This is a genomic window from Streptomyces sp. 7-21 (assembly GCF_016741785.1).
GTDB lineage: Bacteria > Actinomycetota > Actinomycetes > Streptomycetales > Streptomycetaceae > Streptomyces.
In genome coordinates this window covers 115,086-225,757 of the sequence record NZ_JAERRL010000008.1, presented here as the reverse complement: position 1 = coordinate 225,757, position 110,672 = coordinate 115,086, and the positions used below count along the sequence as shown (strand labels likewise).

Genomic DNA, 110,672 nt, shown 5'->3' with positions numbered 1-110,672 from the left:
GCCCGCTGTGCCGCAGGTGCACGCGGGTCCGTGAGGCGCCCAGGTCAACGGCCAGCGTGCACCGGCGGAGGTGCTCGTGTCTGAGGGTCATACCGCTCATGCTCCGGGCACCGCGGCGGCCCCGCCCGCTGGGAAGGGCCGCCTGGGGGAGCGGCCGTCAGGCGGGGTCAGCGCGGCGCGAGATCGTCGGCCTCCTCGCCGGAGAACTGCGTCCGGTACAGCTCCGCGTAGCGGTCGCCGGCCGCCAGCAGCTCGTCGTGCATGCCGCGCTCGACCACGCGCCCGTCCTCGATGACGAGGATCTGGTCGGCGGCGCGGATCGTGGACAGGCGGTGGGCGATGACGAGGGACGTGCGGCCCGCGAGCGCCTCGGCCAGCGCCTCCTGCACCGCGGCCTCGGAGGTGGCGTCCAGGTGCGCCGTCGCCTCGTCGAGGATGACGACGCGCGGCCGGGCCAGCAGCAGCCGGGCGATGGTCAGGCGCTGCCGCTCGCCGCCGGAGAGGCGGTAGCCGCGCTCGCCGACGACGGTGTCCAGGCCGTCGGGCAGCCCTGCGACCAGCGTGTCGAGGCGGGAGCGGCGCAGGGCGTCCCACAGCTCGTCCTCCGTGGCCTCGGGCCGGGCCAGCAGCAGGTTGGCGCGGATCGTGTCGTGGAAGAGGTGCCCGTCCTGCGTGACCATGCCGACCGTGGCGCGCAGCGAGGCGGCCGTCAGGTCGCGCACGTCCACTCCGCCGACGCGGACCGCGCCGGCGTCCGGGTCGTACAGGCGCACGGCGAGCTGCGCGATGGTGGACTTGCCCGCGCCGGAGGAGCCGACCAGCGCGACCATCTCGCCGGGCCGGGCGGTGAACGACACGCCGTGCAGCACCTGTTCCCCGCCGCGCGGGTCGAGGACGGCGACCTCCTCGAGCGAGGCGAGCGACACCTTGTCGGCCGAGGGGTAGGCGAAGTCGACGGCGTCGAACTCGACGGCGACCGGGCCGTCGGGCACCGGCCGGGCGTCCGGCCGCTCGGCCAGCAGCGGCTTGAGGTCGAGGACCTCGAAGACGCGCTGGAAGCTGACGAGCGCGCTCATCACCTCGACGCGGGCGCTGGCCAGCGAGGTCAGCGGCGCGTACAGGCGGGTCAGCAGCATCGCGAGTGAGACGACGGCGCCGGGGTCGAGGTTGTGGCGCAGCGCGTGGTAGCCGCCGAGGCCGTACACCAGGGCGAGCGCCAGCGCCGAGACGAGGGTGAGCGCGGTGACGAACGTCATCTGGAGCATGGCGGTGCGGATGCCGATGTTCCGTACGCGGGTGGCGCGTTCGGCGAACTCGGCGGACTCCTGCTCGGGCCGCCCGTACAGCTTGACGAGGGTGGCGCCGGGAGCCGAGAACCGCTCGGTCATGCGGGTGCTCATCACGGCGTTGTGGTGGGCCGCCTCCCGCGACAGCCGCGCCAGGCGGGCGCCCATGCGGCGGGCGGGGAGGACGAACACCGGCAGGAGCAGCAGCGCCAGCAGCGTGATCTGCCAGGAGAGGCTGAGCATTACGCCGAGCGCGAGCAGCAGCATCACCAGGTTGCTGAGCACGTTGGACAGCGTGTTGCTGAACGCCCGCTGGGCGCCGATCACGTCGTTGTTGAGCCGGCTGACCAGGGCGCCGGTGCGGGTCCTGGTGAAGAACGCCACCGGCATGCGCTGCACGTGGTCGAAGACGGCGGTGCGCAGGTGCAGGATGAGCCCTTCGCCGATGCGGGCGGACAGCCAGCGCGACAGCAGCCCGATGCCCGCCTCGGCCAGCGCGATGGCGGCGATCAGCAGGGAGAGCCGGATGACGGTCGCCTCCTCGGCGCCCTCGGTGATGGCGTTGACGACACGGCCGGCGAGGACGGGCGTGGCGACGGCCAGCAGCGCCGTCGCGACGCTGAGCACGAGGAAGAGCGCGAGCTCACCCCGGTGCGGCCGGGCGAATCCGGCGATGCGGCGCAGCGTCTCCTTCGAGAACGGCCGCTGGTCCTGGGTGGCGTACCGGGCGCTGTAGACCGCGTGCCAGGCGGTTCTCTCCATGCTCATGGCCGTGAGGGTAGAACCTCAACATAGCTTGAAGTCAACGGCGCCCGGCGGCGCTCAGGGGGGCGGATCAGCCCGTGCGCTCCTGGAAGAGCACCCAGACCTGGCCCGGCGCGAACCGCATCGGCTCGCCGTCGGGGGTGGTGAACTCCGTGCCGTCGTCCGGTGAGGGCCGCGACCACTCGGCCTCGAACGCCTGGCCGTCGCGCAGCACCGTGGCCCGGCCGGAGCCGGTGGTCTCGGTGTACGGGGTCACGCTGCCGGCGCTGTCGTGGAACCGCGAGTCGCGGATGGTGACCTCCTGCACGACGACCGTGGCCGCCTGGAGCCCGGAGTCCTCGCCGTCCAGCGCCACCTCCCAGCGCGCGTCCTCCTCCGACCAGCTGAAGGTGAAACTGGCCGAGGGAAACGCCACCTCGTACCGGCCGAACGGCGCGCCGCCGTCCGCCGGGGCGTCGCCGAAGCGGAAGCCGATGCCGGACGCCTCGCTCGCGTCGGGGGCGGCGTCCAGCAGGGCGGCGGGGTCGGCGTAGAGGTTGTGCGGCGCGGGGCGGTCGCCGGCGCGCTCGTAGGCGTCCGGCACGAGGTCGGGCGTCACGGGATACAGGGGCGCCTCGGCGAAGACGGGCAGCAGGCGGCTCTGGACGCCGGAGTAGGCGAAGGCGGGCTCCCCGAACTGGCGCAGCAGCTCCAGGTCCGACTCCCGGCCGCTGCGCACCGGGCCCACCTGGTCGGGGAGTTCGCTGGAGAAGATGGTGAGCAGGCGGGTCAGCCCGGCTTCCACGGGCTCGACGTAGACGATGTCGGCGGCCTCCAGGCCGGTCTGCGGGCGGGCCGTCTCGACGTTGTCGATCTTCAGGGCGAGGACCGGCTGCGGCCCGTCGGGCAGCTCCTCCCCGGTGAACGGCGAGGCCGCGCGCTCCTCCGGGGCGCCGCCGGTGTCCCGCTCGCCGTTGTCGTCCGACTGGCAGCCGCCGAGCAGCCCGAGCACCGCCAGCAGACCCGCGGCCGGGGCCACCAGCCGCCCTCGCGTCATGGCGCGCATCCTCGTCACCCCTTTCGCCACCATCAGTGCACCACGAACCGGCGCGCGTCGCGGGGGCGCGTAGGGGGCGCATCCGGACGGCGCACGCGCCGTTGCGCCAGCCGGGCGAGGGACGACGGCGGACGGCGGAACGCCGACGGCTCCGGGCCCCGGCGCGGTGCCGGGGGCCGGAGCCGTCCGTCAGCGGTCAGCGGATGACGCTGGCCTGGATCTCGGTGACGGGCACGGAGGCTTCGGTCCAGCCGCTCTCGAAGGTCTCGGGCATCCCGGCGACCTCGATGGGATCGCCGTTCTGTTCGAAGTGGACGTCGTAGACCAGGCGGGCCCGGGCCGCGTAGCCGTCCCCGCCGGAGGCGCGCTGGTAGACGTGGGAGCAGGCGTCGCTCTCGCTGGTCACGATGTCGCACGTCATCACGCCGCTGCCGTCGCCCGGATCCACCTCCAGGTGGGAGGGCTCCGCCACGGCGACGACGCCCAGGGCGGCGCTGCCGGTCAGGTTCCCGGAGGGCGCTCCCTCGGCCCACCACCAGGTGTCGATGAACACGACCGACTCACCTGGCGGGCTGAACGCCAGCTCGAACCGCGGGGCCTGAAGCGCCCCGTAGGCGCGGCGGGCCAGCTCCTCGATCGACGGCTGGTCGGGGACGTACCAGGTCCAGTCCTGGAAGACCGCGGTGCCGTCCGGGCCGTAGCAGACCTTGAAGATGTAGACGGAGTCCTCGGTCGGCGGCTCCTCCGGCCAGGTGTCGGGGGTGGGGTAGACGGCGGACGGGACGTTGGCCCAGCAGGCGTTCTGGCCCTCGCACCAGCGCTCTGCCCCGGCGTACCTCTCGGTCCGGCTCATGTCGCAGGACGGGCCGCCGCTGCCCCCGTCCTGGTCCCCGCCGCTGCCGCCGTCCTGGCCGTCCCCGCCGCCGCTTTCCTCGCTGCACCCGTAGCTGAGGTCGCCCGACTCCTCGTTCCAGCAGATGGTCGGCTGGGCGGATGCCTGGCCCTGGCCGGCGGCGAGCAGCAGCACGCTGAGCACGGCCGTGGCGAGGGCCGCGGCGGCCGGCCGGCAGGAGGCACGCCGCACGCTCAGCATGTGATCGTCGCCTCCTCTCTGGGGAGCGTCCCGCTGATGAGCCAGTCGCCGTCCTGCCGTTCGGCGGAGACGACGTAGGTGTGCGGGGCACGGACGTCCTCGCTCAGCGCGCCTTCCACGACCTCACCGTTCTGGACGAGCTCCCACCCGTCCTCGTTCTTGCAGGCTTCGATGCGCGCGGTGTCCCCCTCGACCGACACCGTCACGTTCTCGATGGCGGGCTCCCCCCGGCGGTGAATGCCGTCGTCCTTGAACGGCTGGAGGCGCCCGGCCTGCGATTCGATCTCGCCGTCCGTGGCGATGCCTTCGAGCGGGCTCATGTCGAGCTCTTCCGCGTTCTCGATCTCGACGCGCGCGTCCCAGTACCGGTCGTAGAGCTCTTCGAGCGCCGCGACGTCGTCCTCTGCGCCCCCGTTCTGGTCCCCGTCTCCCCCCTGGCCGGGGTCCTCGGTCTGGGCGCCCTCGATGGTCTCGTCATCCTCGCTGCCGGAGGAGGAGCAGCTCGTCACCGTCCCCGTAAACGCCAGCAGCGCCGCACCGGCCACCAGGCCGGCGCGGAACCGCCGCGTTGCAGTCAGCCTGCTCATCACGCGGTCACCATATCCGTGGGGGTACGGTGACCGGGAGGGGCGCGAGCGGACCGTGGCAGCCTCGTGACAGTGACATGGCAGACGGGGTAGCCGGCCCGGGTGCGCCCGTGACGGAACGCGGCTGGCCGGGCAGTTGCCCGCCGGGCCGGCGCGCGTTCGTCCGGCTCTCTCCGGCTTCGTTTCACGCTTCCTTGGAAGTCCCCGCCGCTCTTCTCCCCACTCTTCTCGCAACCCGGGCCGCGTGGCCTGGGTCTCACCTGTCGGTGACGGAGTGTCAAGCCAGGACTAATGAAAATGGTTCCCATTTCGGTATAGTGGCGTGGCGGAGCGGAGCCGACAGCGAGGGAGCACGCGCGACATGACGAGCACCACCGGAAAGCACGGCCGGGACGCCGGCCACCCCGCCCTGCCCGTCGTCCTGGTGGCCGGGCTGCACGCCGACGCCCGGGCGGCGGCCGTCGGCCGGCTGCTGCGGGACGTCCCCGGCAGCGTCGCGCTCCACTACGACCTCGGCGCCGCCGGGCCGTTGGGCGTCCCGCGCCGGCTGCGCGACGCCGCGGGAGAGCGCTCCGACGGCGAGGCCCCGCTGCTGCGCGGCTGCGCCTGCTGCGCGCTCCGCGACGATCTGGTGCCCCGGCTGGAGCGGCTGGCGGACGAGGGCGCCTCGCTCGCCGTCGTGGAGCTGTGGGACTCCGTCGAGCCGCGCCCCATGGCGGAGCTGCTGGCGCGCACCGCCGACGAGGGGCTGCGCCTGGCCGGGGTCGTCACCGCCGTCGATCCCGCCCTCGTCATGCCGTACCTGGCCTGCGCTGACAGTCTCGCCGAGGCCGGGTTTGCCGCCGCGCCCACCGATCAGCGCATGGTCGCCGACACCTGGGCGCGGCAGGTGGAGTACGCGCCGGTGCTCGCCTGTGCCGCGGGGCCGGAGCCGGCGTCCGCGGCGGATCACGCGGTGCTGGCCCAGCTCCAGCCGTTCGCCCGTCAGATCGACGTAGCCGGCCCCGGGTTCGCGGCAGCGGCAACGGGTGGCTTCGACGCCGAGGCCGCGGCGGCACGGCAGCACCCGGCGACCGTGCTGCTGCCGCCGCCCGCCTGCTGGGCCGGGGTGACCACGGTGGTGTGGCGCCACCGGCGGCCCTTCCATCCCGGGCGGCTGTACGACGCGCTGGAGGAGCTGGCGTGCGCCGCGCCGCGCAGCAGGGGGCGGTTCTGGCTGGCCGACCGGCCCGGCAGCCTGCTGTCCTGGGACGCGGCGGGCGGTGCGGTGTGCGTGGACAACGCGGGCCCGTGGCTGGCCGCGCTGCCCGACGCGGCCTGGGATCTCATGCCGCCGGTGCGCCGCGCGGCGGCGGCGATGGACTGGGACCCGGGGTACGGGGACCGCTCACAGCTGCTGGCCTTCACTGGCCCCGGCCTCGACGCGGCCCGGCTGTGCGAGGTGCTGTCCTCCTGTCTGCTGACCGAGGCCGAGTGCGCGGCGGGCCTGGAGACGTGGCGAGGGGTGGGTTCGGCGTTCGATGAGCTGCTCGCGCCCGCGTTCTGAACCAGCCGACGGGCTGGGGAACCTGAGGAAGTGTCACATCGTCCAAGCAGAAAGCGCTCCCCGTTACGGGTCAGTAACAGGTCGTGCACGTGCATCCTCTCGTGCATATGCAAGTGAACGGAGCTATCATCGGCGGTAATTGACAGTCCCATGCAACCGTGGGACGACGACCGCACGACTCGCACGACCGGGAGACGCCAGTGCCCGACGCGTACAACGGCATTGCCGCACACCACCTCGGCGGCGTGAGTTGGGTGAAGAGCAGCCACAGCAACTCGCAGGGCACGTGCGCCGAGTTCGCGAGGCTGCCCAGCGGCGAGGTGGCGATGCGGAACTCCCGCTTCCCCGAGGGGCCCGCACTCATCTACACCCGCGCCGAGATAGAGGCGCTGCTGCGCGGCGTCAAGGACGGCGAGTTCGACCACCTGATCGCCTGACGACCGCCGGGCGGCCCGTCCGAGCGGCTCCCGGGAAACCGCCCGAGGCGTGCGGTGGGCAGCACGGCTGCCGGAGCGGCTAGGCGGCGGTCAGCCGGTCTGGAAGACCGCCCACACCACCTTGCCCCTCCGGTCGCCGGTGAGCGGACGCCAGCCCCAGCCGTCGCTGAAACAGTCGACCAGGTACAGGCCGCGTCCCGACTCGGCGGCGGGATCGGCGGCGCCGTCCTCCGTGCTGATCTCCGGCGGTGCCTCGCTGCCGTCGCGCACCGCGCAGATCAACCGCCGTGCGTAGCGCATCAGTTCAAGCTCGACGGCGGTCTCGGCGCCGGCGCTGGGCGGCAGACCGCGCTCACCGGTGCCGCCGTCGTGACGGGGGAGGGCGTCCAGGCCGTAGCGCAGGGCGTTGGTCACCAGCTCGGAGACCACGAGGGCCACGGTGTCGAAGTGCTCGGGCAGCCGCCAGTCCTGGAGGGTGGTGCGCGTGAACATGCGTGCCCGCCGCACGGAATCCGGCTGCCCCGGCAGCCTGATCATCGCGGTGCTCGCCGGTGCCGACGCGTTGACGTGGGGAAACATCGCCCTTAACTGATCCAGCATGGGCGTTCCTTTGCTTCCCATGGCGCGGCACTCCTGGCGTTCGCGGCGGCACTCTTCTGTTACGGAGGGCCGATTCCACGGGGTAACGCCCCCCGTACACCCCGCCGTTGCCGGTGTGTCGTGCCGACGGGGCCGTGCTGACGCACCGGTTCCCAGCGCGTAGTGCTCATGCTTCCCAACGCTCACGGCAAATGCAAGGGCAGCTGCACGTGCACGGACTTTTTTGCCTCGTCTGTAATCGCATGGGCACCCAACGGAGCTTTGGCATGGCAGACTTCCGTGGGTCGACGTGGAGGGCTGTGAAGGCATGAGCACGCATCGGACAGCGGGGAGCACAACGGAGACACGACCGCGCGGGGTGGCGGACCTGACGGGCCCCGGCAGCGGGCCGACGGCGGCGCGCGGCTCGATGGTGCGCCGCATTCTGCTGGGCGGCCAGCTGCGCCGCCTGCGCGAGGCCTGCGGGGTGACGCGGGAGGAAGCCGGATACGCCATCCGCGCCTCCGAGTCGAAGATCAGCCGCATGGAACTCGGCCGTGTCAGCTTCAAGCAGCGCGACGTCGCCGATCTGCTCACGCTGTACGGGGTCATCGACGAGGCCGAGCGGGAGCCGCTGCTCGCGCTCGCCAAGTCGTCCGGGATGACGGGCTGGTGGCACAGCTACAACGACGTCGTCCCCGGCTGGTTCCAGACCTATGTGGGCCTGGAGGCCGCCGCGGAACGGATCAGCACCTACGAGCTGCAGTTCGTGCACGGCCTGCTCCAGACGGAGGACTACGCGCACGCCGTCGTCGTCAGCGGCCACCGGGGGCGCCTGCCGCGCTCGGAGGTCGACCGCCGGATCGCGCTGCGCCTGGAGCGGCAGAAGCTGCTGTTCTCCGAGGGCTCGCCGCACCTGCACTGCGTGCTCGACGAGGCGGCGCTGCGCCGCCCGTACGGCGGCCGGCAGGTGATGAACGCGCAGCTGCGCGCCCTGCTGGAGTTCTCCGACTACTCGCGCGTCACGCTCCAGGTCGTGCCGTTCTCGCACGGCGGGCACGTGGCGGAGAGCGGGGCGTTCACCCTGCTGCGCTTCGCCCAGGAGGAGCTGGCCGACCTGGTCTACCTGGAGCAGCTGACCGGCGCCCAGTACCTGGACAAGCGGGAGGAAGTGGCCGCCTACCAGCGGGTGCTGGAAGGGCTGGCGGAGGCCGCCGCGTCGCCGAGCGAGACGCGGGACCTCATCCGCAAGCTGATCGACTGACGGGCGCGGCCGGGCGGGGCCGTCAGCGGAGGACCGTCAGCGGAAGGGGTTGTCCATCCCCTCCGGCAGCACCTCGATGGTGCGTTCGCCCTCGCCCGCCATCACGTAGGCACCCGCTTCCAGGCGCTCGATCAGGCCGCGCCGGCAAGAGCACCGCCGTGCGCATCTTCACCACCCTGCTCCGCCCCACCGGCGGCCGGGCCGAGGTCGCCGGCCACGACGTCCTCACCCAGCCGCGCGAGGTCCGCGCCCGCATCGGCCTGCTCGGCCAGCACGCCGCGCTGGACGAGGACCTCGACGGGCGGCAGAACCCCGAACTCTTCGGCCGCCTCAACCACCTCGGCCGCCGCGGCGCCGCCCAGCGCGCCGCCGAACTCCTCGAACGCTTCGGCCTCGCCGGCACCGGCACCCGGCCCGTCCGGCTCTGCAGCGGCGGCATGCGCCGCCGGCTCGACCTCGCCGCCAGCCTGCTGGTCCGCCCCGCCGTGCTCGTCCTCGACGAGCCCACCACCGGCCTCGACCCCCGCAGCCGCACCGAGGTCTGGCAGGCCGTCCGCTCCCTGACCGGCACCGGCACGACCGTGCTGCTGACCACGCAGTACCTGGAGGAGGCCGACCAGCTCGCCGAGCGCGTCACCGTCATCGACCGGGGACGGAACATCGCCGAGGGCACCCCCGACGAGCTCAAGTCCCGCCTCGGCGCCGACCGCATCGACGTCGTCGTCCGCGACGCCGCCCGGCTCCCCGAGGCCGCCGCCCTCGTCGCCCGCGCCGCCGGGCTGGCGGACCCGGGCACGGACCTGACCACCGACCCCGACCGGCGGCTGGTCAGCGCCCGGGTCACCGACCGCATGACCGCGCTCACCGCCACCGTCCGCGCCCTCGCCGACGCCGGCCTCGACGCCGAGGACACCGCCCTGCGGCGGCCCACGCTCGACGAGGTCTTCCTCCGCCTCACCGGCGGCACCGGCAGCGACCAGCAGGAGGCCACCACCGCATGACAGTGCTTACCGAGAAGCTCACCGAGAAGCGCACCGAGAAGCTCACCCACCAGCTCACCGATTCCCTCACCATGACCCAGCGGGGCCTGGCCCACTGGGCGCGCCGACCGGGACAGCTGATCGCCGGGCTGGTCTTCCCCGTGCTGATACTGGTGATGTTCGTCGCCTTCCTCGGCGGCGGCATGTCCGTCCCCGACGGCAGCGACTACACGGACCACCTGGTGCCGGGCATGCTCGCCCTCACCATGGTCTTCGGCCTGGAGACGACGATGGTCGCCCTCACCCAGGACATCACCAAGGGCGTGCTCGACCGCTTCCGCTCCATGCCCCTGGCCCCCTCGTCCATCCTCGCCGGCCGGGCCGCGCTGGACATGCTCCACTCCCTGGCCGCGCTCGCCGTCATGACCGCCGCCGGGCTGGCGCTCGGCTGGCGCTGGCACGGCTCGCCCGCCGAGGCGGCCGCGGCCTTCGCGCTGCTGCTGTGGCTGCGGCTGGCCATGCTGTGGGCGGGCATCTGGCTGGGGCTCGTGGCGGGCCGGCCGGAGCTGGTCCAGGCCGTGCAGATCCTGGTCTGGCCGGTGGCGTTCCTCTCCAACGTGTTCACCTCGCCGGACACCATGCCCGCCTGGCTGGGCGCCGCCGCCGAGTGGAACCCGCTGTCCGCTACCGCCGGCGCCGTCCGCGGCCTCCTCAGCAGCGGCGGCTGGGACAGCGGCTCCTGGGCGGCCGGGCACGCCACGCTCCTCGCCGTCGTCTGGCCGCTGCTCCTGCTCGCCGTCTTCGTCCCGGCGGCGCTGCGGCGCTTCGCGGCCCTGGGCCGCTAGCGGGCCGGTGCGTTCGTCTAACCTCAGGGCATGGCCGACGCACCGTACAAGCTGATCCTGCTCCGCCACGGCGAGAGCGAATGGAACGCGAAGAACCTGTTCACCGGCTGGGTGGACGTCAACCTCACCGCCAAGGGAGAGGAGGAGGCCGTCCGCGGCGGCACGCTGCTGCGCGAAGCCGGCCTCCTCCCCGACGTCCTCCACACCTCTCTCCTCAAGCGCGCCATCCGCACCGCCAGCCTCGCGCTGGACGCCGCCGACCGCGCCTGGATCCCGGTGCACCGCTCCTGGCGGCTCAACGAGCGCCACTACGGCGCCCTCCAGGGCAAGGACAAGGCCGCCACCCTCGCCGAGTTCGGCGAGGAGCAGTTCATGAAGTGGCGCCGCTCCTACGACACCCCGCCGCCGGAGCTGCCCGACGGCGCCGAGTGGTCGCAGAGCGACGACCCCCGCTACGCCGCCATCCCCAGCGAGCTGCGGCCCCGCACCGAGTGCCTGAAGGACGTGCTGCAGCGCGCGCTGCCGTACTGGTACGACGGCATCGTGCCCGACCTGGCCGCCGGCCGCACCGTCCTCGTCACCGCCCACGGCAACAGCCTGCGCGCCCTCGTCAAGCACCTCGACAACGTCTCCGATGAGGACATCGTCGGGCTGAACATCCCCACCGGCATCCCGCTGCTGTACGAGCTGGACGCCGACTACCGCCCGGTTACCCCCGGCGGGACCTACCTCGACCCCGAGGCTGCCAAGGCCGCCATCGAGGCGGTCGCCAACCAGGGCAAGCGCTGAGCGGCCAGCGAGCAGGGTGCCCCCGCCCGAGCGGGCAGGGGCACCTTTCTTCTGTAGCGTCCCAGGCGTCCTTGGTGTCGCGCTTTCGTGTCTGCGTGCCGCGGTGCCGTCAGCAGCTGCCGCCGCACTTGCAGGAGCCGCCGGACTGGCAGCCGCAGGAGCAGCCGGGACCGCAGGAGCAGCCGGAGCGGCGCGTCTGGGTAGAAGCAGCCATGTGATCCCTCCTGAGGGGGTAGGTCGCTCGTCCACGGACAGGGCACATTCACCCCCGCCGCACCCGGGAGCGTCAACGGCGCTGCAACGGCGCGCGGGAGCACAGGGATCGTTCGTCAGGTGGTTTCGGGCTCCGGCGTGAACTCGTCGGCGTGCTCGCCCGTCACCAGGAACACCACCCGTCGCGCGATCGACACCGCGTGGTCGGCGAACCGCTCGTAGTAGCGGCCGAGCAGCGTCACGTCGACCGCCGTCTCGATGCCGTGGTTCCACCGGTCGTCCAGCAGATGGGCGAACAGCGTCCGGTGCAGCGAGTCCATCTCGTCGTCGTCCTGCTCCAGCTGCATGGCCAGGTCGACGTCCTTGGTGATCAGCACCTCCGTCGCCTTCGCCATCAGCCGCTGGGCCAGCTGGCCCATCTCCAGGATCGTCGCGGACAGATCCCGCGGCACGGCCGAGTCGGGGAAACGCAGCCGGGCCACCTTGGCGACGTGCTGCGCCAGGTCGCCGCACCGCTCCAGGTCGGCGCTCATCCGCAGCGAGGTCACGACGATCCGCAGGTCCGTGGCGACCGGCTGCTGCCGGGCGAGCAGCGCTATCGCGCTGTTCTCCAGGTCACGCTGCATCTCGTCGACCTTGGCGTCCGCCTCGATCACGGCCTCGGCCAGCTTCAGGTCCGCGTCCAGCATCGCGGTCGTCGCCCGGCCGATAGCGGAGCCGACGAACCGCGCCATTTCGACCAGGCTGTCGCCGATGGCGTCCAGCTCCTCGTGATACGCGTCACGCATGGGTTGTCCTTCCTCACCCTGTTATCCGGGGGTAAACGCGGTTCTCGCCCGGACAAGCTCCGTCCGGAAAGCAGCCGCCGCCGCCCCGCGAAGTGAACCGGCGCTGTCGGCAAGGTGAACTCTCGCGGGCGGCCGGACGAGCATCTCCGGTCACACCTGTGGCCAGCGGGCAACACCCGCATAACCTGAGGATATGGACGTGAACGCGGCGGTCGCCGCAGTGGCGGCGATAGCCGGTGTGTGCACCGGCGTCATTGCCATGCTGGCATTCCGCCTCAGCGAACGCGAGCGTACGCGCGTGAACCGTCCTGCCCCCGGCTCCGACTCCGTGCTCCCGCCCGGCGTGGACCGGGTGCTGTCGGTGCTGCGCTCCTCCGCCGTCGTGCTCGACGAGAGCGACAGCGTGGTGAAGGCCAGCTCCGCTGCGTACGCGCTCGGCATCGTCAGGGGCGGCAGGCTGGCCGTCGAGCCGATGCTGGCCATGGCGCGCGAGACCCGGCGGGACGGCGAGATCCGGCAGGCCGAGCTGGAACTGCCGCGCCGCGGCAACGCGCAGGGCCACCGCGACGTGCTTGCGGTCTCCGCCCGCTCCGCGCCGCTGGGCGCCCGGCTGGTGCTGCTGCTGGTCGAGGACATGACGGAGGCCCGCCGCATCGAGGCGATCCGCCGGGACTTCGTCGCCAACGTCAGCCACGAGCTGAAGACCCCGGCCGGGGCGCTGTCCCTGCTGTCGGAGGCGGTGCTCGACGCGGCCGACGACCCGGAGGCCGTCGCCCGCTTCGCCGGGCGCATGCAGAACGAGGCGACCCGGCTGACCAACCTCATCCAGGAGCTCATCGACCTTTCCCGGGTCCAGGACAACGACGACGTGCTCGCGGGCGGGGAGCTCGTCCCCGTCTCCGAGCTGGCCGCCGAGGCCATCGACCGCTGCCGTCAGCAGGCCAGCAGCAAGAACATCCAGATCGTCTCCGGCGGGACCGAAGGACTGTCGGTCCTGGGGAACCGCGGCCTGCTCGCCGCCGCGCTGGGCAACCTCGTCGAGAACGCCGTGAACTACAGCCCCGCCCACACCCGGGTCGCCATCTCCGGCGCACGCGCCTCCTCGCCGGACGGCGAGATGATCGAGATCTCCGTGACCGACCAGGGCATCGGCATCCCCGAGAGCGACCGGTACCGCATCTTCGAGCGCTTCTACCGCGTGGACCCGGCCCGCTCCCGCGCCACCGGCGGCACCGGGCTCGGCCTGGCGATCGTCAAGCATGTGACCGCCTCGCACGGCGGGGAGATCGAGGTGTGGAGCGCCGAGGGGCAGGGCTCCACGTTCACGCTGCGCCTGCCGGACCCCGGCGATGCGCAGCAGCGCCGGCTCGCCGCCATCCGGCGCCGCGACGGACTCGGCGGCGCGCTGCACAAGCCCGCAGACTTTCCCGACAGCCCGGACGTCACCGAGGACTCCGGCACGGGCGAGGACGACGGCCTCGCCTCTTCGACTGCTCAGTCCAGCCAAACCCACGACCCTGACCGGGAGGTCTTCCCGTGACCCGAGTACTCGTCGTCGAGGACGAGGAGTCGTTCAGCGACGCCCTGTCGTACATGCTCCGCAAGGAAGGCTTCGAGGTCGCCGTGGCGGCGACGGGCCCGGAGGGGCTTGACGAGTTCGAGCGCAACGGCGCCGACATGGTGCTGCTCGACCTGATGCTGCCCGGTCTGCCCGGCACCGAGGTGTGCCGTCAGCTGCGGGGGCGGTCCAACGTGCCGGTCATCATGGTGACCGCCAAGGACAGCGAGATAGACAAGGTCGTCGGCCTGGAGATAGGCGCCGACGACTACGTGACCAAGCCGTTCTCCTCCCGCGAGCTGGTGGCGCGCATCCGCGCGGTGCTGCGCCGCCGGGGGGAGGCGGACGACGAGAACACCAGCACCCTGGAGGCCGGGCCGGTGCGCATGGACGTGGACCGGCACGTGGTGACGGTCCAGGGGCGGAAGGTCGACCTGCCGCTGAAGGAGTTCGACCTGCTGGCCATGCTGCTGCGCAACGCCGGGCGCGTGCTCACCCGGATGCAGCTGATCGACCGGGTGTGGGGCGCGGACTACGTCGGCGACACCAAGACGCTCGACGTGCACGTCAAGCGGCTGCGCGCCAAGATCGAACCGGACCCCGGGGCTCCCAGGTACCTGGTGACCGTCCGGGGTCTCGGCTACAAGTTCGAGCCCTGACCGGGGCGCCGGAGCGGGCCCGGCCGGGTCACGTCCCGCGGGTGGCGGTCACGCGTCGCCGGCGGGCAGGCCCGTGGCCCCTTCGGCGTCCTCGGCACCCTCCGTGCCCTCGGCGCCGGCGCCGCCGGTGCCCTCGCCCTCCAGGCCCTCAGTGCCGTCGGTGCCCTCGTCGTTCTGGGTGCCGTCCCCGGCGTCGTCCTCGGTGCCGTCCTCGGCGTCGTTCTGGGTGTCGTCCTGGGTGTCGCCGGTGTCGCTCTCGGTGCCGTCCTGCGAGGCGTCCGCCTGCGCGTCCTCCGGCTCGGCGGTCGGCGTGGGGGCCACGTCGGCGTAGTAGTCGAAGCCGCCCTCGTCGCCCACGACCCGCGCGTGCAGGTCGATCCCGCCGGTCTCGCTCAGCTGGAAGACGAGGTGCTGGGCGTTGCCGTAGGCCACGCCGTTGCCGAGCGGGTCCTCGATGACCGCCGCCGGGTTGCCCTCGCCGCCGAGCGCGATCGAGCCGCCCGCGGGCACGACGATCTCGCTCTCGCCCTCGGCGGGGGTCAGCTCGACGCTGGCGCCGGTGCCGGGCAGCGTGATCTCCTCGAGCGTCTGGTCGTTGTCGCCGTTGTTGAACAGCCGGGCGCTGACGCCTCCAAGGCTGTCGTCACCCTGCGGGATCACGACGTTCACGTTCTGGATCTTGATGTCCTCGACCTGCGCGTAGGCGTTGTCCGGCCTGATCTGGCTGGTCCCGGCGTCGTGCCCGGCACCGCAGGCCGTCAGGGTGGCGATCGGGAGGGCGAAGACGGCCGCGGCGACAACGCCGCGTCGAAGGCTGCTGCTCACGGCGGCGGCATCTCCTTGCGACAGCGGCCGGACCGGTCGGGGCCGGCCCGGCGGGATGATCTCTCAGTCGCCTCAGCGTACCCAAGGCGTCTTCACCGGACCCGGCCGGGGGATGCGAATAGGTGATCAATTAATGTGTCGTCCGTCTGATCGTCAGGGCATTCTGTCAACCGTGACAAAACGGACACCTCTGTGGTGTCGCGCCGCGAATCCGGACCTCTTCCGTGACCGTGATCAACGTCAAGGCGCTGTCGTCAATCCGCCCTCTCACCTGCGCATACCCGTCGGCAGGCGGGCGGCAAAGCACGGAACCGGCGGGCTTGTCAACCCCCAAGATGTGGTCTGACCTGCGAAAACGCCATTCAAAGGGGCGTCTTCCCGTGTTACCCTGGAAAGCCACGGAAGGGGTACCTGTCACATGACGTTCAAGGTTGGCGACACCGTGGTCTATCCCCACCATGGGGCCGCGCAGATCGAGGCGATCGAAACTCGCCAGATTAAGGGCGTGGACAAGACCTACTTGGTACTGAAGGTCGCTCAGGGCGACTTGGAAGTGCGCGTACCTGCGGAAAATGCCGAACTCGTCGGCGTGCGCGATGTAGTCGGGCAGGACGGCCTGGAGCGGGTCTTCGAGGTGCTGCGGGCGCCGTACGCCGAGGAGCCGACCAACTGGTCCCGCCGCTACAAGGCGAATCTGGAGAAGCTGGCGTCCGGCGACGTCATCAAGGTCGCCGAGGTCGTGCGTGACCTGTGGCGCCGCGAGCGTGAGCGCGGCCTGTCGGCTGGCGAGAAGCGCATGCTGGCCAAGGCCAGGCAGATCCTCGTCAGCGAACTGGCGCTCGCCGAGAGTACCAACGAGGACAAGGCCGAGTCACTGCTCGACGAGGTCCTCGCCTCCTGACGACGGCGCGTCGGCCACGCCGTTCGCCGCGACCGGTCACCGCCGCCGACCCCGTCGGCACTCTGTCGGCACCCCGACAGCAGCCGGCAATGCCCAGCGGCACCGCACGTCGCGCCTGACGTGGTCACCCGTCTCATGCGTGCAGTCGTACACCCACACGACTGCTCGTCACACCTCTCATCGTGCCGCAGCGCCCACAGGCATCGGCAACCCCCCGTGCCAGCTGGGCGCTGCGGCATGCACGGATCGTCCCTGGCGGGGCGTGCCGGGCCCGTCAAGCTCTCTCGACCGGTATGTCACGGAAGGGTCCGATCGGTGGTCCCGGCACGCTGAGGCCATACCCAATCCCGCACCGCGAACAAACCTGCACCCCCCACCGATGTCAGAGACCACACAGTTCCGCGGCCCCGTCCGCACTGCCGCCATCATCCCGGCGGCCGGCCGAGGGGTGCGTCTGGGCCCCGGCGCGCCCAAGGCGCTGCGCCAGCTCAGCGGCGTCCCGATCCTGGTCCACGCTGTCCGGGCGATGGCCAGAGCCAGGGCCGTGTCGTTCGTCGTCGTCGTCGCGCCGCCCGACGGCGTGGCGGAGGTGAGAACGCTGCTCGACGAGCACCCGCCGCCCTCGTCCGTCGATCTCGTGGTCGTGCCCGGGGGCGCCACCCGCCAGGAGTCGGTCCGCCTGGGGCTGCGCGCCCTGCCCGAGGACGTCACCGCCGTGCTGGTGCACGACGCGGCCCGGCCGCTGGTGCCCGTGGACACCGTGGACGCCGTTGCCGCCGCCGTGCTGGCCGGGGCGCCCGCCGTCGTGCCCGCCCTGCCCGTGACCGACACCATCAAGCGGGTGGCGCGGCCCGACCGCGAGGGCGGCCCCGAGCCCGTCACGGACACCCCCGACCGCTCCCAGCTCCGCGCCGTGCAGACGCCGCAGGGCTTCGACCGCGAAATCCTCCAGGCCGCCCACGACGCCTTCGCCGCGCCGGACGGCCCGGACGCCGGCGGACGCGCGGACGAGGGCGCCACCGACGACGCCGGGATGGTCGAGCGCCTCGGCAAGCCCGTCGTGCTCGTGCCCGGGCACGAGGAGGCGTTCAAGGTCACGCGCCCGCTCGACCTCGTGCTCGCCGAGGCCGTACTCGCCCGACGGAGGATGACCGATGGCTTCTGACGCCGCCGCGCCGCCCGTGCCCCGGGTCGGCATCGGCACCGACGTGCACCCCTTCGAGCCCGGGCGGGCCCTGTGGTGCGCCGGGCTGCACTGGCCGGACGCCCCCGCGGGCCTGGCCGGGGACTCGGACGGGGACGTCGCGGCGCACGCCGCCTGCGACGCGCTGTTCTCCGCCGCCGGCGCCGGTGACCTCGGCGCCCACTTCGGTACGGGGCGCCCCGAGTGGGCGGGCGCCTCCGGTGTCACGCTGCTGTCGGAGGCCGCGCGCATCGTGCGCGGCACAGGCTTCCAGGTGGGGAACGTCGCGATCCAGGTCATCGGCGTGCGCCCGCGCATCGGCTCCCGGCGCGAGGAGGCGCAGCGCGCCTTGTCCGAGGCCGTGGGCGCGCCGGTCTCGGTCTCCGGCACCACCACCGACGGGCTCGGCCTCACCGGCCGGGGCGAAGGGCTGGCGGCCATCGCCACCGCCCTGCTGCTGCCGCTGTCCTGACGGCCGGTCAGCCGCCGCCCGCCGCCCGGAACCACGGGGGCACGTGCGCCTCGGCGCGCGGATGCGCGGCGAGTTCGTCGGCGTACGCCTGGGGCGGCGGCGGGAACAGCCAGCGCGGTTCCGCGGTGTCGTTCCAGGTGAACCGCGCCTGGCTGGGGAACGTCAGCTCCACGCTCGCGCTCAGCCACGCCCCGCGCGCCGGATGGGCGGTCTCGCGCCGGTGCTGCCGCAGGTGCCCGATGACCGGCTCCGGCGGCATCCACGGCTCCAGCCCGCCGCCGGGGGTGTGCACCAGGGCGCCGTACTCCTCGTAGCCGCCGAGCGCGCGGTAGGACAGCTGGACCGCGGACCAGTGCGACGGCAGAGTCAGCCGCAGATGCCCGGCCAGGCGCCGCTCGCCGGGATGCCCGGCGGCGGGCACCGGTCCGCCGTGCGCCGGCTGCCCGGGGACGGGCGGCCGGGGGAACGCCTCCCGGTCCGCCTCCCACACCTCCGGGGGCACCTCGGCGTCCCAGCACGGGTCGAGCGTGTGGTTGAAGACGCTGCCGAAGTCCAGCCCGTCGTCGACGAACATCCGGAACGACACCCACGGATACCCGTCCGTGGCCGCCATCTCCTCGCGCAGCCACACGAGGCAGTCCCTGGCGTCGTCGGGCAGCGGCGCGGAGCGCGGGGGACCCTGGGGCGGCACGACGGCCAGCCGGACGTCCAGGAAGTCCCGCAGCACCAGGGCCCGCAGATCCAGGCGCAGGAAGCCGTCCGGGGCCGCCTCGAGCAGCCGGTAGGCGATCCAGCGCTCGAGGTCGTCCGCGTAGCTGCCGGATTCCTGGTGATCGCGCAGGTTCGTCATCGCCCGGTGTGACGGCGGCGGGGCCGCCCGCGGTTCCGGATTCCGGGGCGTGACGGCCGTTAACGTGGGGTATCAACCACTTTGTCCGGATGGGCAATGACCGTGCGAGCGAAAGGTGTCACCGTGGCCGCCACTCTCTCCGACAACCTCAAGCGGGTCCTGGACGGCAAGGCGTTCGTCACCCTGGCGACCATCCAGCCGGACGGCAGCCCGCAGGCGTCTCCGGTCTGGGTCAAGCGGGACGACGGTCAGCTGCTGATGTCCACCACCATCCGCCGCCGCAAGTACCAGAACCTCACCCGGGATCCCCGCGCCACCGTCGTGGTCATCGACCACGACCAGCCGTACCGCTACGCCCAGCTGCGGGGCACCGTCGAGCTCACCCGGGACGGCGCCGACGAGCTGATCGACGACCTGGCGCGCAAGTACACGGGCAAGGCCAGCTACGCGGAGTTCAACCCGGCCGCCGCCCAGGACGCCCCCCGCGTCGTGCTGCGGTTCACGCCCGAACGCGTCACCGGACAGGGCGACCTGGCCTGAAGCCACGCCGGCCCGCTCCCGCCGCGGAACGGGAGCGGGTCACCCGGGCCGTCCGTGGCCTACCCTTAAGCCCGTGACTCTTCGGCTGTACGACACCAGCGCCCGGCAGATCCGTGACTTCGTCCCCCTCACCCCGGGTCGCGTCTCGATCTACCTGTGTGGCGCGACCGTGCAGTCCGCCCCGCACATCGGGCACATCCGCTCCGGCGTGAACTTCGATGTCCTCCGCCGCTGGCTGGCGCACAACGGCTACGAGGTGACGCTGATCCGCAACGTCACGGACATCGACGACAAGATCCTCGCCAAGAGCGCCGAGCAGCACCGCCCGTGGTGGGCGATCGGCTACGAGAACGAGCGCGCCTTCGACGCCGCCTACACGGCGCTCGGCTGCCTGCCGCCCACCGGCGCACCGCGCGCGACCGGCCACATCCCCGAGATGCTGGCGATGACGAGCGCCCTGATCGACCGCGGCCACGCCTACGCCGCCGAGGGCAACGTCTACTTCGACGTGCGCTCCTTCCCCGGCTACCTCCAGCTGTCCAACCAGGACCTGGAGAACCTGCTCCAGCCGTCGGGCGAGGGCGAGACGGGCAAGCGCGACCCGCGGGACTTCGCGCTGTGGAAGGCGGCCCGGCCCGGCGAGCCGAGCTGGGAGAGCCCGTGGGGCCCCGGCCGGCCCGGCTGGCACCTGGAGTGCTCGGCCATGGCGCACAAGTACCTCGGCCGCGCCTTCGACATCCACGGCGGCGGCGTCGACCTCGTCTTCCCGCACCACGAGAACGAGATCGCCCAGTCCCGCGCCTTCGGCGACGACTTCGCCGCCTACTGGGTGCACAACGCCTGGGTCACCATGGCCGGCGAGAAGATGAGCAAGTCGCTGGGCAACTCGGTGCTGGTTTCCGAGATGGTCAAGCGCTGGCGGCCCATCGTGCTGCGCTACTACCTCGGCACGCCGCACTACCGCTCCACCATCGAGTACAGCGAGGAGGCCGTGGCCGAGGCCGAGGCCGCCTTCGCGCGGATCGAGGGCTTCCTGCACCGCGCCGTTGAGCGGACCGGCCCGGTCGAGCCCGCCGCCGAGGTGCCGGCCGACTTCGCCGCCGCCATGAACGACGACCTGGGGGTGCCGCAGGCGCTCGCCACCGTCCACACCACCGTGCGCCAGGGCAACGCCGCCCTGGCCGACGGCGACAAGGAGTCCGTCACCTCGCTGGCCGCGCAGGTGCGCGCGATGCTGGGGGTGCTGGGTCTCGACCCGCTCGCGCCCGAGTGGGCGGCGGCGGACGGCGCCGCGGGCGACAAGGCCGAGCGGCTCGGCAGCGTCGTGGACACCCTCGTCCGCCTCGTGCTCGCCCAGCGCCAGGCCGCCCGCGAGCGCAAGGACTACGCCACGGCCGACGCCCTGCGCGACGAGCTCCAGGGCGCGGGCCTCGTCATCGAGGACACCCCCAGCGGCCCCCGCTGGGAACTCGGCTGACCGCGCCCGGGCGCCACGCACCACCGACCACTCACGACAAGGACACCCACCGTCATGCCAGGGAACAGCCCGCGCCGCGGCCGGCGCACCTCGAACAAGAAGGGCGCCCAGGTCGGCAGCGGCGGCCAGCGCCGCCGTGCCCTCAGGGGCAAGGGCCCGACCCCGCCCGCTGAGATGCGCAAGGGCCACCCCAAGCAGCGCGCCGCCGAGGCCCGGGCGCGCCAGCAGGCGGCCCGGCGCGCCGCCGCCGGACGGCGCGGCAAGCCGGCGTCCGAACTGGTCGTCGGGCGGAACGCCGTCGTCGAGGCGCTGCGGGCGGGCGTGCCCGCGTCGGCGCTGCATGTCCAGCAGTTCGTGGACAGCGACGACCGGGTGCATGAGGCGATCAAGCTGGCCGTCGAGCGCGGCGACGTGCACCTGGCGGAGGCGCCGCGCGCCGAGCTCGACCGCATCACCAGCGGGCTCAACCACCAGGGCCTGGTGCTGACCGTGCCGCCGTACGAGTACGCGCACCCCGACGACCTGACGGCCGCGGCCGCCGAGGCCGGCGACGACGCGCTGATCGTCGCGCTGGACGGCGTGACCGACCCGCGCAACCTGGGGGCCGTGGTCCGCTCCGCCGCCGCCTTCGGCGGGCACGGCGTGGTGGTGCCGGAGCGGCGCGCCGCCGGGATGACGGCGGGGGCGTGGAAGACCTCGGCGGGCACCGCGGCGCGCACGCCGGTGGCGCGCGCCACCAACCTCACGCGGGCGCTCCAGAGCTACCAGCGCGCGGGCCTGATGGTCGTGGGCCTCGCGGCGGACGGCGAGGCCGACCTCCGCGAGCTGGACCTGCTCGACGGCCCGGTGGCCATCGTCATCGGCAGCGAGGGCAAGGGCCTGTCCCGGCTGGTCGGCGAGACGTGTGACGTCCGGGCCCGCATCCCCATGCCGGGCGGGGCGGCCGAGTCGCTCAACGCCGGTGTGGCGGCGGGCATCGCGCTGTACGAGGCCGCCAAGCGCCGCGCTTGACGGGCCGCGGACAGACATTGCGGGGGTCAAGGCAGTGTCTTCAACCTCTGTCACTCGGTTAGATGAGTGTGGACACCAGAACACCCCGCGACCTCTCGGTGCCCGAGCCGGTCCTGAACACGGTCAAGGTGCCGTGCGACCCCGCCCAGGTCGTCGTGAACCACGCGAGTTTCCGGGTGGAGTTCGCCTCGGCACCGCCGGTGAGCCGGGCGGTGCGGCTTCCGGCGCCCGCCGGCCGCCGCCGGCCGCTGGTCTGGACCGGCCGGAGCACACCGGGCAACCCTGGAGCCACCGCCCTGCTCCACGCGGTGCGGAGCGCCACCCGTGATACCGGGGCCACGAAGGTGCTGCCGCGCGTGACGGCGTCCGAGGCCCTCGTCGCGCCCCGCCCCCCGCAGCCCGGCGAGACGACCCGCCCGCTGCCCGTGCCGCCGCTGCCCCGGCCCGGCCACCAGACCGGCACCGGCATCCGGCCCGGCCCGGCCACCGGTGCCCGGCCCGGGCCCCGCGCCGGGCAGCACGCCGAGCAGCACGCCGAGCCGCGCAGCGAGCCGCGGGGCGAGCACCGCGTGGCCGGGGCGGCGCCCGAGCGGCGCCGCGCCCGGGCGGCGGCCGGCGGCAGGCAGGCGTTCTACCCGGACCGGCGCGTCAGCCTGGGCGTGGTGCTGCTGCCGCTGCGCGTGCTGCTGGGCTTCATCGCCGTGTACGCGGGCATGGGCAAGCTGACCGACCCGGTGTACTTCGACGGCGGCGAGCGCGGCTCCCTCTACGCCTGGCTCAGCTCGCTGGAGCCGTGGAGCCTGGCCTCGCCGCTGCACAGCTGGGCGCTGTCGCACCCGGTCGGCGCCGGGCTGACCGTTGCGTTCACGCAGATCACCGTCGGTGTCCTGACGGTCTTCGGGCTCTGGCAGCGGCTCGCCGCGGCGCTCGGGGCGGCGCTGTCGCTGGCGCTGCTGGTCACCGTCAGCTGGCAGCACGGCCCGGCCTACGACACCCCCGATGTCATCTTCTTCGCCGCCTGGACGCCGCTGATCATCGCGGGCGCGCCGGTGTACTCGCTGGACGCGCGGCTCGCGGGGGAGGCCTGGCGCACGCTCGGGCCCCGCGCGCCCCTGCCGGAGCTGCGCCGCCGGGTGCTGCGCCGCGGCGCGAAGCTGGCGACGCTGCTGCTCGGGCTCGCGCTGCTGATCGGCTCGACGCTGGGCAGCGCGGTGCGGTCCTCGCAGACCGTGCGCCTGCCGGGCCCGGGCGAGCCGCCGCGCAACCACCTGCCGGGCCAGCCGCTGCCGGACGAGGCCGGACCGGAGGACTCCTCGGACGAGCCGTCGCCGGATGAGGACGGCGGCGAGCCGTCCGAGGCGGCCACGACGGAGCCGGAGGACTCCGCCTCGCCGTCGGACGCGGCCGAGGGCACGCCGGACCGCACGGGCGAGGCGCCGCCGTCCACCGTCGAGGCACCGCCCGTCACCGAGCAGACCGTGCCCGCGCCCGAGCCGCCGCCCGCGCCACGGGAGCCGGCCCCCGAGCCGGCCGCACCCGAGCCGCCCGCGTCCGCGCCGGAGGGCGGTGAAGCACCGCCGTCGTCGGAGACCGGTGAGACCCCCGACGAGGGGGGTGATGAGAGCAGCCTCGGCCCGATCGGCGGGCTGCTGGGTTAGCGGCCTCATCGAGTGAGTGACCGGGTGCGGTGACCTGGCACGGGTCCGGCGCGGGGGAGGACGCCGCCCTCGCGCCGGACCGGCGCGTGCCGGGGGGCTGGGCGGCCCGTCAGCGGCCGGCGAGTTCCCTGGCCGCTTCGGAGAGGTCCTTGGCCGTGTCGATGGCGCGCCAGTAGGCGCCCTGCGGGATCGGGTAGCCCGCCAGCCGCCGTTCCCGGGCGAGGCGGGGGAACGTGGCGCGCTCGTGGTCGCCCCGGTCGGGCAGCAGCGCGGTGAAGGCGGGCGCGAAGACGTAGACCCCGGCGTTGATCGAGTAGGGCGACAGCGGCGCCTCGATGAAGTCCAGGACGTGCCCGAACTCGTCGGTCTCGACGGCGCCCCACGGGATGCGGGGGCGGGCGAGCGCGAGGGTGGCCAGGGCGTCGCGCTCGGCGTGGAAGGCGGCCATCTCCCGCAGCGAGAAGCGCGTCCAGATGTCGCCGTTGGTGGCGAACCACGCCTCGTCCGGGCGTGGCAGCGCGGCGGCCGCGTACTTCAGGCCGCCGCCGCGGCCGAGGGGTTCGGTCTCCACGACTGTGGTGACGCGCAGCGGCAGCTCGGCCGTGGCAAGCCAGTCCTGGAGCACCTCCGCGAGGTGCCCGCATGAGATGACGGCGTCGGTGATGCCCTCGTCAGCGAGCCACCTGAGCTGGTGTCCGATGATCGGCACCCCGGTGCCGGGGATCTCCACCATCGGCTTGGGCCGGTCGTCGGTGTAAGGCCGCAGGCGGGAGCCCTGGCCGCCGGCCAGGACCACCGCCTGCGTCGGCTGCGGGGCGATGCTCATGCCACGCAGCCTATCCGCCGCCGTGCTCGCTGCCGCGGGCGGTCAGTCGCTGCTCGCGACGCCCGCCGCGTAGGAGGTGTCGCACACCGGGCGGGCGTGCTCCTGGGCGCGCCGGGCGCTGCCGTACTTCTCGACGGCGGCCTGCCCGAGGGAACGGGCGATGTCGGCGCAGTACGGCGCGAGCGACGGGTCGCGGGTCACGGCCTCCTGGAGGCCGGTGAGCGCGGCGGTCGGGTCCTCGCGGCGGAGCGTGAGCAGCAGCTGCTCCTCCAGGACGTCCTGGGGCGCGCGCGCCTTCTGCTCGGCGGAGGCGGCCTCCATGGCGGTGACGGAGGGCGTTCCTGCCCACGGCACGCGGGCGACGGCGAGCGTCCCGGACATGACCAGGACAACCGGAAGGACGACGGCGAAGGTTCTGCCGATGCGGCGGAGTGCCTGATTCACTGGCGGGTTCTTCCTCGCGACGGAGACGGACAGGGGACATCGTAGCGAGGAGTAGTCCTTCCATGACCCGCCGTCACCCCGCTGAGTGACGACGGTCCGCGGTCTTCGCATGCGGCGTTGACGCGCGGGGTCCGGGGAAACGAGCAGAGGGCCGGTCCTCCGCCGTGTGTGCGGATGACCGGCCCTCCACCGAGGGGTGCGCGTCAGTCGCTGAGACGCTCGCCGGAGCTGGCGGAGAAGACGTGCGTCTCGCCCGGCTGCGGCACGACGTGCAGCTTGGAGCCCTTCTCCGGGGCCTCGCGGCTGTTGACGCGGATGACGAGGTCCTTGGGCTCGCCGCCGACCACGGCGGTGCCGAAGACGTAGGCGTCGGCGCCGGTCTCCTCGACGACGTTCACGTCGACGGCCAGGCCCGCGCGCTCCTTCTCGTCGGCCTTGGCCAGCGAGCCGGTGTCGCCGTTGCCCACGACGTTGAAGTGCTCGGGGCGGCAGCCGACCACGACGTGGGTGTCGCCCTTGGCCTGGGCGCCGGCCAGCGCCTCGCGCTCGACCGGGACGACGCTGTTGCCGAACTTCACGCCGCCGTCGGTGATCGGCACCTCGACCAGGTTCATCGCCGGGGAGCCGATGAAGCCCGCGACGAAGAGGTTGGCCGGCTTGTCGTACATGCGGCGCGGCGAGTCGATCTGCTGGAGCACGCCGTCCTTGAGCACCGCGACCCGGTCACCCATGGTCATGGCCTCGACCTGGTCGTGGGTGACGTAGACCGTGGTGACGCCCAGGCGGCGCTGGAGCCCGGCGATCTGGGTACGGGTCTGGACACGGAGCTTGGCGTCCAGGTTGGACAGCGGCTCGTCCATGAGGAACACCTGGGGCTCACGGACGATGGCGCGGCCCATGGCGACACGCTGCCGCTGACCACCGGAGAGCGCCTTCGGCTTGCGGTCCAGGTACTCGGTGAGGTCGAGGATCTTGGCGGCCTCCTCGACCTTCTTGCGGATGTCCGCCTTGTTCACGCCGGCGATCTTGAGCGCGAAGCCCATGTTCTGGGCCACGGTCATGTGCGGGTACAGCGCGTAGTTCTGGAACACCATCGCGATGTCCCGGTCCTTCGGCGGAAGGTGGGTGACGTCGCGGTCACCGATGTGAATCGAGCCGGCGTTGACGTCCTCCAGGCCCGCGAGCATGCGGAGGGAGGTGGACTTCCCGCAACCGGAGGGGCCGACCAGGACGAGGAACTCGCCGTCGTCGATCTGGATGTCGAGCTGGTCGACGGCGGGAACCTCGGCACCCGGGTAAATCCGGGTGGCCTTGTTATAGGTGACCGTGGACATCTTCGTCGTCTCCTTCTACCGGCAGGAACGTGCCGGACGATCCGAGTAGGAAGGCGTATCGCCCGCCGGGCGGCGGGTTGAGGGCGAACCTAACTCGTGTGACATTTGTTTGTCACGGGTCTGTGAGGAAAAAGCGGCGGCCCGGCGGAGGGGTCTTCCCGCGGGAGGTACCCTGGTGCGGCCACCAGGCGTCTGCCGCCTTAGCTCAGTTGGCCAGAGCAGCTGTCTTGTAAACAGCAGGTCGTCGGTTCGAGTCCGACAGGCGGCTCCACTCTTCCGCTCGCAGGTCTGTGACCTGCGGCGTTGCCCCCTGCGAGGGCGCTGCCCGCCCGCCCGCGCGGCCGGCTGGCCCGGGCGGCCCGCCGGGCGCCGCGGCGGACAGCGCGGGTGTCACCGCGCTAGGTGCCTGTCTGGATTGCGCGTTATGCCGGAAATAGCGGCGCTGGTTCTTCGCGCACAAGGCCCGTCACGGCTCAACAAACCTGCACGCCCGGGGGCGCGATTCCGAGTGGTATGAGCCGCCGGCCGCGTTCCCCGCCGGTCAGGCGAGCCGCGCGCGGGGCGGGGGCAGGCGCGGCGGGAGACCGCGAGCGGCCGCCGCGCGCCAGCCGGGCGGCCGGCGGCGGAAGGCGGGCGTCCCGCCGTCCCGCGCGCCTCTTTTTCCGCGGCGTGATGCCGCGGACTCTCCTGGGCGCGGTCAGCCGAGCGCGGCGAGGGGGACGCGGGCGCAGGCGATGCGTTCGTAGGGATCCCAGTCGCCGGTCTCATAGAGCACCACCAGGTCGCCCAGACCGTCGTCGTACGCCAGGTCCGAGTAGGCCGCCCGGCGTCCGGTGACGCGGTGGCGCAGCGCCCAGGTGTGGCCCTCGTCCGCGGAGACCCACACGCCCAGGCCGGCCCGCTCGGTCGGGTGGAGCGGCCCCGAGTGCACGAGGCGGCCGTCCGGCAGGGCGAGCACGGCGCCGTGGCAGCGCGGCAGCGGCAGCGTCGCCTGCGGCCGGTAGGGCTGGGTCAGGGTGACGCCGCCGTCCGTGCTGTAGGCGTCGGCGCGGTATCCGGGCTGGGCGTCGTCCTGGCGGCGGCAGGACAGATAGAGCGCGCCGCCGGGGAGTTCGGCGGCGGTGGTCTCGTTCTCGCTGACGGTCCCGTCGGGCACGGAGCTGATGCCGCCGACGCGCCAGCTGGCGCCTCCGTCGTCGCTGAGCAGCAGATGGGCGCCGTAGTACCTGGCCTCGGCACCGGTGTCCTCGCCCTCCGGGGTCCTGGTGTGCCAGCACGGCACGACGATGCGCCCGGCGTGGGGGCCGCCGGTCAGCGCGAGGGCGTGGCCGGGGCCGGTACCGTACATCCGCATCCACGGCGGGCGTGCCTGGGCGGTGATCTCCTCCGGGGCGGACCAGGTCGCGCCCCCGTCGGGCGACCGCTGGAGGTGCACCGTGCGCGGGGGAGCGGCGCCGGTGCGCACGTCGTGCGAGGTGTCCGCGCCGCCCTGGCGGCAGGTGAGCAGCAGCACGTCGCCGGAGGCGGGGTCCACCACGGGCGCCGGGTTGGCGGCGGTGTCGGTGCCGGCGTCCCGCACCACCCGCGGCTCCTCCCAGGTGCGGCCGCCGTCGAAGCTGCGGCGCAGCACGATGTCGATGTCGCCGTGGTCGGCCGGGGAGCTGACGCGGCCTTCGGCGAAGGCGAGGAGGCGGCCGCCGCCGAGGGCCAGCAGGGCGGGGATGCGGAAGGTGTGGTAGCCGCCGGTGCCTGACGTGAAGGGGGCGCTCATCGGTCTCCCGGGAGGTAGCGGGGCCGGAACGGCGGTCGTCCGGCGGGTACTTCGTGAGGGTGATACCCGCCGGGGCGCGCCGCGGCTCACGCGCGCGGGGTGAACGCGCCCGCGGCGGCGAGGCAGGACCCCCGAGCCCGGCCGCCCGGGCCAGACGCTGCTGGCCGCCTGGGCGCAGGACCCGCGTCAGCCTCAAGGCCGTCGCGTGACCCCGGCCGGCGTACAGTCGCCCTGGGCGGAGCTGCGGGAGGTGAACCTTGGCGGGGGTGGAGTTCCGGGTGCTGGGGCCCATCGAGGTGCGCGCGGCCGGCCGCGAGGTGCGGGTTCCGGCCGGCCAGCAGCGGTCGCTGCTGGCGAGCCTGCTGGTGGACGCCGGGCGCGTGGTGCCCGCAGAGACGCTCGGCGCCCATCTGTGGGGCGACGCGCGGCACGACCGCACCAGCTCTCCGGTCACGCTGCGCACCTACGTGAGCCGGCTGCGCACCACGCTGGCGAAGGCGGACCCCGCGCGCGAGTTCGTCCGCTACCGCCCGCCCGGCTACCTGCTGGACGCCGCCCCCGGCGAGGTCGACCTGCTCCGCTTCCGCGAGCTGGCCGCCCGCGCCCGCGGCAGCGGGCGGGACGACCGGGCCCGCGCCGACCTGCTGGGCCAGGCGCTCGCGCTGTGGCGCGGCGAGCCGCTGGCCGACGTCACCTCCGAGACGCTGCGCCGCGACGCGGCTGCGGCGCTCACCGAGGAGCGGCTGCGCGCCGTCGAGGAGCGGGCGGCGGCCCGGCTGGCGCTGGGCGAGCACGCCGAGACGGCGGGTGACCTGGCCGGCTACGCCCGCGCCCACCCCCTGCGGGAACGCCTCCAGGCCCTGCTGATGCGCGCGCTGTACGGCTGCGGCCGCCAGGCCGAGGCGCTCGCGCACTACCAGCGCACCCGTCGCCTGCTCGACGAGGAGCTGGGCGTCAGCCCCGGGCCCGAGCTGGAGCGCGTCTATCTGTCGATCCTGCGCGAGGAACCCGTGCCGCCGCCCGGCGAGGCCAGCGGCGGCGGGCGGTCAGGGCCCGCCCGGCCCGTGCCCGCCGAACTGCCCCGCGACCCGCAGCGGTTCACCGGCAGGACCGCCGAACTCGCCTGGCTGCGCTCGGCCCTCGGCCAGGCGGGCGGCAGCCCGGCCGTCATCGTGCTCGCCGGGGCCGCCGGGGTCGGCAAGACCGCGCTGGCGGTCCACGCCGCGCACCGGCTGCGTGCCGGCTACCCCGACGGGCAGCTCTTCGTGGACCTGCGCGGCCACGAATCCGAGGCACTGCCGCCCGCCGAGGCGCTGCGCCGGTTCCTGCGGGCGCTGGGCGAGCCGGAAGGGCGGCTGCCGGACGGGCTGGACGAGCGGGCGGCGCGGTTCCGTTCGGTGGTGGCGGACCGCAGGCTGCTCGTCGTCCTCGACAACGCCGCCACCGCCGCGCAGGTCAGGCCGCTGCTGCCGGGCTCACCCGGCTCGCTCGTCCTGGTCACCAGCCGCCGCAGGCTGGACGGGCTGATCGCGCTCGACGGCGCCCAGCAGCTGTCGCTGGAGGTCCTCGGCGACGCCGATGCCACGGCCCTGCTGCGCGCCGCCGTCGGCGCCTCGCTGGCCGGCGGCCAGGACGAGGAGCTGCGGGCGCTGGCGCGGCTGTGCGACGGTCTGCCGCTGGCGCTGCGCATCGCCGCCGCCCGGCTGCTCGCCCACCCCAACCGCCCGGCGGGCTGGCTGGTCGAGGAGCTGTCCAGCGAACAGCGCCGCCTGGCGCGCCTGGCCCTGGCCGGCGACGAGCAGGCCGCCGTGCCGACGGCGTTCAGCTCCGCCTACGAGGCGCTGGAGCCGCGCGACGCCCGGGTGTACCGGCTGCTGGGCCTGCACCCGCTGCCGGAGCTGTCGGCGGGCGCCGTCGCCGCGCTCGCGGGCGGCACCGTCGCGTCGGTGCAGCCGTCGCTCGACGCGCTGGTCGCCGCGCACCTGGCGCAGGAGACCGGCCCCGGCCGGTACGTGCTGCACGACCTGGTGCACCTGTACGCCCGGCAGCGGGCCGAGGCCGACGAGCCGCGCGAGGGGCGGGAGGCCGCCATCGCCCGGATGCTCGACTTCTACCTGGCGACCGGCGACGCCGCGGGCCGCCCGCACCAGGCGTACTACCCGCCGCCGCAGCGGGAGGTGGCCCATCCGCCCGCCGACCCGCCGCCGTTTGCGACCCCGGCGGAGGGCCTGGCGTGGATGACGGCCGAGTACCCGGCCGTGCTGGCCGCCACCCGGCTCGCCGCGCGCCGCGGCGACCACCGGCGCACCTGGCAGCTGGCGGACGTGCTGTGGTTCCTCCAGCACCGCAGGCGGCAGTACGACGACTGGATCGAGCTGCACCGCCTGGGCCTGGCCGCGGGGCGCGCGCTCGGCCACACGCTGGCGGTGCAGCGGATGCTGCGGCGCCTGGGCTCGGCGTTCGCCGAGACCCGCCGGTTCGCCGAGGCGTCCCAGTGCTACGACGAGGCGCTGGCGCTGGCCCGGGAGAGCGGCGACCGGCGCACCGAGACGACGGTGCTGAACAACCTGGGCGTGCTCTGCCAGGAGATGGGCGAGCTGGAGCGTGAGGAGGGCTACCTCAGCCAGGCCGTCGAGCTGGCCAGGGCGCACGGCTTCCCCGAGCTGGAGGCGATGGGCCTGGCCAACCTGGCGTTCTGCTACATCGACATGAACCGCCCCGAGGAGGCCGTCGCCCACGCCCAGGAAGGGCTGCGCATCCACCAGTCGCTGCCGGAGGCCTCACCGCGCGCCTCGGCGTTCGGCATCCTCGGCAAGGCCCAGCGCCTGGCCGGCCGGTGGGAGGAGTCCCTGGCCAGCTACCGCGAGGGGCTGGCCGTGGCGGAACGGACGGGCGCGTCGTACATGCGGGCCGAGTGCCTGGACGGGATCGGGCTGGCGCTGGCGCACCTGTCGGGCCCGGAGGCCGGGCTGCCGTACCTGGACCGGGCGCTGGAGCTGTTCGAGTCGACCGGGCACCGCCGGGCCTCGGACGTCCGCGCCTCGCTCGCGCGGCTGCGCGGTCAGGCCAGCGGCGCGAACTCCACGGCGCGGGTGTAGCCGGTCTCCGGGCCGGGAACGAAGACGGCGGTGCGGGTGGTGCGGATCATCGGTCGCTGGTGCCTTTCGCTGCGTGCGTGCGGAACGGATGTGCCGGCAGCGACGGTAGAAGCGGCCGGTTGCACTCGGGTTGCACTCCTGGCGGTGGCCCCGGACGCGGTTGACTCCCGACCGCGCGGAACATAGAAAGAGCGCGCAAGTCCCAACAGGAACGAACAGAGGACGTCTCATGCGCGACGGGACCTTTTGCCACCTCCGCTCCGCTGGCACCGGCCTGCTCCTCGACTGCTCCGGTGAAGGGCTTCCCCGGATCGTGCACTGGGGCGAAGACCTCGGCGAGCTGAGCGACGCCGAGGCGGCCGCGCTCGTCCGGGCGCACGAGCCGCAGGTCGCCTCCAACAACGTGGACGTCGTCGTCCCCGTCGGCCCGCTGCTGGAACAGTCGGCGGGCTGGCTGGGCACCCCCGGCCTCACCGGCCACCGCGCCGGCGCCGACTTCTCCACCGCCTTCAAGGTCACCGCCGTCGAGCGGCGCGAGGACGCCGGCGCCCCCGGCGTCACCGTCACCGCCGAGGACGCGCACGCCCAGCTCGGGCTCCGCCTGGAGATCGAGCTGACGGCCTCCGGCCTGGTGCGGCAGCGCGCCACGGTCACCAGCCACGCCGCCGCGGACGCCGCCCCCTTCACGCTCTCGGGCGTGCTGCTGGCGCTGCCGGTGCCCGAGCGCGCCACCGAGCTGCTCGACATGACCGGCCGCCACCTGCGCGAACGCACTCCGCAGCGGCACGAGTTCACCATCGGCACCCACCTGCGGGACAACCGCAGGGGCCGGACCGGCACCGGCGCCGTCACCGTGCACGTCGCCGGCGAGCGCGGCTTCGGCTTCCGCTCCGGCGAGGTGTGGGGCCTGCACGTGGCCTGGAGCGGCAACCAGCGCTCGCTGGCCGAGCGCACGCCCGACGGGGTGTCGCTGCTGGCGGGCGGCGAGCTGCTGCTGGACGGCGAGATCGCCCTCGCCGCCGGCGAGTCGTACACCACGCCCTGGGTCTACGGCTCCTACGGGCGGCACGGCCTGGACGAGCTGTCCGGGCGGTTCCACGCGTTCCTGCGCGCCCGCGACAGCCACCCGTCCTCGCCGCGCCCGGTCACCCTGAACGTCTGGGAGGCCGTGTACTTCGACCACGACCTGGACAAGCTCAAGGCCCTGGCGGACGCGGCCGCCGAGGTCGGCGCCGAGCGGTTCGTGCTCGACGACGGCTGGTTCCGGGGCCGCCGCGACGACCACGCCGGGCTCGGCGACTGGTACGTCGACGAGGAGGTGTGGCCGCAGGGCCTGCACCCGCTGGCCGACTACGTGCGCGGCCTGGGCATGGAGTTCGGCCTGTGGGTGGAGCCCGAGATGGTCAACCCGGACTCCGACGTGGCCCGCGCGCACCCCGAGTGGATCATGGCGACGGGCGACCGGCTGCCGCCCGAGTCCCGCCACCAGCAGGTGCTCAACCTCGGCAACGAGGAGGCGTACGCGTACATCCTCGAGCGGCTGGACGCGATCGTCTCCGAGTACCGCCTGACGTACCTGAAGTGGGACCACAACCGCGACCTGGTGGAGGCGGGCAACGGCCCGGGCGGGCGCGCCGGGGTGCACGACCAGACCGAGGCCGTCTACCGGCTCCTGGACGAGCTGCGCTCCCGCCACCCCGGCCTGGAGATCGAGTCGTGCTCCTCCGGCGGCGGCCGCGTGGACCTCGGCATCCTCCAGCGCACCGACCGGGTGTGGACCAGTGACTGCATCGACGCCCTGGAGCGGCAGCGCATCCAGCGCTACACGGGCCTGCTGCTGCCGCCCGAGCTGATGGGCGCGCACGTGGGCGACCACCGGGCCCACACCACGGGCCGCACCCACACCCTCGGCTTCCGCGCGGGCACGGCGCTCTTCGGCCACTTCGGCATCGAGTGGGACCTGACCCGGGCCAGCGCCGAGGACCGCGCGGCGCTCGCGGACTGGATCCGGCTCTACAAGGAGCTGCGGCCGCTGCTCCACGGCGGCGAGGTGGTGCGCGGCGACCACCCCGACCCGGCGCTGTGGCTGCACGGCGTGGTCGCGCCCGACCGCTCGCGGGCGGTGTATGCGCTGGTCCAGGTGGAGACGAGCGTGCAGTCGCCCCCCGGCCGGGTGCTGCTGCCCGGCCTGGACCCGGACGCCACCTACCGGGTCGCGCCGCTGGCGCCCGGCGACGGCGTCAAGGGCCCGGCGACGACGAAGCTGACGTGGTGGACCGGGGACGGCGTGACCCTGCCGGGGCGCGTGCTGGGCGGCGCGGGCGTGCGGGCGCCGATCCAGTGGCCCGAGCGGCTGGTGCTGATCGAGGCCGTCCGGGTGTGATGCCCGCGGCGGCGAGGACCGTTACGGCCTGAGCACGACCTTGCCGATGGTGGCCCTGCCCGCCACCGCCCGGTGGGCGGCGGCCGCCTCGGCGAGGGGGAACCGGTGCACCCCCGGCGGCGCCGATGACGCGGGCGCCCTGGTGGCGCGCGTACGGGGTGAGCAGCGCCCGATGCCCCCGGCGACGGCCGTGTCCTCGCTGACGTGGCCGGGCAGTGCGTGGAGCCGCTCGGCGCTGGTGACCGCCAGTTCGGCGTAGCCGCCGGGCGCCGTGCCGAGGTGCGCCACGACGCGGCGGCCGAGCCATGAGGGGTCGGTGCCCTCGCCGACCGCCTCGACGGTGCCCGCGACCTCGCGGCCGGGGATGGCCGGCAGAGCAGGCACGGGGAAGGGGCCGCCGCCGGTGGCGCCGGCGCGCAGCGCGGTGTCGATGACGTGGACGCCGGCGGCGGCGACGGCGACGCGGACCTCGCCGGGGCCGGGCTCGGGGTCGGGCACCCGCTCGTAGCGGAGGTTCTCCGGCGGGCCGAATGCGTGAAGTCGGAGGGCATGCATGGCAGTGACGCTGCAAGTGCAAGCGCACGTGAGGTCAAGTCCGGCTGGCTGTCAGTGGCGGCGGGCAGGATGGGACCCATGGCGCAGCGGACGACACAGCGACGGTCACGGGGCACGGCGGCGGTGTGCAAGCCGCCGAAGCAGCCGGTGTATTCCCTGCCCGGGCTGGCGGCGGGCCCCGGGCGGCTGGAGCCGGAGGAGAGCTACGACGGCCTGGAGTTCAGCGGCCTGGACCTTTCGGGCGCCGGCGCGCCCGGCGCGAGCTTCCTGGAGTGCGCGCTGCGTGACTGCCGGTTCGATGAGGCGCGGCTGGGGCGGGTCCGGATCGCCGACAGCCTCGTCGAGCGGGCGCACGGCGTCGGCACGGACCTCGCGGAGGCGCAGCTGCGGGACGTGGACGTGCGCGACGCGCACCTCGGCGGCACCCAGCTCAGCGGGGCGGCGCTGACGCGCGTGCGGATCAGCGGCGGCAAGCTCGTGTACCTCAACCTGCGGCAGTCCCGGCTGGTGGACGTGGTGTTCAGCGGCTGTGTGCTGGTGGAGCCGGACTTCGCGGGCGCCCGCCTGACGCGCGTCTCCTTCGAGGACTGCGAGCTGCGCGGCGCGGACTTCTCGCAGGCCACGCTGGCGGACGTGGACCTGCGCGGCGCCGCGCGCCTGGAGCTGGCGCGGGGCGCCGAGCGGCTGTCCGGGGCCGTCCTCTCGCCCTCCCAGCTGCTGGACCTGGCGCCGGTGCTCGCCGCCGCCCTGGGCGTCCGCGTCGCGTCGTAGCGCCCGGCGGCGTGCCGCCCCCGCCCGCCGTCAGGCCGGCGCGGACCGGGCGCGCGCGATGAGAGCGTCGGACAGCTCGCGCAGGCGGCGGCGGGCTTCCGGGTCGTACGCCTGGTCGTGCGCGCGGGCCGGGCGGGTGCCGTCGAAATAGCCGCCGGTGCCGGGGTGGTCGCCCTCGATCAGGCGGAGCGTGGCGTTGGCGCCGGTCTCCACGGTGTGCAACGGGCTGATGCCGCCCTCGCGGACCATCGTGGTGTCCATGAAGGTGGCCGGGTGCAGGGCGTTGACGGCGACGTCCGCGCCCCGCTGCCGCAGCTCGGCGGCCAGGTCGAAGGTGAACATGATCTGGGCGAGCTTGCTCTGCGCGTAGGCGGCCCTGCCGGAGTAGCCGCGCTCCAGCATCGGGTCGCCGAAGTCGACGGGCCGCTGCCCGGCCGAGGCGACGTTCACCACGCGCGAGGGCGCTGAGGCGGTCAGCAGCGGCAGCAGCCGCCGCGTCAGGTGGTATCCGGCGAGGTAGTTGACGGCGAACCGCGCCTCGATCCCGTCCTCGGTCAGGCTCCGGCCGCTGCCGCGGGGACCGCTGCCGATGCCCGCGTTGTTCACCAGGACGTCGAGCCGGTCGTACCGCCGGGTCACCTCGTCGGCGAGGCGGTCCGTCTCGCGGAGCGAGGAGAGGTCGGCGAGCAGCACGTCGGCGCGGTCCTCGCCCGCCGCGCGGGTGATCTCCGCACGCACCTGGGCGGCGCGTTCGGCGCTGCGGCCGTGGACGATGACCCGCGTGCCGCCGCTGCGCGCCAGGCGGACCGCGAGGTGGCGGCCCAGCCCGTCGGTGGAACCCGTGATCAGGATCGTCCGCATGACGTCCAGCCTAGTGCGCACCGCTGCGCCGCGTGGCGGCTTCGTCACTGTTACGCACCAGAACGGTGGGCGCCCGGACGGCGCGGCTCACTGGCGCGGTTCAGCCGCGCCGCCAGGTCCGCCGCCGCCTGCCTGTCGTCGCCGAAGAGCGCGGCGCGCACCTCCCCGTCCCGTTCGAGGTGGACCAGCTGGCCCCACGGGTCCACCACGTACCAGCCGCGTTCCTCGCTGTACCTGGCCTCGTGCATGGGGCCATCCTTCCCGCCCCGGCGGGCCCGGCCACGCGTCGACTACGCTCACCCACGTGGCCGTGCGGAGAGTGACGACGAAGAACGCCCGGTTCCAGCAGTGGCACGCGCTGCTGAGCAACCGCGCCAAGCGGCAGCGGCTGGGGGAGTTCCTGGTCCAGGGCGTGCGGCCGATCACCATGGCCGTCGAACGCGGCTGGCCGCTGCGCGCGTTCCTCTACGACGCGAGCCGCCCGCTGTCGCGCTGGGCGAAGGAGCTGCTGGCGGCCACCCGGGCCGACACGTTCGCCGTCGCGCCCCAGCTTCTCGCCGAACTCGGCGAGAAGGAGGACGGCGCCGAGATCGTCGCCGTGGCCGCCATGCCGCCCGACGACCTCAGCCGCATTCCGGTGGGCGACCGCTTCCTCGGCGTCGTCTTCGACCGCCCCGTCAGCCCGGGGAACATCGGCACGCTGATCCGCTCCGCCGACTCCTTCGGCGCCGACGGCGTGATCGTCACCGGCCACGCCGCCGACGTCTACGACCCCAAGGCCGTGCGCGCCAGCACCGGCTCCCTGTTCGCGCTGCCGGTGGTGCGCGTCCCCGGCCCCCGCGACGTGACCGGCTGGCTCGCCGCCGCCGGGCGGCCGGTGACGGTCATCGGAACCGACGAGCACGGCGAGGCCGACCTCGCCGAGTGCGACCTGACCGGCCCCGTCCTCCTCCTCGTCGGCAACGAGACGGCCGGGCTGAGCACCGCCTGGCGCGAGGCGTGCGACCGCATGGCCCGCATCCCCATGACCGGCACGGCCAGCTCCCTCAACGCCGCCAGCGCCGCGACCGTCGCCCTGTACGAGGCCGCCCGCCAGCGCCGCGCCTGACGACGGGCGGCGCGGGCGCCGCGCTTCTATCGTGGGGCCATGCTCGTCCTGCGGCGTGCGCGGCTGCTGGCCTACCGCTACGCCGCCCACGACCTGGCCGCCCCGGCCGGCAGGGACCCGGCGTCCCGGGGCGCGGCCGTGCTGGCCACGGGCCTCCAGGACCGCCCGGTGGGTCTCAGCGCCGCGCTCGCGCTGCGGCTGCGGACCGGCGCCGCCCCGCCGGCCGCCCCGACGACCGCCCCCACGGCGCTGGTCCACTCGCTGCGGGGCGCGGTCCACCTGCACGACGCCCGCGGCCTGCCGGGCCTGGCGGCGGCGCTGGGGCACGTGGACACCCAGGACCTGCTCCCGGCCTCGGCCGGCCCCGTCGGCGCCGGGCTCGCCGCGCGCGGCGTGGCCTTCAGCGACGCGCTGGCGGCCACCGCCGCGGCGATGCGCCAGGCGGTGACCGGCGGGCGGACGCCCACCAAGGGGGAGCTGAGCGGCGAGGTGAGCCGGCGCGTGGACGCGCGGCTCGTGCAGTGGTGCCAGCGCTGCGGCGCCGCGCACGTGGACGACCAGCTGTTCCGGCTGGCCACGCTCCAGGCCGGGCTCGTCATCGAGCCGGGCGCCGGGGCCCGGGGCCGGTTCCGCTACCGCCGGGCCGGGCCGTGGGTGCCCGAGGACCCGCTCGCCGCCCGCGCCCGGCTGGTCCGCGCCTTCCTCACCGCCGCCGGCCCCGCCCGCCCCGCCGCGCTGGCGGTCTGGCTGGGCTGCGCCCCGGCCGCCGCACGCCGGTGGTGGGAGCTGGTCCTGGACGAGCTGCGGCAGGTCACCGTCGGCGGCGCCAGGTACTGGGTGCACGCCGACCAGCTCGAACGCCTCACGTCCGCCCCGGACCCGGGCGGCGTCCGCCTGCTGCCGCCCTATGACCCGTACACCGAGGTGGGCGACCGCGCCCTGCTGGTGCCGGATCCGGCCCGCCGCCGCGCGGTGTGGCGGGCGGCGGGCAGCCCCGGCGTGGTGCTGGTAGACGGCGAGATCGCGGGCGTGTGGCGGCAGCGGCGGGCGCGCGGGCGCGTGACGCTGCGGATCCGGCCGTTCGCCGCGTTCCCCGCGCGCCGCTGGCGCGCGGCCGAGGCGGACGCCGCCGCCATCGCCGCCCACTTCGGCGCGGAGCTGGCCGGACTGACCGTCGAGGACCCCGCCTGAGCGGTGCCGGGGACGGCGTCACTGCACGGTCAGCACCAGCTTCCCCGCGACGCGGTTGGTCTCGCCCCGCTCGTGCGCCTTGGCGGCGTCGGCCAGCTCGTAGGTGCCGGCGATCTCGGCGTGCAGCCGGCCCTGGGCGGCCAGGTCCGCGATGGCCGCCATACCTGCCTGGTCGTGCTCCACCAGCATCACCTGGGCCCGCACCCCGCGCCGTTCCGCCTCCCGGGCCAGCGTCCCCTCCGGGTCGGCCAGCAGGGAGACCAGGATGCCGCCCGGCCGCAGGCTGCGCAGTGAGCGGACGGCGTGCTCGCTGCCCAGCGGGTCCAGCACGACGTCGGCGTCACGGACGGCCTCGGCGACGTCGGTGGTGCGGTAGTCGATGACCTCGTCGGCGCCGACCCGGCGCAGCAGGTCGTGCTTGGGCTCGCTCGCGGTGCCGGTCACGTGTGCGCCGCGGGCCTTCGCGATCTGCACCGCCAGGTGCCCGACCCCGCCCGCCGCTGCGTGGACCACCACCCGCTGCCCGGCCTCAACGTGCGCGGTGTCGACCAGCGCCTGCCAGGCGGTGAGCGCGGCGAGCGGCAGGGCGCCGGCCTGCACGTGGTCGAGGTTCTCCGGCTTGGGCACGAAGGCGCGGGCCGGTCCCTTGGCGTACTCGGCGTGCGCGCCCACGCCGTAGGGGTACGGCAGCATGCCGAAGACCTGGTCACCGGGCTTGTGGAGGGTGACGCCGTAGCCGACCTGCTCGACCTCGCCGGAGACGTCCCAGCCGAGCACGAACGGCGGCGCGCCGAGGAAGCCGCCCGTGGCGCGGTGCTTCCAGTCCGTCGGGTTGACGCCGGCCGCGCGCACCCGGACGAGGATCTCGCCAGGGCCGGGCACCGGGCGCGCCAGCCGGACTTCCTTCAGCACCTCGGGACCGCCGGTGGTGTCCTGGCTGATGGCGCGCATGGGGGTGTGCGTGGAGTCGTTCATGCGTCTTAGCGTGCACCGGCCTCCGCACCACCGGCAGTGGCACGAATGCCATTGACCGATAGGATCTTGTCATGACTGCCGCGCGGACTCCCGCCCCCGCACGTGCCCGGCACCGCGTGGTGGTGCTGGCGCTGGACGGGGTCTACCCGTTCGAACTCGGCATTCCGCTGCGCGTCTTCGGCACCGCCGGCGATCTCTACCAGGTCACCACCTGCACGGTCGACGGCCGTCCGGTGCGCACGCTCGGCGATTTCACGATCAGCGTCGGTCACGGGCCCGAGGCGCTCCGGACCGCCGACACCGTGGTCATCCCGCCGTACGGGCCGCTGCCGGAGACGCCCGGACTGCCGGCGGCGGTCGCGGACGCCCTGGCGGCGATCCGGCCCGGCGCGCGCACCGTGTCGATCTGCACCGGGGCCTTCGTGCTGGCGGCGGCCGGGATGCTGGACGGCCGCCCGGCCACGACGCACTGGCGCGAGGCGGCCCGGTTCCGGGAGCTGTTCCCCCGCGTCAGGCTCGACGCGGACGTGCTCTTCGTCGACGACGGCGACGTGCTGACGTCGGCGGGGGCCGCGTCCGGCGTGGATGTCTGTCTCCATCTGGTGCGGCGGGACCACGGCAGCCGGGTCGCGAACCGGGTGGCGCGGCGCTGCGTGGTGCCGCCGTGGCGCGACGGCGGGCAGGCGCAGTACATCGAGCAGCCGGTGCCGGAGCCGGCGGCCACGGGCACGGCGGCGACGCGGGCGTGGGCGCTGGAGCGGCTGGACGCCCCGCTGACCCTCGCCGACCTGGCCGGGCACGCCCGGATGAGCGTGCGGACGTTCGCCCGCCGGTTCCGGGAGGAGACCGGGGTCAGCCCGGGCCGGTGGCTGATCCAGCAGCGGGTCAGCCGGGCGCGGGAGCTGCTGGAGTCGAGCGACCTGCCGGTGGAGCGGATCGCCGAGCGGGTCGGCTTCGCGACCGCCGCGTCGCTGCGCCAGCACCTGCACGCCGCGATCGGCGTCTCCCCGCTGGCCTACCGCCGCACCTTCCAGCGGGCGGCCCGCCGCTGACCCTCCGGCCGGCAGCGGGTGCCCGCCGCGGCGGCCGGACATGACGAAGACCCCCCGCGGTACGGACGCGCTGGGGGGTCTCCGGGCGCTGACCGCCGGGTCAGCGGTGCGCTTCAGACGTTGACGCCGTAGTCCTTGGCGATGCCCGCCAGGCCAGAGGCGTAACCCTGGCCCACCGCGCGGAACTTCCACTCGGCGCCGTGGCGGTAGATCTCGCCGAAGACCATGGCGGTCTCGGTGGAGGCGTCCTCGGTGAGGTCGTAGCGGGCGATCTCGGTGTCGCCGTTCTGGTTCACGACGCGGATGAACGCGTTGCGCACCTGGCCGAAGTTCTGGCCACGCGCGTCGGCGTCGTGGATCGACACGGGGAAGACCACCTTGTCGACCTCCGGCGGCAGACCGGCCAGGTTCACCTTGATCTGCTCGTCGTCACCCTCGCCCTCGCCGGTGAGGTTGTCACCGGTGTGCTGGATGCTGCCGTCGGGGGAGGTGAGGTTGTTGTAGAAGACGAAGTGCTGGTCGGAGATGATCTTGCCGCTGGCGTCCACGGCCAGGGCGCTCGCGTCGAGGTCGAAGTCGGCGCCCGTCGTCGTCCGCACGTCCCAGCCCAGTCCGACCGTCACAGCCGTCAGACCCGGAGCCTCCTTGCTCAGCGAGACGTTGCCGCCCTTGGCCAGGCTCACACCCATGTGAATTTCCCCTTAATGAAGCTCTGGATCGCTTTGCGATGACGTTACCTTCACTGGCACCAACGACGTCAGGGCCCCGCGAGGTTCCAGGGGAAACCAGGGTGCGTTCCCGGCGGGGATCCCCGATCATGACAGGCATGCCCGTATCAGGCGGCCGCGAGGGCCGGTTCGTCATACGCGGCTCGGTCTCCCTGCCGGAGCGCGAGCTGCGCTGGCGTTTCGCGCGCGCTTCCGGCCCGGGCGGGCAGCACGTCAACACCACGGACAGCGCGGTGGAGCTGCGGTTCGATCTCGCCCGCACCCAGGCGCTGCCGCCGGAGTGGAAGGAACGGGCGCTCCAGCGTCTCGCCGGGCGGCTGACGGACGGCGTGCTGACGGTGCGGGCCAGCGAGCACCGCTCGCAGTGGCGTAACCGCGAGGCGGCCGGGGTGCGGATGGCGAGTCTGCTGGCCGAGGCGACGGCGCCGCCGCCGCGCCCGCGGCGGAAGCGCGGCGTGCCGCGGGGCGCCCGCGAGCGGCGGCTGCGGGAGAAGAAGCGGCGCTCGGAGACCAAGCGGCTGCGCCGCGACCGCGGCGAGTGGTGAGGGGTCAGCCGAGCTTCCGGTAGGCGCCGCGGTAGTACAGCAGCGGCCCGACGCCCGGCACGGGCGGCAGCCCGGCGCCGAGCACCCGCCCCACCACCAGCGTGTGGTCCCCGGCGTGCACCCGCTGCTCGGTGCGGCACTCCACGGCGGCCAGCGCCCCCTTCACCAGCGGCGCGCCCGTGGCCGGCCCCACCTCGTGCGGCACCTCCTGGAACAGCAGCCGGTCGCTGAGCCGCCCCTTCATGGCGAAGCGCCCGGCGATCGTGCGCTGCTCCTCCGAGAGCACGGACGCCGCCCACAGCGGCTGCCGCTCCAGCAGCTCGTCCATGCGGGACCCGGTGCGCACGCTGACCATCACCAGCGGCGGGTCGAGCGAGACCGAGAGAAACGCCGTCGCCGTCATGCCCGCCGGGGCGCCGCGCGGCCCGTCCTCCTCGTCGTGCGCCGTGACCAGCACGACGCCCGCGGCCAGGCGGGCCATGGCCGCCCGGAACTCCTCCTCGCTCACCCCTTCAGGATGCGTGACGACGGGAGCGGTCGGGTGGGCTGGCGAATGCTGCGATGGGACGGACACACCGGCAACGCTAACCGGAGCCTTCCGCGGGCCGCATCGGCCGGGGGAACCAGCCCTGCCGCCCACCGCGTCCTACGTCCCGCGACGGAGCCCTTTCGCAGTGTGACATAGCTCACAGTAGGCAATTAATTACTGACCCTGTGTACCTAATAGGCAGCTGAGTGTGATTCAGTGGCCTGTAGGTACATCTGCACGTGCATTCGGGCGCCCGGGGGAGTGATCGAAACGGAGACGGAGCCTTATGTGCGACTGGCCTCGCTGCGGGAGCTCCACCGCGTCCTCGCGCAGCTGAACACCGCTCGCAGCATGGCAGACACCCTTCAGGCCATCGCCGACGGCGCCGTGACCGCGCTGGACTTCGAGGTCGCCACCGTCAATCTCGTCAACCCCGACGGCGATCTCCTCGTCGCCGCCGTCGCCGGCAGCGAACGGGCCGAGGCCGCGCTCGCCGGACGCACCGGCTCCCGCGAGTCCTGGGAGCGCAGACTGTCCATGGGCGAGCGCTGGGGAGAGCTCCGCTTCATCCCGTACACCGAGGGCTGGGTCCTCGACCACGACGACGTCCCGCAGTGGCACACCACCGGCCCGGCGCCCCGCTCGCCCGACGAGTGGCACCCCATGGACCGCCTCTTCGCGCCCATGTACGCCTCCGACGGCGAGCTGCTGGCCGTGCTGGAGGTGGACCGGCCCCGCGACGGCAAGCGCCCCGGCGCCTGGGGCCGCGAGGCGCTCCAGATGTACGCCTCCCAGGCCGCCATCGCCATCAGCAACGCCCGGCTGCGCGGCAACATGCAGCGCGCCCTCGTCCGGCTCGAGCAGGAGCAGCAGGCGCTGCGCGCCAGCGAGGAGAGCTTCCGCCAGGCGTTTGAGTACGCGCCCAGCGGCATGGCCATCGCCGAGGTCGGCGGCGAGAACCACGGCCGCCTCATCCGCGTCAACGACGCCCTGTGCCGCCTCCTCGGCCGCTCCGTCACCGCGCTGCGCCGCTACAGCTTCGCCGACCTCGTCCACCCCGAGGACACCACCGTCCTGCTGCGCACCCCCGCCGAAGGCGGCCGCGCCGAGCTGCGCCTGCTGCGCCGCGACGGCTCCTATGTGTGGGTCAGCATGCGCAACTCCGTCGTCGCCGACGCCGCCGACGGGCCCCGGGTGCTGCTGACCCACGTCGAGGACATAGAGGAGCGCAAGCGCCACGAACTCGCCCTCGCCCACCGCGCCAGCCACGACTCGCTCACCGGCCTGCCCAACAGCGCCGAGCTGCGCACCCGGCTGCGCAGCCGCCTGTGCGACACCCCGAGCCAACGGATCGGGCCCGCCGCGGCCAGCGCCGGGCCGGCCGACGCCTACGGCCAGCTCGGCGGCGCCGCGCCGCTCCCGTACGACCACCACGAGCACGTCCGCGCGCCCGACGCGCCCGGCGGCGACGGCAAGGGGCTGGCCGTGCTCTTCTGCGACCTCGACGGCTTCAAGGCGATCAACGACCGGTACGGCCACGTCTGCGGCGACGCCGTGCTCGTCGAGGTCGCCCGCCGGCTGGAGCAGGGAGTGCGGGACAACGACACGGTGGCCCGGCTCGGCGGCGACGAGTTCGTGGTGCTGGCCGACGGGCTCGGCCTCGCCGAAGCCTCCGACCTGGCCGTCAGGCTGCGCAACGCGATCATCCCGCCGATCCGCTTCGAGGGCAGGTCGGTCCGCGTCGGCGCCAGCTTCGGCATCGGCTGGGCGGCCTGCGGGATGACCATTGAGGAGATCCTGGAGTCCGCCGACCAGCGCATGTACATAGAAAAGCGGTCACGGTCCCAGGGGCGCCGCCGCGCTGGCTGAGGGCTGTCCCCCGAACGGGGTAGGCTCGCGGCCGTACCCACCCTGAAGGAGCGAGTCGATGACTGCCGGGAACAACGGCGGAGCCATGCCGCCCGACAACGACGACGACCCGTTCGGCTACCTGTACCGGCCCGATGGACAGTCGTCCGGTCAGGCAGCGTCCCCTTCCCGCGGCCCCGCCTCGTACCACAACGTGCGGCCCGTGGGCGAGCGCACCTTCGGCGGCCAGCAGGGCTACCGCCCGCAGCCGGACGCCCGCTACGCCGCGCCCGAGGCCCAGGTCGGCGCCCCGGCGCCCGCCCCGGCCGGTCCCCGCCGCGCCGCGCCCGAGCCGCCGCGCCGCAACGGCCTGCTGATCGGCGCGATCGCCGTCGTCCTCGCCGTCGTCGCCGGCGTCGGCGCCGCCATCCTCTTCAGCAGCGGCGGTGAGGAGGAGACCGCCGGCGGCGACCCGACCCCCGCCCCCACCGCCACCGAGGACGAGGAGAACGCGGAAGGCAGCGAGGGCGACGACGACGAGAACGAGCCCGAGGAGCCCGAGGCACTGCCCACCGCCGGCCCCGCCGACGTCGAACTCTCCGGCGGCGCCGCCATCGAGTCCGAGCTGCCCGGCGCCTCCACCGAGGACGGCTCCTACATCGCCATCCTGGGCCGCCAGGACGCCACCATCACCTGGACCTTCGAGCTGCCGGAGGGCGGCAGCTACGAGCTGTTCACCGAGTACGCCACCGTCTCCGACGGCCAGACCATGTCGTTCTCCGTCAACGGCACGCCCCGCGACGACGCCATCGACACCCGCGACTACGGCGGCACCGGCGACTGGGAGAGCAGCTGGTATGACACCTACAACTACGTCGACCTCACCGAGGGGACGAACACCATCCAGCTGACCTGCGGCGACTCCTGCGATATCGCCATCCAGCGGCTGTCGATCAGAGAACGTGGCTGACCCCGGCCGGGGCGTCCGCCCCCGGCCTGACCACCCAGTCGCCCTTGCGCATCACCCCGGCGACCCGGAACTCCGCGTCGAGTACCACCAGGTCGGCGTCCTTGCCCTCCTCGATCGACCCCACCCGGTCGTCCACCCCCAGCACCCGTGCCGGGGTCAGGCTCGCCGCCCGCACCGCGTCCGTCACCGGCATCCGGTCCACGGTCACCGCGCGCCGGAACGCCCGGTCCATCGTCAGCGTCGAGCCCGCCAGCGCGCCCGCGCCGTCACCGTCCGCGACCCGCGCCACGCCGCCGGAGACCGTCACCCGCAGCGGCCCCAGCGGATAGTCGCCGTCCCCCATGCCGGCCGCCCCCATCGCGTCGGTGACGAACGCCACCCGGTCCGCTCCCGCCGCCCGCACGGCCATGCCGAGCACGGCCGGGTGCAGGTGCGTGCCGTCGTTCAGCAGCTCCACCGTCACCCGCTCGTCCGCCAGCAGCGCGCCGACCGGGCCGGGCGCCCGGTGCGCCAGCGGCGGCATGGCGCTGAACAGGTGCGTCGCCACCCGCGCCCCGGCCTCGATCGCCTCCCGGGCCGTGTCGTATGAGGCGTCGGTGTGCCCGACCGCCGGGATCACGCCCTCGTCCCGCAGCAGCCGCACCGCCGCCAGCCCGCCCGGCAGCTCCGGCGCCAGCGTCACCATCCGCGCCCAGCCCTCCGCCGCCGCCAGCAGCCGCCGCACGTCGGCCGCGGCCGGCGGGCGCAGCAGCGCCGGGTCGTGCGCGCCGTGGCGGCCCAGCGCGATGAACGGGCCCTCGAAGTGCACGCCCGCGATCTCCCCGCGCCGCGCCAGCTCCGCGAGCACCCCGGCCTGCGCCGCCAGGTCCTGAAGCGTGCCGGTGACCGTGGAGGCCAGCATCGTGGTGGTGCCGTGGCGCCGGTGCGTGGCGATGGCCGTCAGCGCCTCCTCGGCCGATCCGGCGGAGAACGACGCCCCGCCGCCGCCGTGGACGTGGAGGTCCACGAAGCCGGGCACGAGCCAGTGCCCGGTAAGGTCGACCACCTCGGTACCGTGCGGTTCCTGCGGCAGGGCCGCGGTGAGCCGGCCGCCCTCGACGGCGACCCGGCCCGCCTCGTCGATGCCGCCGGGCCGTACCACGCGCGCGCCCGCCAGTACGGTCCTTCGCGCGCCATGCTGGGGAGACGACGGTGGCGGCGTCATCGGCGGGCAACCTCCACGGGCACACGGGGACCGACCAGGGCTTTCAGTCTCTCCCGCGCGGGCCAAGAGGTCTAGGCCAGTTCTGGGGGGCGCCCCGATCGTTACACGACCCGCACCGGGCGAGTAGCGTGAGGCCGCGCGCTTCGTGCGGAGGTCCGTTCGGCATCTCGTTCGGCAGGGAAGGTAAGACAGTGAAACGGCGTCGCTTCTTGGGACTGGGCGCTGGAGTCGCGGGCGCGTTCGGCTTGCCCGCCACGCTGACCGGCTGCGGCGGCGACTCCAGCGACGACATCGTGATCCTGCGCCTGCTGGCGGCCGAGTTCGGCACGACCGCGGGGGCCGGCAGCACCCAGCGGTACTGGAACGACATCGCCACCGCCTTCCACAACCGCACCGACGGCGTCCGGATCGATGTGAACGTCGTCAGCTACGAGAACGCCAGCGACCAGCTGGCCCGCATGATCGAGGCGGGCGAGCCGCCGGACGTCGCGCACGTCGCGGCGTTCGCCGACTACGCCGAGGCCGGCGACCTCTACCGCGCCGACCAGCTGCTGCCGCTGCCGGTGCTCGCGGACTTCGTGCCCTCCATAGCCAGGGCGGGCGAGCGGCAGCGCGTCCAGTACGGCCTGCCGCTGTCCGCCAGCGTCATGCGCCTGTTCTACAACGCCGACCTGTTCGAGTCCGCCGGGCTTGACCCGGACTCCCCGCCGCGCGACTGGGACGAGCTGATCGAGGCGGCGTCCGCCCTGGAGGAGGCCGGCGTGGCCTCTCCGTTCGGGCTGCCGCTGGGCCACGACGACGCCCACGCCGAGGCCGTGACCTGGATGCTCGCCGGCGGCGGCGCTCTTACCGACTCCACCGGCACGTACACCATCGACTCCTACGTCAACGTCGAGACATTCACGTGGCTGCGCGACGAGCTGGTCATCCCCGGCCTGGCGGGCTCCAGCAACCCGGCGCGCCTCACCCGCGACGACGTCTACCAGGGCTTCGCCGAGGGGAACGTCGGCATGCTGATGGCCGACACCCTGCTGATGACCCAGGCGGACCTGGCGGGCGTGCGGTACCGCACGGCGCCGGTCCCGGGCGTGGACGACCCGGCCATCTCCACGCTGGGCCAGGCGACGTGGGTCGTGGCGTTCAACCACAACGGGCACCTGGAGGAGATCAGGCGGTTCCTGGAGTTCGTCTTCACCAACGACACGGTCAGCAGCTTCGCGGCACGCAACGAGCTGCTGCCGGTGACGACGCCCGACTCGCAGGAGATCGCCGCCAGCGACAACGAGGACGCCCAGCGGATCGCGCCGTTCCTGGAGCAGCTGCCGGGCGCCTCCTTCTACCCCGTCGGCAAGGTGTCCTGGGGCACGGTCGCGGCGAACATCGCCAGCGGCATCGGCGCCGCGGTGCAGCGCGACAGCAACGTCGCGGAGATCCTCGGCCAGCTCCAGACTGAGGCGGAGGCCGCCGATGTCCAGGCCGGTGTCTGAGGAGCTGACCGAGCGTGACCGCGAGGTGCTCGCCCTCGAACGCCGCTCCTGGACCGGGCCGGGCGCCAAGGAGCGGGCGATCAGGGAGCGGCTCGGCATCTCGCCGACCCGCTACTACCAGCTGCTCAACGCGCTGCTGGACGACCCGCGCGCGCTGGCGCACGACCCGGTGACCGTCAACCGGCTGCGCCGCCGCCGCCAGGCCCGGCGCCGCGACCTGTCGTGACGGGCCGGGCCGGCCGGGCCACAGGCGCCCGTCAGACGGCGGCGGCGAGGGCGGCGAGCAGGGCGGCGACCCCGGCCGGGCCGTCGACGGTCAGGTCGGCGATCTCGGACAGCCGCGTGACCTCCGTGCTGGCGCTGCACACGCGCACCCCCGGCACGCCCTGGGCCCGCAGCGCGGCGACCGCCTCGAAGGCCGCCAGGTCCCCCAGGTCGTCCCCGGCGTAGAGGACGGACCGGGCTCCCGTCTCCTTGACCAGGGCGGTCAGGGCGGCGCCCTTGTCCATGCCGGGCGGCCGCAGCTCCAGCACCAGCCGCCCCGGCTCCAGCGTGAGGCCGAGGCGCGCGGCGAGCGAGCCGAGCGGCTCCTCCAGCCGGGCGAACGACGCCTCGGGCTCGGCCGCGCGGCGGGTGTGGACGGCGACCGCGCCGCCCTTGTCCTCGATGTGGGCGTCGGCCGCGCCGCACTCCGCCAGCAGCCCTGGCAGCGCCTCGCGCGCTGCCGCGACCCCGGGGTGCGGCGGGGGCGTGCGGAACTCGCCGGTCGCCGCGTCCCAGCGTTCCGCCCCGTAGGCGCCGAGCACGGTCAGACCGGAGAGCCCGGGGTGCCTGTCGAAGCCGCCGAGCCGGACGACGGCGGCGGCGGAGCGGCCCGTGATGACGGCGAGGGTGCCGACGCGGGCGGCCAGCCGGGCCAGCGCGGGCAGCGCGTCGGGGTGGGCGCGCGCCTGCTCGGGGTCGGGGACGATGGGGGCCAGGGTGCCGTCGAAGTCCACAGCGACCAGGGCGCGTTCCGGCGCGCCGCGCAGGGCGGTGAGGCCGTCGCGGCCCTCGGCCGTGGCGGGTTCGGGGAGGGTGCCCATGGTGCGGGAGCCTACCGGCGGGCGCGTCACGGGACGAGGGCGTCGAGCTGGGCGAGGAACCAGTCGCGCGGCGGGAGGGCGGTGGCCCGCGCCGCCAGGCGCGCCGAGCGCTCGGCGCGCTCGGCGTCGTCCATGCGCAGGGCGGCGTGCAGCGCCTCGGCCGTGCCCGCGATGTCGTAGGGGTTCACCATCAGGGCGTCTTCGGCCAGCTCCTCGGCCGCCCCGGCCTCCCGGGACAGCACCAGGGCGCAGCCGGACTCCGAGACGACCGGGATCTCCTTGGCGACCAGGTTCATCCCGTCGCGGATGGGGTTGACCAGCGCGACGTCCGCCATGCGGTACGCGGCCAGCGACCGGGCGAAGTCGTCCTTGACGTGCAGCAGCACCGGCGTCCAGTCCCCGGTGCCGAAGGTCTTGTTGATCTCCTCGGCGACGCGCGTGACCTCGGCCGTGTACGCGCGGTAGACCGCCAGGTCCTGCCGGGAGGGGTAGGCGAAGGCGAGGTGCACCACGCGGCCGTGCCACTCGGGGCGGTCGGTCAGCAGGCGGCGGTAGGCCAGCAGGCCGCGCACGATGTTCTTCGACAGCTCCGTGCGGTCCACGCGCACGATCGTGCGGCGGTCGCCGACCTGCGCGCGCAGCTCCGCCAGCCGCTCGTCCACGTCCGGGCGCGAGGCGCGCTCCCGCAGGAAGCCGCCGTCGGCGCCCAGGCCGTGCACGCCCAGCGCCGTCGCCAGGCCGCCCTCGTGGATCACCTCGCCCCCGCCGTCCGACACCACGTCGGCGCCCAGCACGTCCGCGCAGCAGTCGGCGAAGGCGCGGGCCCAGCGGGCGGTGAGGAACGCGGCGCGGTCGGCGCCCAGCATGCCCAGCAGCAGCTCGCGCGCCACCGGGCCGGGCAGCACGCGGAACAGCTCGGGCGGCGCCCAGGGGGTGTGCGAGAAGTGGCCGATCCGCACGTCCGGGCGCAGCTCGCGCAGCATGCGGGGCACCAGCGCCAGGTGGTAGTCCTGCACCAGCACGGCGGCGCCCGGCTCCGCCTCCTCGGCCAGGGCGCGGGCGAACGTCTGGTTGTAGGCCCGGTACTGCTCCCACTGCCGCTCGAACCCGGCGTCGAAGACCGGCTCGAAGGGCGTCTGGTACAGCAGGTGGTGGACGAACCACAGGACGGAGTTGGCGACGCCGTTGTAGGCGGCGTCGAACGTCTCGGGCGGGATGTCCAGCATCCGCACGTCCTGCCCGCCGGTGTCCGACGGGTCCAGGCGGGGCCCGGCCCGCCGGGCGGCCTCGCGGTCCGCCTCGCCGAGGGCGGCGCAGACCCAGACTCCGGCGCCGGGGCCCAGGGCGCTCAGCCCGGAGACGAGGCCGCCGCCGCCGCGCCGGGCGGTCAGGGTGCCGTCTTCGGCCGCGGTGTAGGCCACGGGGCCGCGGTTGGAGGCGACGAGAACCTTCGGCCGGGCGGCCGGTGCCGGTGACTCCGTGTGCTCGGCTGCGTCCATATGCGTAGCGTAATCCTTTGGGTACCGTTGCCGCTAGATCGCCTCGTCTGCCGTGCGGTGCCGCCCGGCCGGGCGCGGCCGGGCGGAGGCCCGCGCGGATCAGGCGGCCTGGCGGGCGGCGTACTCGGGGATGGTGGTCATCGGCGGGCGCTCCTCGGTGTCGATCAGGTGCGTGCGCGGCACGAAGCCGCCGTCGTCGTCCCGCTCGAACTGGGTCAGGGTCTGCCGCAGCAGCGGCCGGGGCCCGGGCAGCCGGCTCTGCGCGGTGCGCATGATGGCGGCCGCCATCCGCCCCAGGGCCTGCCCGTCCTGGTGGCGGTGCTTGCGGACGCCGACGTCCACCTGCGCCAGCGCGTCCAGCCCGGCCAGCCGCAGCGTGTCGATGAGCATGCCCAGCTCCACGCCGTACCCCACGGGGAACGGCAGGCGCTCCAGCAGCGACCGCCGGGCGGCGTACTCCCCGCCGAGCGGCTGGACCACCCCGGCCAGCTGCGGCCAGTGCAGGTTCAGCAGCGGCCGGGCGACCAGCTCGGTCACCCTGCCGCCCTGCCGGGCGCCCCCCGGCTGGTCGCCGAGCGGGCGGTCGTACATCGCCTTCACCAGCTGCACGTCCGGCTCGGTGAGCAGCGGGCCGACGATGCCCCACACGAAGCGGGAGTCGAATTCCCTCAGGTCGGCGTCGACGAAGCAGACGATCTCGCCGCTCGACGCGAGCAGGGACCGCCAGAGCACCTCGCCCTTGCCCGGCACGGACGGCAGCCGGGGGAGTATCTCGTCGCGGTGGACGACCTTGGCGCCCGCCGCGGCGGCGACCTCCGAGGTGCGGTCGGTGGAGCCGGAGTCCACCACCATCAGCTCGTCGATCAGTGGCACGTCTTCCATCAGGTCGCGCCGGAGCGTTTCCACGATCGCGCCGACGGTCGCCTCCTCGTTGAGCGCGGGGAGGACGACGCTGATGCTGCCCGCCGCCCCCGCCGCTCGCTTCGCGTCCAGCAGTCGCGGCAGGGACCGGTCAGCGGCAACCCAGGACCGGCGGTGCAGCCACTCCTCTGCCTCTTCCAGCACGAATGTCGCTCCTGTTCGGGTATGGGCACTTAGTCGGAGTTGGGCGGTTAAGTGGTGCTTTAACCCACATGGCCCTGTCTGCCCCTTCTTAGGGGAGGTTGAACCCCTTCCGCGCGCGAATCTGAGAAAACTTCCCGCCGCCCCGCGTGTCTCGCGGAGCGGACGGCCCGAGCCATTGTGCGGTCCGTCCGTTACAGTCTCGAACAGCGCAGGTGTCCTCCGCATATCGGGGGAGACCGCGCCCGACAACCGCATACAGCTCATCCAGAGGGGCAGAGGGAACGGCCCGTAGAAGCCCCGGCAACCCTTCCGCCGGTCTCGTGACGACGCGAGGCTCCCGGTGGGGAAGGTGCCAATTCCGGCCCGCGGTGAGAGCCGCCGCGGGGAAGATGAGGAGAGAGGGCCTCGCACCCATGTCTGTGCTCACCGTGCCCGACACAGACGCCGCCGCCCGCGGTGTCGATCTCGGTCCGGCCGCCGCGCTGTCCTGCCGCGAGTGCGGCGAGCGCTACCCGCTCAGCCCGGTCTTCGCCTGTACGTCCTGTTTCGGGCCGCTGGAGATCGCCTATGAGTTCCCCAGCGGCGACCCCGGGGCGCTGCGCGCCCGCATCGAGGCCGGCCCGGCCAGCCAGTGGCGGTACGCACCGCTGCTGCCGGTCCCCGCGGACGTCGCGGACAAGCCCAACCTGAACCCCGGCCTGACGCGCCTGGTCAAGGCCGACCGCCTGGCCGCCGAGCTCGGCGTGACCGGCGGCCTGTACGTCAAGGACGACTCGGGCAACCCCACGCACTCCTTCAAGGACCGCGTCGTCGCGTGCGCCCTTGAGGCGGCGCGCGCCTTCGGCTTCACCACCCTGTCGTGCTCCTCGACCGGCAACCTCGCGGGCGCCGTCGGCGCCGCCGCCGCCCGCGCCGGGCTGCGCTCGTGCGTGTTCATCCCGCACGACCTGGAGCAGGGCAAGGTGCTGATGGCCGGGGTGTACGGCGGCGACGTGGTGGCCATCGAGGGCACCTACGACGACGTCAACCGCTTCTGCAGCGAGCTGATCGGCGACCCGGCGGGCGAGGGCTGGGGCTTCGTCAACGTCAACCTCCGCCCGTACTACGCGGAGGGTTCCAAGACCCTGGCCTTCGAGATCTGCGAGCAGCTGGGCTGGCGCCTGCCCGACCAGCTGGTGATCCCCATCGCCTCCGGCTCCCAGCTCACCAAGATCGACAAAGGGCTCCGGGAGCTGATCGCGCTCGGCCTCGTCGAGGACAAGCCGTACAAGATCTTCGGCGCCCAGGCCGAGGGCTGCTCCCCGGTGTCACGGGCGTTCCGCGACGGCCACGACGTGGTCAGGCCGGTCAAGCCGGACACCATCGCCAAGTCCCTCGCCATCGGCAATCCCGCCGACGGGCCGTACGTGCTGGACATCGTCCGCCGCACCGGCGGCGCCGTCGCGGACGTCACCGACGAGGAGATCGTGGACGCCATGGCGCTGCTGGCCCGCACCGAGGGCGTCTTCGCCGAGACGGCGGGCGGGGTGACGCTGGGCGTGGCCAGGAAGCTGCTGGCCGCGGGCGACCTCGATCCCGCGCTGGAGACCGTCGTGCTCAACACCGGCGACGGCCTGAAGACCCTGGACGCGGTGGCCTCCTTCGCCGGGCCCACCGCCACCATCCGCCCGAACCTTGAATCGTTCCGAGAGGCTGGCCTGTCATGAGCGTCCGTGTCCGCATTCCCACCATCCTGCGCACCTACACCGGCGGCCAGTCCGAGGTCACGGCCGAGGGCGCCACGCTGGCTGACGTGATAGCCGACCTGGACCAGAACCACCAGGGCATCGGCGCCCGGGTGCTGGACGAGCAGGGCAAGCTGCGCCGTTTCGTGAACGTCTACGTGAACGACGACGACGTCCGCTTCGCCCAGGGGCTGGAGACCCCGACGCCGGACGGCGCGAGCATCTCGATCATCCCGGCCGTCGCGGGCGGCTGACGGCCGGCGAGCGGTCCGGCTGAGCGATCCGGACATCCGCGCGGGCGCGCGCGGCCGCCCCGGGAGCCGATGGGCCCCGGGGCGGAACGCTGTCCTTCGGTTCGGTAGGGTGAGCCGTGGCCTGCGGGGCAGGTGGTGCCCGGAACAACGGCACGGCGCCACTAGCGCGTTGTATCGGGCGCGTCTCGCAAAAATTTCTGCATGGCTCCCCGGCGGCACGTAGCTGAAAATCGCCGCTCGAATTGTCTGTTTGGTGCGCAACGTCCGTGGCAAAACATTCAGGTTCCAGCTGCTTTGCCACTGTGTGCCCGTTGTGAGCGCTCCCGATTTCTCGTCCGAAGGACCTGTTGCACTCGGCGTACGGCCCGATACATTCAGCGGCGGTCGACGCGTTCCGGCGCACACCCCCAACCGCCCGGGGGTGAGGTCTGAGAGGTCTGACCCGGGGCCGTGAAGTGCGGTCTCGTGAAAGGGCCAGCAACAGGGGAGTTACGTAATGGCTCAGGGCACCGTCAAGTGGTTCAACGCGGAGAAGGGATACGGCTTCATCGCGGTCGACGGTGGTGCGGACGTGTTCGTCCACTACAGCGCGATCCAGATGGACGGCTACCGCACTCTCGAAGAGGGACAGCGGGTCGAGTTCGAGATCTCGCAGGGACAGAAGGGTCCCCAGGCCGACATGGTCCGGGTCACCGCCTGAACCGCCGACCGCACCACGGCAGCTTTTCAGGTTCCTCGCAGGGCCCCGCCTCCGCCACCGGGCGCGGGGCCCTGACGCTGTCCAGACGCTGTTCTGGCGGTGTCCTGACGGCTCGTCGGAACGGGCTGCGGAGGGGGGTGTGAGGCCGTCTTCCCGGGCTGCCGCGCACCCCGGCCGGGCTTGCACTCACAGGTGCCGAGTGCTAATCATGGGCGTTAGCACTCTACAGTGGAGAGTGACAGCAAGGACCGGTTCGGTGAGGTCCTCGGGCCGGGCGGGGCAAGGAACCGCCGGGCATGCGGACCGTCCGTCGCGGGCGCCAGCGCGGTCCTGGAGCAATCCACCCCTGTTCTGGGAGGACCACTTCACATGGCCAAGATCATCGCGTTCGACGAAGACGCGCGGCGCGGCCTTGAGCGCGGGATGAACCAGCTCGCTGACGCCGTCAAGGTCACGCTCGGCCCCAAGGGCCGGAACGTCGTTCTGGAGAAGAAGTGGGGCGCCCCCACCATCACGAACGACGGTGTCTCCATCGCGAAGGAGATCGAGCTCGAGGACGCCTACGAGAAGATCGGCGCCGAGCTCGTCAAGGAGGTCGCGAAGAAGACGGACGACGTCGCCGGTGACGGCACGACCACCGCGACCGTCCTGGCGCAGGCGCTGGTCCGCGAGGGCCTGCGGAACGTCGCCGCCGGTGCCAACCCGATGGCCCTGAAGCGGGGCATCGAGGCCGCCGTCGAGAAGGTCTCCGAGGCCCTGCTGCAGCAGGCCAAGGAGGTCGAGACCAAGGAGCAGATCGCCTCCACCGCCTCCATCTCCGCCGGCGACACCCAGATCGGTGAGCTGATCGCCGAGGCCATGGACAAGGTCGGCAAGGAAGGCGTCATCACCGTCGAGGAGTCGCAGACCTTCGGCCTCGAGCTGGAGCTCACCGAGGGTATGCGCTTCGACAAGGGCTACATCTCCGGCTACTTCGCTACCGACATGGAGCGGATGGAGGCGGAGCTCGAGGACCCGTACATCCTCATCGTCAACTCCAAGATCAGCGCGGTGAAGGACCTGCTCCCGCTGCTGGAGAAGGTCATGCAGGCCGGCAAGCCGCTGCTGATCATCGCCGAGGACGTCGAGGGCGAGGCCCTGTCCACCCTCGTGGTGAACAAGATCCGCGGCACCTTCAAGTCGGTCGCCGTCAAGGCCCCCGGCTTCGGTGACCGCCGCAAGGCCATGCTGGGCGACATCGCCACGCTGACCGGCGGCCAGGTCATCTCCGAGGAGGTCGGCCTCAAGCTGGAGAACGCCACGCTCGACCTGCTGGGCCGCGCCCGCAAGGTCGTCATCACCAAGGACGAGACCACCATCGTCGACGGTGCGGGCGACAGCGACCAGGTCCAGGGCCGCGTGAACCAGATCCGCGCCGAGATCGAGAACTCCGACTCCGACTACGACCGCGAGAAGCTCCAGGAGCGCCTGGCCAAGCTCGCGGGCGGCGTGGCGGTCATCAAGGCCGGCGCGGCCACCGAGGTGGAGCTCAAGGAGCGCAAGCACCGCATCGAGGACGCGGTGCGCAACGCCAAGGCCGCCGTCGAGGAGGGCATCGTCGCCGGTGGTGGCGTGGCCCTGCTCCAGGCCTCCAACGCGTTCGAGAAGCTGGAGCTCGAGGGCGACGAGGCCACCGGTGCCCAGGCCGTTCGCCTGGCCCTGGAGGCCCCGCTGAAGCAGATCGCCGTCAACGCCGGCCTTGAGGGCGGCGTCGTGGCGGAGAAGGTCCGCGGCCTGCCCACGGGCCACGGCCTGAACGCCGCCACCGGCGAGTACGTGGACATGCTGGCCGAGGGCATCATCGACCCGGCCAAGGTGACGCGTTCCGCGCTGCAGAACGCCGCCTCCATCGCCGGCCTGTTCCTGACCACGGAGGCCGTGGTCGCCGACAAGCCGGAGAAGGAGAAGGCGGGCGCCGACGCCGCCGGCGGCATGGGCGGTGGCATGGACTTCTGAGCCTGACCGGCTCAGCCGTCCCTTGTGGCAATCCGGGGCGGTACCCCTGCGGGGGTGCCGCCCCGGTTGCATGTGCGCGCGGTCCGCGCCCGGCGGCGGCTGAGCTGGCCGCCGCGCCGCAGCGGCCACCGCCCGCAGCCAGGCGGGCCCCGCGAGGCGCGGCGCGAGGTGAGCGCGGGCGGGCCGTGACGTCAGCCGCGGGCGGCGGCGAGGGCGGCGCGGAGGTGGCCGTTGGACTCCGACAGCAGGCGGTCGGCGGTGGCCGCGTCCACCTCGCCGAGGATCGTGAGGATGGCGTTCTTCACCTCGCCGCCCGTCTCCCGCAGCGCCGCCTCGATGGTCTCGTCCGGCGCCCCCGTCGCCAGCGCCACGATCCGCCGCGACCGGGCGCGCAGCTTCTCGTTCGAGGCCCGCACGTCCACCATCAGGTTCCCGTACGTCTTACCGATCTTGATCATGCTGATCGTCGAGATCATGTTCAGCACGAGCTTCTGCGCCGTCCCCGCCTTCAGCCGGGTCGAGCCGCTGATCAGCTCGGGGCCGACCACGATCTCGATGCCGTGCTCGGCCGCCGCCGCGAGCGGCGAGCCGGCGTTGCAGGACAGGCCGATGGTGAGCGCGCCCCGGGCGCGCGCGTGCTCCACCGCGCCCACCGCGTACGGGGTGCGCCCCGAGGCGGAGATGCCGACGACCGCGTCCGCCGCCGTGAGCCCGCGTTCCTCCAGGTCCGACCTGGCCAGCGCCCGGCTGTCCTCGGCCCCCTCCACCGCCGTGACCATCGCCTCGGGCCCGCCGGCGATGAGCCCGACGACCTGATCCGGGTGGGTGTTGAACGTCGGCGGGCACTCGCTGGCGTCCAGCACGCCGAGGCGTCCGGCCGTCCCCGCGCCCAGGTACAGCAGCCGGCCGCCCTCGGCCAGGCGGGCGGCGACCGCGTCGATCGCGTCGGCGATCTCGGGAAGCCGCTCGGCGACGGCGCCGGGCACGCGGATGTCCTCCGCGTTCATCAGCCGGGCGATTTCCAGGGTCGGGAGCGTGTCGATATTGGCGAGGTCGGGCCGGTATGCCTCGGTGGTCAGGGCGTCGAGCTGTGACCGCAGCTCGTCGTAGGGGCTGGTGGACATGGAGCGGCTCTCCGACGGTGGCGGGACGGACTGGTGCGGGAGGGAGAGCCCGCCGGGGTGTCCGGTGGGCTCGGCTCGCCGGGAGCGCGGTCAGCGTTCCCGCGGCGAGTGCCGGTGGGCCAGCGCCTCGTAGCTGGCGTGCAGCGCCGGGGCCGCCGAGTCGTACGTGCGCTGGGCGACGCCGATGAACAGGCAGTCCACGACGAGGAGCTGGCTGGTGCGGCTCGACATCGCGGCCGGGCGCAGCTCGCTCTCCCGGGCCGTGGACGTGGTCAGCACGTGGTCCGCGTACTGCGTGATCTCCCCGTCCGGGCGGCCGGTGACGGCGATGGTGGTGGCGCCGTGGTCGAAGGCGGCCTGGAGCGGTTCGATGACGTCGACGGTCCGGCCGGAGTGGGTGATCGCCACGGCGACGTCCCCGGTCCGCAGCTGGACGGCGTTGGTGACGGCCAGGTGCGGGTCGGCGTGGGCGTGCGCCACGAGCCCGATGCGCAGCAGCTTCTGCGCCAGGTCCTGGGCGACCAGCGACGAGGCGCCGACGCCGTAGACGTCCACGCGTCTGGCGGTGGCGAGCGCGCCCACCGCGGCTTCCAGCTGGGAGATGTCCAGGGCGGCGGCGGTGTCGGCGAGGGTCTGGCGCTCGTCCTGCGCCAGCTTCGCGACGACGTCGCTCATCGGGTCGTCGACCGTGATGTCGGCGGTGACGGCGGGCGCGGCCCCGGACGCCTGCTGGGCGGCCAGGCCCGCCAGCGCCAGGCGCAGGTCCCGGTACCCGGGGTAGCCGAGCAGGCGGGCCGTGCGGACGACGGTGGCCTCGCTGGTGCCGGTGCGTTCGGCGAGGCCGGTGACGGTGAGCGCGGCGCAGCCGGCCGGATCGGCGGCGACGGTCTCGGCGACGCGCTGCATGGAACGGGTCATGGAGGGCGCGAGCGTCCGCACCTTGGCGGCGAGGGCGCCTGGCTCGGGAGGAGCGGGCCGGTGCGTCACGGGGAGGGGACGCGCCCGCACGCCGCGACGGTGGACGAAATTTTCCTTCATCGCGTTCCGCACGAGGTGAAACATATTTTCAGCAAAGCTGCCCGTCAAGAGCTCCTGCGGCGCGGCGCACGACACCCCTCGCCCGCCTACCATCCGAACCATGGACGTTTGCGAGGAGGCACTGCACCAGGGCCGGGCCCTGGTGCTCGCGGACCTCACCGCGGCCGGCGCCGCCGGCCCCGAGGAGGTGTCGCTGCTGGAGAAGGCGGTGACCCACCGCCGCTGGTGGTCGGAGCAGTGGCCCGAGGGCGCCGCCTACGTGCCGGGCCTGCTCGCCCAGGACGTGCAGGACGCGCTGGCCGAGCGCTCCGGCCGCTGGCCGGTCTGCCCGCTGTGCACCGACGGCGAACCGCACGAGCTGCGGGTCGAACCGGAGCTGGGCGAGGACCCGCACTGGGTCTGCGAGCGCTCCGGCCGCCAGGTCGCCCCGCTGGGCGGTCTCGGCTCGTGACCGTCTACATCGACCCTCCCACCTGGCCCGGGCACGGCCGGATGTGGTCCCACCTCATCAGCGACGTCTCCTACGAGGAGCTGCACGCCTTCGCCGCCCGGCTCGGGGCGCCGCGCCGGGCGTTCGAGCGCGACCACTACGACATCCCCGCCGAGAGCTACGCCGAGGCGGTGCGGCTGGGCGCCGCCGTCGTCCGCAGCCGTGACATCGTGCGGCTGCTGCGCGCCTCCGGGCTGCGCCGCCCGAAGACCGCCTACCGGTACGGGCGGAATGCCCGCCGCGTCACGGGACGTTAGTCCCGGTGTGTCTGATCAGCCCTCCGCACCCGCATCCCGCCGGCTGCCTGCCGCCGTCCTGATCCTGGGCGGCGCCGTCTTCGCGCTCGGCACCTCCGAGTTCATGCTCTCCGGTCTGCTGCCCGAGGTAGCGGACGACCTCGGCGTCTCCATTCCCACGGCCGGGCTGCTGATCTCGGCGTTCGCCATCGGCATGGTCATCGGCGCCCCGCTGCTGGCCGCCGCCACCCAGCGGCTGCCGCGCCGCACCACCCTGATCACGCTGCTCGCCGTCTTCGCCGCCTGCCACGTCGCCGGCGCTCTCGCCCCCAGCTACGGGGTGCTCTTCGCCACCCGCGTCGTCAGCGCCCTGGCCTGCGCCGGGTTCTGGGCGGTGGGCGCGGCCGTCGCCGTCTCGCTGGTGCATCCCAGCGCCCGGGCCCGCGCCATGGCCGTCATGATCGGCGGCCTGTCGGTCGCCAACATCGCGGGCGTGCCCGGTGGTGCCGTGCTCGGCCAGGGGTTCGGCTGGCGCGCCGCGTTCTGGGCGGTCGCGCTGCTGACCGTCGCCGGGCTCGCGGGCGTCGTGCTGTTCGTGCCGCGGGTGGCGCCGGCGCCCGCGGGCGAACGGCCCCGGCTGCGGCAGGAGGCCCGGATCTACGGCGACCCGCACACGCTGGCCGCGGCCGGCACCATCGTGCTCTTCGCGGCGGGGACGTTCTGCTTCTTCTCCTACCTCGCGCCGCTGCTCACCGACGTCTCCCGGCTGGCGGAGGGCTGGGTGCCCGTCGTGCTCGTGCTCTACGGCGTGGGCACGCTGACCGGCACCGTCCTGGGCGGCCGCCTGGCCGACCGGCACCCGTTCGGCACGCTCTACGCCGGGCTCGGCGCGGCCACCGTGGTGCTGGTGCTCATCGCCCTCCTGGCGCGCTCGGCCGTGGCCACCGTCGCGCTGGCCGGGCTGCTGGGCTTCGCCGCCTTCCTCGCCTCCCCGGGCCTGAACGCGCGGATCTTCACCGTAGCGGGCGCCGCCGCCCCGACCCTGGCCGCCGCGACCGCCACCGCCTCGTTCAACGCGGGCAACGCCGTGGGCCCGTGGGCGGGCGGCCGCGTCATCGACGCCGGGCTCGGCTACGCCTGGACGGCCTGGCTCGGCGCCCTCTTCGTCCTCGGCGCCCTGGGCACGACGGCCCTCCAGTACCGCCAGGCCTCCAGGAGCCGCTGCGTCGCCGCGCACCCCGGGGGCGCCCGCGAACGGGACGCGGCGCCCGGTGCGCCGGCGCGCCGCTCATAGCCGGCGCGCCGCTGCGGGGGGACGGAGGCACTGCGCCGCCGGGACCGGCCCGCGGGCGCTGACACGCTCGTGCCGCGGCCCGTCGGCCGGGTGAGGCACACTGGACGCTTGGCCATCTTCGCCCGCGACCGAAGGGGGAGTCCCGCGTGTCCTGTCTGATCGTCCAGAGCGACAAGACGCTCCTGCTGGAGGTCGACCACGAGCAGGCCGAGGAGTGCCGCCGCGCGATCGCCCCGTTCGCCGAACTGGAGCGGGCGCCGGAGCACATCCACACCTACCGGGTGACCCCGCTCGGCCTGTGGAACGCGCGGGCCGCCGGGCACGACGCGGAGCAGGTCGTGGACGCCCTGGTGACCTACTCCCGCTACCCGGTGCCGCAGTCGCTGCTGGTGGACGTGGCCGAGACCATGGCGCGGTACGGGCGGCTGAGCCTGCTCAAGCACCCCGCCCACGGGCTGGTGCTCGCCACCACCGACCGGCCGGTACTGGAGGAGGTGCTGCGCTCGAAGCGGATCAAGCCGCTGGTCGGGGCGCGCATCGACGAGGACACCGTGGCCGTGCACCCCTCGGAGCGCGGCCAGATCAAGCAGACGCTGCTGAAGCTCGGCTGGCCCGTGGAGGACCTCGCCGGGTACGTGGACGGCGAGGCGCACCCCATCGAGCTGACCGAGGACGGCTGGGCGCTCCGCCCTTACCAGCGGCAGGCCGTGGAGGGCTTCTGGCACGGCGGCTCCGGCGTCGTGGTGCTGCCGTGCGGCGCGGGCAAGACGCTCGTCGGCGCCGGGGCCATGGCCAAGGCGAAGTCGACGACGCTGATCCTGGTGACGAACACCGTCTCGGCCCGCCAGTGGAAGGCGGAGCTGGTGCGGCGCACCTCGCTGACCGAGGACGAGATCGGCGAGTACAGCGGCACCCGCAAGGAGATCAGGCCCGTCACGATCGCGACGTACCAGGTGCTCACGACGCGCCGCAAGGGCGTGTACCCGCACCTGGAGCTGTTCGACTCCCGCGACTGGGGCCTGATCGTCTACGACGAGGTGCACCTGCTGCCCGCGCCGGTGTTCAAGTTCACGGCCGACCTCCAGGCCCGGCGGCGGCTGGGCCTGACCGCGACGCTGGTACGCGAGGACGGCCGCGAGTCCGACGTGTTCTCGCTCATCGGCCCGAAGCGGTTCGACGCCCCGTGGAAGGAGATCGAGGCGCAGGGCTACATCGCGCCCGCCGACTGCGTCGAGGTCCGCGTCGACCTCACGGAGTCCGAGCGCCTGGCCTACGCCACCGCCGAGCCCGAGGACCGCTACCGCTTCTGCGCCACCACGGAGTCCAAGCGGCGGGTCACCGAGGAGCTGGTGCGGCGCCACGAGGGGGAGCAGACGCTGGTGATCGGCCAGTACATCGACCAGCTCGACGAGCTGGGCGAGAGCCTGGGCGCCCCCGTCATCAAGGGCGAGACGACCAACGCGCAGCGCGAGAAGCTGTTCAACGGCTTCCGCGCCGGGGAGATCCGGGTGCTGGTGGTCTCCAAGGTCGCCAACTTCTCCGTCGACCTGCCCGAGGCCACGGTGGCCATCCAGGTCTCCGGCACGTTCGGCTCCCGGCAGGAGGAGGCGCAGCGGCTCGGGCGGGTGCTGCGGCCCAAGGCCGACGGGCACGAGGCGCGGTTCTACTCGCTGGTGGCGCGCGACACCATCGACCAGGAGTTCGCGGCGCACCGGCAGCGGTTCCTGGCCGAGCAGGGGTACGCGTACCGCATCGTGGACGCCAGCGAGCTGTCCGGCGAGCGGGACGAGGTCTGACGGCGGCGGCAGCGGCTGGCGCCCGTGGCCTACTGGCCGCCGCCACCGCCGGCCGGCCGTGGCGTGTCAGCCGCCGGCACGGCCACCCCGGCGCCGGCCCAGTCCCCGGCTTCCCCGGGGCGCCTCCCCAGCACGACGACCTCGAAAGCCGTCCCGGCCACCACCCGGGCCGCGCGCATCGTGTTCTTCCACCACGTCATGGCCCCAGCCTGCGCGCCGGGCCGCCCGCGGGGCATCGCCCGCCGGGCGGAACCCAGCCCTGACCGCCGTCTCAGGGCCGTCCCTGACGCGGGCCCGGGGGTGCCCGGGGGCACCGGGAGCACCAAAGACCACGCGCGGCACCGCCCCCGAGACGGCCGCTGTCCGCGCCGGCCGCAAATGAGTTGCGCCCCCTCGGGCCCCCGCCTATCCTCGCGTCCTCTGCCTCCTGACGTGCGCGCCGCGACGACGCGACCCAGCGGTACGACTCCGCACTCCGCAGCGACGCGTGGCCCCGCAGGAGCCGGCCGCTCGGCAACCGGCCGGCACCCCGAAGCACACCCACGCGTACCCCACGGAGGCTCCGCCGTGCCGCCCGCCATTCCGCCCGATCCGGCCACCTCGCCCCTGGACGCCGAACGCGCCCACCTCGCCGCCTCCCGCGCCGCGCTGCGCGCGATGCGCGCCGAGGTCGAGGCGCTCGACATCTCCGGCGTCGCGCCGGACTGGGTCTCCGCCCAGGTGCTGGCCTCGGAGAGAGAAAAGCGCGTCGCCGCGCTCGCCGACCTCGCCGGCACCCCGCTGTTCTTCGGCCGGCTCGACTACGGCGAGGCGCCGACCGGAGAGGACGACTGGGAGGACGGGCACCGCTTCTACATCGGCCGCCGCCACGTGCACGACGCCGACGGCAACCCCATGGTGATCGACTGGCGCGCCCCGGTCTCGCAGCCGTTCTACCGCGCCTCCCGCCGCGACCCGCAGCGCGTCGTGCTGCGCCGCCGCTTCGGCTACGACGGCGGCGAGCTGACCGCGTACGAGGACGAGCACCTCGGCGACCCGGCCGCCGGCGGCACGGAGGAGGACGAACGGGCCTCCGCGCTGCTCCAGCGCGAGATCGAACGCCCCCGCGTCGGCCCGATGCGCGACATCGTCGCCACCATCCAGCCCGAGCAGGACGTCATCGTCCGCGCCCCGCTCGCCGGAACGGTCTGCGTCCAGGGCGCGCCCGGCACCGGGAAGACCGCCGTCGGCCTGCACCGCGTCGCCTACCTGCTGTACGCGCACCGCGAGCGCCTCTCCCGCAGCGGCACCCTCGTCATCGGGCCGAACCGTTCCTTCCTGCGCTACATCGAGCAGGTGCTGCCCGCGCTCGGCGAGCTCCAGGTGCGGCAGACCACCATCGACGACCTCGTCGCCCACGTCGAGGTGCGCGGCACCGACACCGCCGCCGCCGCGCGCATCAAGGGCGACGCCCGCATGGCCGAGGTGCTGCGCCGGGCCGTGCGCTCCGGGATACGGATGCCCCAGGAGGGCGTCGTCGTCGCGCGCGGCTCGCGCCGCTGGCGCGTCCCGGCCTACGAGCTGGAGGAGATCGTCAGGGAGCTGCTCGCCCGCGACATGCGCTACGGCGCCGCCGCCGAGGCGCTGCCGCAGCGCATCGCGCACGCGGTGCTCGTGCGGATGGAGCGCGCGGGCGAGGCCCCCGACGACCGGACGCAGAACGCGGTGGCGCGCAGCGCGCCGGTCAAGGCGGCGGTCCGGGCGATCTGGCCGCGCGTGGACCCGGCCAAGCTGGTGCTGCGGCTGCTGTCCGACCCGGACTTCCTCGCCGAGCAGGCCGACGGCATCCTCACCGCGGAGGAGCAGAAGGAGATCCTGTGGGACCGGCCCGCCCGGAGCGTGAAGTCGGCGCGCTGGTCGGCCGCGGACGCGGTGCTGGTGGACGAGGCCCGCGACCTGGTCGAACGCACGCCGTCGCTGGGCCACGTGGTGCTGGACGAGGCGCAGGACCTCTCGCCCATGCAGTACCGGGCCGTCGGCCGCCGCTGCTCCACCGGCTCCGCGACGATCCTCGGCGACCTGGCGCAGGGCACCACGCCGTGGGCGACCGAGACCTGGGAGGAGGCGCTGCGCCACCTCGGCAAGCCCGGCGCGGTCGTCGAGGAGCTCACCCGCGGCTTCCGCGTGCCGCGCGCCGTCATCGCGTACGCCTCCCGGCTGCTGCCCGCCATCGCGCCCGGCCTGGCCGAGGCCACCTCGGTGCGCGATGCGCCCGGGTCGTTCCGGGTCACCCGGGTCGCCACTGGCGAGCTGGACGCGGCGGTGACGGACGCCTGCCGCGAGGCGCTGGCGCGCGAGGGCTCGGTCGGCCTGATCGCCGCCGACGCCCGCACCGGTCCGCTGGCGCTCGCGCTGTCGGCGGCGGGGCTTGCGCACCTGGCGCCGGGTGAGGAGAGCCGGGACGGGGTGCGGCTGACGCTGGTGCCCGCCTCCCTGGCCAAGGGCCTGGAGTACGACTACGTGGTGCTCGACGACCCGGCCGCGATCGTGGACGGCGAGCCGGACGAGCGCACCGGTCTGCGCCGCCTGTACGTGTGCCTCACCCGCGCCGTCTCCGGCCTGGCGGTGCTGCACGCGGCGCCGCTGCCCGCCCAGCTGGAGAATCACCAGCCATGAAGGGGCATGAGGAGAACCGGCACGAGACGCTGCTGCGGCGGTGGCCAGGCGAGCGCGCGGCGGGTGAGGAGCTGCTGGTCCGCTGGGGCGAGCCGCACCGGCGGTACCACACCACCGCCCACCTGGCCGCGGTGCTCGACCGGCTGGAGGAGCTGGGCGCCGGGGACTACGCGGCCGATCCCGGGGCCGTCGTGCTGGCCGCCTGGTTCCACGACGCGGTGTACGACCCGCGCGCGGGCGGCGGCGAGAACGAGCGGCGCAGCGCCGCGCTGGCGCGCCGGGTGCTCGGCCCGGATCCGCGGGCGGCCGAGGTGGCGCGCCTGGTGGAGCTGACGGCGGGTCACGACCCGGCCGAGGGTGACAGGAACGGCGAGGCGCTGTGCGACGCCGACCTGGCGGTGCTGGCGGGCCCGCCCGAGGCGTACGCGGCGTACGCGGCGGCGATGCGGCAGGAGTACGGCTTCGTGCCGGAGGACGACTTCCGCGCCGGGCGGGCGGCGGTGCTGCGGCAGCTGCTGGGCCTGCCCCGGCTGTTCCGCACGCCGTACGGGCGCGCGTACTGGGAGGCCACCGCCCGCGGCAACCTGGAGGGCGAGCTGCGGCTGCTGACGGTGTGACGGGGTGACGCTGTAGCGGCGGGCACCGGCGCACCGGGGGTGACGGGCTCTTTCCGCCGCCCCGTCAGCCCGGTCCTGCCGTCAGCAGCGGGCGCGCACGGCCCGGGCGATCGCCACCTGCTCGGGCCCCACGCCCGGCGCGCCGTCCCGCAGCAGCCACAGCGCGTTCTGGAGCACGCGCCCCAGCGTCCACCGCGCGGCGCGCGCCCTCTCGAGCCCCAGCACGCTGGTCATCAGGTCGAAGCGCCGCAGCACGCCGCCGGCGTCGAACCGGTTGACCAGGGCGGGCAGCAGCTCGAAACCGGGGTCGCCCACCAGCGGCTTGGGGTCGATGGCCAGCCACGGCTCGCGCCCGGCCGCCCGCGCCGCGGGCGTGGGCGCCAGCACGTTCTGGTAGTGCAGGTCCCAGTGGAGCAGCGCCCCGCCGGGCTCGTGCGCCACCTCGCGCACGGCGGCGGCGCAGTCCGCCAGCAGGCGCCGTTCGTCCGGGTCGGCCGCGCGCGGCGCCAGCCGCGGCGCCTCGTCGAGCATGCGGGCCGTGATGCCGGCCAGCCGCCGCAGCCCGGGCGGCGGCTCGGCCGCTACCAGGCGGCGCAGCACCCCGGCCAGGACCGTCAGCGCCGCCTCCACGTCGGGCACGCCGTCGAGCGAGCGGTCCGGGTCCAGCGCCTCCAGCAGCAGCGAGCCGCTGGCCTCGTCGTGGGCGAGCAGCCGCACGGCGCCCGCGCCGTGCCAGGCGCGCAGCGCCGGGCCCTCGCCCACGGTCTCGTGGTCGGGCTGCTGGAGCTTCAGCACGGCCGGGCCGCCGTCCGCGCGGGTCACGGGCAGCACCAGCGCCGCCACGCCGTGCCGGGCCGGGCCGGGCGCCAGGGTGAGGTCCCAGCGCCGCAGCATCCGTTCGGCCAGGCGCGGCAGCCCCGCGACCCAGGCGCGGCCCGCCTCGCCGTCGAACCGGGCCTTCGCCGCGGCGAGCGCTGCGGGAACGGTGATCATCCGGGCTCCTACGCGGGCGGCTCGCCGTGCCGGGCCGCGCCGGTCAGGCGGTGCAGGGGGTAGGTGCGGACCTCCTGCGCGGTGTGGTCGAAGCCGGTCACGAAGCCGCCTTCGACGGTGACGGGCGCCAGCACGTGGTGGCGGGCCGTGCCGTCGGCGTCGACGTGCCCGACGCGCACCAGCGCGCCCTCGCGGGCCGCCGCCCGCAGCACGGCCACCGTCTCGTCCGGCGGCGTGCGCGGCACGGGCCCCTCCGGCGGCGGTACCCGGGCGGCCGCCTGGCGCGCGCCGCCGCCCGGCGCGGCCCGGTCGCCCGCGCGCAGCGCGCGCACGGCGGCGGCCAGCAGCGGCGGGTCGAGCCGCTCGGCGCCGTAGCTGTCCGGCGCGGGCACGGGCGGGGTGCGCGGCGGGGTGCGGCGCGGCTGGGCCCGCACGCTGACCACGGCGCCGTCCTCCGCCTCGGCGGCGGGCGCGAAGCCCAGGCCGCGCAGCCGCTCCAGCAGCGTGCCGGGGGCCAGCGGGCTGACGAGCACGGTCGGCGCGATGCGCCGCAGCTTCAGCGGGGCGGCCCGCCGGTCGGCGAGGAGTTCCGTCAGCTGTGCCTCGTCCTCGCAGCGCAGGTAGCTGCCCGCCGCGCCGACGCGCAGCTGGCCGTGGCGCCGGGCCACGTCGTCCACGAGGTAGGCCAGCGGCTGCGGCACGGGCGTGCGGGAGTGCTCGGCGAGGAAACGGTGCAGCTCGGCAGCGGTCCATCCGGCGTCCAGGGCGCGGCGCACCGAGCCGGAGGTGAAGCGGTAGACGGTGGCGCCGCCGGTGGACTCGACGTCGGCGGCCACGGCCATCACGCGGGCGAGGTCGCGCCGCAGCGGGCCGGGGGCGACGGCGGTCAGGTCGGCCTGGAGCAGCACGTGGTCCAGCGGCTCGGGCAGGACCTCGGCCAGCAGCCCGGCGGCCCGGTCCACCGCGGTGCCGACGTCGTCGGGCGGGAGGCCGTCACCGGCATCCGGCGCGCTGTCCGGGCGGGCGCCGCCGAGCAGCGGGCGGACGAACGACGCCAGCGCGCCGCGCCCGGTGACGCCGAGCCGCTCGGCCTCGGCGAGCGCGTCGGCGGTCAGCCGGGACCGCGCCTCGGCGGGCAGGCGGCGCGGCAGCTCCCACGCCAGCCGTTCCTCCACGGCGGCGTGCTCGGGCTCGGTGCCCGGCGGCAGCGAGGCCAGCAGGCCCAGCACGCGCCGCCGCAGCTCGGCGGCCGGGCCGCGGTCGAGGCCGGGGCCCAGGGCGGCAAGCGGCTTGCCCTTGGCGTCGCGCCCGCCGACGAGCCCGGGGACGCGGGTCGCGGCGAGCCAGGCGGTGACGAGCTGGGCCCAGCGGCGCTGCGGCGGCAGGGCGAGCCACTCGTCGTAGGCCGGGGTGGGCGCGTACCGCTCGTCGGCCTCGCCGTCGGCGGCGATCAGCCCGGCGACGTAGGCCAGCTCGATCCAGAACGCCGCCTCCGGCTCGGGCAGGTCCAGGGTGACGGCGGCGCGCTTCAGCTCCCGGGCGGACAGGCCGCCGCTGCGCAGCACGGGCGGCCCGTCGGTCTCCCAGGCGGCGGCGAGGGTCTCGACGGCCTGGAGCGCGGCCAGCGCGGCCCCGGCCGCGGCGGCGTCGGCGGAGGCGGGGGAGTGGGTGGCGCGCGGGGTCAGCTCGGGCGGCAGCGGGCGGGGCTCGCGGTGGGCCCGGCCGCCGCGCAGGTGCAGCGCGACTTCGCGGGGCAGCACGACGGTGCCCGGGGTGTGCGGCACGAGCAGGCCGCGGTCGAGCAGCCAGCGCAGGTGCGGGCCGGGGTCGGCGGGCACGGTGCCGTAGGGCGGGCCCCACACCAGCCGGTCCAGGGCGGCGCGGGCGCGGTCCGGGGCACCGTCCAGCAGCGCGTCCATCCGGTCGGGGTCCGTGAACAGCTCGGTCAGGGTGGCGATGGCGCTGACGGCGTCGGCGGTGGCGGGCAGGCCCGCGGCGGCGAGCAGCTGCTGGGCGCGGCTGGGTGACAGGCGGCCCGCGGCCTCGGCGAGCGTGGGGCCCAGGCCGGTGGGGGAGGGGCGTTCGGGTGTGGGCGTCAGCAGCTCCTGGGCGGTGCGCACCAGGCGCAGCGCCTCGGGCGGGCCCCACAGCAGGGCGTGGCCGCGCAGCACGCCGAGTGCGCGGGGCAGGCCGCGGGCGCAGTCTTCGCCGGGCAGCAGGGAGGCGAGGACCGGCAGCGGGCAGGGCTGCGGGGCGATCGCGAGGGCCTCGGCGGTCTGGAGGGAGAAGACGTCGAGCCGTTCCAGGGCCCGGAGCACGGATGTCCGGGCGGCGGCGCGGGTGGCGAGCTGGGAGAGGTCGGAGGGGAGCGGTGAGAGGAGGTCGGCTCTGGCCCGCAGGAGGTCGGCGAGCTGCTCATCGGACCGCGTGCGCAGCTCGTCGGCGAGCGTGCGGGGGGTCTTTGTCCCGGTCGTGCCGCCGGTGCGGCCGTTCTGCCCGCCGCGCTCGCCGTTCGCGCTGGTCTCGCCGGTCATCCACACCAACGGTACTCCTCCCGGCGTTGGGGCAACAGTGCCACGTGGCAAAGGTGCATATGGGGCGAGAACCGGTCATGATCTGAGTGGACGTCAGCCCCGCCGGGACGGCAGACTTCAAGCCAGCCGACGGGAAGGACTGCGAGCAGATGCCCCCGAGGGAGAATCCCACCGCCCGGCAGGTCCGACTGGGCGTGGAGCTGCGGAAGTTGCGCGAGCGTGCCGGTCGTACCGCGCGCGAGGCAGCCGCGATGCTCGGCACGGACCAGGGCAAGATCAGCCACATAGAGTCCGGCCGGATCGGGGTAAGCGAGGAGCGGATCCGGCGGCTGGCGGCGTTCTACGAGTGCACCGACGAAGCCCTGCTGTCGGCGCTGTGCGCCATGGCGCGCGAGCGGCGCGGCCAGTTCTGGTGGGATGAGTATCGGGGCAAGCTTGCCCCGAGATATCTCGATATCGCCGAGCTTGAGCACCATGCGGTCGGTTTGCGCAGTATGCAGACGGTCACCATCCCCGGCATCTTCCAGACCGAGGACTACGCGCGGGCGCTCAGCGAGCAGTCGGTGCCGCCGGTGGATCCCGAAGAGGCCCGGATGCGCGTCGAGTTCCGGATGCGGCGCAAGGTCCTCCTGGAGCGTCCCGAGCCGCCGCCGATGAACTTCTTCGTCCACGAGGCGGCGCTGCGCATGCGGTTCGGCGGCCGGAGGGTCACGCGCGGCCAGCTCGCCTACCTGATGGAGGCCTCGCAGCGGCCCCACGTCTCGCTGCGCGTCGTGCCGTTCACCAACGAGACGTTCTTCGAGATGACGCAGCCCGTGCTGTACGCGGACGGCGTCGTGGAGCAGCTCGACACCGTGGAGATCGACGGCCCGCTCGGCGGCCACTACCTGTACTCGGACAGCGACCTGGCCACCTACCGGGAGTTCTTCCGCTACGCCGACACCGTCGCCCTCGACCAGCACGAGTCGCGCATGCTGATCCACCACATCGCCCGCGAGCTGTGACGGCGCGCTGCGGCCGGCCGGGGCGGCGGAGACATGCGGCCGGGCCCGGCGCCCGGCGCGCATCGCCGTCTCCTCCGCCCCTCGTCCCCGGCCGTCAGCCGAAGCGGCCGGAGATGTAGTCCTCGGTGGCCTGGTTGCTCGGCTTGGAGAAGATCTTGGTGGTCTCGTCCACCTCGACCAGCACGCCGGGCTCGCCGACCGCCCGGAGGTGGAAGAAGCCCGTCGTGTCGCTCACGCGCGCCGCCTGCTGCATGTTGTGCGTGACGATCACGATCGTGTACTCGGACTTCAGCTGGAGAATCAGGTCCTCGATGGCCTGCGTGGAGATCGGGTCCAGCGCCGAGCACGGCTCGTCCATCAGCAGCACGTCCGGCCGCACCGCGATGGCGCGGGCGATGCACAGCCGCTGCTGCTGGCCGCCGGAGAGACCGGAACCGGGCTTGTGCAGGCGGTCCTTGACCTCGTCCCAGAGGTTGGCGCCCCGGAGCGAGGACTCGACCAGGTCGTCGAGGTCGGACTTCTTCATGCGGCGGGCGTTCAGCCGCACGCCCGCCGCCACGTTGTCGTAGACCGACATCGTGGGGAACGGGTTCGGCCGCTGGAACACCATGCCGATGTGGCGGCGGACGTTGACCGGGTCGACGGACGGCCCGTACAGGTCCTCGCCGTCCATGGTGATCTTGCCCTCGACCCGGGCGTTCGGCACCAGCTCGTGCATGCGGTTGAGCGTGCGCAGGAACGTCGACTTGCCGCAGCCGGAGGGGCCGATCAGCGCGGTGACCGACCGCGGCTCGATCGTCATCGTCACGCCCTGCACGGCCAGGAACGTGTCGTAGTAGATGTCGAGATCGCTGACCTCGATGCGCTTGGCCACGGTGCTTCCTCCGGCTCAGCGGGTCTTGGGGGCAAAGATGCGGGAGATCAGGCGCGCGAGCAGGTTCAGCGCCATCACGATCAGGATCAGCAGCAGGGCGGCGGTCCACGCCCGCTCCAGGTATGCCTCCCGGTCCAGGCCGGGATGGGCGTAGCTGTTGTAGGCGAACACCGACAGCGTCTGCATCGCGCCGTCGAACGGGTTGAAGTTGTCGTAGGTCGGGCTGCCGACGGTGATGAGCAGCGGCGCGGTCTCCCCGACCACGCGGGCGACCGCCAGCGTGACGCCGGTGGCGATACCGGCGATGGAGGTCGGCAGGACGACCTTGACGATCGTGCGCCACTTCGGCACGGCCAGCGCGTACGACGCCTCGCGCAGCTCGTTCGGCACGAGCTTGAGCATCTCCTCCGTGGAGCGCACCACCACGGGGATCATCAGCACGCTCAGCGCGACCGCGCCCATGATGCCCATCTCGGCGCCGGGGCCGAAGAACATCACGAACAGCGCGTAGGCGAACAGGCCCGCCACGATCGACGGGATGCCCGTCATGACGTCGACGAAGAACGTGATCGCGCGCGCCAGCCGCCCCCGCCCGTACTCCACGAGGTAGATCGCCGTCAGCAGGCCCACCGGCACCGAGATGGCCGTGGCGAGCGCGGTGATGATCAGCGTGCCGAACAGCGCGTGGTGCGCGCCGCCGCCCTCGCCGACGATGCCGAGCATCGAGTGGGTGAAGAACTCGGCGTCGAACCGGTCCAGGCCGTTGCTGGTGACGGTGATGACCACCGACAGCAGCGGCAGCATCGCGAGGGCGAACGCCGAGCAGACGACGGCCGTCACGAAGCGGTTGAACGCCTTCCTGCGGCCCTCGACCGCGCGCGCCCACCCGTAGATCACGGCGGTGTAGCCGACCGCGGCGGCGATGCCGCACAGCGCCGCGTTCACCCCGGCCAGCAGCAGCGCGACGGCGGCCGCGGCGAAGGCGGCCAGCGTCAGCGGCGCGGCCCGACGGGGCAGCGAGCCGTGGCTGAGGGAGACGGCGGCCAGCGCGGGCGCCGGGGTCCCGGCGCGGGGGGCTTTGGTGTCTTTGGCGTCTTCGGAGGAGGTTGAGGTGGCCATCAGTTGGCTCCCGAGAAGTCACGGCGCCGGTTGATCACCGCGCGGGCCGCCATGTTCACGAGCAGGGTCACAAGGAAGAGCACGAGCCCGGAGGCGATCAGGACGTTGATGTCCAGGCCGGAGGACTCCGGGAACTCCAGCGCGATGTTGGCCGCGATCGTCGAGGGGTTGTCGCGGCTGATCAGGTCGAAGGAGACGGTGCCGGGGCTGACCGACAGCACGATCGCGACGGCCATGGTCTCGCCGAGCGCCCGGCCCAGGCCCAGCATCATGCCGCCGACGACCGCGGAGCGGCCGAACGGCAGCACCGCCATGCGGATCATCTCCCAGCGGGTGGCGCCCAGCGCCAGCGACGCCTCCTCGTGGAGCCTGGGCGTCTGGAGGAACGCCTCGCGGATGACCGCCGTGCAGATCGGCAGGATCATGACGGCCAGCACGATCGCGACGACCAGCATCGTGCGGCCGGTGCCGGAGGCGGGACCGTCGAAGAAGGGGATGAAGCCGAGGTGCTCCTCGAGCCACCGGCTCGGCCCGACCGTCAGCGGCGCCAGCTCGGCGATGCCCCACAGGCCGAAGATGATGCTGGGCACCGCGGCCAGCAGGTCGACCAGGTAGCCGAGGACGGCGGCCAGGCGCCTGGGTGCGTAGTGCGTGATGAACAGCGCGATCGCCACCGCCAGCGGCGCGGCGATCAGCAGTGCCAGGAAGGCGGCCAGCAGCGTGCCGAAGAGCAGCGGCCAGATGTAGAGGATGATGCCGTCGCCGTCGCCGACGTCCTCGGCGGGCGCCCACAGGGCCGGCCACGCCTCGGTGACAAGGAAGGCCGCGACCCCGGCGAGGATGACGAGGATGAGGATCCCCGCTCCTTTCGCTGCGCCGGAGAACACGCGGTCTCCCAGCCGCTGCGGCGGCGCCGCCCGGCCGCGCGCCTTCTGCGTGGTGGAAGGCGCGGAAGGCGTGGAAGGCGTAGAAGGCACAGCCACCTTCTTCTCCCTTGTGTGGTTCGTGGTTGGTCCGCTGGAAGCGGCTGGTGTCCGTGGCGCCGCCGCGGTCCGCGCGGGCGGGCGGCGCCCCGCGGGCGCCCGGCGGGGGTCAGCCGCCCAGGCCCGCGGGGCGCGGGGGACTCAGCTGCCGGACCCGGAGCTGCCGATGGCGTCCACTGCGGTCTGGTACTGCTGGCGCAGCGCGTCGGACAGCGGCGCGGAACCGGCCTGCTCGGCGGCGGCCTGCTGGCCCTCGGGGCTGATCATGTAGGAGAGGTACGCGCGGACCAGCTCGGCCGTGTTCTCGTCGTCGTAGGTCTGGCAGGCCATGGCGTAGGACACCAGGACGATCGGGTAGACGCCCTCCTCGGTGGTGTCACGGGCCAGCTCGTAGGCGAAGTCGTACTCGCCGCGGCCCTCGACGCGCTCGGAGACGGCCAGCACCTGGGCGGCGGCCTGGGGCGAGTACGCGACGAACTCGTCGCCCACGCCCACGGCCACCGTGCCCAGGTCACCGGCCTGGCTGGCGTCGACGTAGCCGATGGTGCCCTCGCCGCCCTGGACGGTGCCGACGACGCCGGAGGTGCCCTGCGCGGACTCACCGCCCGGGACCGGCCAGTTGCCGCTGGGCTCGTGCGGCCAGTCGTCGGGGGCGGCCACCGACAGGTACTCGGTGAAGTTCTCGGTCGTGCCGGACTCGTCGGAGCGGTTGACCGGGGTGATCGGCAGGTCGGGCAGCTCGACGCCGGGGTTGTCCTCGGCGATCGCCGGGTCGTTCCAGTCGGTGATCTCCTGGTTGAAGATCTGGGCGATCACGCCGGGCCGGAGGTTGAGCGTGTCGATGCCCGGCAGGTTGAACACCACCGCGATCGGGGAGACGTACACCGGCACCTCGATGACCTCGCCGCAGCGGTCGATCGCGCCCTGGAGTTCGCCCTCGTCGTCGCTCAGGTAGGCGTCGGTGCCGCCGAAGTCACTGCCGCCGCTGATGAACTGCTCGCGCCCGGCGCCGGAGCCGTCGGGGCTGTAGTCGACGGTGACGTCCGGGTGGAGCTGGTTGAAGCCCGCCATCCAGGCTTCCTGCGCGGCCTGCTGGGAGCTGGCGCCGACGCCCCGCAGGGTTCCCGACAGGTCAGAACCGCCGTTCCCCCCGCCACCGTTGTTCTGCTCGTTTTCGCTGCTGCACCCCGCCAGGGCGAGGGCGGAAACCGCCGCGACCGCGGCGGTGGTGGCGCGCCAGTTGCGCATGGCCTCGTGCTCCTTAGACAACCCCAGCCGCCTGGCTGGATTTCTCATGACTCGACAGCGTCGTGGGAGAACGTAGGAGCGGCTGGCGAAGCACCGAGGGCCAGAAGGTGAACAGCAAGATAGGTTCGTCGGAACCCGCAGTTTCACCAAGAGAGCTGTCATCGTTAAGGAACCGGCGTCGAAGAAGAGACGTGATCAAAGCGCCCAGGACCGCGGGAGTTCAGCTCGCGGGCGGCACCAGCCGGTACCCCACGCCCCGCACCGTCTGGATGATCTCGGGGTGGTGCGGGTCGTCACCGAGCCGCTCCCGCAGCCGCCGGATGTGAACGGTGATGGTGTTCGACCGGCGGGCCCCGTCGCCCCACAGCTCCGCACGGATCCGGTCACGCGTGATCACCTTTTCCGCGTGCAGCATCAGCAGATGCAGCAGCTGGAACTCACGCAGCGGCAGCCGCGCCGTGGACACCCCGTGGACCCGCACCTCGTACGTGCTCGGGTCGAGCGTCAGCGGCCCGCACGCCAGCGGCTGGTCCCACCCCCGCTGGCCGCGGTCCGCCAGGCTGAGCAACTGCGCCACCTCGCGCGGCCGGTACGGCCGGGCCACGCACGCGCTCGCCCCCGCCGCCAGCGCCGGACCCACCTGCTCGGCGTCGTCCGGCCCCACCCCGAGCACCACCGGCACCGGCATCCGCCGCCGCACCAGACGCAGCACCGTCGCCCCGTCAATCACCGGCAGCGAGGCCGAGACCAGCAGCACGTCCGGCTTGCGCAGCCCCGCCTCCAGCAGCGCCGTGGCACCGTCCGCGCAGTGCACCACCGACACCTGGTACTTGGCCAGCTGCGCCGTCAGCCCCTGCCGGATGCGCTCGTCGGAGTCCGCCAGCAGGACGACCGGATCCGAGCCAAGCGAGAGCGGGGCCACGATGTCCTGCGCGGAAGACGGCAGCCCTGTTGCCATGGTCCGGTCTCTCCCTGACAGCACGTTCTGTGGGTACTCCGACGAGGGACGTTCACCATGTAAGAAGCCGCGGGTAGCGGGTGGTACGGCCTTCGGTGAACCCCCGATGAACAACGGTGTTCCCTCAGGTGCTGTGGGTACCATCGTCTCGGCGGCTCGGAGCGCGACGCAGGGACGAGGACGAGCGGGCATCGAATGAGCATCGAAGGCGAACGGCTCGTATTCGACTACCTCAGCCGGGTCGGCGACCTGGCGCACGGTACCAGCATGTCAGCGGCCGAACGCGCCGCGCTCGTCGGCAAGCTGCGCGAGGAGATCGGCCAGCGCCGCGCCGCCGCCGGAGGTGCCGAGAGCCGCTCGGAGGTGCGCCGCATTCTCGGCAAGATCGGCAGCCCCGAGGACGTCGTGGCCCGCGCCGCCGAGGCGGGCGGCCACAACGCGGCCGTGCCCGCGCCCCGGCCCGCCCACACCCCCGCGCCCGCGGCTGACGCCCCGCCCGCCGACGGTCCCGGCCCGGCCGTGCCCCTGCCCGCCGCCGAGCCGTCCGCCGACGGTCCGCCCGTCCCCGACGCCACGGGCGGACCGGATGACGGGCTGCCCGGCCAGCCCGAGCACCCCGACACCCGCTACTGGCCCGACGGCGACATCGGCGGCTTCACCGGCGGCATCGAGATCCCCGAGATGCTGGGCCCCGCCCGGGAACGCGGCGGCTCCGCGGGCGGTATCTCGCTGGACAAGGACCTCCCTCGCCAGCGCCCGGCCGAGGAGAAACCCGCCGCCCCGGACGACGCCTCAGACGACGGCGAGACCGCCGGCCCCGCGCCCGTGGAGCAGGCGCCCGGGGCCGCGGCGGCGGGCGGCACTGCCCGCACCCTCGGCAAGCGCCTCCGCACCACCCTCTCCGTGCGCCGCACCGGCGGCTTCTTCGAGTTCGCCGCCGTCGTCTTCCTCCTCGCCGGGGCCGTTGTGCCCTCCTTCTACGCGATGCTCGCCGGCTGGCTGCTGTCCTACTGGTCCCCCCGCCTCAGCCGCCGCGAGGCGCAGTGGGCCACGTTCGGCGCCCCCGCCGTGGTGCTGGCCGCCTACTTCGGCTGGATCGCCGGGCGTGACCAGGGCTACTGGGGCGCGCCGCTGCCCGAGGGCGCTGCCGGGGAGTCGTTCCACTCCGACTGGCCCTGGCTGCTGCGCGGCGCCGCGCTCGCCAGCGCCGTCCTCCTCTTTCTCCGGGCCCGCCGCCCCAGGAAAGCCGACGGCTGACGCGGGTCCCCACCGGGGGCCGGGCAAGGCGGCGGAGGGCTACCGGGCGGGCGGCCTCAGCCCGCCTGCGGGGGCGGGCCGTAGCCGTAGCCCGGCGGCTGCGGGGGAGCCTGCGGCGGCTGCGGTGTCCACTGCTGCGGCGAGTACGGCCCGGGTGGCGGCGGAACGGCCGGGCCGGGCGCCGCCGGAGCGGCCCCGGCACCATACTGCTGCCCGTATCCGGCGTACCCGACCTGCCCCGGCTGTCCCGGGTACCCGCCGCCGTACCCGCCCTGTCCGCCGTGCGGGGCGCCGCCGCCGCGGCGGGCCCGCGCCACGGCCACGAAGAGGAAGCCCGCGACCAGCACCAGCACCAGGAAACCGCCGACGTACGGGTAGAAGTCCGGGTCGTCCGGGTCCATGAAGTCGTACGGGTTGTACTGCTCGTTGGTGACCAGCACGACCAGGTACACCAGCAGCGGCCCGATCCACGACACCGGGTACCACCACGGCGCCGACGTCTGCCGCCGCCCCAGGAAGAACCAGTCCACCAGTACCGCCAGCGGTGTGAGCAGGTGCTCGAAGAGCGACCAGGTCTCGTCGACGTCGCCCTCCATCACCGTGAACCACACCACCATGACGAGCAGCAGCGTGACCGCGAGCTGTCCGCGCAGCCACGCCGTCGGCGGCTCCGGCCGCTTCATCGCCAGCGCGGCCAGGTCGGCTATGGCGATCACCGCGTAGCACGCCCCCGCCGCCAGGCTCGCGAACTGGCTCAGCGGCAGCACGGTCCGCATGCCGAACCCGGCCCCGTCCAGCGCCGCGTTGAACCCGACGAACGCGCAGATGACGATCAGCACCCGCCAGCTCGCCGCCGCGACGACCGCGACCGGAGACGAGGGCGCGGACGGTGCGGGAGAGGGAGCGGGAGCGTACGGCGGGACCGGCGATGGCGGCGGGTACTGAGGGGAATGCATGGCAAGCAGCCTTCCGTCAGGGCTCGATCACAGTCACCGGGCCAGCCATACCCATGCGGCAGCCTAGTGGGGGCCGCCCGCCGGTTCCTACCTCCGCGCGTCACAACTACGTGAGCTTCGCCAGATCTTCCGCAGGCACCAGCACCGCCCTCACGTCATTCCCGAGTGGGTGATCCGCGCCAACGTGGGCGGCCCTGAAACGATGGTCCAGCAACTGCGCAGGCTGGTGGAGGTGGTGAGTGGAGAGCGGGGACGGGGTGCCGGTGCCGTTCCGCTCCGGGACAGCAAGAACGCCAGGGGGCCCGTGCTGTTCGTGCCCGTGGCAGCCTGGGCCCCCTTCATCGAGGCGGTGAAGCGTCACCGGGGCGGCAACGGCCTCAGTTGAGCTCTCCCTCCATCCCGCTGTACACCTCCGTGGCCTCGCAGAACGCCGTGCCGAGGCGTTCGGCGACACCCAGGGCCTCGTCCAGCTTCTGCGCATCGAGCGCGTCACACTTCAGCGCGTACCGGTGCGAGGCCAGGCGCGTCCGGACGGCGGGCACGTCGGCGGCCCGGACGAGCCCGCCGACCATGTAGTTGCCGGTGATCGACGGCGGCAGCGGCGGCCAGTCCAGGCCCGGGAACTCCTCGCACAGCAGCGCCCGCAGCGGCTCAGGGCCGTCGAACTCCGCGTGCGCGAGCCCGGCCTCGCCGCACAGGTACGTGGGCCAGGTGCGGCCGCGCGACATCCAGCCCGGCAGCAGGGCAGCGGCGAACTTCAGCAGGCAGAACGGGACTTCCCGGCTCAGCACCTCCGCCGCGTCGAACTCGTCGCCGCTGTGCGGGTGGCGGACGGTCCGCTCCCCGGCGCGCAGCGCCAGGGCCGCGCCGCGCAGTACCCGCATCGCCGTGGACAGGCTCTTGGCGAGGACGCCGTCGTCGGGCAGGTATCCGGTCTGGTCCGGCTCGACGCGCCCGGCCAGCGCCGGGTCGATCCGATGGATCATCTCCGTGGCCAGCCCGGCCACGTCCTCCGGGGTGGTGGCGGCCAGATAGCGCTCGATGTCCTCGGCGATCAGGTCGGCGCCGTCGCCGACGATGAAGAACGGGCGCCCCCAGACATGCAGGTCGGCCTCGAACGGAAGCGAGTCGTCGCGGCGCGCGACGCGCTGCACACCCAGCGCCCACGCCTTGGCGTGGAAACGGGTCTTGCGGATGGTGACCGCACGCGCGACCACGTCGTCGAGGGCGTCGTCGTCCCCGTGACCGGCCAGGTAGGGCAGCAGCCGGGTCTCGACCAGGCCGAGATCCACGGGGTGGAAGCTGGTGTCGTATCCCATGTGCCGCACGCTACGGGACCGGACGTGACGCCGGGCTGACGCCCCGGCGACCCCCCGCAGTCGCCGGGACGCCTCCCTCCCGCGGCAGCCCTCGCAGCCCCCCGCGGCGTGGCCACCGGGGGCGGATGGCCACGCCGCCACACCGGGCCCGCCGCAGGGCGGGCCCATCCCACACGAGGCGCGCGGAGCCAGCCCTTCTCCGCGCCGCCGACGCGGGTATGAGAGCACAGCTGCCCGGGGAGGGGTCCCCGGCCGTGCCGGAGCGCCCCGGCGGTGCGTACGTCGCTGCGCCGGTCGCGCTCACTGCCCCCATGGGCCGCCGGGCCGCCGGCCGGCGGCCCATGGGCACAATGGTTCGCATGGCATCTCCGCTGACGGTCGGGTTCGACCTCGACATGACGCTGATCGACTCCCGGCCGGGCATCGCGGCGACGTACGACGCGCTCTCCGCGGAGACAGGCGTGTACATCGACTCCGCCCTGGCGGTCTCGCGCCTCGGTCCGCCGATGGAGCAGGAGCTGGCCGAGTGGTTTCCCGCCGAGCAGGTGCCCGCGATGGCGCTGCGTTACCGGGAGCTCTACCCGGTGCACGCGATCGAGCCGACCCGCGCCCTGCCCGGCGCCCGCGAGGCCATCGACGCCGTGCACGCCCGGGGCGGGCGCGCCATCGTCGTGACCGCGAAGTACCAGCCCAACGCCAAACTGCACATGGACCACCTCGGCCTCACCCCGGACGCCGTGATCGGCGGCCTGTGGGCGGAGGGCAAGGCGGAGGCGCTGACCGAGCACGGCGCCCGCGTCTACGTGGGCGATCACACCGGGGACGTGCGCGGCGCGCGCGCCGCCGGTGCGGTGTCGGTGACGGTCGCCTCCGGGCCGTGCTCCGAGGACGAGCTGCGCGCGGCGGGCGCCGACGTGGTCCTGCGGGACCTCACCGCCTTCCCCGCCTGGTTCGCCGACTACGCGGCGGCAGCGGTTGGCGATGGAAAGTGACGACGGTGGGTGACGGCGGTGCGTGAGTGACGGCTAGCCGGAGGAGCCCGCCTGGGCCCGGCGTGCCTGGCGGCGCTGCTCGGCGACGGACCGCAGCAGCCCGGCACCCGCGATCGCGAAGCCGACGCCCATCAGCATCGACACCAGGTACGCGGGCGTCGGCAGCGGCTCGGCGCCGATCAGCAGCGGAGTGACTGTGACCAGCGTCGCGATCGCGCCGATAGCGAACACGACGCCGCCGACGCGGACCAGCGTCTCGCCGCTGTCACCAGCGCCGCGCGCCGGATCGGGGTGGTGTGCCATACGGCTGAGCATACGTGCGGACCGGCCAGGGCAGTCATTCTCCGAAACCGCCCGGCGCCATCTTGTCACCGCGCCGGGGATGGTTAGCCTTGAAGCAGGCGGGTCATGCGGCCCGCCACACTGCTAATGGCACTGGCCGGTGGGTGGCCAGGATGAGTACGAGGACGAGGACACGTGCCTACCGGCAAGGTCAAGTGGTTCAACAGCGAGAAGGGCTTCGGCTTCCTTTCCCGTGACGACGGCGGTGACGTCTTCGTGCACTCCTCTGCCCTGCCGAATGGCGTGGACACGTTGCGTCCTGGGCAGCGGGTGGAGTTCGGCGTCGTGGCGGGGCAGCGCGGCGACCAGGCGCTGTCCGTCACCGTGCTCGAACCGCCGCCGTCGGTGGCCGCGGCCCAGCGGCGGAAGCCGGACGAGCTGGCGTCGATCGTGCAGGACCTCACGACGCTGCTCGACGGCGTCGCGCAGCAGCTCGAGCGCGGGAGGTACCCCGACCGCCAGAGCGGGCGGAAGATCGCCGGAATGATGCGCGCCGTCGCGGACCAGCTCGACGTCTAGCGGCTGGCCGGGGCGGCGGACCGGGCGCCGGGTTCCCGGCAGCGGGGGGTCAGCGGGGCGGCGGGGTGGCGGCCTACCCTGGGCACAGTCCGATTACCATCGCAAAGGAACTGTGCTCATATGCCGACACCCGCACCCCACCCCCCGGCGGAGGAGCTCTACCTGGACATCCTTCGCCGGAACCCCGGCGAGGCGGAGTTCCACCAGGCCGTCCGGGAGGTGCTCGACACCCTCGGCCCGGTGCTCGCCCGTCGCCCCGAATTCGCTGAGGCCCGCATCATCGAGCGGATCTGCGAGCCGGAGCGCCAGATCGTCTTCCGCGTGCCGTGGCAGGACGACGCTGGCCGGGTCCAGGTCAACCGAGGTTTCCGCGTGGAGTTCAGCAGCGCCCTCGGCCCCTACAAGGGCGGTCTGCGCTTCCATCCCTCGGTGAACCTGGGCATCGTGAAGTTCCTCGGGTTCGAGCAGATCTTCAAGAACGCCCTGACCGGCATGCCGATCGGCGGCGGCAAGGGCGGCAGCGACTTCGACCCGAAGAACCGCTCGGACGCCGAGGTCATGCGGTTCTGCCAGTCGTTCATGACGGAGCTGCACCGCCACATCGGCGAGTACACCGATGTGCCCGCGGGTGACATCGGTGTCGGCGGCCGCGAGATCGGCTACCTGTTCGGCCAGTACAAGCGGATCACCAACCGGTACGAGTCCGGTGTGCTCACCGGCAAGGGCATCGGCTGGGGCGGCGCCCAGGCCCGCATCGAGGCCACCGGCTACGGCTGCGTGCTGTTCACGGCCGAGATGCTGCGCAGCCGCGGCGAGGACATGGAGGGGCAGCGGCTCCTCGTCTCCGGCTCGGGCAACGTCGCGATCTACGCCATCGAGAAGGCCCAGCAGCTCGGCGCGATCGCCCTGACCTGCTCCGACTCCGACGGCTACGTCGTCGACGAGCGCGGCATCGACGTCGAGCTGCTCAAGGAGATCAAGGAGTCCGGGCGCGGCCGGGTCTCCGACTACGCCAAGGCCCGCGGCAACGGCTGCCACTTCGTGCCCAAGGGGCGCGTGTGGGAGGTGCCCGGCACGGTGGCGCTGCCCTGCGCCACCCAGAACGAGCTGGACGTGAACGATGCCGTCACCCTCGTCCGCAACGGGGTGCGGGCCGTCGCCGAGGGCGCCAACATGCCGACCACCCCGGAGGCCGTGCAGGTGCTCCGCGACGCGGGTGTCGCTTTCGCACCGGGGAAGGCCGCCAACGCGGGCGGCGTCGCCACCAGCGCGCTGGAGATGCAGCAGAACGCCTCGCGTGACTCGTGGACGTTCGAGCACACCGAGCAGCGGCTCACCGAGATCATGAAACACATCCACGACACCTGCTACGAGACCGCCGAGCGCTACGGGGCGCCCGGCAACTACGTGGTCGGTGCCAACATCGCGGGCTTCGAGCCCGTCGCCGAGGCGATGCTCGCCCAGGGCCTCGTCTGAGAAAGGCGGCAGAGTGCCCGGCCGCCAGCGCCGCCGGTCCGGGCCGCCGCCCCACCCTGCCCCACCCCCGGCCGTGCCCGGGGCGGGGCCCGGCGATCAGGCCGGAGGATCGAGCAAGTCGGGGCGGACCGCAGGGACCAGGCCCTCCTCCGCCGCCCGCCCGAGCAGCTCCCGCACGGCCGCGTAGCCCTCGACGCCCAGGTCGGCCGTGAAGTCGTTGACGTACAGGTCGATGTGGGCCTGCGCCACCGACGGCTCCATCTCCTGCGCGTGCTCCATCACGTAGCCGCGGCTGGCCTGCGGATCCGACCAGGCGGCCCGCACGGAGGCGCGGATCGCGCCCGTGATCTGCCGCAGCACCCCGGAGCCCAGCGACCGCCTGGCGATGATCGCGCCCAGCGGGATCGCGTGCCCCGTGGTGCTCTCCCAGAACTCGCCCATGTCGGCGAGCAGGTGCAGCCCGTACCCCTGGTACGTGAAGCGCGCCTCGTGGATGACGAGCCCGGCGTCGACCTCGCCGTCCCGTACGGCGGGCATGATCTGGTGGAACGGCATCACCCGCACCTCGCCGACCCCGCCCGGCACGTGCCGCGCCGCCCACAGCCGGAACAGCAGGTACGCCGTGGACCGGTCGCTCGGCACGGCCACCGTGCCGCCCGCCAGCCGCTGCGGGCCGCCGCCCGGATCGCGGGTGAGCACCAGCGGACCGCAGCCCCGGCCCAGCGCGCCTCCGCAGGGCAGCAGCGCGTACCGCTCCAGCACCCACGGCAGCACGGCGTACGACACCTTCAGCACGTCGCCTTCTTCCCGCTCGGCCATGCCGTTGGTGACGTCGATGTCGGCCAGGCGCACGTCCAGCGAGGGCGCCCCGGTCACCAGCCCGTGGGCCCAGGCGTGGAAGACGAACGTGTCATTGGGGCAGGGCGAGTACGAGATGGACAGCGGACGTTCAGTCACGGGGGTCCTCGAAGTTCCAGGTCTCCAGTACGGGCACGATCTTGCCGAACGCCTCTGACAGCGCCGTCAGCGCCTGCGGCACGCGCCAGGCCGCACGGTCGCGCGGGCCCACCGCGTTGGAGACGGCCCGCACCTCCAGCACCGGAACGCCGTGCAGCCGCGCCGCCTCGGCGACACCGAACCCCTCCATGGCCTCGGCCGCCGCACCCGGGTACCGCGCGGCCAGCTCGGCGGCGCGCTCCGCCGTGCCGGTGACGGTCGAGACGGTCAGCACCGGGCCGAACACGGCGCCCGCCGCCTCGGCGGCCGGCCGCGCCAGCGCCTCCGGCGGCAGGTGCTCCGCCGTGCCGAAGCCGAGGTCCGTCACGCTGGTGAACCCGTCGGCCGTGCGCACCCCGAGATCGGCCGCGACGACACGGGAGGCCACCACCACGCTCCCCACCGGCGCCACCGGCGCGAAACCGCCGCCGATGCCCGCGCTGATGACCGCGCGGAACCGGCCGGTCGCCAGCCTGGCCGCCGCCTGGGCCGCGGCGGCCGCCGGCCCGACGCCCGCCGCCACCGGCTCCAGCACGCGCCCGCCGGCGCGCGCGACCGCCTCGCACTCCGCCGGAACGGCGGTCACGACCAGGACGCGCGGCGGGAGGCTCATGCCTCCGCAGGCTCCAGGCGGGCGTGCCACACGCCTTCGAGCGACGAGAACAGCTCCTGCTGGAAGCTCTCCTGGTCCGCGCTCCCATAGATCTTGTCGGAGTCGTAGTCGTCACCGACCTTCGCGACGCTGATCCGCAGCCGCTCGGTCGGCGGCAGCTCACCGGGCACGCTGCTGGTGTTGTACGCCACCTCGTACAGCTGCTCGGCGGAGAAGCTGCGGTACGTGCCGGTGAACGGTTCCCCGCCGTACAGCTGGCCGTTCACGAACAGCAGCCAGCCGGTCTCCGCGACCTCGGGGTCCACGCCGACGCGCAGGGTGTCACCGGAGCGGACGCTGAACGACGGCGCGTCGTCGGCCTCGTCGTTCAGGCACCGCTCGGCGCGCTCCGCGCTCAGCAGGTCGCCGTGGCCGTAGCAGTCGCTCTCCGCCTCCGGAGACGCGGTCTCGCTGCCGAGCGTGAAGTGGGCGTTGGGGCTCGGCTTCTCGCAGGCGGTCAGGGCGAGCAGCCCCAGCGAGGCGGCGCCCACGGCGAGCGTGACGCGGGTCGACCGGCGGGGGGAGAACGCAGTCATGCCTGGCAGATTACCGCCCCGACCCGCGCGGGAGCCGCCGGGGCCGCCTCCGTGCCCCGCCTGTTCCCACACGCACCCCGCTGCCAGGCCTCTCTTACGGGTCTTCTCCCGGGTCCTTCTTGCGGGTCCTTCGTGCGGGTCCCTCTTCAGTCACCGTGCAGGTCCACCCGCCGCGTCCGGCGGCGCGCGCACCCGGTCAGAGCACCCGGGGCCGCCTGCGGCGCCGGGCGGCGGCGAGCAGAGTCCGCATGCTGACGGCCGTGCCCGTCAGCACCACCGCCGTGGCCACGCCCATGCCCAGCGGCCCGTCCAGCGGCAGCGAGATGCCGATGGCCCCGCCGAGCACCCACGCCATCTGAAGCGCCGTCTCCGACCGCGCGAAAGCCGAGGTGCGGACCACCTCCGGCACGTCCCGCTGGATCATCGCGTCCAGCGACAGCTTCCCCAGCGCCTGGCAGATGCCCGCCACCGCGCCGACCGTCACCACCGTCACCAGCTGGTACGCCAGCGCGGCGGCGAGCGCCGAGGCCAGCGCCAGCAGCAGCACGCTGCTGAGGATCAGCTCCGGGGCCCGGTCACGCAGCCAGTTGCCCACGGCGTTGCCCAGCGCGTTGCCCGCGCCCGCGGCCACGCCCGCCAGGCCCAGGGACAGTTCGGCCGTCAGCCCCGGCAGCGGGTCGTTGCGCAGCAGGAAAGCGAGGAAGAAGAGGAGAAAACCCGACAGCGCCCGCAGCGAGGCGTTGGCGCACAGCGCCTTGAACACGGGGGAACCGGTGCCGCGCAGCAGCCTGCCGCCGCCCGCGCCCCAGCTCTCCAGCAGGTTCCAGCGGTGCCCGGTCCCGGCGGCGCGGGCCGCGCGGGACTCGGCCAGCTCGGCGAGGTGCATCGTCCGCTCGCCGTGCGCCAGGTCCACCCCGCGCGGCAGCCGGAACGACAGGAAGGCGCCGGTGACGGTGACGACGCAGGCCGCGTAGAGGGGCCAGCGCTCGCCGAGGGCGTTGAGGGCCAGGCCGATCGGGGCGGCGGCGCCCGCCGAGATCAGGCCGGTGAGCGTGATGCGGGCGTTGGCCTTGACCAGCGAGATGCTGCGGGGAAGCAGCCGGGGCACGACGGCGGCGCGCACGATGTTGTACGCCTTGGAGCAGACCAGGACCCCCAGGGCCGCCGGATACAGCTCGAGCCCGCCGGAGACGACCGCCCCGGCGATGACCAGCGCCAGCACGCCGCGCGCCAGCAGCGCCCCGGCCATGGCGGCCCGCCGCCCGTGCGGTATGCGGTCCAGCAGCGGGCCGATGACGGGGGCGAGCAGGACGAACGGCGCCATCGTCACCGCCAGGTACAGCGCGACCCGGCCCCTGGCCTCGTCCGTCGGCACGGAGAAGAAGATGGTCGAGGCCAGCGCCATCGTGATGAGCATGTCGCCCGCGGAGTGCACCGCGTGGAGCTCGATCAGCTTGCCGAGGCCGGATTCCCCGGCGCCGTGGGCGTGCGTGGTGCGCCGGATGCGGCGAGCGACGGCGACCGGCCCCGCGCGCAGGGCCCGCCCGGCCGCCGCCGCGGCCCGCGCGGCGGCGGGCGCGGGGCCGTAGCGGTCCCTGGTGCCAGACGAACTGTCAGCTGCCACGACAGCCAGAGTAAGGCCAGCGCGGGCACCTCTCAGAGGTGCTGTAGCGTGGGGCGCTGGTGCGTGTCTCGCCCTCCGCATACACCCTGTCGCGGCGGCCCCACCCCCGCGACGCGACGCTCGCGACGAGCACGCCGACGGGGCGCCCGCACCGGAAGAGGCGTAGGAGAAGTCTGTGAGTGCTGGGATGCCAAGCCGTACGCGGAGCCGTACCCCCGACCGGCTGTGCGCCGAGGCCGTGGAACTGGCGCGTGAGGCCGCCGCGGAAGCCGCGCGCCCGCACCCGCTCGGCCCGTACCTCGGCGCCGTCGCCGAGGGGGACCGGCTCGTCACCCATCTCTTCGCCAGTGAGGAGCCCGGCTACCCCGGCTGGCGCTGGGGCGTGACCGTGGCCCGCGCCTCCCGCGCCCGGTACGTGACCGTGGACGAGGTGGCGCTCATCCCCGGGCCCGACGCGCTGCTCGCGCCGGAGTGGGTGCCGTGGAGCGAGCGGCTGCGGCCAGGTGACCTGGGACCCGGCGACCTGCTGCCCACCGACTCCGACGACCCGCGCCTGGAGCCCGGTTACTCGGGACAGGACGAGCCGCCGCCGAACTCCGTGGCCGCCGACGACGATCCCGGCCCCGAGCAGCGCGGCGCCGTCGCGGACGTGGCACGGGAACTGGGCCTGGACCGCCCCCGCGTGCTGTCGTGGTTCGGGCTGCGGGAGGCGGCCGACCGCTGGGAGGAACGGTTCGGTCCGGACACGCCCATGGCGCAGGCGGCGCCCGCGTCCTGCCAGACCTGCGGCTTCCTGGTGCCGCTGGCGGGCTCGCTGCGGCAGGCGTTCGGGGTGTGCGCCAACGAGTACTCGCCCGCCGACGGACGCGTGGTCTCGCTCGCCTACGGCTGCGGCGCGCACTCGGAGGCCGCCGAGATGCCCAAGCCGCCCGCGCCCGCGCCGCCGGTGATCGACCACATGGGCGCCGACCCGCTCTGACCGGCGGCCGGCCGGTGCGCGGCGGCCCGGCGGGCGCGGTCCCGCGACACGTCGGTATCCCTCTGGTCACAGCTGTGCTCCGAGGCCCCGTGGAGCGCCCGGGGCAGCGGGTACTGTCGCAGTCGTGACGACCCACGACCCCGAGGACCCCTTCGGCACCGCGCCGCTGCGCCGTGCCGTGCTCAGCGCGTGGGCCGCGTCTCCGGCGCGGTTCCGGGAGGACGCCAACGCGGAAGAGGATCTCGCCCGCGGCGGCTACCGCGACCGCCTCGTCGTCGAACTTGCGCAGAACGCCGCGGACGCCGCCGCCCGCACCGGGCAGCCCGGGCGGCTCCATCTGGCCCTGCGCGACGGGGTGATGACCGCGGCGAACACCGGCGCCCCGCTGGACGCCGCGGGCGTCGAGTCGCTGTCCACGCTCCGCGCCTCCGCCAAGCGGCGCGAGGAGGGCACGGTGGGCCGGTTCGGCGTCGGCTTCGCGGCCGTGCTGTCCGTCAGCGACGCCCCCAGGATCGTCAGCTCCTCGGGCGCCGTGCGCTGGTCGCTGACCGACGCCGCGGCGCTCGCGCGCGAAGCTGCGGCCGCCAGCGCCGGGCTGGCGGCGGAGCTGGAGCGGCGCGAGGGGCAGCGCCACGCGGTGCCGCTGCTGCGGCTGCCGCTGCCGGCGCGCGGCGACGAGCTGGCCGTGCCCGGCGTGCCCGAGGGCTACGACACGACGGTCGTGCTGCCGCTGCGGGACGCCGCCGCCGAGGACCTGGCGCGCCGCCTGCTCGACGATATCGACGACACGCTGCTGCTGACGCTCCCCGGCCTGGCGGAGGTCACCGTGGCCACGCCCCGGGGGACGCGGACGCTGGCGCGCCGCCAGTACGGCCCGTACACGCAGATCACCGAGGAGCCGGGGCCCGCGGGCAGCGCCGTGCGGTCCACGCGCTGGCGGCTGGCGACGGCCAGCGGCGAGGCCAGCGAGGAGCTGCTGGCGGACCGGCCGCTGGAGGAGCGGGAGCGGCGGCACTGGTCGGTGACGTGGGCCGTGCCGGTGGACGCCGAGGGCGCGCCCGCCGAGCCCGCCAGCCCGCACGTGGTGCACGCGCCGACGCCGACCGACGACCCGCTGGGGCTGCCCGCGCTGCTGATCGGCACGTTCCCGCTGGACCCGACGCGCCGCCGCGTCGCACCGGGGCCGCTGACCGACTTTCTGCTGGCGCGGGCCGCCGACTGCTACGCCGGGCTGCTGGCCGACTGGCGGCCCGTCACCAGCGGCACGCTGAGCCTGGTGCCCGGCCCGCTGGGGCGCGGCGAGATCGACGGCGCGCTGCGCGCGCTGCTGGCGGAGCGGCTGCGGCGCACGCCGTTCCTGCCGAGCGCGGCGGCGGCGCTGCCGGGCGCCGGGGAGGGCGCCGGGGAGGACAAGGAGACGCCGCAGGCGCTGCGTCCGGACGAGGCCGAGCTGGTCGAGCGGGCGGGCGCCGAGACGGTCGCGGTGCTCGCGGAGCTGTTCCCCGTGCTGCTGCCCGCCGGGCTGGAACGCCGCCCCGAGCTGCGGGTGCTGGACGTGGCGCGCGTCTCGCTGGGGGAGGCGATCGACCGGCTCGCCGGGGTGGAGCGGCCGCCGCAGTGGTGGTGGCGGCTGTACGAGTCGCTGGCGGGGGTCGACCCGGACCTGCTGACCGGGCTGCCCGTGCCGCTGGCGGACGGCCGCACCACGATCGGGCCGCGCCGGGTGCTGCTGCCGGTGCCGGGCACGGACGCCGCGCAGCTGGGCCGGCTGGGCCTGAAGGTGGCGCACCCCGAGGCCGCGCACCCGCTGCTGGAGAAGCTGGGCGCCAGCGCCGCCACGCCCCGGGCCGTGCTGGCGACGCCGCAGGTGCGGACGGCGGTCGCCGCCTCGGCGGACGTCGCGGGCTACGAGGTGTGGGACGAGGACGCGCTGACCGCCGCCGAGCTGGCCGAGACCGTGCTGGGCCTGGTGCGGGACGCGGGCCTGAAACCGGGCGATGAGCCGTGGCTGGCCGCGCTGGCGCTGCCGGACGAGGAGGGCGAGCTGAGCGCGGCGGGTGACCTGGTGTTCCCCGGCAGCGCGTTCCAGCGGGTGATACGCCCGGGCGAGCTGGCCGCGTGCGACGCGGAGCTGGCCGAGCGCTGGGGCGAGGACACGCTGACGGCGGTGGGCGTGCAGGCCGACTTCGTGCTGGTGCGCGCCACCGACGTCATCCTGGACCCGGACGAACTCGAGCCGCGGGACACGCCGTTCGCCGAGCCGGACGACGCCGGGGTGCTGGACGCGGTGGACGTGTGGTGCGAGGACGTCCTGGACTCGCTGCCCGCGACGGCGCTGCCGCCGGTCGCGGCCGAGATGCTGGCCGTGCGCGACCTGGAGCTGGTGGACGACGACCGCTGGCCGGAGGCGCTGCGGATGCTGTCGCGGGAGCCGTTCCGCCGGGCCCTGACGGTGCCGGTCCGGGTCCGCATGCCCGACGGCACGGTCGAGGCGGTGCGCCCGTACACGGCGTGGTGGCTGCGCGGGGCGCCGGTGCTGGACGGCAGGCGGCCGGTGGGCCTGCGGGCGGCGGGTGCCGACCCGCTGCTGGCGGGGCTGTACGAGGACGCCGACACCGCCGAGGTGGGGCCCGAGGTGCTGGCCGCGCTCGGGGTGCGCACGACCGTGCGCGCGCTGCTGGCCGAGCCGGGCGGCCCGGCCGAGCTGCTGGCCCGGCTGGGCGACCCGCGGCTGCGGGTGACCGTGGCGCAGCTGCACGGACTGTACGCGCACCTGGCGGAGCTGGACCCGGACGAGGTGACGCTGCCCGATGAGCTGCGCGCGGTCGTGGACGGCGAGCCGCGCGTCGTCGCGGCGGGGGAGGCGCTGGTCGCGGACGCCCCGGACCTGCTGCCGCTGGCGGGCGGGCGGGCGCTGCTGCCGGTGCCCGCGGCGCGGGCGGCGGCGCTGGCGGCCGTGCTGGACGTGCGCCTGCTGTCGGAGACGCTGCCCGCGCCGCCGCCGGGCGGCGGCGTCGAGCGGGAGGTGCCGCAGGCGGTGCTGGCGCTGCTGGGTGCCGGGGCGGACGGCCTGCCTGAGGGCGTGCCCGCGACGTACGTGGAGCACGAGGAGCTGGTCATCGACGGCGTGGAGCTGCACTGGCGCCTGGCCCCGGACGGCACGCTGCACGCGGCGACGGTGGAGGGGCTGGCGGCAGGGCTGGCGTGGTCGGCCGGGCAGTGGCCGCGCCGGTTCGAGCTGGCCGCGCTGCTGGAGGACCCGTCCAGGGCCAGCGAGCTGGCCACGGCCCGCTGGTTCGACTGAGCCCGCACGAGAACATCGCTGAGCGTCGCGGTGTGATTGCGGAGCGTTTCTGGCCGCCTTACGATCGACGCCGTGAGCAGCGCCACGAGCAGGGCAGCCGTCATCACCGGAGCGAGTTCGGGCATCGGCGCGGAGTTCGCGCGCCGGTTCGCCCGGCGCGGCGAGGACGTGGTTCTCGTGGCGCGCCGGGCCGAGCGGCTGGCGGACCTCGCCGGAGAGCTGCGCGAGCGGTACGGCGTGGCGGCGTCGCCGGTGCCGCTCGACCTGGCGGCGCCGGGGCCGGGCGAGGCGCTGCGCGCCGCGCTGGCGGAGCGCGGTATCGCCGTGAGCGCGCTGGTGAACTGCGCGGGCTTCGGCAGGGCGGGCCGCTTCGCCGATGCCAGCCCCGAGGACATCGCGGGGCAGGTCGCGGTGAACGTCGCGGCGCTCGTCGACCTCACCCGGACCTTCTATCCCGGCCTGCGGGCGGCCGAGGGCGGCGTGCTCATCAACGTCGCCAGCGTGATGGGGTTCGGGCCCGTTCCCGGCATGGCGGTCTACGCGGCGGCCAAGGCGTTCGTCATCTCCTTCACCGAGGCGCTGTGGGCGGAGTCGCGCGGCACCGGCCTGCGGGTGCTGTGCCTGGCGCCGGGCGCGACGCGCACCGAGTTTTTCGGCGTCGCGGGTGCCCCGTTCCCGGGCGGCGCCGCGTCGCACCCGCCGCGGCTGGTCGTCAGCGCGGCGTTCCGGGGGCTGCGCTCGGGCCGCCGTCCCACCGTGGTGCCCGGCCGCCTCTACCCGCTGGCCGCCGTGCTGATGCGGATGGCGCCGCGCCGGGCGCTGCTGGCCGCGGGGCGCCAGGTCCAGCGGTACGCCGCGCGCGGCTGACACGGGCCGGCGTCACGGGCGCACCGCGTCGACGAGGAGGTCGAGCAGGCGGCCGGTCTGCTCGGGCGTGCCGCCGTCGAGGACGGTGGCGAACACGCTGATGAGCAGCGTGGTGAAGTCCTCGGGGTCGACGTCGGCGCGGAGGGTGCCGGCCGCGGCGCCCCGTTCGAAGATCACGGCGATGGTGGCGGTGACGCGCTCCCGCGACGGCAGGGGGATGCGGCCGGAGGCGTACGCGCCGCGCAGCGTGTCCCTCATTCCCCGCTTGGTCGCGATGAACGTCGCGTAGCGGCCGATCCAGGCCCGCAGGGCGACGTCGGCGGGGTGCTCGGCGAGGAAGGCGGGGGCGCTGGCGGTGACGGCGTCGAGCTCGCTGGCGTAGACGGCGTCGACCAGGTCCTCGCGGGTCGGGAAGTGGCGGTACAGGGTGCCGATGCCGACGCCCGCCCGGCGGGCGATGGCCTCCAGGGACACCGGTCCGTCGGCCGCGGCGAAGGCGGCCTGGGCGGCGGCGATGAGCTTCTCGCGGTTGCGCCGCGCGTCGCGGCGGACCGGCCGGGCGGCGGCCCGCTCCGGGGGCTGGGAATGCGGCACAGACAAAGCGGAGGCTCCTCCGGTAGTGGTACGGTGAGCGTTAACGGAGGGCCCTCCGTTTTAGCTCCTTCATCGCAACGAGAGCAGGAAAACATGGCCCGGCAAACCACACCCGCCCCCGCCCCCGCCGAGCGCCCCGGCGGCACCGGCCAGCTGGCCGGGCGCACGGTCGCGCGCATCGGGTACGGCGCGCTCCAGCTGGAGCGGCTGCACGGCGACCGCGACGCCGCCGTCGCCCTGCTGCGCCGCGCGTTCGACCTCGGCGTCAACCACGTGGACACCGCCCACTTCTACGGCGACGGCTTCGTCAACGGCCTCATCCGCGAGGCGCTGCGCCCCCAGGACGACGTGCTGGTCGTCACCAAGGCCGGCGCCCTCTCCGACCCCGGCGGCCCGTACCCGCTGCGGATCGCACAGCGCCCCGAGGAGCTGCGGGCGGGCGTCGAGGCCGAGCTGGCCACGCTCGGCGCGGAGCGGATCGACGTGGTCAATCTCCGCCGCGTGGACTCCGGGGTCTCCGTGCCCTACCCGGACGACCAGGTGGTGGACCTCGACGACCAGCTCGCGGAGCTGACCGCGCTGCGCGACGCGGGCAAGATCGGCGCGATCGGGCTGAGCAGCGTGTCCCTGGACGTGCTGCGCCGCGCCCTCCCGGCGGGCATCGTGTGCGTGCAGAACCTGTACAGCCTGGTGGCCCGTGACGACGAGGACGTGCTCGAACTCTGCGCCGCCGAGCGGATCGCCTGGGTGCCCTATTTCCCGCTGGGCGGCGCCTTCCCCGGGCAGCCGCGGGTCACCGACCAGCCCGCCGTGCGCGCCGCCGCGGCGCGTCTGGGGTGCACCCCGGCCCAGATCGGCCTGGCCTGGCTGCTGCACCACAGCCCGCAGACCCTGCTCATCCCGGGCACCGCCACCCCCGGCCACCTGGAGGAGAACCTGGAGGCCGGCGCCCTCACCCTCGACGCGAAGACCCTCGCCGGACTCGACGCGGTCGCCGCCCCGCGCGGCTGACCGGCCCGCCGCGCGGCTTTGCGCCCCCACGGGCCCGGTACGTGCGTGGGGGTGCGTGAGGGCTAGCCGCCGGAGCGGCGCTCGCGGTCCCGGCGGAGCGCGGCCTCCCGCCGCCGGACGTACACCAGGCCGAGCAGCCCCAGTCCCACACCGGCCAGGCACGTCCATATCCACCACTCGTGCCCCCGGTCGGCGTACCAGCCGTAGAACGGCACCTGGGCGACGAACAGCACCGCCCACACGACCGTCCCTGCCAGGACCGTGGCCACCGTGTTCCCCTCGAAGGGCTCGGGGGCCTCGCGCTTGCCGCTCGTCCACTCGCCCACCCGCACCGGCTGCCCCTCCTCGCCGCTCGCCCTGCTCGCCGCTCGATCCGCTGACCACACTACCGAGCGCCGCGGACAGCGGGCCCGCGGCCGTCAGGCGGGGCCGCCGTCCCACTCGGCGAGCAGGGCGGTGCGGCGCGTGGCCCGGCGGAAGCGCTCGTCGAAGTCCTCCCGCGCCAGCACGCGGGACACATAGTCCTGCACCGTCATCCCGCGCCGCCCGGCATGCTCCTCGAGCCGGTCGAGCAGGGTCTCATCGATCCGCAGGCTCAGGACTCGTGACGTCATAGGACAACCGTCCCGCCACCGCGGCCCCCGGCGGGGTGAGTTTCCGTCCATGCTCACCCGAACGAGTGAGGGGCGGGGCGGGGGAAGAGGGGGGAGAGAAGAGCGGAAGACCGGGTCGTCACACAAATTTCGTTAGGAAAGCTAATGAGCTAGTCTGGTGTCATGCCCAAGACCGTGCTGGACACCGCCGACGACATCGCCGCGGTGAATGAGCTGCGCACGGGCGTGCTCCGGCTCGCCCGCCGGCTCCGTCAGCTCCGGGTGGACCGCACCCTCAGCCTGGCGGAGATGTCGGCCATCGGCACCCTCGTGCGCTGCGGCGCCATGCCCCTGGGGGAGCTGGCGCGCGCCGAGCACGTGCAGCCGCCGTCGATGACGCGGATCATCGCCGTGCTCCAGGACCGCGGCCTCGTCCAGCTTCAGCCGCATCCGCAGGACCGGCGCCAGAAGCTCGTCGCCGCCACCGACCAGGCCAAGGCGATCCTTAAGGCAAGCCAGGCCCAGCGGAACGAGTGGCTCTCGCAGCTCGCGGGCCAGCTCGACGAGGACGAGTGGGCCAGCCTCCGCGCCGCCGCCCCCGTCCTGCACAAGCTGGCGCACCTGTAGCGCCACCGGAATTGCCCCCGAAGCAGAAGGACCCACGCCACGCACGATCCCGCACGACCCGCGGCCACGCCGCACCCCCAGTAAGGAGTGTTTTCCTTTGAGTTCGGGACCCGGAGCAGACTCCGCACCCGTGCCCGATAAGCCCCTCGACAACTCAACCCGCCCGACGGGCACCTTCGCCTCCCTGAAGATCCGGAACTACCGGATCTTCTTCCTGTGCAACGTGGTGTCCAACACCGGTACCTGGATGCAGCGCATCACCCAGGACTGGCTGGTGCACCACCTCACCGGCTCCGCCACGGCGGTCGGGGTGACCACGGCGCTCCAGTTCCTGCCGACGCTCCTCTTCGGCCTCTACGGCGGCGTCCTCGCCGACCGCCTGGACAAGCGCAGGATCCTGCTGGCCACCCAGGCCGCCATGGGACTCATCGGCCTGTCGCTGGCCGCCCTCACGCTCTCCGGCGTCGTCAACGTCTACCACGTGTACACGCTGGCCTTCCTGCTCGGCCTGGTCACCGTGATGGACAAGCCGGCCCGCCAGACGTTCGTCAGTGAGATGGTCGGCCCCCACCTGCTGCGCAACGCCGTCTCCCTGAACTCGGCCAACTTCCAGTCCGCGCGCCTGATCGGCCCGGCCATCGCGGGCGTCGTGATCACGGCGGTCGGCAGCGGCTGGGCGTTCCTGGTCAACGGGCTCGGCTTCGCCGCGCCGATCACCGGCCTGCTGCTGATGCGCACCGAGGAACTCATCCCCTCCGAGCGCATCCCGCGCGGCAAGGGCCAGCTCAGAGAGGGACTGCGCTACGTCGGCAGCCGGCCCGAACTGCTGTGGGCGATCGTGCTCGTCGGCTTCATCGGCACGTTCGGCTTCAACTTCCCGGTCTTCCTCGTCGCCTTCTCCGACCACGTGTTCCACGCGGACGCGGGCGGCTTCGGCGTGCTGAACTCCCTGGTCGCCGTCGGCTCCGTCGCCGGCGCGCTGTTCGCGGCCAACCGCGGCGGGCGGTGGCTGCGCTTCAGCATCATCTCCGGCGCGGTCTTCGGCGTGCTGCTCGTCGTCTCGGCCGCTGCGCCCGCCTACGTCGTCTTCGCGGCGCTGATGGTGCCGGTGGGCCTGTCCAGCATGAGCTTCGTCGTCTCCGCGAACTCGGGCGTCCAGCTGGCGTCCGAACCGGTGATGCGGGGCCGCGTCGTGAGCCTGTTCACGATGGTCTTGCTCGGCTCCACACCCATCGGCGGCCCGCTGACCGGCTGGCTGACCGACGCCTACGGGCCGCGCGTCGCGCTGCTGGCAGGCGGCGCCATCTGCGCTCTGTCGGCACTGGGCATTGCCCTCGTCCTGGCCCGGATCGGCGGCCTGCGCCTGCGGATCACCCGCCGCGGCGGACGGCGGACGCTGGCGTTCGTGCCCGCGGACACCGGGCTACGGTTGGGAAGATGAACGCCAAGACCCGCACGCGGCTGATGACCGCGGCCCTCGTCACCCTGCTGGCAGTCGTGGTCATCGCCGCGGCACGCGGCGGCTGACGCCTCTTGCCTGGAGCGCACTCCAGGGCGTTGGCTTGGTGCCCATGGAGTACACGCAGCTTGGACGCACGGGTCTCAAGGTCAGCCGCCTCGTGCTCGGCACGATGAACTTCGGGCCGCAGACGGACGAGCCCGACAGCCACGCCATCATGGACGCGGCGCTGGACGCGGGCCTGAACTTCTTCGACACGGCCAACGTCTACGGCTGGGGCGAGAACAAGGGCCGCACCGAGACGATCATCGGCAACTGGTTCGCCAAGGGCGGGGGACGCCGGGACAAGGTGGTCCTCGCCACCAAGGTGTACGGCAACATGGCCGCCGAGAATCCGGCGTGGCCCAACCACGACAAGCTCTCGGCAGTCAATATCCGCCGGGCCGTCGACGCGTCCCTGAAGCGGCTCCAGACCGACTACATCGACGTCTACCAGTTCCACCACATCGACCGGAACACGCCGTTCGAGGAGATCTGGCAGGCGATCGACGTCCTGATCACGCAGGGCAAGATCCTCTACGCGGGCTCCTCCAACTTCCCCGGCTACAAGATCGCCCAGGCCAACGAGGCCGCCGCCCGGCGCGGCATGGTGGGCCTGGTCAGCGAGCAGTGCCTGTACAACCTCGCCGAGCGCCGCGCCGAGATGGAGGTCATCCCGGCGGCCATCGACTACGGCCTCGGCGTCATCCCGTGGTCGCCGCTGCACGGCGGCCTGCTCGGCGGCGTGATCAGGAAGCAGGAGGAGGGCGGCCGCCGCACCTCCGGCCGTGCCGCTGACGCCCTGGCCGACAGCGCGACGCGGGAACGCGTCCAGGCGTACGAGGACCTGCTGGCCAAGCACGGGCTTGAGCCGGGTGAGGTGGCCCTGGCGTGGCTGCTGACCCGGCCGGGCGTCACGGGCCCGATCGTCGGCCCGCGCACCGTGGCGCAGCTGGAGAGCGCGCTGCGCGCCGTGGAGCTGAAGCTGAGCGACGAGGTGCTCGCCTCGCTCGACGAGATCTTCCCCGGCCCCGGCCCGAGCCCGGAGGCGTTCGCCTGGTGAGCCGCGCGTCCGGCGCGCGCCGGGCGGCATGACGACGGGCCCGGACCGCCCCCCGCAGCGGCCCGGGCCCGTCGCCCGCTTGATTTCGGTCAGTTCTGGCCGGAACTCACCGGTGTCACTGGCTGGAACGCGCCTTCATGGCGGTCATCACCCCACCGGCCAGGGCGGCCAGCACGCCGATGATCACCAGGTACAGGCCGAACGCGGTCGAGAAGTCGTACCCCTCGAAGATCTGGTCGAACTGCTCCGAGGTGACCTCGGCGTCCACCTGGTCCTCGGCATAACTGCGGGCCAGCCGCTTCGGGTCGAGGAAGTTCAGCACGGCGAAGACGAGCGTCACCAGGCTCGGGACCAGCGAGAACGCGGCGATCTTGTTGTTCCGCTTCACCATGCCGGTCACGAAGGCAGCGATCGCGAGGATCGAGGTGATCAGCGTGAACACGCCGTCACCGTCGATACCAGCGACAGTTTCGTCGCCGGGGAAGCCCTCCATGGACACGGATGTCCAGGCCAGGCAGGAGCCCAGCAGGGCGAGAGCCGAGCCGCCGATCCCGAGGGAGAACGGGAGCCTGTTGTCGGCAGGTGCGGCGCCCCCCGCAGGAGCCGCACCGGCCATCGGCTGCATGTTTTGGCCATAACTCATGGGGGCAGAAACTATGGATCACCGGGGCTGGGCTGCAACGCGGAGGCCCGTTTTGATACTTATGTGAGTAATAAATCCTCCTTTTGTTCACTCCTGGCTCGCTACATCTCTTCGGTGACGTCAGATTCTCCACAAACGGAAGATGCTATTTCCGTACTCACGGGTTAAGATGGCAGGCTTGCCATCATGCTGCTGAACTGGCATCACGTTGCCCGCCCCGCCGCCGTGATGGGGCTGCTCGCTACCGCCGCGCTCACGGGCGCGGCCCCGGCCGCCGCCGGCAGTGCCGACGAGCCCGCAGGCTTCACGATCCAGGACCCGGGCATCGCGGAGTCCAGCGGGCTGGCGGCCAGTCAGCGGCACGAGAACGTCTACTGGACGCACAACGACAGCGGTTACACCCCCGCCGTCTACGCGATCGACGGTGAGACGGGCGAGACGCTGGCCACGATCACGCTCCAGGGCGTCGAGGGCCGCGACATGGAAGCCATCTCGGTCGGCCCCCGGGGGGATCTGTACGTCGGGGACATCGGCGACAACTTCGGCGGCCAGTGGCCGGAGGTCTGGATCTACCGGCTGCCCGAGCCGGAGAACCTCGCCGACGCCACGATCGCGCCGACCGTCTACCGGGTGCAGTACGAGGACGGGCCGCGCGACGCCGAGGCCCTGATGATCCACCCGGTGACCGGCCGGGCCTACATCGTCGACAAGAAGGAGGACCGGAGCGCGACCCTCTACGCGGGGCCGGAGGAGCTGACGGTCTCCGGCGTCAACACGTTCACCCCCGTGGCCGAGATCGACCAGTGGGTCACCGACGGCGCGTTCTCCCCGGACGGCACCCGCCTGATCCTCCGGGGCTACTTCACGTGCCGGATGTACCGCTGGTCCGACGCGGACGGCGGCACCCCGGACCGCATCGCACGCCGCGTCTCGATGCCGCTTCAGCGGCAGGGCGAGTCGGTGACGTTCACCCCGGACGGGCGGGCGCTGATGTTCGGCTCGGAGGGCGTGAACAGCGTGGTGGAGCCCTCGGTCCTCCAGGGCGATCTGCTGCCGGAGTCCGTCCAGCGCGAGGACGAGCGGGCCGAGCGGGAAGCGGAGGAGGGCGGTCGCGGCGGTTCCGCCGCCGGCGAGGACGGCGAAGGGCTCAGCCGGGGCACCTTCACCACCCTCGCCGCCGGCATCCTCCTCATCCTGGCGGTCCGCCACCTCGTCACGCGCGGCCGCAAGGGGTGATCCCGCGCCGCTACCGGTGGCGGCGCGGGCCCCGTCTCCCGCTGTGCCTGCCTTCGTCCCTGCCCCGGGGGCGTTCCCGCCGGGTGGTGTCCCGGTCCCGGCCGGGAACCGGCCCGCCGCCCCGGGCCCGTCTCTCCCGGCGTCTCGCCCTCCTCCTCGCCGGGAGGGGCGGGGGCCGTCTGGGGGCTGGTGACGAGGTGCCAGTCGTAGGCCAGGGAGTAGTCCGCTCCGTGTTCCCTGATGCGCAGCACCTGCTCCGAGTTGACCCCCGGCTGCCCGGAGGCGAGTGCCAGGCTGTTGAGGGTCAGGGTGAGCGGGATGGGCCGGAACACCTCGTTCCGCAGCCCTTCGTAGATCTCGCTGATGATGGCGTCGTAGACCGGTCCCGCGATTTCCCCGGCGAGAAATCCGAGCGCCGCCGCCCCCACCGGTCCCGCCAGCGCGGAACCCGCGGCCACACCGCCCGCGCGGGCCGCGTTCACCACGGCGGTTCTGGCCGATTTCCCGACTTCCTCCTCGATGCGCCGGAAGCTCTCTGCCAGGTTTTCGTTGTCCTTGTCGACGAGGAACAGGGTCGTGGTGTAAGTGCGCGGCCATGAGCCCGGTTTCGTCAGGTCGAACCGCAGCAGCACGTACGGGTTGGGTTTCCACTCGGCCCGCCGCTGCTTCAGCTCACCCACCAGCGGCGACCGGAGTTCGGCGAGCGTGGCGCTGCCGTCCGGTGCCAGGGCGAAGCTGGACGAGTCCAGGCCGATCGCGGACAGCCACGTTTCGTCGCTGGCGCCCTCGAGGACCCTGTCGGTGCTCTCGTGCTCGATGAAATTCCGCAGTCGGAACTCAAGGGATTGCGGCGCTCCGGCGGCAGCGGGTTGGTTCATCGGGCCTCGCTTCCATAGCCGGAAAGGAGAGAGGAAGAACGGGAACGGGCAGTGGCCGTGCCCCGGTTTTTCCATTCTGTGGCGGCGCGTCCCGCCGTGCCACCGCAAGCCCGTACGCCGGGCGTCACACCGGCGTCATCGTCCCCGGCGGGCGGCACCGCTGCCGGGCGGTACACCGAGCCGCAGGGAACCGCTGCCCGGGCCCGCCTGGCGGGGCCACCGGGAGCGGGTACGGCAGGGCGCTCACCCGGGCACGCCCCCGGACCGCGGGACGAGGGCGCCCTCAGTCTTCCGCCGCCCCGGAGTCTCCGGCCCGCTGGCGGCGGGCCGCCAGGAAGGCTTCAAGGCCGTCGAGGAGCCGGGCCAGGGCGAAGCGCATCGTCTCCTCGTGGCTGAGGTCGAAGGAGTTGTCGTCCAGCGCGAAGACGTGCGGGAAGTCACCGGGCTCCGCGGCGGTGTTCAGCACCGTCTCCTGGGCGGCCCAGAACTCCTCGTCGCTGATGCCCGACTCCTGGACGGCCTGCTGCTGGAGGATCTGGGTGCGGGCCATGCCGGTGACGAGTGAGTCGATCATGCTGACGACGGAGATCCGGTCCTGGTCGCTCAGGTTGAGAGGGGCGAGGACGGCGAGCGTGGTGTCGAAGCCGCGCAGCGCGTTGGGGCCGAGCAGTGGCCGGCTCTGGTTGACCTGGACCAGCCAGGGGTGCCGCAGGTAGAGCCGGAACGTCGACTCGCCGATCCGCTCCAGCGCCGCGCGCCACTGGCCGGGCCCCAGCTCGCGGAGCGCCTTCTCCTCCGCCTCGTCGGGCGCCTGGACGTGGTCGAGCATCAGGGCCAGCAGCTCGCTCTTGCCCGGCACGTAGCGGTAGAGCGTCATGGTGCCGACGCCCATCTCGGCGGCGACCTTGCGCATCGACAGCGCCCCGATGCCCTCCCGGTCGGCGAGCGCGACGGCCGCCGTCACGATGTCGTCGAGCTCCAGCCCTGGCTTGGGCCCCCGGCTGGGCTTCTGCCTGCCCTGCCACAGGAGCCGCAGGCTCTTCGCGGGGTCGGCGCCGCCGCCGCTGTGCACCGTCGTCATGCCGTTCATTCTCGCCCGCGCCGGGGCGGCCCCGTCTCAGAAATCTAGGTACGCCGTACGCGGTGAGGGCTATAGTTGGGTACGCCGTACCCAGTTTCTTTGAGGAGGGGGATATGGCTGACCATTCCGTCGTCGCCGAGGGCCTCACCAAGCGCTACGGCGGCACGACGGCGCTCGACGGGCTCGACCTGGCTGTGGCCCGGGGGACCGTGCTCGGGCTGCTCGGTCCGAACGGCGCGGGCAAGACCACGGCCGTGCGCGTCCTCACCACGCTCGTCCGCCCCGACGGCGGCCGCGCCGAGGTGGGCGGGTATGACGTGCGCCGCGAGCCGCGGCTGGTGCGCCGCCGCATCGGCCTCACCGGGCAGAACCCGGCCGTGGACGAGATCCTCACCGCCCGGCAGAACCTCCGCATGTTCGGCCGGCTGTTCCACCTCGACCATGCCACCGCCCGCGCCCGCGCCGACGAGCTGCTGGCCCGCTTCGGCCTCACCGGCGCCGCCGACCAGCAGGTGAAGGGCTTCAGCGGAGGCATGCGCCGCCGCCTGGACCTGGCGGCGAGCATGATCCTCGCGCCCGAGGTGCTGTTCCTGGACGAGCCGACCACCGGACTCGACCCGCGCGGCCGCAGCGAGGTGTGGGACGCCGTCCGCCAGCTCGCCGCCACCGGCACCACGGTCCTGCTGACCACCCACTACCTGGACGAGGCCGACAGGCTGTCCGACCAGATCGCCGTCATCGACAAGGGCCGGAACGTCATGGCGGACACCCCCGCCGGCATCAAGCGGGCCGTGGGCGGGGACCGGATCGAAGTCGTGCTCGACACCCCGGCCGACCTGCCGGTGGCCGCCCAGGCGGTCGCCCGCGTCGCCGGCGGCGTGCCCCCGGAGACCGACGAGGCGCGGCTGAGCGTGCACGCGCCGGTGCGCGACGGGGTCGCCGCGCTCACCGACGTCGCCAGGACGCTGCGGGAGGCCGGGGCCGGCGTCGTGGACCTCGGCCTGCGCCGGCCCACCCTCGACGAGGTGTTCCTGCGCCTGACCGGCCAGCGGGACGCGCGGAAGGAGACCATGGCATGAGCGCCGCCAGCCACCCCGGCGTGACCGGCCCCGAACGCCGCCTGTACTGGACGGTCGCCGACTGCCTGACCATCGTCAGGCGCGACCTGACACACCTGGTGAAGCAGCCGGCGAACATCGCCTGGCAGCTCGGCTTCCCGGTCGTCTCCGTGCTGCTGTTCGTCTACGTCTTCGGCAGCGCCATGGACATCGGCGGCGGGGCGGACTTCACGGACTTCAAGGACTACGCCATGCCCGGCATGTTCGCGATGACGATGGCCGTCGGCTTCATGAACACCGCCGTGGTCGTCGCCATCGAGAAGGATAAGGGCGTCACCGACCGCTTCCGCTCCATGCCCATGGCGCCGTCAGCCATCGTCTCCGGGCGGGCCGTGTCCGACCTGATCCAGGCCGCGGTCGACCTCGCCGTCATGGCGGCCATCGCCCTGGCGATCGGCTGGCGCCCTCACGGCAGCCCGCTTGCGACGCTGTACGCGTTTCTCCTGCTGCTGCTCCTGCGCTTCTGCCTGATCTGGGTAGGAATCTGGCTCGGCCTGCTGGTGCCCGGCCAGGAGGCGGCGGGCAATCTCTACGCTGTCGCCTTCCCGTTCGGCATGGTCTCCAGCGTCTTCACCCCGCCGTCGCTGATGCCCGGCTGGCTGGGCTTCCTCGCGGCCTGGAATCCGGTCTCCGCGACGGCGGGCGCGGTGCGCGACCTGTTCGGCAACCCCGTCGCCTCCGGCGACAGCTGGGTGGAGCAGCACACCGGCCTGATGGCGGTGGTCTGGCCGCTGCTCATCTGCGCCGTCGCCGTGCCCCTGACCGTCCGCGCGTTCCAGCGGCTCAGCCGCTGAACTCCCGGCGCAGCGCCGTCAGCAGCGCCTCCGTGCGGGCCGGAGGCGCCGCCTGCGCGCCCAGGCGGTCCAGGGACTCCCGGTACGCCAGCACGTCCTCCGTCTTGTCCAGGTACGTCATCTCCCGCAGGCCGTCGAGGTAGACAACGTCGGGCAGTTCGGGCGCCTGGAAACGCAGCACATGGAACGAGCCCGCCCGCAGCGCCGGATGCGGCCCGTGGCCGAACGGCATGATCTGCACGGTCACGTGGGGCTGGGCGAGCATGCCGATCAGGTGGTCGATCTGCGCCCGCATCACGGCGGCGCCGCCGACCGGCCACCGCAGCACCGTCTCGTCCAGCACCACCCACAGCCGCGGCGGCTCGGGGCGGCGCAGCAGCTCCTGCCGCCGCATCTGGAGCTCCACCCGCCGTTCCGTCTCCTGGGCGGTGGCCTGCGGGGCACTGGCCTGGAACAGGGCGCGGGCGTACTCCTCGGTCTGGAGCAGCCCGTGCACGGCCTGGGCCTCGTAGCCGCGTATCTGGAGCGCGGCCTGCTCCAGGCTGAGGTACGACGCCAGCCAGTCCGGCACCACGTCCCGGAAGCCGTGCCACCAGCCGCGCTTGTTCGCCTCGCGCACCGACCGCAGGAAGGCCTCTATCTCGTCGGGGTCCGTCACCCCGTACGTGCGCAGCAGCTTCTCGACGTCCGCCAGCCTCAGCCGCGCCACCTTCGCGGCCTCCAGCCTGCGCACCGTCGAGTGGCTGACTCCGATCGCCGCGCCGGCCTGCTCGAACGACAGCCCCGCTCGCACGCGCAGCGCCTGCAACTGCCGTCCCAGGATCATGCGCAGCACGGAGGGTGCTCCGCCCCACGAGGTCTCCGCGGTCACTCCTGCCTCAACCTCCTCGCGCACCTCCTCGGCTGGCCCGCCCGTCGCAGTGTGTCACGGCCCCTCGACATGACGGCAGCTCTGCGATTCGCAAATTTCAACTTACGCCTTGCAGTTCGCTCATGGCAGGTGACAGAGTGGGCATAACGTGACTGCTCGATGACACAAGGCCGGGCTAGGACACGCGCAGGAGACGAAAGGCGACGGACCGTGCCTGCTGCCCCTCATCTCTCAGGAGCTGCTCAGACCACGACCACTCCACGGCACCGCTCGCCCAGATGCGGGTACCGCCGCCGCTTTCCCCTCCCTGTGGACGCCTCGGCGGCGCTGGGCTGTGACGCGGTCGGCATCCCGGCGGAGCACGGGCAGTCGCTTCTGGACCATCTGCCGCGCGTGGGCTGCGTGTTCGCGGACCAGCGCCGGTGGTGGTGGATCGTGCCCGCCGGCTCGCACGTCGGCATGGCCTGGCCGCCGCTGACCCGGTACGCCGTCGGCGCCTACGTGCCGGACGCGGAGACCGTCCCGTCGCTCACGGCGCCGTGGCCGCGCCACCCGCGCCTGATACACCGGCCGAACGAAGGTTCCCCGTACACGCCGCCGCTGCCGCTGTACATCCTGACCTGCCACCTCAGCGGCACGGACCCGGCCTGGACCCACTGAGCCGGCCCAGCGGGGGGCCGTGTCCGGCGGGAATGCGTCAGCGGACCTCGTCGAGCCGGTTGCGGGCCCAGTCGTTGTCGGGATCGAGGGCCAGCGCCCGGTACAAGTCGGCGCGTGCCTCGCGGGAATGGCCCATGAGGCGGTGTACTTCGCCTCGGTGTGCCAGGGCCCAGCTGTACTCCGGGTCGAGTTCGAGGGCGCGGTTCAGGTCACGCAGCGCCTCGTCGTACTGGCCCAGCAGACGGTGGGTGTCGCCCCTGCTGGCGTGCGTGAAGGCGGTGTCAGGCTCGAGCTGGTCGGCGCGGTTGAGGTCGGCCAGGGCCTCGTCGTAGCGGCCGGCCGCGCGGTGCACCTCGCCGCGGCGCGCCAGGGCCCAGCTGTACTCCGGGTCGAGTTCGAGGGCGCGGTTCAGGTCGCGCATCGCCTCGTCGTACTGGCTCAGCAGACGGTGGGTGTCGCCTCTGCTGGCGAGGGTGAAGGCGGTGTCAGGCTCGAGCTGGTCGGCGCGGTTGAGGTCGGCCAGGGCCTCGTCGTAGCGGCCGGCCGCGCGGTGGGTCTCGGCCCGGCGGACCAGCGCCCAGGGATAGTCAGGGTCGAGTTCGAGGGCGCGGTTCAGGTCGCGCATCGCCTCGTCGTACTGGCTCAGCAGACGGTGGGTGTCGCCTCTGCTGGCGAGGGTGAAGGCGGTGTCAGGCTCGAGCTGGTCGGCGCGGTTGAGGTCGGCCAGGGCCTCGTCGTAGCGGCCGGCCGCGCGGTGCACCTCGCCGCGGCGCGCCAGCGCCCACGCGTAGCCAGGGCTGATCTCCAGCGCGTCGTTGAGGTCGGCCAGGGCCTCGCCCATCCGCCCATCGAGCCGGTGCCGGTCCCCCCGCTGCGCAAGCTTCTCCGCCGCTTCAGACACCTGTCCCGGCTCCCGCTTGGCGGGCACCGGGCCAGGCGAGGGCAGCGGCGAGGGCTGCGACCCGCTCTGGCCGGCGTCCTCGAGCGCCTGCCGGGCGGTCTTCGCTACCAGCGGCACGTCCTGTTCCGCCAGATGTTCCAGCTCCCGCCGCGCGGCGAGTTCCTGGGCCGGGTCGCCGCTGCGCAGCCACTCGGCGAGGTGCTGCACCGCGCCCGCGCGCACGTGCGGGATCGGGTTGTCCAGCGCCGAGCGTACGTGCGGCGACAGCCCGGCCGGGACGATCACCCGCCCGGCCGGGCTGCGCGCCAGCCAGATCCGTCCCTCCGCTCCGTACACCCAACGCTGCGGATTCTGACGGGAGTTGCGCGCCTGCACGTGCGCAAAGGCGTGATCGTAGGCGTCCTCCACGGACACCATGCCGTCGCGGTCGGTGTCCGCGGCCCCCGTGACCAGGCCGTCGATCAGCCCGGCGGTGAAGACGGAGGGCGAGGGACCGCCCTCCTCGCCGTGCTCCCCGCCGCCGGGCAGCGGGTCCCCCTCGAAGGAGTACTCCCCGGCGCGCGAGGCGGTGAGCACGACGCGGCCGCGGCCCGGGCCCGCCAGCCGCTGCTCCAGCCGCAGCCCGCCGTCCCCGCTCTTCGCGCCGCGCGCGAACGCGCCGGAGAAACAGCAGTCGAGGATCAGCACCTGCCGCCGGGCCCGGCACTCGTCGAACAGGTCCATCAGCCAGGCGGATTCCACGCCGGTGGAGGCCAGGCGGTCCTTCCGCGTGTTCGACGCGGCGAAGTACAGCCGGCCGCGCGCGTCCAGCACACCGTGGCACGACAGGTACAGCAGCACGACCTCGTCCAGCGCCCTGTCATGCAGGAAGTCCTCGACACCCAGGCGCAGTTCGTGCGCGCCCTGGTCTGGAAGCACTGTTACGTCGAAGCCGCCGATCTCCGGATCGCCGAGTACGCGCGCCAGTTCCCGCGCGTCCGTCGCCGGTGACCGCAGGCGCTGGAGGGTCTCGTCCTCGTACGCGGAGGTCGCGATCACCAGCGCCGAGCGCTTCTCGGACGCGAACTGCGGGGCGGGAATGGTGAGACCGACGCCCGACCCCCGCGCGGCACCGTCGTCAGGCCGCCCCTCCGAGCCCACCGATTCCCCTCCGTATCCAGCCCCATGACAGCGTGACAGCACTATGTCACGGGCGACGCGGAACGCGTAGTTTCCCGGCGACGGTCGTGCGGGCAGCAGGGGGCGGGGCCGGCCGCGGGCTGCCGTCCACGACGACCGGCGCGCCGGTGGCGAACGCGAAGCCGTCTGGCGCCAGCGCGAGCGCGCGTGGCGCTCTCGTCCGGCAGCGCCATGCGGCCGCACGCGTGCCGCCGTTGCGTGCGGCCGCCCGTTCGGCGAATGACTCCGCCTCCGGCAGGCGGCGCACCTCAGTCTGGCGCCTCGCGCTCCGCCTCCCGGCCGAGCGCGCGGGCCGCCGGCGGTCGGCCGGTGCCACGGAGCCGTGCCACCGTCAGGGCAGCAGCAGCGTCTTGCCCACCGTTTGCCGGGACTCGATCGCCGCGTGCGCCTCGGCCGCGCGGTCCAGAGGGAAGGTCTGCCCGATCACCGGCGCCAGGCGCCCGGCGGCGGCCTCTTCCAGCGCACGGGCTGTCAGCGGCGCCGCGACCTCGCGGGAGAACTGGAGCTCGCCGATGCCGCGCAGCGTGATGCCGCGCCGCCGGGCCTCTTCCTCGCCGATGGGGGCGAAGCCGCCGCTGGCCGCGCCGTGGGCGGACACGCGCCCGCCGTCACGCACGAGCGGGAACGCGGCCCGTCCGATGCCGCCGCCCGCTCCGTCCCACAGCACGTCCACCCCCGCGTCGCCGGTGACGCCCCGCACCGTGTCCGTCCAGCCGGGTTCGCTGTAGTCGACGACCGCCTCGGCGCCGAATTCGCGGAGCACCGCGAGCTTCCGCTCGCCGCGTGCCGCGGCGATCACGCGGGCACCGGCCGTGCGGGCGAGCTGGACCAGCAGCACGCCCATGCCCCCGGCCGCCGCCGTGATCAGCACCCACTCGCCGGGGCGCGGCGCCAGCGGCTCGGCGATAGCCATCGCCGTCGTGCCGTCGTGGATGAGCGCGGCGGCTTCGCGCGTGCCCAGCTTCTCCGGGATGGGCAGCAGTGCCTCCGCCTCGGCGACAACCCGCTCGGCGTAGGCGCCGGTCGTGAGGCGGTGCACGATGACACGGCGGCTGGTCCAGGCCGTCTCCACGCCCTCGCCGGTGATGCTGACGCGCCCGGCCGCCCCGCTCCCGGGAACGAACGGCGGCGCGACCGGAAACCACTGCCGCGCGAGCCCGGCGCGGATCTGCGTGTCCATGAACAGCGTGTCCACGGCCTCGACGTCGATGACGACCTGGCCGGGACCCGGTACAGGCACCGGCTCCTCGACGACCCGCAGCACGTCAGGGCCTCCGAAGCGTTCCGCACGAACAACGCGCATGGCGGCACTCCCTCGCTGATGACGGCGCCGGCCTGTCCAGCGCTCGGGGAACAGCCTCAAATCTCACAAGGCCAGGAGGTCAAGCCGCCCCGCCGCGCGCCAGTCCGATGGCCGATACCGTCCCTCCGACGGCGCTCGTCACACCTCGCATTCGTAGAGTTCGCGGAGTCCTTCGACGTAGGAGGCGAGCAGGTCTTCCAGGCGCCGCATGCGTTCTTCTTCGTCCTCGATGGATTTTTCGAGCGCGAGGTATATCTCCGGGGATAGTGCGTGGGAGCCGTCCGGTTGTTCCTCCTCGTAGCACTGGAAGGATGTGAGCGCGCCTGTTGGCCATACGGCTCCGCCTTCGGGCACCCCGGGTAGATCGAATGCCCGTACTCCGCTATAGCCGCTGTACCGAGCCCGCTCGACTGGATCCTTGACGTCTCCGAGCGGCCAGGGTTCCATCCAGATATTCTGCCGTGAATCTGTCAGAATCCTGCATTCGCCAGGGATGGGATCCCTGGAAATATTTTCGGTCTCCAGGGTGTCACCGGGTCTGAGTAGTGGTCGCAGTGCGTCGGGGTCGATGCGGACGCCGCATACGGTCTCCGGGACGGTGTACGTGGCTTCTTCGCTGTCTGAGCATGCTGCCAGCAGTACCGGTACCAGCACTAAGGAGAGAAGTTTTCCTTGGCGGTGGATCTTTGGCAGTAGTGTTTTCCGCCACACCTTGCCCCTGCTGGTGATCGCAGGCTGACCGGCTCGTGGTCGCGGCTGTGTCATACGTCGCATTGGTAGAGTTCGCGGAGTCCTTCGACGTAGGAGGCGAGCAGGTCTTCCAGGCGCCGCATGCGTTCTTCTTCGTCCTCGATGGATTCTTCGAGCGAGAGGTTGATCTCCGGGGTTAGTGCGTGGGAGTCGTCCGGTTGTTCCTCCTCGTGGCACCGGAAGGACGTCAGCGCGCCTCTGGGCCACACGGCGCCGCCTTCCGCAACCCCGGGAAGACTGGTTTCCTGTGCCTCCCTGTGGCCCCTGTACCGAGCCCACTCGACTGGATCCTTGACTTCTCCGAGCGGCCAGGGTTCCATCCAGATATTCTGCCGTGAATCTGTCAGGATCCTGCACTCGCCAGGGATGGGATCCCTGAGAATATTCTCGGTCTCCAGGGTGTCACCGGGTCTGAGTAGTGGTCGCAGTGCGTCGGGGTCGATGCGGACGCCGCACACGGTCTCCGGGACGGTGTACGTGGCCTCCTCGCTCTCTGAGCACGCCGTCAGTAATGCAGCGACCACAGTAGCTGCAAATAGTGAAGTGCGTGTACGACGAAAACATGCCATATCAAATCCTAGACAAGGCGACCATTGTTAATATAGGTTTCCAGTTGGGTAATGACCTGTATGTCTGTCGCGTATCCTTCGCTCTGCTCCGCCCATTCTCTATTCTCAGCTAGCCAGAGATTTTTGTAAGCTTCAATTTGTGATCTGCGGTTTTGGGCCAAGTAGCCCCGGTGTCTTTCGAGGTTGTCCTCGATGGTTCTTTGCTCGTCTTCTAGCCATGCGTTGATGATGACATCGGCTGCGAGACCGCTGGCTGCTGCTCCGAGACCGCCTGCTCCCGGTATGAAACTGGTGGCAGTTCCGGCAGCGTAGCTCAATAGCGTCGCAGCGTCTTCGGCACCTTCGTTGCCCTCTTCGAGTTCTATGTCGAGGGCGTCGAGCCGCGCCTCTTCGAGGAATCCGATGGTGGTGCCCGCCTGGATCAGGGTGTCCTGAGGGGCTCTGCTGTCGTCGCGAATGACGTCTGTCAGGTAGTAGTTCATCCCCTCATTGAGCAGGCCAAAGGACTCGGAGCTGCGGGAGATCTGCGTCGTGACGTCGTACAGATCGTCGACGTCCATGGGCTGATCGCTTACTCCCTCGATCATCGTGGAGACGAAGTCCTCGCCGTGGTGCACCAGCATTCCGGCCACCGGCTCGCGGAACTCGGCGGGGAAGTCGTTCTCCTGCTCTGCGAGAAGCTCCAGAGCCATGTCCCGGCGATCCACCCAATCTCCGTCGCCCTCCACCTGCGGGAGGGAGAGGTCGTTGATGTCCATGCCGGTGGTGGCTGCGAACAGGGCGTTGCCGGTGGCCTTCAGGGACGCGATCTCGCCGTCGGGCGTCTCCGCGCGCAGGGCGGGGACGTCGTCATTGGTGCGGTTCAGCAGGTACTCCATGGTGTCTTTCTCGTGGAAGACATTCGCTGCCGCTTCCGGGTTGTGGCTCAGCGCGCCCATGTAGCCGGTCATGGGGTCAATCTGGAACGCTCCGTCTCCGAGTCCCGTGGGAAGGCGGTGATCAGAATACGCTGTCGCCCATTCGCGACCGGGGGTGTTCATGCCCTGCTCGAATTCGAGCAGGGCTTCGCCGTAGTCCGTGAGAAAGTCCGTGTCGAACACGCCCGTAGGCTTTCCGTTCGCGTCGCCCATCAGGCTGCTCATCAGCTGGAAGCCGTACGGGCTGTAGTCCGAACGCTCGACGCCGAACTGCTGGTCGCCGAGGGCGATCATCTCGTCTTTCCAGGTGTCCATGCCGGGGGCGTCGCTCTGGGTGGCGAGTGCCAGCGTGCTGCCGAACCCCATCCGGAACTCCTCGAGCAGCTGGGCCCGTCCCTCGCTCGCGTCCTGTGCCTGCCACGGATCGAGGAGGCCGCTCCACGCCTCCAGTGTTCCCTCGGCCCCCAGCTCGCTCGCCAGGTACGTGGCGAACTCCTCGTTGTACCGGTTGGCGTCGAAGAACCTGATGACCTCTTCCAGGCTGGCGTCCGAGATCTCCGATGGGTCCCGTTGCAGCGTGCTCAACACTTCACGGGCGTCGCGGCGGCCGTACTCCGCCCGGGCCTCGTCGAGGTCAGACCACGCACCCTCCGTGAATGGCACATTAGCTGCCCCGGCCATACTGGTGAGGGCACGTGCCGCCGAACCGTCCCATTCCGCCGCTTCCGCGAGTATGGCCCGGATCTGCTCCTCGTAACTCTCGATCTCCTCGAGACGCTCCGGCGGCCGCCGCTCGTTGCCCGGCAAGTCCAGGCCCACGGCGTCGGGCGACATAGGAGAGGGCGGTGCGACGATCACGGTGCCGTCGGGCTGGATAGTAAGACCGGTGCCGCGGATCTCCTCCCGCAGCGTGACGAGGCGTTCCTTGCAGGACCGCAGGGCATCGGTGAGATCCTGCAGGATCCCGTGGATGCCGCTCGCCTCTTCGTGCGCGTACTGGAACTTGTCGGCCACGAAGAGGACGTAGCGCTTGGAGGCGTCGGCGTTTTCCCCGCTCCAGTCCGCTGACTCCGCCTTGTCCCGCAGCCCGGTGCGGGCCTGCTCGGCGAGGTCGCGGAAGCCGTCGGCTGTCGACCTCCAGTCGGAGACGGCGGTATCGAGCTTCTCTAAGTTCAGGGATGAAAGTTCCTCATACGAGGGCAACGCTGTCCCCCAACTGCTGTCAGATGTTGATGATGTCCTCATTCAGCCCCCCGGCGGGGACCGTGGGATGCGGGGCCGGTGACGCCTCGCCAATGCCGAACGTCTCCAGGAACCGCGCCTGGGGGGTGAGTTCGTGTCCGGCGGGACCGCCCGTGGCCGCGGCCTGCCGGATCCCGGTAACGATGTCCGCCTCGTCCGAGGCGTGCGAGGCGACCGTGACGCCCAGGTGCTCCTCGAGGTAACGGCAGTTGTTCTTCAGCATGCGGACCTTGTCCTCGAACCGTTCGCGCGTATGCGTGAGCGCGTCGGCGGTCTCCATGCTGGCGTTGGACAGTGCCCGGGCGGCCGAGTCGGTGGACTCGTCGGCGAGCCGCGTCGGTTCGGTCAGTCCGGTGCGCAGCTCGTAGGCCTCGTTACCGATCTCGGTCAGTTCTGGTGAGTGGACCGCGAGGTCGTCCTGCGGGCCTTGGCCTTGTGACATGTGAGCTGCCCCCCTCCCGTGTATGCGCCCTCACATGCCGTGAGTGAACAGGATAGCGAGCGGTGCTGAGCGGTTGGCCCGCCGACGCCAGTTTTGCGCCGCGCCGGTGGGCTCAACCGGCGGGCGCGGTGGCGCGTCTGCCGGGGCGGAACGCACGTGAGCGGACAGCGAGGCGTGGAGAGGACGTGGGTGTCGTGACCGGATGGGTACGGGTCTGGCTGGCCGGGGAGGATGACGTGCCGGCGGCCGCCGCGGCGCTGGCCGCCGGGTCGGCCGACGAGGCCGCGGCGTCCTGGGTCATGCCCGGCGAGGCGGCCCGCCGGCGCTGGGCCGCCGCCGGCGCCGGCGCCATGGCGGTCTGGCTGAAGGAGGCCCGGGAGACGGGCGACCTGCTGCTGGCCGGCCCGCGGGACGGCGAGGTGGTCGGCGTGGCGCTGTGGGAGCGGCGCGAGCCCGGGCAGCTAGACCGGGAGCCCAGCCAGGAGACCGCCGCGGCGATGCAGCGGCTGTACGGCGAGTACCTGGAGCGCCTCGTCACGCTCCGCACCGTCACCGAGGAGCGCCACCCGGCGCACG

The 110,672-nt window shown here is 73.5% G+C and carries 105 protein-coding genes, 1 tRNA gene, 2 pseudogenes and 1 riboswitch (2 of these 109 cut by a window edge); of the genes and pseudogenes, 55 read left to right on the top strand and 53 right to left on the bottom strand.

What is annotated here, in order from left to right:
• The 5 genes from JK356_RS13175 to JK356_RS13155 all read right to left on the bottom strand — a co-directional run.
• Positions 1 to 91: the 5' portion of a rod shape-determining protein gene (locus tag JK356_RS13175; protein WP_201867868.1), read on the bottom strand. 1,037 nt of this gene lie to the left of the window's left edge; 91 of the gene's 1,128 nt are visible here — the first part of the coding sequence; it begins with the start codon at positions 89 to 91; the stop codon falls past the left edge of the window.
• A 76-nt stretch (positions 92 to 167) separates the two neighbouring features.
• Positions 168 to 2,054 carry an ABC transporter ATP-binding protein gene (locus JK356_RS13170; protein WP_201867867.1) on the bottom strand — a complete coding sequence of 629 codons (1,887 nt, stop codon included), beginning with the start codon at positions 2,052 to 2,054 and terminating at the stop codon, positions 168 to 170.
• 67 nt (positions 2,055 to 2,121) lie between these two features.
• Positions 2,122 to 3,087, bottom strand: coding sequence for a DUF3048 domain-containing protein (locus JK356_RS13165; protein WP_236671224.1), 966 nt, complete (start codon positions 3,085 to 3,087; stop codon positions 2,122 to 2,124).
• Positions 3,088 to 3,283: 196 nt separating this feature from the next.
• Positions 3,284 to 4,180, bottom strand: coding sequence for a hypothetical protein (locus JK356_RS13160; protein ID WP_201867865.1), 897 nt, complete (start codon positions 4,178 to 4,180; stop codon positions 3,284 to 3,286).
• A complete protein-coding gene (locus JK356_RS13155; RefSeq protein ID WP_201867864.1) occupies positions 4,174 to 4,767 on the bottom strand; it encodes a hypothetical protein in 594 nt (197 codons plus the stop codon). The genes JK356_RS13160 and JK356_RS13155 overlap by 7 nt, the downstream gene beginning before the upstream one ends.
• A gap of 361 nt (positions 4,768 to 5,128) precedes the next feature.
• On the opposite strand from JK356_RS13155, the gene JK356_RS13150 reads away from it, so the two are divergent.
• Both JK356_RS13150 and JK356_RS13145 read left to right on the top strand, forming a co-directional pair.
• Positions 5,129 to 6,313, top strand: coding sequence for a GTP-binding protein (locus JK356_RS13150; RefSeq protein WP_201867863.1), 1,185 nt, complete (start codon positions 5,129 to 5,131; stop codon positions 6,311 to 6,313).
• A 200-nt stretch (positions 6,314 to 6,513) separates the two neighbouring features.
• Positions 6,514 to 6,750, top strand: a complete 237-nt coding sequence (locus JK356_RS13145) for a DUF397 domain-containing protein (protein WP_201867891.1) — start codon at positions 6,514 to 6,516, stop codon at positions 6,748 to 6,750.
• A 90-nt stretch (positions 6,751 to 6,840) separates the two neighbouring features.
• Here the strand turns inward: JK356_RS13145 and JK356_RS13140 are convergent, their stop codons facing one another.
• Positions 6,841 to 7,350, bottom strand: coding sequence for an ATP-binding protein (locus JK356_RS13140; protein ID WP_236671223.1), 510 nt, complete (start codon positions 7,348 to 7,350; stop codon positions 6,841 to 6,843).
• 409 nt (positions 7,351 to 7,759) lie between these two features.
• Between JK356_RS13140 and JK356_RS13135 the strand changes: the two genes are divergently transcribed.
• The gene (locus tag JK356_RS13135; RefSeq protein ID WP_201867890.1) at positions 7,760 to 8,593 is read left to right on the top strand and encodes a helix-turn-helix transcriptional regulator; all 834 of its coding nucleotides are present in this window, start codon (positions 7,760 to 7,762) and stop codon (positions 8,591 to 8,593) included.
• Between the two features lie 36 nt (positions 8,594 to 8,629).
• On the opposite strand, the pseudogene JK356_RS21870 reads toward JK356_RS13135, so the two are convergent.
• Positions 8,630 to 8,734: pseudogene (locus tag JK356_RS21870) on the bottom strand (PadR family transcriptional regulator); the annotation flags it as partial.
• A gap of 17 nt (positions 8,735 to 8,751) precedes the next feature.
• Between JK356_RS21870 and JK356_RS13130 the strand changes: the two are divergent.
• Genes JK356_RS13130 through JK356_RS13120 form a run of 3 tightly spaced genes read left to right on the top strand, consistent with a single transcriptional unit; the run spans position 8,752 to position 11,207 of the window.
• Positions 8,752 to 9,594 (top strand): ATP-binding cassette domain-containing protein, encoded by an 843-nt coding sequence (locus tag JK356_RS13130; RefSeq protein WP_201867861.1) that lies wholly within the window; start codon positions 8,752 to 8,754, stop codon positions 9,592 to 9,594.
• The gene (locus JK356_RS13125; protein WP_201867860.1) at positions 9,591 to 10,418 is read left to right on the top strand and encodes an ABC transporter permease; all 828 of its coding nucleotides are present in this window, start codon (positions 9,591 to 9,593) and stop codon (positions 10,416 to 10,418) included. The genes JK356_RS13130 and JK356_RS13125 overlap by 4 nt, the downstream gene beginning before the upstream one ends.
• Before the next feature lie 30 nt (positions 10,419 to 10,448).
• Positions 10,449 to 11,207 carry a phosphoglyceromutase gene (locus JK356_RS13120; protein ID WP_201867859.1) on the top strand — a complete coding sequence of 253 codons (759 nt, stop codon included), beginning with the start codon at positions 10,449 to 10,451 and terminating at the stop codon, positions 11,205 to 11,207.
• A 329-nt stretch (positions 11,208 to 11,536) separates the two neighbouring features.
• Here the strand turns inward: JK356_RS13120 and phoU are convergent, their stop codons facing one another.
• Complete coding sequence (phoU, locus tag JK356_RS13115) at positions 11,537 to 12,208, bottom strand: phosphate signaling complex protein PhoU (protein ID WP_201867858.1); 672 nt, start codon at positions 12,206 to 12,208, stop codon at positions 11,537 to 11,539.
• Between the two features lie 193 nt (positions 12,209 to 12,401).
• Between phoU and JK356_RS13110 the strand changes: the two genes are divergently transcribed.
• Positions 12,402 to 13,748, top strand: coding sequence for a cell wall metabolism sensor histidine kinase WalK (locus tag JK356_RS13110; RefSeq protein WP_201867857.1), 1,347 nt, complete (start codon positions 12,402 to 12,404; stop codon positions 13,746 to 13,748).
• Positions 13,745 to 14,425, top strand: a complete 681-nt coding sequence (locus JK356_RS13105) for a response regulator transcription factor (protein ID WP_201867856.1) — start codon at positions 13,745 to 13,747, stop codon at positions 14,423 to 14,425. Before JK356_RS13110 ends, JK356_RS13105 begins: the two co-directional genes overlap by 4 nt.
• A gap of 48 nt (positions 14,426 to 14,473) precedes the next feature.
• Here the strand turns inward: JK356_RS13105 and JK356_RS13100 are convergent, their stop codons facing one another.
• Positions 14,474 to 15,250 (bottom strand): DUF461 domain-containing protein, encoded by a 777-nt coding sequence (locus JK356_RS13100; protein WP_201867855.1) that lies wholly within the window; start codon positions 15,248 to 15,250, stop codon positions 14,474 to 14,476.
• A gap of 418 nt (positions 15,251 to 15,668) precedes the next feature.
• Here JK356_RS13100 and JK356_RS13095 point away from each other — a divergent pair, with 418 nt between their 5' ends.
• From JK356_RS13095 to ispF, 3 genes are all read left to right on the top strand, one after another.
• Entirely contained in the window at positions 15,669 to 16,151 is a 483-nt protein-coding gene (locus JK356_RS13095) for a CarD family transcriptional regulator (protein ID WP_201867854.1), read from the top strand.
• 379 nt (positions 16,152 to 16,530) lie between these two features.
• Positions 16,531 to 17,316, top strand: a complete 786-nt coding sequence (gene ispD / locus JK356_RS13090) for a 2-C-methyl-D-erythritol 4-phosphate cytidylyltransferase (protein WP_201867853.1) — start codon at positions 16,531 to 16,533, stop codon at positions 17,314 to 17,316.
• A complete protein-coding gene (gene ispF, locus JK356_RS13085; RefSeq protein WP_201867852.1) occupies positions 17,306 to 17,806 on the top strand; it encodes a 2-C-methyl-D-erythritol 2,4-cyclodiphosphate synthase in 501 nt (166 codons plus the stop codon). The genes ispD and ispF overlap by 11 nt, the downstream gene beginning before the upstream one ends.
• 7 nt (positions 17,807 to 17,813) lie before the next feature.
• Here the strand turns inward: ispF and JK356_RS13080 are convergent, their stop codons facing one another.
• Positions 17,814 to 18,656, bottom strand: coding sequence for a hypothetical protein (locus tag JK356_RS13080; RefSeq protein ID WP_201867851.1), 843 nt, complete (start codon positions 18,654 to 18,656; stop codon positions 17,814 to 17,816).
• A 123-nt stretch (positions 18,657 to 18,779) separates the two neighbouring features.
• Here JK356_RS13080 and JK356_RS13075 point away from each other — a divergent pair, with 123 nt between their 5' ends.
• The 4 genes from JK356_RS13075 (at position 18,780) to JK356_RS13060 (ending at position 23,342) form a co-directional block, all read left to right on the top strand.
• Positions 18,780 to 19,196, top strand: coding sequence for a PPOX class F420-dependent oxidoreductase (locus tag JK356_RS13075; protein WP_201867850.1), 417 nt, complete (start codon positions 18,780 to 18,782; stop codon positions 19,194 to 19,196).
• Positions 19,197 to 19,269: 73 nt separating this feature from the next.
• Positions 19,270 to 20,673: a cysteine--tRNA ligase gene (gene cysS / locus JK356_RS13070; RefSeq protein ID WP_201867849.1), complete on the top strand. Its 1,404-nt coding sequence runs from the start codon at positions 19,270 to 19,272 to the stop codon at positions 20,671 to 20,673.
• 54 nt (positions 20,674 to 20,727) lie between these two features.
• Positions 20,728 to 21,684 carry a 23S rRNA (guanosine(2251)-2'-O)-methyltransferase RlmB gene (gene rlmB, locus JK356_RS13065; RefSeq protein WP_201867848.1) on the top strand — a complete coding sequence of 319 codons (957 nt, stop codon included), beginning with the start codon at positions 20,728 to 20,730 and terminating at the stop codon, positions 21,682 to 21,684.
• A 62-nt stretch (positions 21,685 to 21,746) separates the two neighbouring features.
• Positions 21,747 to 23,342, top strand: a complete 1,596-nt coding sequence (locus tag JK356_RS13060) for a DoxX family membrane protein (protein WP_201867847.1) — start codon at positions 21,747 to 21,749, stop codon at positions 23,340 to 23,342.
• A gap of 109 nt (positions 23,343 to 23,451) precedes the next feature.
• Here JK356_RS13060 and JK356_RS13055 read toward each other — a convergent pair whose 3' ends face one another.
• The 3 genes from JK356_RS13055 to JK356_RS13045 form a co-directional block, all read right to left on the bottom strand.
• The gene (locus tag JK356_RS13055; RefSeq protein WP_201867846.1) at positions 23,452 to 24,168 is read right to left on the bottom strand and encodes a nucleotidyltransferase family protein; all 717 of its coding nucleotides are present in this window, start codon (positions 24,166 to 24,168) and stop codon (positions 23,452 to 23,454) included.
• A gap of 42 nt (positions 24,169 to 24,210) precedes the next feature.
• Positions 24,211 to 24,612, bottom strand: a complete 402-nt coding sequence (locus JK356_RS13050; RefSeq protein WP_201867845.1) for a hypothetical protein — start codon at positions 24,610 to 24,612, stop codon at positions 24,211 to 24,213.
• Positions 24,613 to 24,815: 203 nt separating this feature from the next.
• Positions 24,816 to 25,946, bottom strand: coding sequence for an ABC transporter ATP-binding protein (locus JK356_RS13045; RefSeq protein ID WP_201867844.1), 1,131 nt, complete (start codon positions 25,944 to 25,946; stop codon positions 24,816 to 24,818).
• A gap of 194 nt (positions 25,947 to 26,140) precedes the next feature.
• Between JK356_RS13045 and JK356_RS13040 the strand changes: the two genes are divergently transcribed.
• Positions 26,141 to 26,217 (top strand) — tRNA-Thr (locus tag JK356_RS13040).
• A gap of 426 nt (positions 26,218 to 26,643) precedes the next feature.
• On the opposite strand, the gene JK356_RS13035 is transcribed toward JK356_RS13040, so the two are convergent.
• Positions 26,644 to 27,717: an exo-alpha-sialidase gene (locus tag JK356_RS13035; protein ID WP_201867843.1), complete on the bottom strand. Its 1,074-nt coding sequence runs from the start codon at positions 27,715 to 27,717 to the stop codon at positions 26,644 to 26,646.
• A 266-nt stretch (positions 27,718 to 27,983) separates the two neighbouring features.
• Here JK356_RS13035 and JK356_RS13030 point away from each other — a divergent pair, with 266 nt between their 5' ends.
• Together JK356_RS13030 and JK356_RS13025 are read left to right on the top strand one after the other, a co-directional pair.
• Entirely contained in the window at positions 27,984 to 30,815 is a 2,832-nt protein-coding gene (locus JK356_RS13030) for a BTAD domain-containing putative transcriptional regulator (RefSeq protein ID WP_307815557.1), read from the top strand.
• Positions 30,816 to 31,044: 229 nt separating this feature from the next.
• Positions 31,045 to 33,198, top strand: coding sequence for an alpha-galactosidase (locus tag JK356_RS13025; protein WP_201867841.1), 2,154 nt, complete (start codon positions 31,045 to 31,047; stop codon positions 33,196 to 33,198).
• Between the two features lie 109 nt (positions 33,199 to 33,307).
• On the opposite strand, the pseudogene JK356_RS13020 reads toward JK356_RS13025, so the two are convergent.
• Positions 33,308 to 33,753, bottom strand: a pseudogene (locus JK356_RS13020) (alcohol dehydrogenase catalytic domain-containing protein); the annotation flags it as partial.
• A gap of 78 nt (positions 33,754 to 33,831) precedes the next feature.
• On the opposite strand from JK356_RS13020, the gene JK356_RS13015 reads away from it, so the two are divergent.
• Entirely contained in the window at positions 33,832 to 34,524 is a 693-nt protein-coding gene (locus JK356_RS13015; RefSeq protein WP_236671222.1) for a pentapeptide repeat-containing protein, read from the top strand.
• 30 nt (positions 34,525 to 34,554) lie between these two features.
• Here the strand turns inward: JK356_RS13015 and JK356_RS13010 are convergent, their stop codons facing one another.
• Both JK356_RS13010 and JK356_RS21865 read right to left on the bottom strand, forming a co-directional pair.
• Positions 34,555 to 35,385, bottom strand: a complete 831-nt coding sequence (locus JK356_RS13010; RefSeq protein ID WP_201867839.1) for an SDR family NAD(P)-dependent oxidoreductase — start codon at positions 35,383 to 35,385, stop codon at positions 34,555 to 34,557.
• A gap of 50 nt (positions 35,386 to 35,435) precedes the next feature.
• The gene (locus tag JK356_RS21865) at positions 35,436 to 35,633 is read right to left on the bottom strand and encodes a hypothetical protein (protein WP_236671221.1); all 198 of its coding nucleotides are present in this window, start codon (positions 35,631 to 35,633) and stop codon (positions 35,436 to 35,438) included.
• 56 nt (positions 35,634 to 35,689) lie between these two features.
• On the opposite strand from JK356_RS21865, the gene JK356_RS13005 reads away from it, so the two are divergent.
• Together JK356_RS13005 and JK356_RS13000 are read left to right on the top strand one after the other, a co-directional pair.
• Positions 35,690 to 36,493 (top strand): TrmH family RNA methyltransferase, encoded by an 804-nt coding sequence (locus tag JK356_RS13005; RefSeq protein ID WP_307815556.1) that lies wholly within the window; start codon positions 35,690 to 35,692, stop codon positions 36,491 to 36,493.
• Between the two features lie 39 nt (positions 36,494 to 36,532).
• Positions 36,533 to 37,684, top strand: coding sequence for a DNA glycosylase AlkZ-like family protein (locus JK356_RS13000; protein WP_201867837.1), 1,152 nt, complete (start codon positions 36,533 to 36,535; stop codon positions 37,682 to 37,684).
• An 18-nt stretch (positions 37,685 to 37,702) separates the two neighbouring features.
• Here JK356_RS13000 and JK356_RS12995 read toward each other — a convergent pair whose 3' ends face one another.
• Positions 37,703 to 38,659 (bottom strand): NADP-dependent oxidoreductase, encoded by a 957-nt coding sequence (locus JK356_RS12995; protein ID WP_201867836.1) that lies wholly within the window; start codon positions 38,657 to 38,659, stop codon positions 37,703 to 37,705.
• Positions 38,660 to 38,730: 71 nt separating this feature from the next.
• Here JK356_RS12995 and JK356_RS12990 point away from each other — a divergent pair, with 71 nt between their 5' ends.
• Positions 38,731 to 39,711 carry a GlxA family transcriptional regulator gene (locus tag JK356_RS12990; protein ID WP_201867835.1) on the top strand — a complete coding sequence of 327 codons (981 nt, stop codon included), beginning with the start codon at positions 38,731 to 38,733 and terminating at the stop codon, positions 39,709 to 39,711.
• 113 nt (positions 39,712 to 39,824) lie between these two features.
• On the opposite strand, the gene JK356_RS12985 is transcribed toward JK356_RS12990, so the two are convergent.
• Positions 39,825 to 40,400, bottom strand: coding sequence for a TerD family protein (locus JK356_RS12985; RefSeq protein ID WP_201867834.1), 576 nt, complete (start codon positions 40,398 to 40,400; stop codon positions 39,825 to 39,827).
• A 137-nt stretch (positions 40,401 to 40,537) separates the two neighbouring features.
• On the opposite strand from JK356_RS12985, the gene arfB reads away from it, so the two are divergent.
• Positions 40,538 to 40,984, top strand: a complete 447-nt coding sequence (arfB, locus tag JK356_RS12980; RefSeq protein WP_201867833.1) for an alternative ribosome rescue aminoacyl-tRNA hydrolase ArfB — start codon at positions 40,538 to 40,540, stop codon at positions 40,982 to 40,984.
• A 4-nt stretch (positions 40,985 to 40,988) separates the two neighbouring features.
• Here the strand turns inward: arfB and JK356_RS12975 are convergent, their stop codons facing one another.
• Positions 40,989 to 41,492: a flavin reductase family protein gene (locus JK356_RS12975; RefSeq protein ID WP_374100650.1), complete on the bottom strand. Its 504-nt coding sequence runs from the start codon at positions 41,490 to 41,492 to the stop codon at positions 40,989 to 40,991.
• Positions 41,493 to 41,777: 285 nt separating this feature from the next.
• On the opposite strand from JK356_RS12975, the gene cdgB reads away from it, so the two are divergent.
• The gene (gene cdgB, locus JK356_RS12970) at positions 41,778 to 43,382 is read left to right on the top strand and encodes a diguanylate cyclase CdgB (RefSeq protein ID WP_201867888.1); all 1,605 of its coding nucleotides are present in this window, start codon (positions 41,778 to 41,780) and stop codon (positions 43,380 to 43,382) included.
• A 58-nt stretch (positions 43,383 to 43,440) separates the two neighbouring features.
• On the top strand, positions 43,441 to 44,331 hold the full coding sequence (locus JK356_RS12965) for a carbohydrate-binding protein (protein WP_201867832.1): 891 nt from the start codon (positions 43,441 to 43,443) through the stop codon (positions 44,329 to 44,331).
• Here the strand turns inward: JK356_RS12965 and nagA are convergent.
• Complete coding sequence (gene nagA / locus JK356_RS12960) at positions 44,315 to 45,535, bottom strand: N-acetylglucosamine-6-phosphate deacetylase (RefSeq protein ID WP_201867831.1); 1,221 nt, start codon at positions 45,533 to 45,535, stop codon at positions 44,315 to 44,317. The genes JK356_RS12965 and nagA overlap by 17 nt on opposite strands.
• Before the next feature lie 245 nt (positions 45,536 to 45,780).
• On the opposite strand from nagA, the gene JK356_RS12955 reads away from it, so the two are divergent.
• Both JK356_RS12955 and JK356_RS12950 read left to right on the top strand, forming a co-directional pair.
• Positions 45,781 to 47,022, top strand: coding sequence for an ABC transporter substrate-binding protein (locus JK356_RS12955; RefSeq protein ID WP_201867830.1), 1,242 nt, complete (start codon positions 45,781 to 45,783; stop codon positions 47,020 to 47,022).
• Positions 47,003 to 47,248: a DUF3263 domain-containing protein gene (locus JK356_RS12950; protein WP_201867829.1), complete on the top strand. Its 246-nt coding sequence runs from the start codon at positions 47,003 to 47,005 to the stop codon at positions 47,246 to 47,248. The genes JK356_RS12955 and JK356_RS12950 overlap by 20 nt, the downstream gene beginning before the upstream one ends.
• Before the next feature lie 31 nt (positions 47,249 to 47,279).
• On the opposite strand, the gene otsB is transcribed toward JK356_RS12950, so the two are convergent.
• The 3 genes from otsB to JK356_RS12935 form a co-directional block, all read right to left on the bottom strand.
• A complete protein-coding gene (gene otsB / locus JK356_RS12945; RefSeq protein ID WP_201867828.1) occupies positions 47,280 to 48,107 on the bottom strand; it encodes a trehalose-phosphatase in 828 nt (275 codons plus the stop codon).
• Between the two features lie 26 nt (positions 48,108 to 48,133).
• Complete coding sequence (locus tag JK356_RS12940) at positions 48,134 to 49,606, bottom strand: trehalose-6-phosphate synthase (RefSeq protein ID WP_201867827.1); 1,473 nt, start codon at positions 49,604 to 49,606, stop codon at positions 48,134 to 48,136.
• A gap of 99 nt (positions 49,607 to 49,705) precedes the next feature.
• On the bottom strand, positions 49,706 to 50,671 hold the full coding sequence (locus JK356_RS12935; RefSeq protein ID WP_201867826.1) for a glucosyl-3-phosphoglycerate synthase: 966 nt from the start codon (positions 50,669 to 50,671) through the stop codon (positions 49,706 to 49,708).
• Between the two features lie 257 nt (positions 50,672 to 50,928).
• A riboswitch (SAM riboswitch) is annotated at positions 50,929 to 51,067 on the top strand.
• Positions 51,068 to 51,084: 17 nt separating this feature from the next.
• On the opposite strand from JK356_RS12935, the gene thrC reads away from it, so the two are divergent.
• The 4 genes from thrC to groL all read left to right on the top strand — a co-directional run bounded on the left by thrC (position 51,085) and on the right by groL (position 55,344).
• Positions 51,085 to 52,377, top strand: a complete 1,293-nt coding sequence (gene thrC, locus JK356_RS12930) for a threonine synthase (RefSeq protein ID WP_236671220.1) — start codon at positions 51,085 to 51,087, stop codon at positions 52,375 to 52,377.
• Positions 52,374 to 52,649: a MoaD/ThiS family protein gene (locus tag JK356_RS12925; RefSeq protein ID WP_201867824.1), complete on the top strand. Its 276-nt coding sequence runs from the start codon at positions 52,374 to 52,376 to the stop codon at positions 52,647 to 52,649. The genes thrC and JK356_RS12925 overlap by 4 nt, the downstream gene beginning before the upstream one ends.
• Positions 52,650 to 53,145: 496 nt before the next feature.
• The gene (locus JK356_RS12920; RefSeq protein ID WP_004986573.1) at positions 53,146 to 53,349 is read left to right on the top strand and encodes a cold-shock protein; all 204 of its coding nucleotides are present in this window, start codon (positions 53,146 to 53,148) and stop codon (positions 53,347 to 53,349) included.
• 369 nt (positions 53,350 to 53,718) lie between these two features.
• Positions 53,719 to 55,344 carry a chaperonin GroEL gene (gene groL / locus JK356_RS12915; protein ID WP_201867823.1) on the top strand — a complete coding sequence of 542 codons (1,626 nt, stop codon included), beginning with the start codon at positions 53,719 to 53,721 and terminating at the stop codon, positions 55,342 to 55,344.
• 191 nt (positions 55,345 to 55,535) lie between these two features.
• Here the strand turns inward: groL and murQ are convergent, their stop codons facing one another.
• Both murQ and JK356_RS12905 read right to left on the bottom strand, forming a co-directional pair.
• Positions 55,536 to 56,468: an N-acetylmuramic acid 6-phosphate etherase gene (gene murQ, locus JK356_RS12910; RefSeq protein ID WP_201867822.1), complete on the bottom strand. Its 933-nt coding sequence runs from the start codon at positions 56,466 to 56,468 to the stop codon at positions 55,536 to 55,538.
• 90 nt (positions 56,469 to 56,558) lie between these two features.
• Positions 56,559 to 57,506 carry a MurR/RpiR family transcriptional regulator gene (locus JK356_RS12905; protein ID WP_236671252.1) on the bottom strand — a complete coding sequence of 316 codons (948 nt, stop codon included), beginning with the start codon at positions 57,504 to 57,506 and terminating at the stop codon, positions 56,559 to 56,561.
• Between the two features lie 100 nt (positions 57,507 to 57,606).
• On the opposite strand from JK356_RS12905, the gene JK356_RS12900 reads away from it, so the two are divergent.
• The 4 genes from JK356_RS12900 to JK356_RS12885 all read left to right on the top strand — a co-directional run bounded on the left by JK356_RS12900 (position 57,607) and on the right by JK356_RS12885 (position 61,322).
• The gene (locus tag JK356_RS12900) at positions 57,607 to 57,957 is read left to right on the top strand and encodes a hypothetical protein (RefSeq protein WP_201867821.1); all 351 of its coding nucleotides are present in this window, start codon (positions 57,607 to 57,609) and stop codon (positions 57,955 to 57,957) included.
• Positions 57,954 to 58,253, top strand: a complete 300-nt coding sequence (locus tag JK356_RS12895) for a DUF4031 domain-containing protein (RefSeq protein WP_201867820.1) — start codon at positions 57,954 to 57,956, stop codon at positions 58,251 to 58,253. Before JK356_RS12900 ends, JK356_RS12895 begins: the two co-directional genes overlap by 4 nt.
• Positions 58,228 to 59,526: a Cmx/CmrA family chloramphenicol efflux MFS transporter gene (locus JK356_RS12890; protein ID WP_201867819.1), complete on the top strand. Its 1,299-nt coding sequence runs from the start codon at positions 58,228 to 58,230 to the stop codon at positions 59,524 to 59,526. Before JK356_RS12895 ends, JK356_RS12890 begins: the two co-directional genes overlap by 26 nt.
• 146 nt (positions 59,527 to 59,672) lie before the next feature.
• Positions 59,673 to 61,322, top strand: a complete 1,650-nt coding sequence (locus JK356_RS12885; RefSeq protein WP_201867818.1) for a DNA repair helicase XPB — start codon at positions 59,673 to 59,675, stop codon at positions 61,320 to 61,322.
• Positions 61,323 to 61,351: 29 nt separating this feature from the next.
• Here the strand turns inward: JK356_RS12885 and JK356_RS12880 are convergent, their stop codons facing one another.
• On the bottom strand, positions 61,352 to 61,522 hold the full coding sequence (locus JK356_RS12880; RefSeq protein WP_201867817.1) for a hypothetical protein: 171 nt from the start codon (positions 61,520 to 61,522) through the stop codon (positions 61,352 to 61,354).
• Between the two features lie 178 nt (positions 61,523 to 61,700).
• Between JK356_RS12880 and JK356_RS12875 the strand changes: the two genes are divergently transcribed.
• A complete protein-coding gene (locus JK356_RS12875) occupies positions 61,701 to 63,977 on the top strand; it encodes an AAA family ATPase (RefSeq protein ID WP_374100649.1) in 2,277 nt (758 codons plus the stop codon).
• A complete protein-coding gene (locus JK356_RS12870; RefSeq protein ID WP_201867816.1) occupies positions 63,974 to 64,594 on the top strand; it encodes a metal-dependent phosphohydrolase in 621 nt (206 codons plus the stop codon). Before JK356_RS12875 ends, JK356_RS12870 begins: the two co-directional genes overlap by 4 nt.
• Positions 64,595 to 64,675: 81 nt before the next feature.
• Here the strand turns inward: JK356_RS12870 and JK356_RS12865 are convergent, their stop codons facing one another.
• Positions 64,676 to 65,587 (bottom strand): aminoglycoside phosphotransferase family protein, encoded by a 912-nt coding sequence (locus JK356_RS12865; RefSeq protein ID WP_201867815.1) that lies wholly within the window; start codon positions 65,585 to 65,587, stop codon positions 64,676 to 64,678.
• 8 nt (positions 65,588 to 65,595) lie between these two features.
• Complete coding sequence (locus JK356_RS12860) at positions 65,596 to 68,121, bottom strand: helicase-associated domain-containing protein (protein WP_201867814.1); 2,526 nt, start codon at positions 68,119 to 68,121, stop codon at positions 65,596 to 65,598.
• A 149-nt stretch (positions 68,122 to 68,270) separates the two neighbouring features.
• Between JK356_RS12860 and JK356_RS12855 the strand changes: the two genes are divergently transcribed.
• The gene (locus tag JK356_RS12855; RefSeq protein WP_201867813.1) at positions 68,271 to 69,125 is read left to right on the top strand and encodes a helix-turn-helix transcriptional regulator; all 855 of its coding nucleotides are present in this window, start codon (positions 68,271 to 68,273) and stop codon (positions 69,123 to 69,125) included.
• Positions 69,126 to 69,219: 94 nt separating this feature from the next.
• On the opposite strand, the gene pstB is transcribed toward JK356_RS12855, so the two are convergent.
• From pstB to JK356_RS12830, 5 genes are all read right to left on the bottom strand, one after another.
• On the bottom strand, positions 69,220 to 69,999 hold the full coding sequence (gene pstB / locus JK356_RS12850; protein ID WP_201867812.1) for a phosphate ABC transporter ATP-binding protein PstB: 780 nt from the start codon (positions 69,997 to 69,999) through the stop codon (positions 69,220 to 69,222).
• Positions 70,000 to 70,014: 15 nt separating this feature from the next.
• Complete coding sequence (gene pstA / locus JK356_RS12845; protein WP_201867811.1) at positions 70,015 to 71,118, bottom strand: phosphate ABC transporter permease PstA; 1,104 nt, start codon at positions 71,116 to 71,118, stop codon at positions 70,015 to 70,017.
• Positions 71,118 to 72,101 (bottom strand): phosphate ABC transporter permease subunit PstC, encoded by a 984-nt coding sequence (gene pstC / locus JK356_RS12840; RefSeq protein ID WP_374100648.1) that lies wholly within the window; start codon positions 72,099 to 72,101, stop codon positions 71,118 to 71,120. The genes pstA and pstC overlap by 1 nt, the downstream gene beginning before the upstream one ends.
• 141 nt (positions 72,102 to 72,242) lie before the next feature.
• Positions 72,243 to 73,349, bottom strand: a complete 1,107-nt coding sequence (pstS, locus tag JK356_RS12835; RefSeq protein ID WP_201867810.1) for a phosphate ABC transporter substrate-binding protein PstS — start codon at positions 73,347 to 73,349, stop codon at positions 72,243 to 72,245.
• Positions 73,350 to 73,569: 220 nt separating this feature from the next.
• On the bottom strand, positions 73,570 to 74,307 hold the full coding sequence (locus JK356_RS12830) for a response regulator transcription factor (RefSeq protein ID WP_201867809.1): 738 nt from the start codon (positions 74,305 to 74,307) through the stop codon (positions 73,570 to 73,572).
• 195 nt (positions 74,308 to 74,502) lie between these two features.
• Here JK356_RS12830 and JK356_RS12825 point away from each other — a divergent pair, with 195 nt between their 5' ends.
• Positions 74,503 to 75,564, top strand: coding sequence for a hypothetical protein (locus JK356_RS12825; protein WP_201867808.1), 1,062 nt, complete (start codon positions 74,503 to 74,505; stop codon positions 75,562 to 75,564).
• 56 nt (positions 75,565 to 75,620) lie between these two features.
• Here the strand turns inward: JK356_RS12825 and JK356_RS12820 are convergent, their stop codons facing one another.
• On the bottom strand, positions 75,621 to 76,520 hold the full coding sequence (locus tag JK356_RS12820) for a hypothetical protein (protein ID WP_201867807.1): 900 nt from the start codon (positions 76,518 to 76,520) through the stop codon (positions 75,621 to 75,623).
• 202 nt (positions 76,521 to 76,722) lie between these two features.
• On the opposite strand from JK356_RS12820, the gene JK356_RS12815 reads away from it, so the two are divergent.
• Positions 76,723 to 76,905, top strand: coding sequence for a DUF397 domain-containing protein (locus JK356_RS12815; protein WP_201867884.1), 183 nt, complete (start codon positions 76,723 to 76,725; stop codon positions 76,903 to 76,905).
• Here the strand turns inward: JK356_RS12815 and JK356_RS12810 are convergent.
• A complete protein-coding gene (locus tag JK356_RS12810) occupies positions 76,898 to 77,839 on the bottom strand; it encodes a hypothetical protein (protein WP_201867806.1) in 942 nt (313 codons plus the stop codon). The genes JK356_RS12815 and JK356_RS12810 overlap by 8 nt on opposite strands.
• A 350-nt stretch (positions 77,840 to 78,189) precedes the next feature.
• Here JK356_RS12810 and JK356_RS12805 point away from each other — a divergent pair, with 350 nt between their 5' ends.
• Positions 78,190 to 78,831 carry an HAD family hydrolase gene (locus tag JK356_RS12805; protein ID WP_374100647.1) on the top strand — a complete coding sequence of 214 codons (642 nt, stop codon included), beginning with the start codon at positions 78,190 to 78,192 and terminating at the stop codon, positions 78,829 to 78,831.
• A 33-nt stretch (positions 78,832 to 78,864) separates the two neighbouring features.
• On the opposite strand, the gene JK356_RS12800 is transcribed toward JK356_RS12805, so the two are convergent.
• Positions 78,865 to 79,134 carry a hypothetical protein gene (locus JK356_RS12800; RefSeq protein ID WP_201867804.1) on the bottom strand — a complete coding sequence of 90 codons (270 nt, stop codon included), beginning with the start codon at positions 79,132 to 79,134 and terminating at the stop codon, positions 78,865 to 78,867.
• Positions 79,135 to 79,308: 174 nt separating this feature from the next.
• On the opposite strand from JK356_RS12800, the gene JK356_RS22365 reads away from it, so the two are divergent.
• Both JK356_RS22365 and gdhA read left to right on the top strand, forming a co-directional pair.
• Positions 79,309 to 79,692, top strand: coding sequence for a cold-shock protein (locus JK356_RS22365; RefSeq protein ID WP_201867803.1), 384 nt, complete (start codon positions 79,309 to 79,311; stop codon positions 79,690 to 79,692).
• Between the two features lie 120 nt (positions 79,693 to 79,812).
• Positions 79,813 to 81,168: an NADP-specific glutamate dehydrogenase gene (gdhA, locus tag JK356_RS12790; protein WP_201867802.1), complete on the top strand. Its 1,356-nt coding sequence runs from the start codon at positions 79,813 to 79,815 to the stop codon at positions 81,166 to 81,168.
• 96 nt (positions 81,169 to 81,264) lie between these two features.
• Here gdhA and JK356_RS12785 read toward each other — a convergent pair whose 3' ends face one another.
• From JK356_RS12785 to JK356_RS12770, 4 genes are all read right to left on the bottom strand, one after another.
• On the bottom strand, positions 81,265 to 82,125 hold the full coding sequence (locus tag JK356_RS12785; protein ID WP_201867801.1) for a 1,4-dihydroxy-6-naphthoate synthase: 861 nt from the start codon (positions 82,123 to 82,125) through the stop codon (positions 81,265 to 81,267).
• Positions 82,118 to 82,777: a futalosine hydrolase gene (locus JK356_RS12780; RefSeq protein WP_201867800.1), complete on the bottom strand. Its 660-nt coding sequence runs from the start codon at positions 82,775 to 82,777 to the stop codon at positions 82,118 to 82,120. The genes JK356_RS12785 and JK356_RS12780 overlap by 8 nt, the downstream gene beginning before the upstream one ends.
• Positions 82,774 to 83,352, bottom strand: a complete 579-nt coding sequence (locus tag JK356_RS12775) for a hypothetical protein (protein WP_201867799.1) — start codon at positions 83,350 to 83,352, stop codon at positions 82,774 to 82,776. Before JK356_RS12775 ends, JK356_RS12780 begins: the two co-directional genes overlap by 4 nt.
• A gap of 196 nt (positions 83,353 to 83,548) precedes the next feature.
• Positions 83,549 to 84,976: an MFS transporter gene (locus JK356_RS12770; RefSeq protein ID WP_201867798.1), complete on the bottom strand. Its 1,428-nt coding sequence runs from the start codon at positions 84,974 to 84,976 to the stop codon at positions 83,549 to 83,551.
• 187 nt (positions 84,977 to 85,163) lie between these two features.
• On the opposite strand from JK356_RS12770, the gene JK356_RS12765 reads away from it, so the two are divergent.
• The 3 genes from JK356_RS12765 to JK356_RS12755 all read left to right on the top strand — a co-directional run bounded on the left by JK356_RS12765 (position 85,164) and on the right by JK356_RS12755 (position 90,126).
• On the top strand, positions 85,164 to 85,955 hold the full coding sequence (locus JK356_RS12765; protein WP_201867797.1) for a DUF3027 domain-containing protein: 792 nt from the start codon (positions 85,164 to 85,166) through the stop codon (positions 85,953 to 85,955).
• A gap of 124 nt (positions 85,956 to 86,079) precedes the next feature.
• The gene (locus JK356_RS12760; protein ID WP_201867796.1) at positions 86,080 to 89,259 is read left to right on the top strand and encodes a sacsin N-terminal ATP-binding-like domain-containing protein; all 3,180 of its coding nucleotides are present in this window, start codon (positions 86,080 to 86,082) and stop codon (positions 89,257 to 89,259) included.
• Between the two features lie 72 nt (positions 89,260 to 89,331).
• The gene (locus JK356_RS12755; protein ID WP_201867795.1) at positions 89,332 to 90,126 is read left to right on the top strand and encodes an SDR family oxidoreductase; all 795 of its coding nucleotides are present in this window, start codon (positions 89,332 to 89,334) and stop codon (positions 90,124 to 90,126) included.
• 12 nt (positions 90,127 to 90,138) lie between these two features.
• Here the strand turns inward: JK356_RS12755 and JK356_RS12750 are convergent, their stop codons facing one another.
• The gene (locus tag JK356_RS12750; RefSeq protein ID WP_236671219.1) at positions 90,139 to 90,726 is read right to left on the bottom strand and encodes a TetR/AcrR family transcriptional regulator; all 588 of its coding nucleotides are present in this window, start codon (positions 90,724 to 90,726) and stop codon (positions 90,139 to 90,141) included.
• An 87-nt stretch (positions 90,727 to 90,813) separates the two neighbouring features.
• Here JK356_RS12750 and JK356_RS12745 point away from each other — a divergent pair, with 87 nt between their 5' ends.
• Positions 90,814 to 91,731, top strand: a complete 918-nt coding sequence (locus JK356_RS12745) for an aldo/keto reductase (protein WP_201867794.1) — start codon at positions 90,814 to 90,816, stop codon at positions 91,729 to 91,731.
• A 62-nt stretch (positions 91,732 to 91,793) separates the two neighbouring features.
• Here the strand turns inward: JK356_RS12745 and JK356_RS12740 are convergent, their stop codons facing one another.
• Complete coding sequence (locus JK356_RS12740) at positions 91,794 to 92,063, bottom strand: DUF2530 domain-containing protein (RefSeq protein ID WP_374100646.1); 270 nt, start codon at positions 92,061 to 92,063, stop codon at positions 91,794 to 91,796.
• An 87-nt stretch (positions 92,064 to 92,150) separates the two neighbouring features.
• Complete coding sequence (locus JK356_RS12735) at positions 92,151 to 92,345, bottom strand: ribbon-helix-helix protein, CopG family (protein ID WP_201867793.1); 195 nt, start codon at positions 92,343 to 92,345, stop codon at positions 92,151 to 92,153.
• A gap of 162 nt (positions 92,346 to 92,507) precedes the next feature.
• On the opposite strand from JK356_RS12735, the gene JK356_RS12730 reads away from it, so the two are divergent.
• From JK356_RS12730 to JK356_RS12720, 3 genes are all read left to right on the top strand, one after another.
• Entirely contained in the window at positions 92,508 to 92,951 is a 444-nt protein-coding gene (locus tag JK356_RS12730; protein ID WP_201867792.1) for a MarR family winged helix-turn-helix transcriptional regulator, read from the top strand.
• 97 nt (positions 92,952 to 93,048) lie between these two features.
• Complete coding sequence (locus JK356_RS12725; protein ID WP_201867791.1) at positions 93,049 to 94,392, top strand: MFS transporter; 1,344 nt, start codon at positions 93,049 to 93,051, stop codon at positions 94,390 to 94,392.
• 130 nt (positions 94,393 to 94,522) lie between these two features.
• Positions 94,523 to 95,512 (top strand): aldo/keto reductase, encoded by a 990-nt coding sequence (locus JK356_RS12720; protein WP_201867790.1) that lies wholly within the window; start codon positions 94,523 to 94,525, stop codon positions 95,510 to 95,512.
• A gap of 115 nt (positions 95,513 to 95,627) precedes the next feature.
• On the opposite strand, the gene JK356_RS12715 is transcribed toward JK356_RS12720, so the two are convergent.
• Entirely contained in the window at positions 95,628 to 96,155 is a 528-nt protein-coding gene (locus tag JK356_RS12715; RefSeq protein ID WP_201867789.1) for a Trp biosynthesis-associated membrane protein, read from the bottom strand.
• Positions 96,156 to 96,341: 186 nt separating this feature from the next.
• Here JK356_RS12715 and JK356_RS12710 point away from each other — a divergent pair, with 186 nt between their 5' ends.
• On the top strand, positions 96,342 to 97,391 hold the full coding sequence (locus tag JK356_RS12710; RefSeq protein WP_236671218.1) for a hypothetical protein: 1,050 nt from the start codon (positions 96,342 to 96,344) through the stop codon (positions 97,389 to 97,391).
• Positions 97,392 to 98,552: 1,161 nt separating this feature from the next.
• On the opposite strand, the gene JK356_RS12705 is transcribed toward JK356_RS12710, so the two are convergent.
• Complete coding sequence (locus JK356_RS12705; protein ID WP_201867788.1) at positions 98,553 to 99,350, bottom strand: TetR/AcrR family transcriptional regulator; 798 nt, start codon at positions 99,348 to 99,350, stop codon at positions 98,553 to 98,555.
• 113 nt (positions 99,351 to 99,463) lie between these two features.
• Between JK356_RS12705 and JK356_RS12700 the strand changes: the two genes are divergently transcribed.
• Both JK356_RS12700 and JK356_RS12695 read left to right on the top strand, forming a co-directional pair.
• Positions 99,464 to 100,429 (top strand): ATP-binding cassette domain-containing protein, encoded by a 966-nt coding sequence (locus JK356_RS12700; protein WP_201867787.1) that lies wholly within the window; start codon positions 99,464 to 99,466, stop codon positions 100,427 to 100,429.
• On the top strand, positions 100,426 to 101,262 hold the full coding sequence (locus JK356_RS12695; protein ID WP_201867786.1) for an ABC transporter permease: 837 nt from the start codon (positions 100,426 to 100,428) through the stop codon (positions 101,260 to 101,262). Before JK356_RS12700 ends, JK356_RS12695 begins: the two co-directional genes overlap by 4 nt.
• On the opposite strand, the gene JK356_RS12690 is transcribed toward JK356_RS12695, so the two are convergent.
• A complete protein-coding gene (locus JK356_RS12690) occupies positions 101,252 to 102,133 on the bottom strand; it encodes a helix-turn-helix transcriptional regulator (protein ID WP_201867785.1) in 882 nt (293 codons plus the stop codon). The genes JK356_RS12695 and JK356_RS12690 overlap by 11 nt on opposite strands.
• A gap of 309 nt (positions 102,134 to 102,442) precedes the next feature.
• Here JK356_RS12690 and JK356_RS12685 point away from each other — a divergent pair, with 309 nt between their 5' ends.
• The gene (locus tag JK356_RS12685; protein ID WP_307815550.1) at positions 102,443 to 102,793 is read left to right on the top strand and encodes a hypothetical protein; all 351 of its coding nucleotides are present in this window, start codon (positions 102,443 to 102,445) and stop codon (positions 102,791 to 102,793) included.
• 37 nt (positions 102,794 to 102,830) lie between these two features.
• Here the strand turns inward: JK356_RS12685 and JK356_RS22360 are convergent, their stop codons facing one another.
• From JK356_RS22360 to JK356_RS12655, 6 genes are all read right to left on the bottom strand, one after another.
• Entirely contained in the window at positions 102,831 to 104,834 is a 2,004-nt protein-coding gene (locus tag JK356_RS22360; RefSeq protein ID WP_201867783.1) for a tetratricopeptide repeat protein, read from the bottom strand.
• Positions 104,835 to 105,204: 370 nt separating this feature from the next.
• On the bottom strand, positions 105,205 to 106,176 hold the full coding sequence (locus tag JK356_RS12675; protein WP_201867782.1) for a zinc-binding dehydrogenase: 972 nt from the start codon (positions 106,174 to 106,176) through the stop codon (positions 105,205 to 105,207).
• Positions 106,177 to 106,314: 138 nt separating this feature from the next.
• Positions 106,315 to 106,830, bottom strand: a complete 516-nt coding sequence (locus JK356_RS12670) for a hypothetical protein (protein WP_201867781.1) — start codon at positions 106,828 to 106,830, stop codon at positions 106,315 to 106,317.
• A gap of 107 nt (positions 106,831 to 106,937) precedes the next feature.
• Positions 106,938 to 107,450: a hypothetical protein gene (locus tag JK356_RS12665; protein WP_201867780.1), complete on the bottom strand. Its 513-nt coding sequence runs from the start codon at positions 107,448 to 107,450 to the stop codon at positions 106,938 to 106,940.
• 53 nt (positions 107,451 to 107,503) lie between these two features.
• Complete coding sequence (locus JK356_RS12660) at positions 107,504 to 109,657, bottom strand: hypothetical protein (protein ID WP_236671217.1); 2,154 nt, start codon at positions 109,655 to 109,657, stop codon at positions 107,504 to 107,506.
• Positions 109,635 to 110,096 carry a hypothetical protein gene (locus JK356_RS12655; protein WP_201867778.1) on the bottom strand — a complete coding sequence of 154 codons (462 nt, stop codon included), beginning with the start codon at positions 110,094 to 110,096 and terminating at the stop codon, positions 109,635 to 109,637. The genes JK356_RS12660 and JK356_RS12655 overlap by 23 nt, the downstream gene beginning before the upstream one ends.
• A 194-nt stretch (positions 110,097 to 110,290) precedes the next feature.
• On the opposite strand from JK356_RS12655, the gene JK356_RS12650 reads away from it, so the two are divergent.
• A protein-coding gene (locus JK356_RS12650; RefSeq protein WP_201867777.1) for a GNAT family N-acetyltransferase crosses the window boundary here: on the top strand, positions 110,291 to 110,672 show its 5' portion. Its footprint extends 263 nt past the window's final position; the window shows 382 of its 645 coding nt (coding positions 1-382); the start codon lies at positions 110,291 to 110,293; its stop codon lies off the right edge, out of view.

Bases quoted from the DNA above. Each gene is read 5' to 3' on its own strand.
- JK356_RS13025 (WP_201867841.1), top strand. From the start codon at position 31,045: ATGCGCGACGGGACCTTTTGCCACCTCCGCTCCGCTGGCACCGGCCTG.
- gdhA (WP_201867802.1), top strand. From the start codon at position 79,813: ATGCCGACACCCGCACCCCACCCCCCGGCGGAGGAGCTCTACCTGGAC.
- JK356_RS12715 (WP_201867789.1), bottom strand. From the start codon at position 96,155: ATGAGTTATGGCCAAAACATGCAGCCGATGGCCGGTGCGGCTCCTGCG.
- JK356_RS12730 (WP_201867792.1), top strand. From the start codon at position 92,508: ATGCCCAAGACCGTGCTGGACACCGCCGACGACATCGCCGCGGTGAAT.
- JK356_RS12800 (WP_201867804.1), bottom strand. From the start codon at position 79,134: ATGGCACACCACCCCGATCCGGCGCGCGGCGCTGGTGACAGCGGCGAG.
- JK356_RS12745 (WP_201867794.1), top strand. From the start codon at position 90,814: ATGGCCCGGCAAACCACACCCGCCCCCGCCCCCGCCGAGCGCCCCGGC.
- JK356_RS13170 (WP_201867867.1), bottom strand. From the start codon at position 2,054: ATGAGCATGGAGAGAACCGCCTGGCACGCGGTCTACAGCGCCCGGTAC.
- JK356_RS13160 (WP_201867865.1), bottom strand. From the start codon at position 4,180: ATGCTGAGCGTGCGGCGTGCCTCCTGCCGGCCGGCCGCCGCGGCCCTC.
- JK356_RS12870 (WP_201867816.1), top strand. From the start codon at position 63,974: ATGAAGGGGCATGAGGAGAACCGGCACGAGACGCTGCTGCGGCGGTGG.
- pstA (WP_201867811.1), bottom strand. From the start codon at position 71,118: ATGGCCACCTCAACCTCCTCCGAAGACGCCAAAGACACCAAAGCCCCC.
- JK356_RS12995 (WP_201867836.1), bottom strand. From the start codon at position 38,659: ATGAACGACTCCACGCACACCCCCATGCGCGCCATCAGCCAGGACACC.
- JK356_RS13055 (WP_201867846.1), bottom strand. From the start codon at position 24,168: ATGAGCATCGCCCCGCAGCCGACGCAGGCGGTGGTCCTGGCCGGCGGC.
- JK356_RS12925 (WP_201867824.1), top strand. From the start codon at position 52,374: ATGAGCGTCCGTGTCCGCATTCCCACCATCCTGCGCACCTACACCGGC.
- JK356_RS12710 (WP_236671218.1), top strand. From the start codon at position 96,342: ATGCTGCTGAACTGGCATCACGTTGCCCGCCCCGCCGCCGTGATGGGG.
- JK356_RS13010 (WP_201867839.1), bottom strand. From the start codon at position 35,385: ATGCGGACGATCCTGATCACGGGTTCCACCGACGGGCTGGGCCGCCAC.
- JK356_RS12780 (WP_201867800.1), bottom strand. From the start codon at position 82,777: ATGAGCCTCCCGCCGCGCGTCCTGGTCGTGACCGCCGTTCCGGCGGAG.
- JK356_RS12900 (WP_201867821.1), top strand. From the start codon at position 57,607: ATGGACGTTTGCGAGGAGGCACTGCACCAGGGCCGGGCCCTGGTGCTC.
- JK356_RS13035 (WP_201867843.1), bottom strand. From the start codon at position 27,717: ATGAGCGCCCCCTTCACGTCAGGCACCGGCGGCTACCACACCTTCCGC.
- JK356_RS12905 (WP_236671252.1), bottom strand. From the start codon at position 57,506: ATGAAGGAAAATTTCGTCCACCGTCGCGGCGTGCGGGCGCGTCCCCTC.
- JK356_RS13045 (WP_201867844.1), bottom strand. From the start codon at position 25,946: ATGTCCACGGTCACCTATAACAAGGCCACCCGGATTTACCCGGGTGCC.
- JK356_RS12705 (WP_201867788.1), bottom strand. From the start codon at position 99,350: ATGACGACGGTGCACAGCGGCGGCGGCGCCGACCCCGCGAAGAGCCTG.
- JK356_RS13110 (WP_201867857.1), top strand. From the start codon at position 12,402: ATGGACGTGAACGCGGCGGTCGCCGCAGTGGCGGCGATAGCCGGTGTG.
- JK356_RS13120 (WP_201867859.1), top strand. From the start codon at position 10,449: ATGGCCGACGCACCGTACAAGCTGATCCTGCTCCGCCACGGCGAGAGC.
- JK356_RS12855 (WP_201867813.1), top strand. From the start codon at position 68,271: ATGCCCCCGAGGGAGAATCCCACCGCCCGGCAGGTCCGACTGGGCGTG.
- JK356_RS13080 (WP_201867851.1), bottom strand. From the start codon at position 18,656: ATGACGAACCTGCGCGATCACCAGGAATCCGGCAGCTACGCGGACGAC.
- arfB (WP_201867833.1), top strand. From the start codon at position 40,538: ATGCCCGTATCAGGCGGCCGCGAGGGCCGGTTCGTCATACGCGGCTCG.
- JK356_RS12815 (WP_201867884.1), top strand. From the start codon at position 76,723: ATGGTCCAGCAACTGCGCAGGCTGGTGGAGGTGGTGAGTGGAGAGCGG.
- JK356_RS13015 (WP_236671222.1), top strand. From the start codon at position 33,832: ATGGCGCAGCGGACGACACAGCGACGGTCACGGGGCACGGCGGCGGTG.
- JK356_RS12865 (WP_201867815.1), bottom strand. From the start codon at position 65,587: ATGATCACCGTTCCCGCAGCGCTCGCCGCGGCGAAGGCCCGGTTCGAC.
- JK356_RS12810 (WP_201867806.1), bottom strand. From the start codon at position 77,839: ATGGGATACGACACCAGCTTCCACCCCGTGGATCTCGGCCTGGTCGAG.
- JK356_RS21865 (WP_236671221.1), bottom strand. From the start codon at position 35,633: ATGCACGAGGCCAGGTACAGCGAGGAACGCGGCTGGTACGTGGTGGAC.
- JK356_RS13135 (WP_201867890.1), top strand. From the start codon at position 7,760: ATGGTGCGCCGCATTCTGCTGGGCGGCCAGCTGCGCCGCCTGCGCGAG.
- JK356_RS12765 (WP_201867797.1), top strand. From the start codon at position 85,164: ATGCCAAGCCGTACGCGGAGCCGTACCCCCGACCGGCTGTGCGCCGAG.
- JK356_RS12820 (WP_201867807.1), bottom strand. From the start codon at position 76,520: ATGCATTCCCCTCAGTACCCGCCGCCATCGCCGGTCCCGCCGTACGCT.
- otsB (WP_201867828.1), bottom strand. From the start codon at position 48,107: ATGGGCACCCTCCCCGAACCCGCCACGGCCGAGGGCCGCGACGGCCTC.
- ispF (WP_201867852.1), top strand. From the start codon at position 17,306: ATGGCTTCTGACGCCGCCGCGCCGCCCGTGCCCCGGGTCGGCATCGGC.
- JK356_RS12720 (WP_201867790.1), top strand. From the start codon at position 94,523: ATGGAGTACACGCAGCTTGGACGCACGGGTCTCAAGGTCAGCCGCCTC.
- JK356_RS13000 (WP_201867837.1), top strand. From the start codon at position 36,533: ATGCTCGTCCTGCGGCGTGCGCGGCTGCTGGCCTACCGCTACGCCGCC.
- JK356_RS13165 (WP_236671224.1), bottom strand. From the start codon at position 3,087: ATGACGCGAGGGCGGCTGGTGGCCCCGGCCGCGGGTCTGCTGGCGGTG.
- JK356_RS12920 (WP_004986573.1), top strand. From the start codon at position 53,146: ATGGCTCAGGGCACCGTCAAGTGGTTCAACGCGGAGAAGGGATACGGC.
- JK356_RS13095 (WP_201867854.1), top strand. From the start codon at position 15,669: ATGACGTTCAAGGTTGGCGACACCGTGGTCTATCCCCACCATGGGGCC.
- JK356_RS12655 (WP_201867778.1), bottom strand. From the start codon at position 110,096: ATGTCACAAGGCCAAGGCCCGCAGGACGACCTCGCGGTCCACTCACCA.
- JK356_RS12965 (WP_201867832.1), top strand. From the start codon at position 43,441: ATGACTGCCGGGAACAACGGCGGAGCCATGCCGCCCGACAACGACGAC.
- JK356_RS12950 (WP_201867829.1), top strand. From the start codon at position 47,003: ATGTCCAGGCCGGTGTCTGAGGAGCTGACCGAGCGTGACCGCGAGGTG.
- JK356_RS13155 (WP_201867864.1), bottom strand. From the start codon at position 4,767: ATGAGCAGGCTGACTGCAACGCGGCGGTTCCGCGCCGGCCTGGTGGCC.
- phoU (WP_201867858.1), bottom strand. From the start codon at position 12,208: ATGCGTGACGCGTATCACGAGGAGCTGGACGCCATCGGCGACAGCCTG.
- JK356_RS12875 (WP_374100649.1), top strand. From the start codon at position 61,701: ATGAGTTGCGCCCCCTCGGGCCCCCGCCTATCCTCGCGTCCTCTGCCT.
- murQ (WP_201867822.1), bottom strand. From the start codon at position 56,468: ATGTCCACCAGCCCCTACGACGAGCTGCGGTCACAGCTCGACGCCCTG.
- JK356_RS12890 (WP_201867819.1), top strand. From the start codon at position 58,228: ATGCCCGCCGCGTCACGGGACGTTAGTCCCGGTGTGTCTGATCAGCCC.
- JK356_RS12825 (WP_201867808.1), top strand. From the start codon at position 74,503: ATGAGCATCGAAGGCGAACGGCTCGTATTCGACTACCTCAGCCGGGTC.
- JK356_RS13150 (WP_201867863.1), top strand. From the start codon at position 5,129: ATGACGAGCACCACCGGAAAGCACGGCCGGGACGCCGGCCACCCCGCC.
- JK356_RS12830 (WP_201867809.1), bottom strand. From the start codon at position 74,307: ATGGCAACAGGGCTGCCGTCTTCCGCGCAGGACATCGTGGCCCCGCTC.
- JK356_RS12985 (WP_201867834.1), bottom strand. From the start codon at position 40,400: ATGGGTGTGAGCCTGGCCAAGGGCGGCAACGTCTCGCTGAGCAAGGAG.
- thrC (WP_236671220.1), top strand. From the start codon at position 51,085: ATGTCTGTGCTCACCGTGCCCGACACAGACGCCGCCGCCCGCGGTGTC.
- JK356_RS13125 (WP_201867860.1), top strand. From the start codon at position 9,591: ATGACAGTGCTTACCGAGAAGCTCACCGAGAAGCGCACCGAGAAGCTC.
- JK356_RS12660 (WP_236671217.1), bottom strand. From the start codon at position 109,657: ATGAGGACATCATCAACATCTGACAGCAGTTGGGGGACAGCGTTGCCC.
- JK356_RS13060 (WP_201867847.1), top strand. From the start codon at position 21,747: ATGAGTGTGGACACCAGAACACCCCGCGACCTCTCGGTGCCCGAGCCG.
- JK356_RS12860 (WP_201867814.1), bottom strand. From the start codon at position 68,121: ATGACCGGCGAGACCAGCGCGAACGGCGAGCGCGGCGGGCAGAACGGC.
- JK356_RS12695 (WP_201867786.1), top strand. From the start codon at position 100,426: ATGAGCGCCGCCAGCCACCCCGGCGTGACCGGCCCCGAACGCCGCCTG.
- JK356_RS12940 (WP_201867827.1), bottom strand. From the start codon at position 49,606: ATGGACGCAGCCGAGCACACGGAGTCACCGGCACCGGCCGCCCGGCCG.
- JK356_RS12775 (WP_201867799.1), bottom strand. From the start codon at position 83,352: ATGACTGCGTTCTCCCCCCGCCGGTCGACCCGCGTCACGCTCGCCGTG.
- JK356_RS12700 (WP_201867787.1), top strand. From the start codon at position 99,464: ATGGCTGACCATTCCGTCGTCGCCGAGGGCCTCACCAAGCGCTACGGC.
- JK356_RS12880 (WP_201867817.1), bottom strand. From the start codon at position 61,522: ATGACGTGGTGGAAGAACACGATGCGCGCGGCCCGGGTGGTGGCCGGG.
- JK356_RS13140 (WP_236671223.1), bottom strand. From the start codon at position 7,350: ATGCTGGATCAGTTAAGGGCGATGTTTCCCCACGTCAACGCGTCGGCA.
- groL (WP_201867823.1), top strand. From the start codon at position 53,719: ATGGCCAAGATCATCGCGTTCGACGAAGACGCGCGGCGCGGCCTTGAG.
- JK356_RS12735 (WP_201867793.1), bottom strand. From the start codon at position 92,345: ATGACGTCACGAGTCCTGAGCCTGCGGATCGATGAGACCCTGCTCGAC.
- ispD (WP_201867853.1), top strand. From the start codon at position 16,531: ATGTCAGAGACCACACAGTTCCGCGGCCCCGTCCGCACTGCCGCCATC.
- JK356_RS12675 (WP_201867782.1), bottom strand. From the start codon at position 106,176: ATGCGCGTTGTTCGTGCGGAACGCTTCGGAGGCCCTGACGTGCTGCGG.
- pstS (WP_201867810.1), bottom strand. From the start codon at position 73,349: ATGCGCAACTGGCGCGCCACCACCGCCGCGGTCGCGGCGGTTTCCGCC.
- rlmB (WP_201867848.1), top strand. From the start codon at position 20,728: ATGCCAGGGAACAGCCCGCGCCGCGGCCGGCGCACCTCGAACAAGAAG.
- JK356_RS12990 (WP_201867835.1), top strand. From the start codon at position 38,731: ATGACTGCCGCGCGGACTCCCGCCCCCGCACGTGCCCGGCACCGCGTG.
- JK356_RS12805 (WP_374100647.1), top strand. From the start codon at position 78,190: ATGGTTCGCATGGCATCTCCGCTGACGGTCGGGTTCGACCTCGACATG.
- nagA (WP_201867831.1), bottom strand. From the start codon at position 45,535: ATGACGCCGCCACCGTCGTCTCCCCAGCATGGCGCGCGAAGGACCGTA.